General features: G+C 39.9%; 75 protein-coding genes, 1 tRNA gene and 2 pseudogenes (2 of these 78 running past the window's edge). 60 read left to right on the forward strand and 18 right to left on the reverse strand.

The genetic code is table 11. The features are described from left to right. From ACYQ3L_RS06315 to ACYQ3L_RS06435, 25 genes and pseudogenes are all read left to right on the forward strand, one after another. Nucleotides 1-108 carry the 3' portion of a hypothetical protein gene (locus tag ACYQ3L_RS06315; protein ID WP_379997653.1) on the forward strand. The gene continues 609 nt to the left of window position 1, outside the view, so the window shows 108 of its 717 coding nt (coding positions 610-717); its start codon lies off the left edge, out of view; its stop codon occupies nt 106-108. A 157-nt stretch (nt 109-265) separates the two neighbouring features. Beyond that, a complete protein-coding gene (rplS, locus tag ACYQ3L_RS06320; RefSeq protein WP_379997651.1) occupies nt 266-625 on the forward strand; it encodes a 50S ribosomal protein L19 in 360 nt (119 codons plus the stop codon). A gap of 272 nt (nt 626-897) precedes the next feature. Then, nucleotides 898-2,124, forward strand: a complete 1,227-nt coding sequence (gene hflX, locus ACYQ3L_RS06325) for a GTPase HflX (protein ID WP_379997649.1) — start codon at nt 898-900, stop codon at nt 2,122-2,124. Then, entirely contained in the window at nt 2,099-2,959 is an 861-nt protein-coding gene (prmC, locus tag ACYQ3L_RS06330; protein ID WP_379997647.1) for a peptide chain release factor N(5)-glutamine methyltransferase, read from the forward strand. Before hflX ends, prmC begins: the two co-directional genes overlap by 26 nt. 69 nt (nt 2,960-3,028) lie before the next feature. Beyond that, nucleotides 3,029-3,565, forward strand: coding sequence for a regulatory protein RecX (locus ACYQ3L_RS06335; protein WP_379997645.1), 537 nt, complete (start codon nt 3,029-3,031; stop codon nt 3,563-3,565). Then, complete coding sequence (locus tag ACYQ3L_RS06340; protein ID WP_379997643.1) at nt 3,546-4,235, forward strand: ComF family protein; 690 nt, start codon at nt 3,546-3,548, stop codon at nt 4,233-4,235. Before ACYQ3L_RS06335 ends, ACYQ3L_RS06340 begins: the two co-directional genes overlap by 20 nt. A 225-nt stretch (nt 4,236-4,460) precedes the next feature. After that, nucleotides 4,461-7,103, forward strand: a complete 2,643-nt coding sequence (locus tag ACYQ3L_RS06345) for a glycoside hydrolase family 78 protein (protein ID WP_379997641.1) — start codon at nt 4,461-4,463, stop codon at nt 7,101-7,103. Nucleotides 7,104-7,391: 288 nt separating this feature from the next. Next, complete coding sequence (locus ACYQ3L_RS06350; RefSeq protein WP_379997639.1) at nt 7,392-8,684, forward strand: TolC family protein; 1,293 nt, start codon at nt 7,392-7,394, stop codon at nt 8,682-8,684. 4 nt (nt 8,685-8,688) lie between these two features. Beyond that, a complete protein-coding gene (locus ACYQ3L_RS06355) occupies nt 8,689-9,777 on the forward strand; it encodes an efflux RND transporter periplasmic adaptor subunit (RefSeq protein ID WP_379997637.1) in 1,089 nt (362 codons plus the stop codon). Between the two features lie 3 nt (nt 9,778-9,780). Next, nucleotides 9,781-12,876: an efflux RND transporter permease subunit gene (locus ACYQ3L_RS06360; RefSeq protein WP_379997635.1), complete on the forward strand. Its 3,096-nt coding sequence runs from the start codon at nt 9,781-9,783 to the stop codon at nt 12,874-12,876. Between the two features lie 416 nt (nt 12,877-13,292). Beyond that, the gene (locus ACYQ3L_RS06365; protein WP_379997633.1) at nt 13,293-14,984 is read left to right on the forward strand and encodes an alpha-amylase family glycosyl hydrolase; all 1,692 of its coding nucleotides are present in this window, start codon (nt 13,293-13,295) and stop codon (nt 14,982-14,984) included. 129 nt (nt 14,985-15,113) lie between these two features. Further along, on the forward strand, nt 15,114-16,052 hold the full coding sequence (locus tag ACYQ3L_RS06370) for a ribose-phosphate pyrophosphokinase (protein WP_379997631.1): 939 nt from the start codon (nt 15,114-15,116) through the stop codon (nt 16,050-16,052). Nucleotides 16,053-16,205: 153 nt separating this feature from the next. After that, nucleotides 16,206-16,868 carry a phosphatidylserine decarboxylase family protein gene (locus ACYQ3L_RS06375; protein ID WP_379997629.1) on the forward strand — a complete coding sequence of 221 codons (663 nt, stop codon included), beginning with the start codon at nt 16,206-16,208 and terminating at the stop codon, nt 16,866-16,868. Between the two features lie 8 nt (nt 16,869-16,876). Beyond that, the gene (locus tag ACYQ3L_RS06380) at nt 16,877-17,584 is read left to right on the forward strand and encodes a CDP-alcohol phosphatidyltransferase family protein (RefSeq protein WP_379997627.1); all 708 of its coding nucleotides are present in this window, start codon (nt 16,877-16,879) and stop codon (nt 17,582-17,584) included. Nucleotides 17,585-17,699: 115 nt separating this feature from the next. Continuing rightward, nucleotides 17,700-17,773 (forward strand) — tRNA-Ile (locus ACYQ3L_RS06385). Between the two features lie 435 nt (nt 17,774-18,208). After that, entirely contained in the window at nt 18,209-18,925 is a 717-nt protein-coding gene (locus ACYQ3L_RS06390) for a glycosyltransferase family 32 protein (protein ID WP_379997625.1), read from the forward strand. A 292-nt stretch (nt 18,926-19,217) separates the two neighbouring features. Next, nucleotides 19,218-20,786, forward strand: coding sequence for a vitamin K epoxide reductase family protein (locus ACYQ3L_RS06395; RefSeq protein WP_379997623.1), 1,569 nt, complete (start codon nt 19,218-19,220; stop codon nt 20,784-20,786). 101 nt (nt 20,787-20,887) lie between these two features. Further along, the gene (locus ACYQ3L_RS06400; protein WP_379997621.1) at nt 20,888-21,076 is read left to right on the forward strand and encodes a bacteriocin; all 189 of its coding nucleotides are present in this window, start codon (nt 20,888-20,890) and stop codon (nt 21,074-21,076) included. A 154-nt stretch (nt 21,077-21,230) separates the two neighbouring features. Next, a complete protein-coding gene (locus tag ACYQ3L_RS06405) occupies nt 21,231-22,406 on the forward strand; it encodes a redoxin family protein (RefSeq protein ID WP_379997619.1) in 1,176 nt (391 codons plus the stop codon). A 46-nt stretch (nt 22,407-22,452) separates the two neighbouring features. Then, nucleotides 22,453-23,286: a DUF6625 family protein gene (locus tag ACYQ3L_RS06410; RefSeq protein WP_379997617.1), complete on the forward strand. Its 834-nt coding sequence runs from the start codon at nt 22,453-22,455 to the stop codon at nt 23,284-23,286. Further along, nucleotides 23,286-25,517 carry a peptidase domain-containing ABC transporter gene (locus tag ACYQ3L_RS06415; protein ID WP_379997615.1) on the forward strand — a complete coding sequence of 744 codons (2,232 nt, stop codon included), beginning with the start codon at nt 23,286-23,288 and terminating at the stop codon, nt 25,515-25,517. Before ACYQ3L_RS06410 ends, ACYQ3L_RS06415 begins: the two co-directional genes overlap by 1 nt. A gap of 6 nt (nt 25,518-25,523) precedes the next feature. Continuing rightward, nucleotides 25,524-26,828, forward strand: coding sequence for an HlyD family secretion protein (locus ACYQ3L_RS06420; protein WP_379997613.1), 1,305 nt, complete (start codon nt 25,524-25,526; stop codon nt 26,826-26,828). Between the two features lie 172 nt (nt 26,829-27,000). Continuing rightward, on the forward strand, nt 27,001-28,068 hold the full coding sequence (locus ACYQ3L_RS06425) for a lanthionine synthetase LanC family protein (RefSeq protein WP_379997611.1): 1,068 nt from the start codon (nt 27,001-27,003) through the stop codon (nt 28,066-28,068). Nucleotide 28,069: 1 nt separating this feature from the next. Next, nucleotides 28,070-28,846, forward strand: coding sequence for a galactosyltransferase-related protein (locus ACYQ3L_RS06430; RefSeq protein ID WP_379997609.1), 777 nt, complete (start codon nt 28,070-28,072; stop codon nt 28,844-28,846). Nucleotides 28,847-29,005: 159 nt separating this feature from the next. After that, a pseudogene (locus ACYQ3L_RS06435) lies at nt 29,006-30,217 on the forward strand (IS256 family transposase). A gap of 342 nt (nt 30,218-30,559) precedes the next feature. On the opposite strand, the gene ACYQ3L_RS06440 reads toward ACYQ3L_RS06435, so the two are convergent. From ACYQ3L_RS06440 to istA, 9 genes are all read right to left on the reverse strand, one after another. Continuing rightward, a complete protein-coding gene (locus ACYQ3L_RS06440) occupies nt 30,560-31,246 on the reverse strand; it encodes a hypothetical protein (RefSeq protein WP_379997607.1) in 687 nt (228 codons plus the stop codon). Nucleotides 31,247-31,253: 7 nt separating this feature from the next. Continuing rightward, nucleotides 31,254-32,189 carry a relaxase/mobilization nuclease domain-containing protein gene (locus ACYQ3L_RS06445; protein ID WP_459952365.1) on the reverse strand — a complete coding sequence of 312 codons (936 nt, stop codon included), beginning with the start codon at nt 32,187-32,189 and terminating at the stop codon, nt 31,254-31,256. Then, the gene (locus tag ACYQ3L_RS06450) at nt 32,170-32,550 is read right to left on the reverse strand and encodes a plasmid mobilization protein (RefSeq protein ID WP_379997603.1); all 381 of its coding nucleotides are present in this window, start codon (nt 32,548-32,550) and stop codon (nt 32,170-32,172) included. The genes ACYQ3L_RS06445 and ACYQ3L_RS06450 overlap by 20 nt, the downstream gene beginning before the upstream one ends. 416 nt (nt 32,551-32,966) lie before the next feature. Then, on the reverse strand, nt 32,967-33,305 hold the full coding sequence (locus tag ACYQ3L_RS06455) for a helix-turn-helix domain-containing protein (RefSeq protein ID WP_379997601.1): 339 nt from the start codon (nt 33,303-33,305) through the stop codon (nt 32,967-32,969). Between the two features lie 311 nt (nt 33,306-33,616). Then, nucleotides 33,617-35,137 (reverse strand): RNA-binding domain-containing protein, encoded by a 1,521-nt coding sequence (locus tag ACYQ3L_RS06460; RefSeq protein ID WP_379997599.1) that lies wholly within the window; start codon nt 35,135-35,137, stop codon nt 33,617-33,619. A 27-nt stretch (nt 35,138-35,164) separates the two neighbouring features. Beyond that, nucleotides 35,165-35,968 (reverse strand): hypothetical protein, encoded by an 804-nt coding sequence (locus tag ACYQ3L_RS06465; protein ID WP_379997597.1) that lies wholly within the window; start codon nt 35,966-35,968, stop codon nt 35,165-35,167. Further along, complete coding sequence (locus tag ACYQ3L_RS06470; RefSeq protein WP_379997711.1) at nt 35,961-37,187, reverse strand: tyrosine-type recombinase/integrase; 1,227 nt, start codon at nt 37,185-37,187, stop codon at nt 35,961-35,963. The genes ACYQ3L_RS06465 and ACYQ3L_RS06470 overlap by 8 nt, the downstream gene beginning before the upstream one ends. Before the next feature lie 75 nt (nt 37,188-37,262). After that, nucleotides 37,263-38,045 (reverse strand): IS21-like element helper ATPase IstB, encoded by a 783-nt coding sequence (gene istB / locus ACYQ3L_RS06475; protein ID WP_459952321.1) that lies wholly within the window; start codon nt 38,043-38,045, stop codon nt 37,263-37,265. Further along, on the reverse strand, nt 38,032-39,615 hold the full coding sequence (gene istA / locus ACYQ3L_RS06480; protein ID WP_380002093.1) for an IS21 family transposase: 1,584 nt from the start codon (nt 39,613-39,615) through the stop codon (nt 38,032-38,034). The genes istB and istA overlap by 14 nt, the downstream gene beginning before the upstream one ends. A gap of 319 nt (nt 39,616-39,934) precedes the next feature. Between istA and ACYQ3L_RS06485 the strand changes: the two genes are divergently transcribed. The 10 genes from ACYQ3L_RS06485 (at nt 39,935) to ACYQ3L_RS06530 (ending at nt 52,717) form a co-directional block, all read left to right on the forward strand. Beyond that, entirely contained in the window at nt 39,935-40,174 is a 240-nt protein-coding gene (locus ACYQ3L_RS06485) for an Arm DNA-binding domain-containing protein (protein ID WP_379994065.1), read from the forward strand. A gap of 331 nt (nt 40,175-40,505) precedes the next feature. Continuing rightward, nucleotides 40,506-41,531 carry a sensor histidine kinase gene (locus ACYQ3L_RS06490; RefSeq protein WP_379994056.1) on the forward strand — a complete coding sequence of 342 codons (1,026 nt, stop codon included), beginning with the start codon at nt 40,506-40,508 and terminating at the stop codon, nt 41,529-41,531. Then, nucleotides 41,528-42,220, forward strand: a complete 693-nt coding sequence (locus tag ACYQ3L_RS06495; RefSeq protein WP_379994057.1) for a LytR/AlgR family response regulator transcription factor — start codon at nt 41,528-41,530, stop codon at nt 42,218-42,220. The genes ACYQ3L_RS06490 and ACYQ3L_RS06495 overlap by 4 nt, the downstream gene beginning before the upstream one ends. 209 nt (nt 42,221-42,429) lie before the next feature. Next, nucleotides 42,430-44,805, forward strand: coding sequence for a TonB-dependent receptor (locus ACYQ3L_RS06500; RefSeq protein WP_379994058.1), 2,376 nt, complete (start codon nt 42,430-42,432; stop codon nt 44,803-44,805). Nucleotides 44,806-44,829: 24 nt separating this feature from the next. Continuing rightward, nucleotides 44,830-45,660 (forward strand): DUF4249 domain-containing protein, encoded by an 831-nt coding sequence (locus ACYQ3L_RS06505; RefSeq protein WP_379994059.1) that lies wholly within the window; start codon nt 44,830-44,832, stop codon nt 45,658-45,660. Nucleotides 45,661-45,663: 3 nt separating this feature from the next. After that, complete coding sequence (locus ACYQ3L_RS06510) at nt 45,664-46,005, forward strand: DUF4405 domain-containing protein (protein WP_379994060.1); 342 nt, start codon at nt 45,664-45,666, stop codon at nt 46,003-46,005. Nucleotides 46,006-46,350: 345 nt separating this feature from the next. Further along, nucleotides 46,351-48,234 carry a hypothetical protein gene (locus ACYQ3L_RS06515; protein WP_379994061.1) on the forward strand — a complete coding sequence of 628 codons (1,884 nt, stop codon included), beginning with the start codon at nt 46,351-46,353 and terminating at the stop codon, nt 48,232-48,234. 88 nt (nt 48,235-48,322) lie between these two features. After that, nucleotides 48,323-50,086: a hypothetical protein gene (locus ACYQ3L_RS06520; protein WP_459952366.1), complete on the forward strand. Its 1,764-nt coding sequence runs from the start codon at nt 48,323-48,325 to the stop codon at nt 50,084-50,086. A 1-nt stretch (nt 50,087) separates the two neighbouring features. Next, complete coding sequence (locus tag ACYQ3L_RS06525; protein WP_379994063.1) at nt 50,088-52,022, forward strand: hypothetical protein; 1,935 nt, start codon at nt 50,088-50,090, stop codon at nt 52,020-52,022. A gap of 44 nt (nt 52,023-52,066) precedes the next feature. Continuing rightward, on the forward strand, nt 52,067-52,717 hold the full coding sequence (locus ACYQ3L_RS06530) for a hypothetical protein (protein WP_379994064.1): 651 nt from the start codon (nt 52,067-52,069) through the stop codon (nt 52,715-52,717). 381 nt (nt 52,718-53,098) lie between these two features. Here ACYQ3L_RS06530 and ACYQ3L_RS06535 read toward each other — a convergent pair whose 3' ends face one another. Beyond that, the gene (locus ACYQ3L_RS06535) at nt 53,099-54,649 is read right to left on the reverse strand and encodes an IS5 family transposase (protein ID WP_459952245.1); all 1,551 of its coding nucleotides are present in this window, start codon (nt 54,647-54,649) and stop codon (nt 53,099-53,101) included. Nucleotides 54,650-54,922: 273 nt separating this feature from the next. Here ACYQ3L_RS06535 and ACYQ3L_RS06540 point away from each other — a divergent pair, with 273 nt between their 5' ends. The 16 genes from ACYQ3L_RS06540 to ACYQ3L_RS06615 all read left to right on the forward strand — a co-directional run bounded on the left by ACYQ3L_RS06540 (nt 54,923) and on the right by ACYQ3L_RS06615 (nt 88,991). Next, nucleotides 54,923-59,371 (forward strand): hypothetical protein, encoded by a 4,449-nt coding sequence (locus ACYQ3L_RS06540; RefSeq protein ID WP_379994334.1) that lies wholly within the window; start codon nt 54,923-54,925, stop codon nt 59,369-59,371. Between the two features lie 28 nt (nt 59,372-59,399). Further along, complete coding sequence (locus ACYQ3L_RS06545) at nt 59,400-61,478, forward strand: fibronectin type III domain-containing protein (RefSeq protein ID WP_379994333.1); 2,079 nt, start codon at nt 59,400-59,402, stop codon at nt 61,476-61,478. 26 nt (nt 61,479-61,504) lie between these two features. Further along, complete coding sequence (locus ACYQ3L_RS06550) at nt 61,505-67,234, forward strand: T9SS type A sorting domain-containing protein (protein WP_379994332.1); 5,730 nt, start codon at nt 61,505-61,507, stop codon at nt 67,232-67,234. A gap of 58 nt (nt 67,235-67,292) precedes the next feature. Then, nucleotides 67,293-71,945 carry a hypothetical protein gene (locus ACYQ3L_RS06555; protein WP_379994331.1) on the forward strand — a complete coding sequence of 1,551 codons (4,653 nt, stop codon included), beginning with the start codon at nt 67,293-67,295 and terminating at the stop codon, nt 71,943-71,945. A 17-nt stretch (nt 71,946-71,962) separates the two neighbouring features. Beyond that, entirely contained in the window at nt 71,963-72,601 is a 639-nt protein-coding gene (locus ACYQ3L_RS06560) for a hypothetical protein (RefSeq protein ID WP_379994330.1), read from the forward strand. Nucleotides 72,602-72,665: 64 nt separating this feature from the next. Beyond that, a complete protein-coding gene (locus ACYQ3L_RS06565) occupies nt 72,666-72,866 on the forward strand; it encodes a bacteriocin immunity protein (protein WP_488193109.1) in 201 nt (66 codons plus the stop codon). A 229-nt stretch (nt 72,867-73,095) separates the two neighbouring features. Beyond that, nucleotides 73,096-74,433 carry a PKD domain-containing protein gene (locus tag ACYQ3L_RS06570; protein WP_379994328.1) on the forward strand — a complete coding sequence of 446 codons (1,338 nt, stop codon included), beginning with the start codon at nt 73,096-73,098 and terminating at the stop codon, nt 74,431-74,433. Nucleotides 74,434-74,512: 79 nt separating this feature from the next. Continuing rightward, nucleotides 74,513-76,141 carry a hypothetical protein gene (locus ACYQ3L_RS06575; protein WP_379994327.1) on the forward strand — a complete coding sequence of 543 codons (1,629 nt, stop codon included), beginning with the start codon at nt 74,513-74,515 and terminating at the stop codon, nt 76,139-76,141. Nucleotides 76,142-76,228: 87 nt separating this feature from the next. Next, nucleotides 76,229-76,747: a lipocalin family protein gene (locus tag ACYQ3L_RS06580; RefSeq protein WP_379994326.1), complete on the forward strand. Its 519-nt coding sequence runs from the start codon at nt 76,229-76,231 to the stop codon at nt 76,745-76,747. A 97-nt stretch (nt 76,748-76,844) separates the two neighbouring features. Then, nucleotides 76,845-77,009 (forward strand): hypothetical protein, encoded by a 165-nt coding sequence (locus tag ACYQ3L_RS06585; RefSeq protein WP_379994325.1) that lies wholly within the window; start codon nt 76,845-76,847, stop codon nt 77,007-77,009. Between the two features lie 427 nt (nt 77,010-77,436). Next, nucleotides 77,437-78,960, forward strand: coding sequence for a sulfatase-like hydrolase/transferase (locus ACYQ3L_RS06590; RefSeq protein WP_379994324.1), 1,524 nt, complete (start codon nt 77,437-77,439; stop codon nt 78,958-78,960). A 165-nt stretch (nt 78,961-79,125) separates the two neighbouring features. After that, complete coding sequence (locus ACYQ3L_RS06595; protein WP_379994323.1) at nt 79,126-80,118, forward strand: glycoside hydrolase family 43 protein; 993 nt, start codon at nt 79,126-79,128, stop codon at nt 80,116-80,118. Nucleotides 80,119-80,136: 18 nt separating this feature from the next. Next, on the forward strand, nt 80,137-81,777 hold the full coding sequence (locus ACYQ3L_RS06600) for an arylsulfatase (protein WP_379994322.1): 1,641 nt from the start codon (nt 80,137-80,139) through the stop codon (nt 81,775-81,777). A gap of 29 nt (nt 81,778-81,806) precedes the next feature. Beyond that, nucleotides 81,807-84,080, forward strand: a complete 2,274-nt coding sequence (locus tag ACYQ3L_RS06605) for a BACON domain-containing protein (protein WP_379994321.1) — start codon at nt 81,807-81,809, stop codon at nt 84,078-84,080. 27 nt (nt 84,081-84,107) lie between these two features. Beyond that, nucleotides 84,108-87,272, forward strand: a complete 3,165-nt coding sequence (locus ACYQ3L_RS06610; protein WP_379994320.1) for a SusC/RagA family TonB-linked outer membrane protein — start codon at nt 84,108-84,110, stop codon at nt 87,270-87,272. A gap of 18 nt (nt 87,273-87,290) precedes the next feature. Further along, complete coding sequence (locus ACYQ3L_RS06615; RefSeq protein ID WP_379994319.1) at nt 87,291-88,991, forward strand: RagB/SusD family nutrient uptake outer membrane protein; 1,701 nt, start codon at nt 87,291-87,293, stop codon at nt 88,989-88,991. A 91-nt stretch (nt 88,992-89,082) separates the two neighbouring features. On the opposite strand, the gene ACYQ3L_RS06620 is transcribed toward ACYQ3L_RS06615, so the two are convergent. After that, the gene (locus tag ACYQ3L_RS06620) at nt 89,083-93,111 is read right to left on the reverse strand and encodes a hybrid sensor histidine kinase/response regulator transcription factor (protein WP_379994318.1); all 4,029 of its coding nucleotides are present in this window, start codon (nt 93,109-93,111) and stop codon (nt 89,083-89,085) included. Between the two features lie 207 nt (nt 93,112-93,318). Between ACYQ3L_RS06620 and ACYQ3L_RS06625 the strand changes: the two genes are divergently transcribed. From ACYQ3L_RS06625 to ACYQ3L_RS06650, 6 genes are all read left to right on the forward strand, one after another. Then, nucleotides 93,319-95,361: an alpha-L-arabinofuranosidase C-terminal domain-containing protein gene (locus tag ACYQ3L_RS06625; RefSeq protein ID WP_379994317.1), complete on the forward strand. Its 2,043-nt coding sequence runs from the start codon at nt 93,319-93,321 to the stop codon at nt 95,359-95,361. Nucleotides 95,362-95,370: 9 nt separating this feature from the next. Beyond that, nucleotides 95,371-96,930 carry a sulfatase family protein gene (locus ACYQ3L_RS06630; protein WP_379994316.1) on the forward strand — a complete coding sequence of 520 codons (1,560 nt, stop codon included), beginning with the start codon at nt 95,371-95,373 and terminating at the stop codon, nt 96,928-96,930. A gap of 45 nt (nt 96,931-96,975) precedes the next feature. Beyond that, the gene (locus ACYQ3L_RS06635; RefSeq protein ID WP_379994315.1) at nt 96,976-98,106 is read left to right on the forward strand and encodes a family 43 glycosylhydrolase; all 1,131 of its coding nucleotides are present in this window, start codon (nt 96,976-96,978) and stop codon (nt 98,104-98,106) included. Next, nucleotides 98,103-99,770 carry an arylsulfatase gene (locus ACYQ3L_RS06640; RefSeq protein ID WP_379994314.1) on the forward strand — a complete coding sequence of 556 codons (1,668 nt, stop codon included), beginning with the start codon at nt 98,103-98,105 and terminating at the stop codon, nt 99,768-99,770. The genes ACYQ3L_RS06635 and ACYQ3L_RS06640 overlap by 4 nt, the downstream gene beginning before the upstream one ends. Nucleotides 99,771-100,569: 799 nt before the next feature. Further along, nucleotides 100,570-101,454 carry an alpha/beta hydrolase gene (locus ACYQ3L_RS06645; protein WP_379994313.1) on the forward strand — a complete coding sequence of 295 codons (885 nt, stop codon included), beginning with the start codon at nt 100,570-100,572 and terminating at the stop codon, nt 101,452-101,454. Between the two features lie 33 nt (nt 101,455-101,487). Continuing rightward, nucleotides 101,488-102,711 (forward strand): isocitrate dehydrogenase (NADP(+)), encoded by a 1,224-nt coding sequence (locus tag ACYQ3L_RS06650; RefSeq protein ID WP_379994312.1) that lies wholly within the window; start codon nt 101,488-101,490, stop codon nt 102,709-102,711. A gap of 149 nt (nt 102,712-102,860) precedes the next feature. Here ACYQ3L_RS06650 and ACYQ3L_RS06655 read toward each other — a convergent pair whose 3' ends face one another. After that, nucleotides 102,861-104,252 carry a Gfo/Idh/MocA family protein gene (locus ACYQ3L_RS06655; protein ID WP_379994311.1) on the reverse strand — a complete coding sequence of 464 codons (1,392 nt, stop codon included), beginning with the start codon at nt 104,250-104,252 and terminating at the stop codon, nt 102,861-102,863. Between the two features lie 163 nt (nt 104,253-104,415). Then, complete coding sequence (locus ACYQ3L_RS06660) at nt 104,416-105,219, reverse strand: patatin-like phospholipase family protein (RefSeq protein WP_379994309.1); 804 nt, start codon at nt 105,217-105,219, stop codon at nt 104,416-104,418. 363 nt (nt 105,220-105,582) lie between these two features. Here ACYQ3L_RS06660 and ACYQ3L_RS06665 point away from each other — a divergent pair, with 363 nt between their 5' ends. From ACYQ3L_RS06665 to ACYQ3L_RS06675, 3 genes are all read left to right on the forward strand, one after another. After that, the gene (locus tag ACYQ3L_RS06665) at nt 105,583-107,895 is read left to right on the forward strand and encodes a TonB-dependent receptor (protein ID WP_379994308.1); all 2,313 of its coding nucleotides are present in this window, start codon (nt 105,583-105,585) and stop codon (nt 107,893-107,895) included. Nucleotides 107,896-107,900: 5 nt separating this feature from the next. Then, nucleotides 107,901-108,722, forward strand: a complete 822-nt coding sequence (locus tag ACYQ3L_RS06670; protein WP_379994307.1) for a DUF4249 domain-containing protein — start codon at nt 107,901-107,903, stop codon at nt 108,720-108,722. Between the two features lie 137 nt (nt 108,723-108,859). Then, nucleotides 108,860-109,093 (forward strand): DUF4834 family protein, encoded by a 234-nt coding sequence (locus tag ACYQ3L_RS06675; RefSeq protein WP_379994306.1) that lies wholly within the window; start codon nt 108,860-108,862, stop codon nt 109,091-109,093. 2 nt (nt 109,094-109,095) lie between these two features. Here ACYQ3L_RS06675 and ACYQ3L_RS06680 read toward each other — a convergent pair whose 3' ends face one another. The 5 genes and pseudogenes from ACYQ3L_RS06680 to ACYQ3L_RS06700 form a co-directional block, all read right to left on the reverse strand. Beyond that, nucleotides 109,096-109,881: a polysaccharide deacetylase family protein gene (locus ACYQ3L_RS06680; RefSeq protein WP_379994304.1), complete on the reverse strand. Its 786-nt coding sequence runs from the start codon at nt 109,879-109,881 to the stop codon at nt 109,096-109,098. Beyond that, nucleotides 109,878-110,816 (reverse strand): glycosyltransferase family 2 protein, encoded by a 939-nt coding sequence (locus tag ACYQ3L_RS06685; protein ID WP_379994303.1) that lies wholly within the window; start codon nt 110,814-110,816, stop codon nt 109,878-109,880. The genes ACYQ3L_RS06680 and ACYQ3L_RS06685 overlap by 4 nt, the downstream gene beginning before the upstream one ends. 81 nt (nt 110,817-110,897) lie before the next feature. Next, nucleotides 110,898-112,250, reverse strand: a complete 1,353-nt coding sequence (locus ACYQ3L_RS06690; RefSeq protein ID WP_379994302.1) for a DUF4026 domain-containing protein — start codon at nt 112,248-112,250, stop codon at nt 110,898-110,900. A 173-nt stretch (nt 112,251-112,423) separates the two neighbouring features. Further along, a complete protein-coding gene (trpS, locus tag ACYQ3L_RS06695; RefSeq protein WP_379994301.1) occupies nt 112,424-113,413 on the reverse strand; it encodes a tryptophan--tRNA ligase in 990 nt (329 codons plus the stop codon). 398 nt (nt 113,414-113,811) lie between these two features. Next, a pseudogene (locus tag ACYQ3L_RS06700) lies at nt 113,812-115,343 on the reverse strand (hybrid sensor histidine kinase/response regulator transcription factor); it runs 2,495 nt beyond the window's last position.

Here is a 115,343-nt window from a genome sequence, read left to right on the forward strand (position 1 = left end):
TATATCGTTGCAAATAACGGAGGAGGAAGTAATTACTATCAGGCTATGTGGCAGGTATCACCGAAAGGAGTGGGCGATGTGTATATATATGATCCCTCGTTAAAATAGGTATTTGTCATATGTTGATGCATTTATACTAAAATAAAGGAAGTAAGACCTTTGCATATTTGCAAAATATATTTATCTTTGCATCCGCTTTGCGTAATCTCTGACGGGAGAGGCTCGTGTATATTGCGTATATTAACAAGAAAACCATCATATAATCATGGATTTAATTAAAGTTGCTGAAGAAGCATTTGCTACAGGAAAAGAGCATCCTAAATTCAAAAGCGGGGATACAGTAACCGTTGCTTACCGTATTAAAGAAGGTAACAAAGAACGTGTTCAGCAGTATCGCGGTGTAGTTATCAAAATCTCGGGACACGGTGAGAAAAAACGTTTCACTGTTCGCAAGATGTCTGATAACGTTGGTGTAGAAAGAATCTTCCCTCTCGAATCTCCATTTATTGACAGCATCACTGTAAATAAAATTGGTAAAGTTCGTCGTGCTAAATTGTATTACCTGCGTGGTCTTACAGGTAAAAAAGCCAGGATCAAAGAAAAAAGAGTTGCAAAGCAAGCTTAATTTCTTATTCTGCCGGTTGCACGGAAAAAGATATAGGAGAGTCTGTCTACAAACAGGCTCTTTTTTTTGTATAGGAATATCCTGATTGTATAAAAAAGTAAACCAATGAAAATATTTAATTATTTCCCTTAATCAAGTTACCGGAGGATAGTTTTCAGATTATTATTCTTTATAGAAGTAATATCTGCTCCTTATCCTAAATTATTTTTATCTTTAATTTTTGTACCGGGTTTTACCGGCTCAGTGCAAATATCATTTTCTAAACAGACTATATGAGAGATTTTATCATATCGGAATCAAAAAATAAAGAGGCCGTACTTGTAGGCCTTATTACACAATACCAGACCGAAGAACAGGTAAACGAATACCTTGACGAGCTGGCATTCCTTGCCGAAACAGCTGGGATTATTCCTGTAAAAAACTTTACCCAGAAACTGGAACATTCCAATCCCGTCACGTTTGTGGGAACCGGAAAGCTACAGGAGATAAAGCAATATATGGAAGATAACGAAATAGACCTCGTAATCTTTGACGATGAACTGTCCCCAAAGCAGATCCGCAATATAGAAAAGGAATTGCAGGTAAAGATCCTGGACCGTACCAGCCTTATTCTGGATATTTTTGCTATGCGCGCACAGACCGCTTATGCAAAGACACAGGTAGAACTGGCGCAATATCAATACCTGTTGCCCCGGCTTACCCGTATGTGGACCCATCTCGACCGTCAGCGGGGCGGAGGGGTGATGATGCGTGGTGTGGGTGAAACCCAGCTGGAAACTGACCGCCGTATCATTCTCAACAAGATCGCTTTACTGAAAGAAGAGTTGAAGAATATCGACAAACAGATGGCATCTCAGCGCAAGAACAGAGGTAAAATGGTGCGCGTAGCCCTTGTGGGATATACCAACGTGGGTAAATCTACCTTGATGAACCTGTTGAGCAAGTCTGATGTTTTTGCAGAGAATAAATTGTTTGCCACGTTGGATACCACGGTGCGCAAAGTGATAATCGACAATCTGCCGTTTCTGTTATCAGATACCGTAGGATTTATCCGTAAGTTGCCGACTCATCTGGTCGAGTCTTTCAAATCGACACTCGATGAAGTCCGTGAAGCAGACCTGCTGGTTCATGTAGTGGATATTTCCCATCCGAACTTTGAGGAGCAGATTGAGGTGGTTAATAAAACGCTTTTGGAGATAGATAAGGAGGAAAAGCCTACTATCCTGGTGTTTAATAAAGTGGATGCTTTTACTTACACACCGAAAGATGAGGATGATCTGACGCCTGCCACAAAAGAGAATATATCACTGGAAGAACTGGAGAAATCATGGATGCACAAGTTGCACGATGATTGCATCTTTATCTCGGCAAAACAAAAGATCAATATCGATGAATTGAAAAAGAAAGTTTACGAACGGGTAAAAGCTATTCATATAGAGCGCTATCCGTATAATGATTTCCTTTTTCAGAAATATGACGATGAAACTAACGATGCGTAAGGTAGTTCCGCACATAAAAGAATCATTGAAAGCGTATTATCCCGAAAGTGAAATTTCGGGATTTACGCGTATTATAACAGAGTATATTACAAAGAAGCCTTATCCGCAGGTATGTGTAGATCCGCCTGTTTTTACACCCGAATTACACGCCCGGATAGATATTATCCTGAACCGGCTGAAGAAATATGAACCGGTACAATATATTATAGAAGAAACGGAATTTTTCGGATTACTGTTTTTTGTTAATCAAAGTGTACTTATTCCCCGTCCTGAAACAGAGGAGCTTGTAGAGCTTATTCTTAATGAAAATAAAGAATCAGGGTTGAGCTTATTGGATATCGGAACAGGCAGTGGGGCTATTGCGGTTGCTTTAGCGAAAAATATGGCTGGAGCTTCGGTTTCGGCATGGGACATTTCGTCTAAAGCATTGGATGTGGCCGTACTTAATTCTAAAGCAAACTCAGCGGATATTTCGTTCAACAGGGTAGATGTGCTGGGTGATTATCCCACAGATAAGAAATATGATATTATTGTCAGCAATCCACCTTATGTATTGGAAAGCGAAAAGGAGCAAATGGAACAGAATGTGCTGGAATATGAACCTCATACAGCTCTCTTTGTGCCCGACAATAACGCACTCTTGTTCTATGAGCGGATAGCTTATATAGCGCTGAATTTATTAACTCCGGACGGAAGGCTTTATTTTGAGATCAATCAGGCAAAAGGTGCAGAGACTGTAAAAATGCTTGAAGAAAAAGGCTTTACAGAGGTTACCTTGTTTCAGGATTTAAGTAAGAAAGACCGGATAGTAAGAGCAAATGTGCCAATGTGTTGATTTGCCTATATACCAATATGGAAATAATGATGAAGTAATGTTCCATCAATTTGTAAATGATAAAAATTCATGAAATCCGATAATCAGGGGAAGAACTCCTCCCCTAAGGAGAGGCCGGGAGGGGTTGTTTCCGAGCCTCAAGCCCTCAATCGTGCAGCAGCTTATTGTTCCAAAGCGGAACGATGCGAGTTCGATGTACGTAAGAAGCTCGTGGCATGGGAATTACCGGATGAAGCTGTTAAACGGATACTTGACCGTCTGAAGAAGGAGCGCTATCTTGATGACGCCCGTTTTGCAGGCAGCTTCATTAATGATAAGCTGAAATTCAATAGATGGGGAAAGACGAAGATCGTTTATGAACTGAGAAAGCGGAATATCCCCGAATCGGTCTACAATCCGATACTGGAAGACCTGTCCGGCGATGAATACGAAAAACAGCTGATGCATATTCTATCCATAAAGGTAAAATCGGTAAAAGCGAAGACAGAATACGATAGAAAGACAAGGCTGATCCGTTTTGCTCTTGGACGGGGATTCTCTATGGATTTGGCAATAAGATGTGTGGACAAATTGCTCGGAGGTGATTATGAGGAATTTATTCCGTGATTTTCTTAATCTCTTTTTCCCTGATCTTTGTGTAGTTTGTAATCAAAGATTAAGTGAAGGTGAAGAACATATCTGTACCGATTGTTTGCTATTATTGCCCAAAACGAATTTTCATTTGCAGCCCGGTAACCGTCTTGAACAATTCTTTGCCGGACGGATACCATTCCGGCAAATAGCAGCCTTCGCTTACTTTATTAAAGGAGGAAGTATTCAAAGCATAATTCATGAACTAAAATATAAGCGTAATCCGGAAATAGGGCGTTTTATCGGTGCATTGTGCGGAGAGAATATCAAAGACAGCGCTTTTATAGCGGATATAGACTATCTGGTTCCGGTTCCCCTGCATCCTAAACGTCAGAAAGAAAGAGGGTACAATCAGTCTCTGGAGATCTGTAAAGGCATATCCGGCATAACAGGCATTCCGGTAGATGATAAAACTCTTATCCGGAAAGTAAATAATAAGTCTCAGACAAAGAATGCCCGGTTCGACAGATGGAAAAATGTAGAAGATATCTTCAGCTTGTCTGAAACTGAAAATTTTGAAGGAAAACATATTTTGCTGGTCGATGATGTAATTACCACGGGTTCTACCCTCGAATCGTGTGCGAAAGAAGTACTGAAATGCAAAGATTGCAGGATTAGTATTTATGCTGTGGGAACAGCAGGCTGACTATTATTATCTATGATTTAGGATGTATTCCTGCCATATTAGTATCTTAATGTGACAGAGAAGGCTTAAGCCCGAAAAGATTTAACATGTATCCTCTATGAAAATATTTTTTCACTTATCTTTAAAGAAAATAGTGTTATGGCGATACGGACATAATATATTGACCGAGACAAAACAAAATCTGATATATACCGGAATATAACCTAAACGATAAAATAAGTAAGAATGAAAACACTCCTATTAGTATTCTCTTTGTTATTCTCATTGCCTGCTCTTTACGCCCGGAAGAGTGATTGCATACCTGAAAACCTTAAATGTGAACATTTAATTAATCCGATCGGCATCGATAGCCAAAGGCCCCGCTTGTCCTGGATGATCAACGATGAACGCCCGGGAGCCATACAGACTGCCTGTCAAATCATTGTAGGAACCGATTCTATTCGTGTTGTAGGTGGATCGGGTGATAGCTGGAACTCTGAAAAGGTGATTTCGCAGAATATATTATTGACCTATTCGGGCAAAGAACTAAAACCTTTTACCCGCTATTATTGGAAAGTCAATATATGGGATAAGGATGGAGTGCAAGCCTCCTCTGCTGTTAGCTGCTTCGAAACCGGTATGATGAATATTTCTAACTGGCAGGGAGCATGGATCGGCGATGGCAGGGATATTAACTATAAGCCCGCTCCCTATTTCCGCAAAGTATTTGAGGCTAAGAAAAATATAAAATCCGCAAGGGCATATATTGCCGTGGCCGGATTATACGAATTATATATCAATGGGGAAAAAATAGGGAATCATAGGTTGGATCCACTCTATACCCGTTTCGACAGACGGAATTTTTATGTTACTTATGATGTGACCAGCCAACTACAGAGCGGAAAAAATGCAATCGGCGTATTGCTTGGCAACGGATGGTACAATCATCAGTCGATGGGCGTATGGGATTTCCACCGGGCTCCGTGGCGTAACAGGCCAGCATTCTGTATGGATCTGCGCATAACATACGAAGACGGTACAGTTGAAACCATCCCGTCTGAAAGGGATTGGAAAACTTCGTCGGGTGCCCTTGTTTTTAATAGTATCTATACAGCCGAGCATTATGATGCCCGTTTGGAACAAAAGGGTTGGAATACTATAGACTTTGATGATTCCGGATGGCATGGCGTAGGTTACAGGGGTGCCCCGTCCCAGAATATAGTATCACAGCAGGTAGAGCCGATCAGAAATGTGGAAACGATACCTGCACAAAGTTTAAACAGGATAAACGATTCTGTTTATGTATTTGACTTTGCCCGGAATATGTCGGGTGTTACCCGGATAAAAATATCGGGAGAAGAGGGGACGATAGTAAGGTTGAAGCACGGGGAACGATTATATGAAAACGGACACGTCGATCTATCGAACATAGATGTCTATCACCGTCCGGTAGATGATTCCGATCCTTTCCAGACGGATATTCTCATATTAAGTGGAAAAGGAGAAGATGAATTTATGGCGAGATTCAACTATAAAGGGTTCCGGTATGTGGAAGTTACCGGAAGTAAACCGATAAAACTCGATCAGCAGAGCCTTACCGCTTACTTTATGCACAGCGATGTTTCGCCAGCGGGAGAAATTAAGACATCGAACGACCTTGTGAACAGGTTGTGGTGGGCAACAAATAATGCATACCTCTCGAACCTGATGGGATATCCTACCGATTGCCCTCAACGGGAGAAAAACGGATGGACGGGCGACGGGCATTTTGCTGTTGAAACGGCTCTGTATAATTATGACGGTATTACGGTTTATGAAAAATGGCTGGCTGACCATCGTGACGAGCAGCAGCCCAACGGCGTATTACCGGATATCATCCCTACTGGAGGCTGGGGATACGGAACCGATAATGGCACTGACTGGACGAGCACGATTGCCATAATTCCATGGAATATTTATTTGTTTTATGGAGACAGTAAGCTGTTAGCCGACTGCTATGAAAATATAAAACGGTATGTGGATTATATAGAACGTACGAGCCCTGAAGGCCTTACATCGTGGGGGAGGGGAGACTGGGTACCTGTTAAGTCCCGCTCATCGAAAGAACTGACATCCTCGGTATATTATTATGTAGATACTAAAATACTGGCCGATGCCGCCCGGCTATTCAATAAACAGGAAGACTATAAATACTATTCTGCGCTGGCCGGAAAAATAAAAGATGCCATCAATACTAAATACCTGAACCGCGAAACAGGCATCTATGCCAGTGGAACTCAGACGGAACAGAGTGTGCCGTTGCAGTGGCGGGTTGTTCCGGATGATATGATAGGAAAGGTGGCTGACAATCTCGCTAAAAAGGTGGCGGAAGCAGGTTTCCATCTGGATGTAGGAGTATTAGGCGCTAAAGCCATCCTGAATGCTTTAAGTGAGAACGGCCATGCCGAAACCGCATACAAAGTAGCAGCGCAGGATACCTACCCTTCGTGGGGCTGGTGGATTGTAAACGGGGCTACGACTTTACTCGAAAACTGGGACCTGAAAGCCAAACGGGATATCTCCGATAATCATATGATGTTTGGGGAAATAGGAGGCTGGTTCTATAAAGGGCTTGGAGGGATATTCCCTGACCCGCAACAGCCCGGATTTAAACATATCGTCCTGCGTCCTAATTTTGTAAGCGGGTTGAACCAATTTGAAGCGAAACATAATTCCCCTTATGGACTGATTGTTTCCAAGTGGGAGCGGAAGAAAAAAAATATAATCTGCAATATGGAAATTCCCGCGAATAGCAGCGCTACTCTTTATCTGCCCGGCAATGTAAAAGGTGAGCGTATTATGAAACTCGGTGCAGGGAAACATTCTTTAAATCTGGAGATGATAAAATAGGTAGTTGAAATATTCACGTACAGGCGCTAAAACGCAAAGAAAAGGCTTCCACTAAAGAGGAATGATATTGAGCGTGGGCAAAACGAATCATAATTCCATCTTTTCTTTTATTCAGAAGTATTCTTTGCGTCTTAGCGCCTTTGTGTGAAGTTCTTTCAAATAATAAAAAGATCATACAATACTTTCTAATCTATTTCTAATGTACCTGTAATCTATATCTAATATACCTCAAAGATGCGTCTAATCTTGGAGGTATATCTTTGCAGCAAAGAATACCAGTTTCACCTAATGAAGAAATATTTATATCTATTGCTGCTTATTTTCAGTGAATTAAACCTTTTTGCCCAAGAGGAGAAGTCAATAAAATTGACTGCCGGGGAGGTTGAGTCATTATTCCTGTCCAACAACCTGCAACTGATTGCAACCCGTTTCGATGTCGACATTGCAGATGCCGCTATAGCACAGGCCAAATTGTGGGACAATCCCAATTTATCTGTCAGTGATGTGAACTTATGGTCTACCAGATCGCAACGGGATGGTGAAAGCGAAGTTATACCCCCGTTGTTCGGTTCGTTTGCAAAAAATACGGAATTCAGCATCGAACTCAGCCAATTGATCCGGACGGCAAATAAAAGAGGAAAACTTGTAAATAGAGAAAAGGTTTCGAAGGAGATAGCATTGCAGGAATTTGAAGAGGTATTGCGCGGACTTAAAGTAGAACTGCGCAAGTCTGTTTACGAAATACAATATTCGCAAGCGTACCTGGCTATATTGATAAATCAGCGGGAATCATTATCCCGGCTTATCGGATCACATAAGAAGCAGGTATCTCAGGGAAATATTGCCAAAAACGAATTACTCCGGCTACAGTCTTCCTTCCTTGAACTGGAGAATGAAATAAACGAAGTCCGCTCTGATCTGAACGGACTGCAAAAAACGCTTAAAGTATTATTGAATGTAGATCCGTTTACAGATATTGAAATAGAAGAAAATAGGAACCCTGAAAAAAGTCCCGACTCTATTTTATTAGCCCGTTTGATCGAGTTGGCCGATGAATCGCGTCCCGATATGAAATTGCATAAACTCCAAACACAATACCACGAAAAATCACTTGCATATGAAAAATCATTAAGAGTTCCCGATTTGACGATCAGCGCGAACTATGACCGGTATGGCGGAGTATGGAAAGATTTTATCGGTTTTGGTGTCAGTATAGACCTGCCTTTTTTCAACCGTAATCAGGGGAATGTCAGAGCTGCGCGTCTAAGCAGGGATCAAAGCCTGTATCTGGCCCGGCAACAACAGAATATTATACAGCACGAAGTCGCTGCATCCTACAACAACTATGTTTATGCTTACGCCTTCTATAAAAAGATAAACGATGACAGTCTGCTCCCTGAGCTGGACAATATGCTCGATACATACACGAAGAACTTACAGAACAGAAACATAAGTATGCTCGAATATATAGACTTTATGGATGCATACAGAGCAAATAAACAAACGGTGCTTACAGCAAAGAAAAAAGTAAGTATGCAGTTTGAGGAGCTACAATATACTGTTGGTACAGAAATAAGATAAAGCTATGATAAAGAAGCAAATAAATAAAGGACTGGGAATATTTTGTATCGTCTTATTATTCTCTTGTTCCGGAAAGACCGGAAGTGAGACAACTCCGGACAAGATAAATAAGGCCTTTTTGCAAAACGTAAAAACAGTAAAGGCCGGATTAAGCAATCAGAACGAAGAACTGGTATTAACCGGGAAAGTAGAATACAATCCTGATAAGGTAATTAACTATGTGTCGCTTGTGAGTGGAATTGCAGACCGCACCTACTTTTCACTGGGTGATAAAGTACAGAAGGGACAGACACTGTTAGATATAAGGAGTTCCGAGCTCAGTTCATTACAGTCAGAATCCATTGTTTCGGAATCGGATGTGAAAATAGCTCAACGGGAACTCCAGACAGCCCGGTCGCTGTATGAAGACAGTATGCTGTCGGAAAAAGAACTACTGGAGGCGCAGGCTAAGCTGAAGCAGGCGCAGGCAGCGTATAACAAAACCCGGAGTGATATTGCTGTACATGGTATAAATAAAGGAAATGGTACTTTTTCTATTAAGGCGCCGATGACCGGCTATATAGTAAATAAGAATGTATCGTCTGGCAGTACGGTGTCGACAGACAGCGAACCCCTGTTTACGGTAGCCGATCTCGGCACGGTATGGATAACGGCCAATGTATATGCCGGCAACCTCCTTTTTGTGAAAGAAGGGATGGATGTAGCTATAACTACACTTTCTTATCCGGGAGAGGTATTCTCCGGGAAGATAAATCAATTGTCGCAGGTTTTTGACCCGGAAGAGAAAGTGTTGAAGGCAAGGATTATCATGTCTAATAAAGAAATGAAGTTCAAACCTGAAATGTCGGTCGTGATTAAATTGAAAAATGAGGCGCATGAGCAGTTTGTGTATGTTCCTTCCGACGCTTTGGTATTTGATGACGACCGCCACTTCGTGGTAGTGGAAGAATCTCCGGATAGCTTTAAAATAAGAGAAGTAAGCCTCCGCGGGCACAATAACAAGACGACATACATTGCATCCGGATTATCGGAAGGCGAGAATGTTGTCGTGAAAAATCAACTGCTGATATATTCAGGCCTTAAAGAGAATTAAATCATGCATAAGTTTGTAGAAAATATCATCGCATTTGCGCTCCGCAATCATATACTCATACTTTTCTTAACTACACTTTTATTTGTCGCGGGCATTGTTTGTTATATACATACCCCTATAGAAGCCTACCCCGATGTAACAAACACCCGCGTACGGATAATTACGCAATGGCCGGGAAGAAGCGCCGAAGAAGTGGAGAAGTTCGTAACTCTTCCTATTATGAAGGAAATGAACACTATTCCCCGCAAAACGGATGTACGCTCCACATCTTTATTCGGCCTGTCGGTAGTCACTGTTATTTTCGAAGACGGGGTGGATGATTTCTTTGCCCAGCAGTATTCATCCAACAGGATGCAGGATCTGGATCTGCCGGAGGGGGCGGACCCATCGATAGAGCCGCCATCCGGTGCCACGGGGGAAATATACAGGTATGTGCTAAAAAGCGACCTGCCTATCCGGGAAGTAGCTGCCATAAACGAGTGGGTAGTGGAACGGGAACTGCTTTCGGTACCCGGAGTAGCCAGTATAGCCAGTTTTGGCGGAGAGGAAAAAATGTTTGAGATAAAGGTAAATCCGGCAGAACTGAATAATTATAACCTGTCTCCCCTTGAGGTTTACGAAGCCGTTTCGAAGAGTAACATCAATGTCGGCGGAGACATTATTCAAAAAGGGAGTCAGGCTTATGTGGTCAGGGGGATAGGTTTGCTGGAGAGTGTGGACGATATTGAAAATATACTGATTGAGGTAAAGGGTGGAACCCCTATCCGGGTGAAGCAGGTGGCAACAGTAGATGTTTCCTCCAAACCGAGGCTGGGACAGGTAGGTCTGGATGACGATGATGATGTGGTACAGGGTATTGTAATAATGCTCAGGGGACAAAATCCAGGTGAAGTGATCGGGCATCTGAAAGAGAAGATTACCGAGTTGAATGACCGCATATTACCTGAGAATGTGAAAATAGAGCCTTTCCTCGACCGTACTACTTTAGTGGATTCTACAGTGCATACAGTTATGAGAAATTTGCTGGAAGGAATTATCTTAGTTTCCATAGTTGTATTTGTATTTCTTTTCAACTGGCGTACAACTGTAATTGTAGCCACTGTGATTCCGTTATCGTTTTTGTTTGCTATCATTATGTTGCGGATACAGGGGTTACCTGCTAACCTGATCTCGATGGGAGCGCTCGATTTTGGTTTATTGCTGGAGGGAACGCTCGTTATCGTAGAAATCATATTTGTAGCGATGGAGAAACGGTCGAAAGAGCTAGGGCAGCGCTTCACTAAAATATCGAAAAGCGGACTTATAAAGAAAAGCGCGGGGAGTGTGGCGTCCCACATCTTTTTTGCACAGGTTATCCTTGTAGTAGCATTATTCCCTATATTTTCGTTTCAGAAAGTAGAAGGCAAGATGTTCTCTCCATTGGCTTTCACGCTCGGGTATGCTCTATTGGGCTCTCTGATTCTTTCGCTTACTTATGTGCCGGTCATGTGTAAGATATTATTGAATAAACCAGTTGAGGAGAAAACGAATTTTATCAGCAGGTTTTTCACATCTGCCTTACATAAAGTGTATTTGTTCAGTTCCCGGTACCGCAAAGGCGCAATTATAACTTTCTGCCTGCTGCTAACAGTTTGTGTCGTTCGCATGTGTTTCTGGGGCACCGAGTTTATACCCAGTATGAACGAGGGAGCGATCTATATACGTGCAACATTGCCAAATAGTGTAAATCTTGATGAATCGGTGCGGACAACCAAAGAAATGAAGCAAAAACTCCGCCGGTTTGATGAAATAGAATTTATCTTGTCGCAGACCGGCCGGCCTAACGACGGAACAGATGCTACCGGTTTTTTTAATATAGAATTCCATGCGCAACTTAAACCTGAAAAAGAATGGAAGAGAAAAATCAAAAAGGATGAGCTGTTGGCTGAGATCAAGGATTCACTCGATATATATCCGGGCATCATACTGGCATTCAGCCAGCCGATCCAGGACAATGTAGAAGAATATGTGGCCGGCGTGAAAAGCTCTCTGGTAATCAAAATATTCGGTTCCGATCTTTCCCAGATGGAAGGCCTGGCCGACCAGACTGCCGCTGCCATAAAAAATGTGAGGGGAGTGGAGGATGTAAATGTTTTCAGGAGTGTAGGATTACCCGAGCTACAGATAAAGCTCGAAGAATCGCGGATGGCCCGTTATGCGGTATCTATGGCTGATGCGCAGGCCGTAGTGGAAATGGCTATCGGGGGGAAAGCCGCTACAACGTTTTATGAAGGCGAGCGCACATTCGATGTCCGGATACGTTTTCAGAAAGAATACAGGGATAATGAAGATAAAATAGGGAATATTCTTATCCCGACAATGGATGGCAAATATGTCCCCTTAAAAGAGATAGCCGATATCCGGTTTATTACAGGCCCGACGTTTATCTACCGTGAAGGCAGCAGCCGGTATGTGGGTATAGGATTCAGTATCCGCGACCGCGATTTAGGGTCTGCCATTGCCGAAGCTCAGAAAAAAGTAAGTGAAAGTGTAACGCTTAAGACTGAAAACAAAATGGTCTGGGCCGGAGAATTTGAAAGCCAGCAACGGGCTACGGCAAGATTGGCGGTTATCATTCCTGCCGTGTTGCTTCTTATCCTTTTCTTGCTCTACCTTAACTTTGGGACGGTCAAGGACACGCTTATCGCGGCAAGCGCCATACCTTACGCCTTTATCGGAGGATTCATTTCTTTGTGGGTTACAGGCACGGTATTCGGTATATCGGCAGGGATAGGGTTTATTATCCTGTTTGGTATCACGGCTATAGATAGTATATTATTGATTACCCTGATGAAAACCCGTATGCAGCGTACCCGGAACCTGCGGTTGGCAATCGACGATGCTGTGAAAAGCCGTATCAGGCCTGTACTGATGATTGCGCTGATGGGCTCGATGGGGTTATTCCCTGCCGCGCTATCTCAGGGTATGGGCTCCGAGATTCAAAGACCGCTGGCAATAATGATAGTAGGAGGGATTCTTATTTGTATGATTTTATCTTTTACGGTGTTGCCGCAGGTATTTTATTTCGCATACAGGAGGGATAAGCGATTGAAGGATTGATAATGAGTGTGAATAATTTCCGGAAACTTTATCTATATAATTAGAGCTAATAGCCTTTGGCTGTTAGCTTATAGTTCTTTGAAGTGCTGATTAAAGTAGTTACGAGTTACTTCGCCCTGCGGGCAGTTACGAGTTACAAGTAAACAAGATACAAGTTGTTAACTGATGACTGTTTACTGTTAACTGATATACCTTTTACCTTTTAGCTATTAATGGTTAACAAAAGTAAAATCGATAGAATAAAAACAGTGAAAAATGTGTCAGAAGTGTCAGGTTTTAACATTATGCAGTTAACAAATGTGAAGTTGAATGATAATTATTGCTGCCAATTTTCGTGCGTTTACAATACCAATTTGCTGTAAACATGATATTATTCGAGAAATATTTCGGATATTTGTATTTCAAAATACACATAAATGAAGGAAAAACTATTTATTTATCAGGTACTTCCCAGACTATTCGGCAATAATAACAACTTAAATAAAGAGAATGGAACTCTGGAAGAAAACGGAGCCGGCAAACTTTCCGCCTTCGACAATAAGGCGCTGAAAGAAATAAAAAAAATGGGATTTACCCATATATGGTACACAGGAATACTGGAACATGCCTCTAAAACTGATTACTCCGCATACAATATCCCTAAAGACAATCCCGACGTAGTAAAAGGTAATGCCGGGTCTCCTTATGCAATACGCGACTATTATGATGTGTCGCCCGATCTTGCAGATGTGGTTGAAAACAGGGTAGCAGAGTTTGAAGAACTGGTAGACAGAACTCACGGGAACGGGATGAGGGTAATAATAGATTTTGTACCCAACCATGTTGCGCGCCAATACCATTCGGATGCCAAGCCGAATAAAGTAAAGGACTTCGGAGAGGACGACGATCCAACAATCGCATTCGACCCTGACAATAACTTTTACTATATACCAAATCAAAAACTGGAATTGCAGTTCCCTGTCCAGCAGGGCGACGCCGCTTATATCGAATATCCGGCAAAAGCCACGGGAAACGACTGTTTTACAAATAAACCCGGGATAAACGACTGGTATGAAACCGTAAAACTGAATTACGGAGTGGATTATAATCATGGCAAAACGAACTGTTTTATGCCAGTGCCTGACACATGGCTGAAGATGCGGGATATACTATTGTACTGGACATCGAAAGGTATCGACGGGTTCCGCTGCGATATGGCCGAAATGGTACCTGTAGAATTCTGGAACTGGGTGATACCTAAAGTCAAGGCTAAGAACAAATCGCTTATATTCATTGCCGAGGTGTACAATCCTGCGCAGTATCACAATTATGTGCACTGGGGATTATTCGACTACCTGTACGATAAAGTTGACTTGTACGACACGCTTCGCGATATCACATGCGGATATAAACCGGCGTCCGAAATTACTTTCTGCTGGCAACGTATCGGGGAATTACAGCCCAAAATGCTGAACTTCCTGGAAAACCACGATGAGCAGCGCATAGCATCTGATTTTTTTGCCGGAGACGCATTTAAAGCTATTCCGGGAATGATCACGGCAGCTACAATGCATACCAATCCGGTAATGATATATTTCGGGCAAGAGTTAGGTGAGCGTGGAATGGATAAAGAGGGTTTCAGCGGAATAGACGGGCGAACCACCATCTTCGATTACTGGTCGGTAGATTCTGTGCGGACCTGGAGAAATAACGGCTCCTTTGGAAATGAAAACCTGACACAGGAACAGATAAAGTTACGCAAGTTCTATCTTCAGCTGATACAAATAGCGAAAGAAGAAGAGAGTATCAATTCCGGTAAATTCTTCGACCTGATGTATCATAACTATGAAAATCCGGGATTTGATTCCGCCAAGCAATATGCGTTCCTTCGTTCGGGTAAAAAAGAATTTATACTGGTAGTCGCTAATTTTGCGCCGTATGCATCGGAAGTATCGGTACATATTCCATTAGATGCGTTCGACTATATAGGCATTGAACCACAGAGAATAAAAAGCGCAAAGGAGCTATTCTCAAAGAAGAATATACCCTTAAGTTCCCGCTGGGATAAAGCCTTGTATATTAATATGGAAGCCTATTCCGGGAAAATAATCAGGTTCTCTGCAGGATAATAAGTAACTGTAAGATCTGTTTTCGGCAAAATTTAAACAATTACTAATCGCTAGAGTGATTTGTTTTTGCTAATTTTACAGCCTATAACAAAACAATAACCTATAATTATCAAAAAGATTAACGAAACAATGGAAAGTAGTGTGCCTTTCAAGATTTTCTCGGGAACAAAATCCCGTTATTTAGCTGAAAAAATATGTACAAGCCTGGGTTGCCCTCTTGGCAAAATGAATATCGAACGCTTCGCTGACGGCGAATTTTCTGTCTCTTATGAGGAGTCGATCAGGGGTTGTCAGGTATTTCTTGTACAATCCACATTTCCATCTTCGGATAATCTTATGGAGTTGTTATTGATGATAGATGCGGCCAAAAGAGCTTCTGCGCATTCTATTATCGCGGTTATTCCTTATTTCGGATGGGCAAGGCAAGACCGTAAAGACAAGCCCCGCGTATCCATAGGGGCCAAGCTTATTGCCGACATGCTTGCCGCGTCAGGCATAAACAGACTGATTACTATGGATTTGCACGCAGACCAGATTCAGGGATTTTTCAATGTACCTGTCGACCACTTATACGCCTCGGCCATATTTGTAGATTACATCAAAACATTGGACCGCGAAAACCTTGTTATTGCGACTCCCGATGTAGGAGGTACTAAGCGTGCCAGTTCATATGCCAAATATTTCGGCATGCCTATGGTTATTTGCTATAAACTGCGTAAAAAGGCGAATGAAATATCGGAAATGCAGATCATCGGAGATGTTGCAGGCATGGATGTCTTGCTTGTGGACGATATTGTGGATACAGCGGGAACGATTACCAAAGCCGCAGATATTATGATAGCCAGCGGAGCGCGTTCGGTACGTGCCATAGCCAGCCATGCCGTAATGTCAGATCCTGCATCGGAACGTGTCGACCTGTCCGGACTTACCGAAATGGTATTCACCGATAGTATCCCTTATTCCAAGAAATGCGAAAAAGTTGTTATCTTATCAGTGGCAGATGTCTTCGCTAATGCTATACGGCGTGTGCTCTCGAACGAGTCTATCAGTTCCTTATATGTGTTATAATCACCTTAAGGCTGATTAATAAATCTTAAAAGAAAGAGAGATTGCCTGATCTCTCTTTTTGTTTGCCCCAAAATTCGGATAGCAAATTTGTATATATCATCAAATAAAGATACTTTTGCAACTTACAATAAAATTGTTTTACAAAATACAGTAATGAAAGTTCATCACGAAGGGCGCGGCGTTTTAACAACATACCTTATCATACTGGTTCTGCTAAATGGAGCTTTGTGGTATTTTTTTCATCATTCCGTTCTATCTTATCTTGTGGGGGGGGTATCTCTCGTTCTCTTCCTTATTGTATTAAACTTTTACAGGAGCCCATACCGCCGCTTTTCCGGCAATACGGATGATATTGTCGTCGCTTCGGCCGACGGGAAGATTGTCGCTATAGAAGAGGTGTATGAAGGTGAATTTTTCAAAGACAAGCGAATTATTGTTTCCATATTCATGTCACCGTTCAATGTTCATGCAAACTGGTATCCGATAAATGGAAAAGTACTGATGTCCAAGCACCATGACGGACGCTTTATGGCTGCCTATCTCCCAAAATCGAGTACGGAAAATGAACGCTCGACTGTAGTAATGGAAACCGAAGACGGGCGTCACCAGATACTTCTGCGCCAAGTTGCCGGAGCTATGGCCCGACGCATTGTTACATATGCCCAGGTCGGAGAAGTGGCCCATATCGACGAGCATTTAGGCTTCATTAAGCTAGGCTCCCGAGTGGATGTATATCTGCCTTTAGGGGCAGAAATATTAGTAGAAATGGATCAGAAGGTAACAGGTAATCAGACAGTTATAGCTAAATTCAAATAATAGCACATATGAAAAGACATATACCTAATGTATTTACTTCCTTCAATTTATTTTCCGGTTGTATTGCCACAGTGATGGCCTTCCAGGGAGAATACACATGGGTTGTTGTATGGGTTATAATCGCGGCTTTCTTCGATTTCTGCGACGGTTTTTCAGCCCGCTTATTGAAAGCTTATTCTCCGATGGGCAAGGAGTTGGATTCACTTGCCGATATGGTGAGTTTCGGGGTAGCGCCAAGTATGGCTGTATTTCATTTTTTATCTCAGAATACGATCCGCATTTCACAGAATCCGGCCATTATAGAATATTTGCCATATATAGCGTTTTTACTGGCCGTCTTCTCCGGTTTGAGGTTAGCCAAATTTAATATAGACAAGCGTCAGTCAGACTCTTTTATCGGCCTGAATACGCCCGCAAATGCCATGTTCTGGGTCAGCTTCTGTTATGGCCTGACACACGATGCCCCAATGGTAACAGCCTTGTTGATGTACACAGTCCTGGCAGCTATATTGGTTTTCTCCTCATTGATGGTATCAGAAATCCCGATGTTTTCACTGAAAGTAAAGAGTATAAAGTTTAAGGGAAATGAGTACCGCTACTTTCTTATAATATTTATGATCGCTCTGGTCGCGTATATCGGAATATTAGGAATTGCGGGAGGGATATTGTTATATATAGCTATGTCAATCATTAACAGCCGGAAACAAGCGGAATAAGGCTGTGGCATTTATCTTAGATGTATTTTTCATCGCATTTTTTGCTGAAAAGTTTGCTGGTTTCAGCAAAAAGCAGTAATATTGCAACCGATTTCGGGATAACCGCCGAAAATCAGGTCCTATAGCTCAGTTGGTTAGAGCATCTGACTCATAATCAGGGGGTCCCTGGTTCAAGCCCAGGTGGGACCACTTAAAAATAAAGCAGTTAAGTATATTTTACTTAGCTGCTTTTTTTATTTGCACCACAAATTTGCACCACAGTTTTAAAAGTGCATTATTTGGAGATGGTGGTATTCCTTTCCTGTTTCTAAAAGATATGAGGGCAGGAGATGTAATCGTTAAAAAAAGCTATACTGTTAATTTTATTTGGATTTTCTGTAAATATTATATAAATAATACATAAATTAGCAACTGAATTTTTGAAAATAATAGGGATATATTTTCAAAAACGTAAAAATATATGCTGGGATAAGAATCCTGAAAATTTAGATAATCAATAAATTGCTTTTACTACTCAATAATGTTTAATATTTAGAGAGTATTATGCATGTCAATATTATATTATCCATATTCTTAAATGAGATATTTTATGTAAATAATCATAAAATTAATTTAATTAAAAAAATGAAAATACCAAAAGTGATACATCAAATATGGGGTGGAAGTAAGCCTTTACCTAGTTATTTTAAAGATTTTAGTAGAACTTGGCAGGAAATGAATCCCTCATGGAAATATGAATTTTGGGATGATGATCGAATCATTTCTCTTGTAGAGGAAAAGTATCCAAAGTATTTGCAAATGTTTAAGTCTTTTCCGTACAATATGCAGCGTTGGGATACTGTACGTTATTTTATATTAGATCAGATCGGTGGATTATATGCAGACTTCGATTCTGAATGTTTAATGCCAATTGATGATTTGTTAATAGACAAAACATTTTGCGCTTCGTTAGAACCGGAAGAGTATGCTATAAGAAATGGAAAAGAGGTTTATCTGAGTACTGCTATAATGGGTTCAGTACCTCACCACCCTTTCGTCCAACTAATGATTGAAAATATTTTCAAACTTTCTTTCGAAAATGGGTTATTTAAGGCGAATTTAAATGATAAAACTATGGATGTTGTTAATTCCACAGGACCATTAATGTTGACTGCAACATATGAACAATATCAAGATAAATGTTCTGTTCACTTAATTTCAATGGATTACATTGCAGCCTATACAAACGACGAGACTCGGGCAATGTTATACGGGTTTGAATCTGAAATCCTTGAAAGAAGGATAGAAAAAGCATATGCTGTTCATTATTTTTTTAATAATTGGATGACAGGAGACGACTAAAAGAATCAACATTTTAAAAGTAATAACTATTTAATATCATTTCCAGGAATGAGTATCCATCTGATTGACTGTAAATTATATCACCACTCTAAAGATGGATGAATTATATAAAAATATGTATAAATTGTATCTAATTTATTATCCGTATTTTTCTAAATCTATCAAAATAACATTCGTATGCTGAGAATAATTTATTTAACGAAGCAATTGTATTGTTAATTTAAATATTAAGTTTGCTATTTTTTAAGTTTAATGACTATCACAAATAAGCTAATTACAATTAAATACTACTATGAATCTACTAAATAAAAAAAAACAGAATGTTTTTGTATCATTTCTTGAATTGTTGAAAGTCAAACACACGAAAAACTTTTCCAATAAATATTTTAATGAGCACCCTCATAAATATAACTTATTCGGACTATCTAAAATGTTATCTGATTATGGGGTAGAAAATGCTGCTACAAAAATCGAGGATAAAGAAAATAATATTCAAAACATTGAAACCCCGTTTATTGCATATACAGGGAGTGACTTTATTCCGGTATATAAAATAACCCATGACAGTGTGTCTTATATATCAAAAAATGGAAACGTATCCATTCCTACTAAAGATTTCTGCGAATTTTGGACAGGCATAACCTTGTTCGCTGAGCCTAGTAGTACATCGGCAGAGCCCAATTATAAGGAAAATAGAAGAAAAGAATTGTTCGGATTTATTCAAAAGATATTTCTTTTATCTTCTATTTTCATAATATTTCTATTGACATATATCTCAAAATCATTTTATTCTAATTTAGGATTGACAATAGGATTATTCGTTAATTTTTCAGGAATATATATAGGTTATCTATTAGTTCAAAAACAAATGCATATTCATAGTGAATATGCGGATAAAATATGTTCACTCTTCAAGCAAAGCGATTGTAATGATGTGTTGGAGTCTAAAGCGGCTAAACTTTTCGGACTGATTGGGTGGAGTGAGATCGGGTTAGGGTATTTCATATCCAACACCCTTATATTATTATTCCTTTCTCAATTCATATCTTATTTGGCTCTCATAAATATATGTGCTTTACCATATAGTCTTTGGAGTATATGGTATCAAAAAAATAAAGCAAAACAGTGGTGCCCATTATGTCTGATTGTACAGGGATTGCTGTGGGCGATATTTATTGTTAACTTAACGTTTGGATTTATTCAAATGCCGATTCTTAATACAACAAATATACTAATTGTTGCTTGCCTGTATCTTATACCATTATTGGCGATTAATATACTCATCCCTCAATTGAGTGGGGAAGGGAAAATGGAGCAAATAATACAAGAAATAAATAGTATAAAAGCAAATGAAGATATTTTTCTCACATTATTAAACAAACAATCCTATTACGATGTCGATAAATCAATTTCAAATATCATTCTAGGCAATCCCAATGGTAATATTTTAATTACAGTTTTCACAAACCCGCATTGTAACCCTTGTGCTGAAATGCATAGCCGGATAGAAAAAATTCTAAAACAAACAGATCAGTTGTGCATACAATATATATTTTCCTCATTCGATAAAAGCCTTGATTTGAGCAATAAATTTCTTATGGCAGTTTACCTAAACAATAGTCAAGAAAAAGCAAGAAAAATATATTCGGAATGGTTTTCCAAAGGGAAATTTGCAAAAGAGAGTTTCTTTCAAGTGTATGAAATGAATATTTTCGATGAGAAAGTAGAAATGGAGTTTCAAAAACATGAGGCGTGGAAAAAGCAGACAGGACTGCGGGCTACGCCAACCATTCTTGTAAACGGGTACAGGTTACCCGATAATTATAAAATAGAAGATATCCGATTTTTCTCAGAACTTTAGATGTTAACTCTAAATATCTATTGCCAAGTTGTAGGGTAATAGGCGATAGACTGATCATTTATTGTAATCTTTCTACAGCATTAATTCTAATTTCATTTATTATGAAAAAAATCAGTTTAAAAGGAATTTCCTCAATTCTTAGCGATAAAGAGTTAAAGAATATAATGGGGGGAAGTGGTCAAAGTTGCGGTGTTACAATCTGCAAATCTGCATCTGATTGTTGGAGTGGATGTTCCGTTTGTAAAGATCTTCCTAACTGGGGTGGAACAAAAACATGTTATAATTATTAAAGTACGGAACGTGTATAGTTCATTATCAAAAGTAAAATTAAGTTTCAGTGAATTGAATATTTGAAATTACTTTCGATACAGATAAAACCCAAAAAAGGAGCTGTCTCACTTTTGGAGACAGCTTCATTCTATATCTTTAACTTATAATGTTAATATGAAAACTTATTATTTTACAGTTCTGTTATTAATCTTTTTCCCTCTAGTTTGTCTCAAATCTCAAAATAGAAACTTATTTACCATTAATGGAGAAATTAAAGATAAAAATAAGGGTGAGGTTGTTTTATCATATCGTGTTTTTGCCAATAATAAATATGAAACAATAAGCGACACAACACAGCTTATGAATGGACTTTTTTCTATGATTGGCAATATATCTGAACCTGTAAAGGCTGACTTAATTATAGACAATACAAGTTTTTCATTCTATATTGATCCTGTCAAAATGAATTTAGTCATAGATAGTAATAAAATAACTATTGTCGGAGGGAAAACTCAGGATAACTATGAGTCATTGAATAAGGTTATTGAAAACATTCTCAGGAAAGAGGCTTGTTTAGAGAAACAATTTTCAATGTTAGAGAAATTATCAGAAAAAATATCAGATTCAGATAGTATTAATATCGAAAAAGACAAAATAAGGAGCATAAAAGATTCTTTAAACAACGAAAAAGGCAAGCAATATATTTTATTTATGAATTCTAACAAGGACTCCTATATTTGCTTAGATTTGCTTGTAGACGTATATCAAAGAGATTTGCTCACACTCAATGAAGCACGTGATCTTTTCAATTCACTTTCAATTCAAATCAGAAATACTGCATTAGGCAATAAAGTAAATAAGCATTTGAGTAAATACGAAAACACTTCTTTAGGTGCAACAGCACCGGACTTTAGTGCTAAAGACATAAATAACAAAAATATAACATTGTCTCAATTTCGAGGAAATAAGTTTGTCCTATTGGATTTCTGGGCTACATGGTGCGGTCCATGTATACAGGGAATCCCTGCCCTTAGAAATATTAACAAAATGTATAGTGACAAAGGATTAGTGATAATATCTATTTCATGTGATTTTGATAAAGGTGCTTGGTTGTCCGGTGTCGAAAAATTTAAGTTAAATGATTGGATTAATCTTTTTCATGTTTGCGATTTAGATTCTTGGATGCAAGGTAAAATCAATGATGAAGATATTGCAGAGAAATATCCTACGATGGGTATCCCTCGATATTATTTGATTGATAAGAAAGGAAAAATTGTTGGAAGATGGCTAGGATATAGTGAAGAAAATGAAAAAGAATTACAAATGTTGCTTCATAAAGTTGTTCTTTGAAATAAAAATAGATTTTAATTCTAAATGTGATCTAACGTATAGAAAGATGAAAAATAATAGTATTGCTTTCCTTATTCTATATATTGGAGATTATCCTTGGTACTTCTCCTATTTTTTGCACTCATGTAAATATAATCCCAATATTGATTTTTATATCTATACGGATAATCCGATAATTGAATCTAGTACTCCAGAAAATGTCAAACTTATTCCTTATAGTCTAAATGAGTTCAATAAGGATGCAGCAAAGGCATTGGGTTTTCCTGTCAATATTGAACATGGTTATAAATTATGTGATTTTAAACCGGCTTATGGGTATATATTTGCGGATTTAGTTAAGAATTATGATTTTTGGGGACATTGTGATATTGATATTATATTTGGCAATATACGTAACTTTGTGACAGATGCGGTTTTGAGTAAATATGATGTGATAAGTGCCAGACATGATTACTTGACGGGCAGTTTTGCTCTATATAGAAATGGTTTATTTAATAATGCTTTATTCAAGCAAAGTAAGGACTATATAAAGGTATTTACAAGCTCTGAAAATTTCTGTTTTGATGAAACAAACTATGCGTTTAAGGCTTTTGAAATAGGATTGCATCGCAGTGAAATCAAAACAGAGGTAGAAAGCATGACTCATGTTGTAAAACGATTAGAAGAAAAGAGAAAGCTTAAACCTTATTTCGAATTCCAAATATTGGAAGGACTTGCGGGGAATATGCTTTGGGATAATGGTACGTTGACCTATAGAAAAGAATTTGAAGTAATGTATTACCATCTGATCAAGTTGAAAACTGTATATTCAGAAAAGAATATACAAAATAGGGTAGTTCCCAATAAATTCCGAATAGGTAAAAAGAAAATATATTATTGATGAAGAAAAGATTTCCATATTATCAACAACTGGATAGTATGGACTGTGGTCCTACTTGTATCCGTATGGTTGCCAAATACTATGGTCGTAGTTATAGTGTACAGCACTTGCGAGAAAACTCATTTATCACTCGTGAAGGAGTTTCCATGTTAGGAATTAGTGATGCCGCAGAAAAAATCGGATTTAGAACTACAGGTGTCAGATTATCCTTTGATCGGCTTGTTGAAGACATGACTTTTCCCTGTATCTTACATTGGGAACAATATCATTTTGTAGTATGTTATGGTATTAAAAAAAAAGGATGCTTTTGGAGAAAGACTAAAAATGAAGAATATCAAATGATGATTGCTGATCCTGCTCGTGGTCAGTACATTTTAACCAAGGATGAATTTCTAAGAAAATGGATCAGTTCAAAATCGGAAGGATATGATACAGGAATTGCCTTGATGCTTAAACCAACCCCTGAATTCTATGAACACGAAGATGAGAAAAGAAAAGAGGAAAGAAATTTAAGATACTTTCTCCGTTACTTAACCCCGTATAAAACACAATTATTGCAATTAGTTGTAGGGATGCTTATTGGAAGTGTTCTGCAACTGATATTCCCCTTTTTGACACAAGCTGTGGTGGACCAAGGAATAGGGAATAACAACCTGAGTTTTATAACACTTATTCTTATCGCGCAATTAGTTTTATTTGTGACACAACTGGCCGTAGAATTCATTCGTAACTGGATTACGTTACACATGAATACTCGGATTAATATAGCCTTAATTTCCGATTTCCTGATAAAATTAATGAAACTTCCTCTTCGTTTCTTCGATACCAAAAATATTGGGGACATTATGCAACGAATAGGAGACCATAATCGGATAGAATCATTCCTGACAGGTTCGACATTGTCAACATTATTTTCGTTTGGAAACTTCGTAATATTTGCATTTATTTTAGGCTATTACAACCTTACTATATTAGGTGTCTTCTTGCTAGGGAATACACTTTATGTAATGTGGATATTGTTTTTTATGAAATATCGCCGGAATCTCGATTATAAAAGATTCTCTCAAGCTTCTGCCGAACAAGGCAATCTTGTCCACATGGTTACAGGAATGCAAGAGATCAAATTAAATAACATAGAAAAGCAATACCGTTGGAAATGGGAACGAATACAGGTAAAACTATTTAAAATAAACATTAAGGGGCTGGCATTAGGGCAGTATCAACAATTGGGTTCTGTTTTCTTTAGTCAGACAACATCATTATTTATTTCATTTCTTGCAGCTAAACTTGTTATAGACGGAGATATCACGCTGGGTATGATGATGTCTATCAGTTATATAATAGGTCAGCTATCCGCACCTATCGGGCAGGTAATCGGTTTCGCACAGTCATTTCAAGATGCTAAAATCAGCTTGGAAAGATTAAACGAAATACACAATAAAGAAGATGAAGAGCAAACTTTAGCTTTAAAGATTAATTATATTCCCGATAATAAGTCCATATCCATCGAAGATGTTTCTTTCAGCTATGACGGATCCGACAGGGAATATGTTCTTGACAATATTAACCTTATTATACCTCAGAATAAAGTAACGGCAATTGTAGGAGCGAGTGGAAGCGGTAAAACGACTTTGATAAAACTTTTACTGGGTTTTTATACCCCTAATAAGGGAAATATAAAAATAGATCAAACCCCACTCCAAGAAATTAATCCACACCTATGGAGACAAAAAAACGGAGCCGTTTTACAGGACGGTTTTATATTTTCAGATACAATAGCAAATAATATCGCTGTAGGCGAAGAAGTTGTAGATAAAACGAAACTGGCCCATGCTGTCAATGTTGCCAATATAAAAGAATTTATCGAATCCTTACCTTTAAAATACAACACGAAGATAGGAATGGAAGGAAACGGTATCAGCCAAGGACAACGCCAAAGGCTTTTAATTGCCCGTGCTGTATACAAGAGTCCTGACTTTATCTTCTTAGATGAAGCCACAAACGCATTGGATGCAAATAACGAACGTGTAATATTAGATAATCTGGATACATTTTATAAGGGTAAGACAGTGATAATAGTTGCCCATAGGTTAAGCACGGTACAGCATGCAAATAATATCATTGTTCTTGATAAAGGTAAGATTATAGAAGAAGGAACTCATCAGGAACTGACGACTAAAAAAGGAGCGTATTATACACTGGTAAAGAATCAATTGGAATTAGGACTGTAATTACATATGGCTGAGGGAAAAGAAAAAGAGGTTGAATTAAGAAGCGAGGAATTTCAAGAGGTATTAGGAGATATTCCACCTTGGATTTTACGATGGGGTATAACGATGTTAGCAACAATTATTATAATTATCTTAGTCGGAAGCTCTATTTTTAAATATCCGGATATTATAAGTTCTACTATGACGTTAACAGGAACCACTCCTCCGGCAGCCATAGTCGCAAAGGTCTCAGGTAAATTAACAGAATTGAATATCAAGGATAATCAAATTGTTAAAGCAGGGGATTATTTAGCTGTTATTGAAAACCCAGCAAATACTAAGGATATACTTTCACTCAAAAAATATTTAATTGGGATTGATAAAGGTCTTGATACAATAAACACATTACCCCCTAAAGAAATGAATTTAGGCAGTGTACAAGGCATATATTCTTCTTTTTACATAATAATATCCGATTATATCCAATTTAAGCAACAAGATTATTATCTGAAAAAGATAGATTTGATGGGAGACCGCATAAAGCGGAACGAAGTATATTACACCAATATGTTACGACAAAAAAGTATAATAGAAGAACAGTTGAAATTAATAAAACTACAGTATGCTAGAGATTCGACATTAAATAAAAAAGGCGTTCTATCTAATGAAGAATTTGAAAAATCTCAAAATCAATCTCTACAAGGACGTCTTTCTTTAGAAAATATGTCTTCAACCCTAGAGAATATGCAAATACAAATAGCACAAATGCATGAAGATCTTTTAGATACTGAAAATCAATACATAGAAAAGAAAAACACCTTAGAAACGCAGATAAAGACATATCTGACACAGCTATTGACTGAAATCCAAACATGGGAAATAAATAATGTACTTATAGCCCCAGTTAATGGAAAGGTCACATTTACAACTTACTGGGTCGCAAATCAAAACATAACAGTTGGAGATGAAATATTCAATATCATACCTACAGATAAAGGAGAGATCATCGGGAAAGCGTCTCTACCTATCGCTCGGTCGGGGAAAGTGAAAATTGGGCAGAAGGTTAATATCCGATTTGAGAATTTTCCTGATAATGAATTTGGCATTGTACGTGGCATTGTTCAGAATATATCGTTAGTGCCCTCTAAAGGTAAAGATGGAAATAACTATATTGTTGAGATAAAGTTACCCGAAGGTTTATTGACTACTTATAACAAAGAATTGCCTTATCTACCGGAGATGCAAGCCCAGGGGGATATTATAACGGAGGATATATCTTTACTAGAACGTTTCTTTATGCCAATAAGGAGAGTGTTTAAAGAAAATATATGAAAACTTAATAACAAAAATATCTAGTTTTTGCTATGATAAAAATGCCTAAAATAATCCATCAGATCTAGTCAGGAATTGATGAGCCTTTACCAGAACTAGCTGAAACATGGAGAAGAAATTATCCAAATTGGGCAAACATCTTTAATTTTAAAACAAATAAACTTTAGTAATAATGAATATAACTTTTTCTTCGGCTACTGAAACTATATATAAAAAGCTTCATGAAGAACTTTTAGAATCGTTTAAGTTCAATCCTAGTCTGGGGTTAGCCCATGGAAAGATGGGTATCTGCATATATTTTTATATTCTAAGCAGGCAACAGAATAAAATGGAATATCGGCAGATTGCAAAGCAGATATTAGAAGAAATCAATGACAATCTGAATCAAGGTATGAATATTGATTTAGAAAGTGGTCTAGCTGGAATAGCCCTCGGAATTAGATATCTAATTTTAGAGGGATATGAACCCGGAGATGTAAACGACATATTGGAGGAGATTGATGATCAGATATATAAAAGTTTATCTAATATATTATTAGATGTTCAAACCATGCCTTATCTGAATGGATCTACCAATATTCAACTTTTATATTATCTTTATTTGCGCCTTGTTGATCTAAAACCCGATTCTGACAACACGTTTTTGTTTGAGCGGCTAATTATTAAATTAATCAACCTTTTGGGTGATGAAATCTCTGATGATTTTTTTAAAGAGGCCCCGGGCTATTCCTTGTACCACTATCATTTACCTTTTTTACTATATACATTTAATAATTTATTAAAATTGAACATCTATAATAGTAAAATAAATACTTTGCTATCTGCAACAATTAATAAGATTCTATCACATAGGCCGGTATTACATTCAAACAAACTATATCTTTTGTGGGGAGCACTCTCTATAAGATCCCATATCAATTCAATTGAATGGGATAATTACTTTCTTGATTTAGGACATCAGATTGATATTGAATATTTAATAACTAAAGAATTAAAAGACAAGGATATTTTTTTTAGTAATGGAATCGCAAGTATCTATGCTCTTTTAATAAAAATCAATGAGATGAAATCCTTGATGCAAATTCAATTTGATGTAAATTCTTTTCAAAATAAAATTACAAAATCTGAAGCTTGGAAATCGTTGCTAGAGAAACCAGCTTTTTTCAAAATTCATAAGGGTCTATTCAATGGTTTCCCCGGGACTATTTTAATGTTACATTCAATAAATAATTCATTATAAAATGAAGACAGACTTATTAGATACAACTTTTATTATACCTATACGACTTGATTCTATCATAAGATTAGAAAACCTATTATTAACTGTTGAGTCTTTATTTCAAGCATTCGAAACTAATATTTTACTACTAGAAGCTTCATCATATAACAATAATCTGATTACTCATTTGTTGAAGGATGAAATACAGTACTATTTTATAGAAGATAAAGATCCCATTTTTTTCAGGACGAAGTATCTTAATATGATGACTGAAAAAGTACGAACTCCATTTCTTGCCATTTGGGATGCTGACATAATTATCAATAAAGACCAAACAATCGATGCCGTAAATCAACTGAGAGTTGGTAAATCTGATATTGCTTTTCCCTATGATGGCAAATTTTATGATGTCTCTGAGATCATTCGAGAGCATTATATAAACCATAGGGATATTGACTTTTTTAGGCGAAATGAAAGTAAAATGAATTTGATCTATGGTGATCAAATGGTTGGGGGAGCTATCATTGTTAATAAGGAAAAATATATTTATGCCGGAATGGAAAATCTTAATTTTTATGGTTGGGGACCGGAGGATTCTGAAAGATACCAAAGATGGCTTGTCTTTGAATATAATATATATCGCAGCAAAGGACCTCTGTATCATTTGACACACCCTAGAGATATAAATGGAAAATCAAGATCCGAAAGTCATTTTGAGAGATTAACTTTTACAACAACTTCAGTTGCAAACAGCACAAAAGAAGAATTATTGAATATGCGGAAAATAAGTTCTAAGTAATATTTATTTTATTTACACATTAAATTCAGTAACTAATCATATAACTGTAATTAACCATTTAATAGATTCGGTATATTATAGTTTCAGAAAAAGTGAGACTGTAAAGTAAACTGTGTCAAGCAAGAATAAAATATTATTTTTACTAACACAGTTTTTATTATGGAAAAAAAGTTTGATTTTGAAAGTATTAAGAAGAAAGCCCTGGAGCAACTTAAATCAGGCAAGTCTTTATTAGGCAGGGATGGCGCTTTTGCCCCGTTATTGGAAAATATCCTAAATGCTGCATTGGAAGGAGAAATGGATGTTCATTTAGATGAACAGGAACGCCAGTCGGGAAATCGACGTAATGGCCATACCCCTAAACAGGTTCAAACCCCTCTGGGTGAAGTCACCGTGCATACCCCTCGAGACCGAGAATCTACATTTGAGCCTGAATTTATCAAAAAACGCGAACGTATTTTAGCAGATGGTGTTGCAGATCGCATTATCGGTTTATATGCTATAGGTAACAGTACCCGCCAGATCAGCGATTGGATGGAAGAGAGTCTGGGCAACCGTGTATCGGCTGAAACTATTAGTTCCATCACAGACCGGGTTCTCCCCGAGATCCAGGCCTGGCGTAGCCGTCCTTTGTATAATGTTTATGCTATCGTTTGGATGAATGCCATTCATTACAAAGTTATGTACGATAAGAACCGACCGGTAGCTATCTATAACGTTTTGGGTATAGACAAAGAGGGTTACAAAGACTTGTTAGGCATGTATATTGCTAAAAGTGAAGGAGCCAACTTCTGACTGTCCTGCTTATCGGATCTACAAAGCCGGGGAGTGGAAGATAACCTGATTGCCTGTACCGACAATCTGACCGGCTTTGCCGATGCCATCAAAAGTATTTTCCCTGATACTACTGTTCAAACCTGTATTGTCCATCAGATATGGAACTCTATCAAGTATGTAGCCAGTAAAAACCAGAAAGAGTTTATGCGTGATTTTAAACTGGTTTACCGTGCTGTCAGCAAAGAACAAGCGGAAGTAGAACTGGACAATCTGGAACTTAAATGGGCAGAAGATTACCTCATCATTATAAAATCATGGCGCAATAACTGGGACCGGCTCTCGGCTTACTTCCAATATCCTGAAGGAATAAGACGGATGATATACACCACCAACACAGTCGAGGGATATCACCGTCAAATCAGAAAAGTAACCAAAAATAAAGGAGTTTTCACTAATGATACAGCTTTAGAGAAGCTCGTTTACCTAGCTTACCGTAATATCAAAAAGAAGTGGACGATGCCGCTCTTGGAGTGGAGTAAAACGGCTCAGCAACTGGCTATTATATATCCAGATAGATTTAAATTACTGGATTAATAACAATATATCCAATATTTTATTAGTTTTGTAAAACCAACAAAGCGATGGTGACACTTTATACCATTGTAACGCAAAAACGATTAGGGGATCGACCCCTACCGTTTTTACCAACAAAGCTCCGGATAGACATTACCCATTGTAAAAAATCAATGTAAATAAAACCGAAGTTATAGAGATGAAAAATTATTTGACACAGTTAAATTTACACGCCCGAAAAAGTAGTTTTCAACTTCCTTCCTACTCCTTGAAAATAAAAGAAACGAAAACAGAAACATGTTTTTATCTTTTCAAGTAATATCAAAATAAAGGCAAAGCTCTTGTCTTTGCCTTTATTTCAATTTATTCCACATTCAGTTCTTGAATTTCGCTATCCAGCCGTTTAATATTTTCTTCATTCTGTTTCTTTTGTTCTTGCTTCCGAGCCTGCTCTTGCAAGCGATGCTCATAATCAATCACACTTTTACGGATATTCTTAACAATAGAAGCACTATCCGGATAATAGAAAAAGTTCTCTAAACGTGTAATCTCATTCGATAAGATACCATTCTTCATTTTCACAAACCTATATTTCAGATCATTATCGGTCAACCTGCTATTTTCCTGATACTGATTGTAATTTCCAAACAAAGAACAAAACAGACCGAGTGAAAGAAAAATAATAGCAATAACAGTCTTACTCGACTTAAAATCAATTGTATATTGATTTTTTACAAGGCTCGGTTGTTTAGCTACTGTTTCCAATTGAGCTATTTTTTCATTGAGGAACTCTGAAAAGGAATTATTAGCTTCATCCTGTAACTGTCGCATCGTCGCAATCATTGCTGCTGTGTATGCCTTTAACTCTTCCCCAGTAACACCTTTCTTGGCCTCGTCAATAGTTTGTACTATTTTATTTAGTAAATCAATCTTTAGTGCAGATTCTCCATCATCTGCTTTTTTCAAAGAACGAATCTCAATCATAATCTCGGACAGTATTTCTGAAAAACCGTCCATTGTTATCTGGATATTGTCTATTTTATCATTCATAATTCAATTAATTTAATCTGGGTCGTTTATTATTTTTTCTGTTTATTTTCTTTTGGAAGCGTTCCATCTCATTTTGAAAGCGTTCTTCCTGCTGATCTTCACCATGAGTCTGGAATACCGACATTGAGTCTAAACCCTCGATCAGTGAACCGACAATACCGGCTCCCTGACTTTGAGAGTTATTCTCTTTGGCAAAAGATTGTCCTGTGGTTTTACTCTGAATACAATCCTGAGCATTGTCTTTCAGTTGCTTGTCAAGTTTTAAGTAACTGAAATTACGGTCTACCTCAGAGCCTTTGAAAGTCACATCGCCGATGGTAAAGGAAATACCTTGTACCTCATGGGTCTGTCCTTTATATTTGAAGGAAATGCTTATGCCTTTTTCTTTCAACAGCTTTTCAAGGTCAGTCCAATCGGTTGCTTTTTTCAAAGCTTCCTTTATTCCATCATGCACCTGATATTTGGTCTTATCCTTACCTCTTAGCTTATGCTGCTTGACTTTATCCTTTCCTTTACCATAAGACAATCCGTATTTATTCTTTATTTTCTTACAGACAGCCTCATTGCGGTAACGGTCATTTTTATCGCTTATCACCTTGCCGTTATTATCAATGCGGTTATAGACGATATGTACATGGGGATTTCCGTTGTCATAATGGCGTACTATGATATACTGGGTATCGGTTATATTCATCTCCTGCATATATTCCTTAGCCAATGTTACCATAGCCCCGTTAGTAAGCCTGTCAGTATCATCAGGCAGATAGCTTAACGATATATGCCCAACGGGATGCTTGATATTCGGTTTCATCAGGCGTTGGGTGTTAAAGCTCCTGATGATACTATCCATATTGGATAGAAGCACCCCGTCGGCAGCTATCATCTTTGCATCCTGCTTATTCATAACATAGCGGACACATCCTTTAAAAGCGGCTCTTTGCATAATTTTTCCAATCATCTGATAAATGGTTAATAATACTTACAATTATGTTTCGCAGGCTTGTTATCTCTATTGCTACACTTGTAAAGCCATCCTTGTTGGCTGACCTTGCTAATTGGTTCAGGTTATTGGCTTCTCCCGATAGTTTGCGAAGCGTATCTGCATCGTCTTTGCCTATACGCTGGACTACTTTAGCTGAGAGCAATGAAGAACGGGCGAAACTGCTTAAACTCAGACCTGCATCCCGGGCTCTTTTTTTCAGGGCTAGATATTCCATTGTTGTAACCCTTACACTAATGACTTTCTCTTTCAACCGTGCAGAGACTCTATTTTTTGATACGTTATTTTTTATATTATCATGCATAATATTCAGCTTGTTTTAATTAAGATAAATGCTTATTTCTTTAATGCCGTCCACATAAAACTGCGACCAACGGGAGCGGTTTTCCCCTCCGCCAAAGGCGGAGCAAGGTAGGAAATGTATACATTTCCATAACCTTGCCATGCGCCTCAACTTGGGAGGATAGCTGCTAACCGGAGTAGTGCAATCCCGAAGGACAGCCTGATAATTTAGCTGGACTTTGGGCGATCAGGCACACTGTATAAACTCAGCGAGCTAAACACACCAGACTTCAAAATCTGACAGGTGTTAGTCAGATGAGCGAATGCCCAAAATTCAGCCGGAACAAAACACCAATAACTCATCGGTGGGGGATCGCCCGGCGGCAAGGGGGGAGACCACTCCTCCCGACGAGTGTAAAACGGATACTGTAAGGATCATTATTGTGTATCCTCCTTTAACTTTTTTAATCCCAGATCGACAATCTTAGGTTTGCCTGCTCGCATCCATGCGTCCAGTTCCTCCAAGTCGAACCGCAATGATTTACGAACTCGTATAAACGGAATAGCATTTTGATTTACGAGGTTGTAGATGTACTTTTTCTCAAAACCTGTGAATTCACTGGCTTCTTTCAGCTTGACTAATTTCTTAGGATTTTCTTCTTTCTCTTTTTCTCTGAGAAAAGGCAATACTTTGGGTATAAGCTTTTCATCAATAACTTCACTTACCCATTTCTTAATGAGCTGTTCCAACGATTTTTTATTAAACAATTCTTCCATAAAACAAATAATTTTGGTGATACAAAAAATTTCTATGGAGCAAATATCTTAATAGTCAAAAAGTTATGGAATTAGAAGTATTTATATATGTAATGCGATGTAATACAGTGAATTATCACATACTGAAATGGTGTAGTATTTCCTATATTATTCATAGTATTTGATTTTAGAATACTATTGTTCAGTTTCGACCTAAAATAACCAATTTGAAGCATGAAAAATTGCGTGTTTTGCTCAGTATTAATAGAAAAAGCCCCCCTATAATGGAAAGTTTCCATTATAGGGGGGCTTTTATTCGAGAAAAAAATATATTATTTCTTTTCTTGATCTAAAATTTTCAGGAAGGTGTTTCCTCTTTCTGTTATTTGAAATCTTTGAGATGGATGATTTATGTTATTGGGGATGGTATGCTCAATAAGTTTGTCCTCAATAAGTTTTGAGATTATTTTATTAAGCTGTCCTGAAACTTGTTTCTGCCCAAGTTCTACCGATAATTCCTTTCTCGATAAAGTCTTGTTTGTAAGTATTAATAGAATTTCCGCATACAATGATTTGTTTTGTAACTCTTGCTGTAGCTCTTGCTCCAACTCTTGCTCCAACTCTTGCTGTAACTCTTGCTGTAACTCTTGCTGTAACTCTTGCTGTAACTCTTGCTGCAACTCTTGCTGCTTAACAAATTCCTTTTTTATAAACTGAACCTGAAACGATAGTCCTGTTTCCCTCCACTTAAATTCTATATCGGGATATTCTTTCAATTCGTCAGCAATCATCTTTAGTCCATTTCCCCACTGGTCGATAATGCCTAGACGCTTAAAAACAGGTGCTATTATTTTATTCTTTGCATCAGACTGACGGCTTTCCATTGCCGAATAGTCAATAGATGGAGGAAGTAGTCCGGGGCTCGTAATCTCAATCATATCATCATAGATGGCGACTTTTATATCTTTCCCTGTCAATGAATAATCACGATGGACGACCGCATTCCGTAAAGCTTCTCGAATGGCTTTAAGCGGATATTCCCAGCGAGATATAGTGTAAACGCCTTCTACTGTAGCCCCTTTATTAATGTGGCGAAGAACAAAGTTATATGCTTCTTCGGCTTGCATCGAAATGTCTGTGCTTATCGTTTTCTGATCTATAAACGTTTCGGACTTAGTGCCTTTAAAACGTGCACATTCGATTTTGGCAAAGTGAAACAAAGAATTACGCAAATTATCATCCGAAAATAATATAAGTGCCTGAGTTGGATATAGTACCCCCTCAACGTCTTTTACAAGTTCTAACTTTTTCAGTGCTTGGAGGTCTAAATCTTCACTTGTCTTATCCTTATATATTTGCTTGAAGCTGTCATATTTAAGTGCACTCAAAGGTTTATCAAGTACAATCTCACTATCAAAAGACAGATTTCGCTTTCGTCTTTCAAGTTCGCCAATAATATTTTCGTCCGCCTGACGATTGGTTGAGCCGACACGTATAAAAGTACCGTGCAACTTCCCTAAATCCTTCACATAATAAGGAGGGGTATTTCCTCTGTATATAGTTACTCGTATCAGATGCTTGTCTCCTTCGGACAAGAATGTTATATCAGGAATTATTGTCGGGTAACATTTGGTATAAATAATATTACTTATCTGCTCCTCGATGGAGGTCAAATCATCTTCGGGCAGACCGACCACTTCATGAGGATTGTCTTTTATCCCTATGAAAAGTTCGCCACCTGCGTCATTTGAAAATGCCACAATTGTTTTCGCTAAATCCGAAGTTTTAGGTAATTGCTCCTTAAACTCTAATCGGCGACCTTCTGGTTGAGATAATATTTCTTTAAAATTCATCTGTTGTGTATATCTAAATTCTATGGTCTAATCAAAAACGAAAAACTCTTTTATCCTGTCTTTCGGCTTTATTTTGAGAAATTCATTTTGTGCGGTTTTTATTCTTTCACTCGTGTAATGCTCCAGTTTCTGATTCGGTATATTGGGATTTGGGCGAAAGTTGGAAGTAATATATTCCATTATAAATTGATCTTTGCCATCAAAGCCCTGACGATATATTTTACCTATTTCAATTCCCTCTTCAACAAATTGAACCAATTTTATCAACCCTTTACTCCAGATAAGTTTATTGACTGGAGTAGCCCCCATCATTATTAAAACAAAATCACTTTTATATTCAAAAACAACACATTTATATGCTAATAGGTTTTCCCAGACTCTTGTAATCCATTCGGGTTGCCTTCTTGAAATATGGGGTATTCCTGTTTCTTCTTTTTTTTGTGCTCTGTATTTCGTAAATAGGTAGTCTAAAGATTTCTCTGCTTTTGATTGCTTTTCCTTAGCTATAACATTCCTATATATGTATTCTTTCAATTTTATTTCTTGTTCGGTCAAAAATTTAATGGCTTCATTAGCCGTAAATCCTCTTGCCTGTATTTGAAAATCCATGTAATGAGCATCAAAAGCAAAGTCGTTAAATTTCCATGAAAGATATTCCACATACAGACAGATACCAAAAAAGCTTTTTATGAAAAATGTAATTATTTTCCAACCGTACCTGATAAGAAAGTTTTTATCAGCTACATTTTCATTATTCCGATTGAAGTAGTCATTCAGCCGAGAAAGTTTCTTCCTTAAAAGTATTTTTCTATATGTTGCTAATTCATCCATTTGCGAGTTTAGTTAGTATTTCTGCAACATCTTTTTTCTGGTCTTGCGTAAAACCTCCCAAATATTGCTCTGTGGTAGCAAAAGAAGCATGCCCGAATCCTTTTGAAATATATGCTGTTGATACCCCATTTCGTAAAAGTGTTGTCGCCCACGAATGGCGTGCTACATACGTTGTGACTTTAGCATCTATGCCCAAACGTTTAGCTATCCGCTTCATATAAGCATTAATACTGCGGATGGTTATATGAGTTGTATGATAGATATCATCGGGTGTCATAGTACTATTTATTACATCAAATATATGATTTTTATTTAGACGTTCTTTATTTCCCCATCGTTTAATTATAGCTGCTACTGGTTCGGATATAAATATTTCGAGAGGCTCTTGTATTTTTCGGGTTCGGATAGTTTTCTTACGATGAAAATAAATAAAATTACCATCTATATTTTCATATTTCAAAGCAAATATATCAGCCATATTCATTCCGTTGCAATAGAAGCTGAAAAGCCATAAATCACGAGCTTTGGCTTCTTCCTCTGTTAAAGGTTCGTACTTAACTATTTCGGTAATCGCAGATTCTTCTAACGCTTTTTTGATATTGTTTGCTTTAGGAATTTCATATTTGCGATGGCTTTTCATACCGAAGGGATATTGATCTTCACTGATTATTTTATCGGCTTTAGCTATATTTATGATAGCTCTTAATGATCGCAGATAAATTCCAATAGTTGTAACCGACCTTCCATTCTCTAACATATGTCGTTCATAAGAATTGAGAAAGTCTACCGTCACATTCTTAAATTCCAGTTTAGGAGAAAAGGAACGTAAAGATTTTAAAGCATCAATATAGGATCTGGCTGTGCCAATTCGTTTTTCATCTTCTAGTTTTCCAATATACACTTCAAAGCTGCTATAAACATCCTGTTTGTCTGCCCTTTGTTTTATTTGCTTATCATAGAACAGTATTTCAAAAGTTTCAAAAGAAAACGTGTCGCCTAACAATTCAACAGTTTTGGTTGCTCTGACTTTTAGAGCATCCATATCAGACTTCAACTTCTTCAATACCTTATCTTTCAATTGAACAGAATTTAGCCTATCCCAATCTTCAACCGAGAGTGAAAAATCCGTATTATATCTTTTCTTCTGCTTATTATAATAAATTACAAGTTTAACAGGACACCTGGAAAATCCAGTGAGCGTTGCCCCCTCGTGCCAAATCTAAATTGACCCCTGAAAAAACTTTATGATTACCCCTAAATTATCCTGGTCGACGGGGTCATTTTTATTTTAGATTTACTTGTTTTTGTCTACCTTCATTTTTCTCACACTCTCACCGGTAAGTTCTATCTGATGCGCCGAGTGGACGATGCGGTCAAGAATGGCATCAGCGACTGTTGGTTCTCCTATTGCATCATACCAGTTGGCAACCGGTAATTGTGAGGTCACAATGATAGATTTGCGCTCATGACGATCTTCGATGATGTCAAGCAATATTGAACGTTCTTTAGCGTCAAGAGGAACAAGAAAGAGATCATCAAGTATAAGTAACTGACATCGTTCTATTTTCTTGAGTTCGGCCTCGAAGATCCCCTTTGTCTTTGCAACTTTTAGCGCTCCCATAAGTTTGGATGCATTGGCATAGTTAGTTCGTATTCCGTTCTTACACGCCTGATACCCAATGGCTGTTGCAATATAACTTTTGCCGGTTCCGGATGAACCGGTAATGAACAGATTCTTTCCTTGACGGATAAAGTCAAGCGACGAGAGCCGTTCTATATGGTTGCGGTCGAGACTTCGATTGATGGTATAGTCTATATTCTCAAGATAAGCCTTGTATCGAAAGCCGGCCCCTCGAATCAGGCGTTGTATGGAGGCATCCGAACGATAGTCCCATTCACGAGCCAATAGTAATGAGAGGAAGCCGTCAGCAGTCATAGACTCGGCAACGGTGGACTGCAGGCTTTCCTTAAAGGCGGCAGCCATACCATGCAGCTTCATACGGTTCATCAGATCCAGAGAAATGATATTTTGGTCTTTCTCCTGAGTAACGGGTGCGGTTTTATTATTTGTTTCCATTGTTGTTGTTAGTTTTTGTTGTTGATTTTGAGAAGTATTCACGTCCACGGATGTTCTTGTGGTGCGGAAGTGATAAGTTGGTGTCCGAGTCCTGATCAGCCTGTGGCAGAAAGTCTGCATCATCGCCCCGGTTCAGGATACCGATAACATCTTGATATCCGTAAACGCGCATCAATGAAGCACAGGCGCATGCCGCCACAAGCCTGTCCTGTCCGAAGGTCTTTTCCAAGGCTAGGATACCTCTGCATGAGCGGAAGGCCTGAGGCATATATTTCTTCTGCGATGCTACATCCTTGAGATAAAGCAAGACGATATTATCTATCTGAGTAGCTCGTTCAAAAACCTCGTCCAGATCCTTTTCGTAGCTACCATGCCTACCGGGAAGATTGTGTGCCTCCTTCCGAGTGTAGCCATAGGGAGTGTCATCACGCTGGTGGGTTGTTACCAGCCGCAGGCCATAGAAGATATCGAGAGTATCAGCATCGTAAACAATATCGACACGCTTGCCTACATATTCCTTTGGCACGCTGTAATGATGCTTCTTGAGAGTTACATAGCTATTACGCATCACGGTCACAGATTTGCGTTCCTTCATCTGATACCGCACAGAGGGTAAAGTTCGTAGATAGTCTTTTTCTACCTCTTCAAACAACTGCCTGCGAGACTGATTGCGTCCGGTAAGTTTTCTCTCGTTGAAACGACTTAGAGATTGGATAATGCAGGCATTGAGTGATTCCAAATCATGGAACATCAGACCTTCGAGATCGGTATAAACAGACTTGTACATCAGTTTTACAGCGTTCTCTACAAGGGCTTTGTCTTTTGGGTGCCTGACACGTGCCGGATATACACTACAACCATAATGCTCGGCAAAAGCGGCAAAGTCTTCGTTAATAACCGGCTCATTGCGATTGCTCCGAGTTACCGCCGACTTCAAATTGTCAGGGACGATTGCAAAGGGCACACCCTCATAGAAGTGTAGTGCATTCTCACATGCTTTTATAAGGTCTTCTTTCTTCTGCGACCAGACTGCCTCACAGTAGGTATAGTGGCTACAAGGAAGGATGGCTACAAAAACTTCAACGGATCTGACTTCGCCTGTTTGCTCATCAACAACCTCTAGACGGTCGCCCGCAAAATCAATATACAGCTGGTCTGCGGCGTAATGCTCAACGTGACCCACCGGACGTGATACAAGCCGATAACGTTGTATGTACGCGCCGAAACTTGCATGACGGAATCCACCCGGATGCTCTCGCCGGTACTCTTCATACAAAGATTTTACTGTCACTCCTTTGCGTGTAAGTCTTGCGGCATACTCAGGTAAGAGCGCCTCCAGTTCCAACTGACGCACTGAAGGGGTACGTTCCCTCTCACCGCTGCTTCCAAACATCTCCTCAAGGCGCTTCGCCGGCATGGACTGAAGCTGCTCCATTGGCATACCACTCTCTTGAAACAAACGCACATACTTGCGCACTGTGTTACGGGATAGCTCAAAGGTCGCGCTGATACCTTTTATACCCATCCCCATTGCATAGCAATGAAGAATGTTTGCTAATTTTGTTGTCATAGTAATTTTAGTTTTAACCCATCGACCAGGAGGGTAAATCTAAATTACATAAAAATCCCCTGTTGGTTTATATTCCGACAGGGGACATTTTTATTTTGGCGAAAAGGGTCAAACATATTTTGGTACATGGGGTCAATTTAGACTGGCACGAGGGGGCAACGCTCACTGGATTTTCCAACATCTATTACGAGATAAAAAAAGCGTTCCCAGCGGGATCACTAGCAAATGATGCAAAAAGAAGTAAAACCTTGATTTTCAGTAGAAAGTCAAGGTTTTTTCTTTTGTCCTAATAGGCGAAAAATCCTTTCATGTTTTATTTATTCTCAAAAAGAATAAAATCAAAGCAAACGGAGAAGCCCCTATTGCCTTCCGAATCACTGTAGACAAGCGGTTCTGTGAAATGTTTGTCCGACGAAGTACACTTGTCGAGAATTGGGATCAGACCAAAGGTAAACTTAAAACCAAAGACAAACTATCCACCGAGATCAATATGTATATTGATACGGTAAGAGCTAAAGTTCAGAATATTCTGCCAAAGTATTGGATAGTTCTATTATGAGGGATATTCAAGAAGTAGATAAGAAATTTTCATTGTAGTTTCTTTCATCTGATCACGAAGATATATCAAGAGAATAATTCAGCAAGGTCAGGCTCTACGAGTTTGAATAAATAATCTTCCTTTCTACGAAAGAGTATTATTTATCAAAACCTTGCTTTTATTATTCTCTTTTTAAATTGGTGGTTTATCAGTTGGAAAGAAAAAATAATATTCAATATAATCGAAAAAGCATGATTGTTCCTCATACTTCTCTAAACTATCTACGTTCTTCTCATTTCTTTTGGAGGAAAACAAACAAACCTTTAATTTGCAATTTATTTTAGATATAATTATGAAAACTAAACGACTTACCATTGCCATACATACCTTAGTTTGGTTGTTGTTGCTGGTTGTTCCATATATTTCAACCGATCAGGTGTTTAACTCATTAGATCCGGCTTCTGACGTCAAGTATCTTTTATTATGCTTTACGATAAGCAGTGTGCTGTTAATTACATTTTACTTCAATTATTTTTTTCTTATCCCTAAGTTTTTGTTTTCAAAAAGGAACTGGCTCTATTTTCTATTCTTACTATTGATAATAGTAATAGTATTATTTACTCTTGGCATAATATTTTATTTCTCTGATTTTAACCCTGAAAGGTTAACCGAATCGGAGCCGATAGTTGAAAAGATCATTCCGGTTATTATGATCAATGCTATTGTATTGTGGCTCTTGTCAATCGGCTCTTCTATTTTATGGGCATTTTATACTAGACTAAAGCAAGCAGAAAACGAAAAACTTTCAGCACAAATAGCATCCCTAAAATCGCAAATTAACCCTCATTTCTTGTTTAATACGCTGAACAATATATATGCGACAGTTATTGATACCTCGCCCAAAGCTGCGGATATGATAGATAAACTTTCAGAGATGATGCGATATACAATGAGAGATACACAACAGGATTTTGTTTTACTGGAAGATGAAATAAATTATATTAGTAATTATATTGAACTACAACGGCTTCGATTAGACAGGAGTGTGAAGCTGGAATATAATTGCATGGAAAATATTCCAGACTTGCAAATTGCTCCTATGTTACTCATTCCTTTTGTTGAGAATGCTTTTAAGCATGGAGTAAATTCTGAGCAAAAAAGCCATATAAAAATCGAAATAACGATGAATAAGCAAGAGCTTCAGTTGAGTGTGGCAAATAATAAAGTAAGTATTCAGCAGAATATTTATGAAAAAAGTGGATTAGGCATTGAAAACACAAAGCATCGGTTAGATTTAACTTACCCCTCAAAGCATTTGTTGGTTATCAATAATATAGAAAAGCAGTTTCTCGTTTCTTTATATATCGATTTACAATGATGAATGCAATTGCCATAGATGATGAACCGTTAGCACTTACAGTGATTAAATCATTGTGCGAAAAGAATGAGAACATTAATCTTCAAAGAACATTTACTCAGCCGAGTGAAGCACTAAGATATCTACATAAGTATCCGGTCGATCTGATTTTTTGCGATATACAAATGCCAGCGATGACCGGAATTAACTTAGTAAAAGCATTGCGGCATAAAACAATGGTGATTTTCACTACTGCTTTTAATGAATATGCCGTTGTCAGCTATGAATTAAATGCTATTGACTATTTACTTAAGCCTATCAATCTGAAACGATTTACACAAGCTATATCTAAAGCTCAGGAGTATTTTGACTATATCAATAAGCAAGATCAAAGTGCAGATAAGAATATCTTTGTTCGCGCCGATTTTAATCTGGTAAAAATTCCTTTAGCGGACATTCTATACATTGAAGGCTTAGCCGATTATCTTAAAATTCATATCAAAGACCGCAAAACGATTGTAGCCCGAATGTCTATGAAAGATATGATAGAGAAGCTAAATTCTATCGATTTTATTCGTGTGCATCGTAGCTATATTTTACCATTCAATAAAATTGAAGCAGTAAGAGGAACCACCATATTCATAGGAGATAAAGAGTTCCCCATCGGAAGAACATATGCCGATGATTTTTTTAATCGTTACTCTTCTTAAAGATACCTTCCGATTTCCTTTGAAAATACCCTGACAACCGTTGATCGTTATCAGGGTATTTTCATTCATCGCATAAATCCGCCCCTTCTTCTCAAAAATTTCCACGACCTTTTTATTGATAGCATATTTGCATCGTGATTATGAAAACAGATTCACGATAGCGAACTCATAATTCTGTCATTAAAGATAAACTCCAATAAATAAGTAGGATGAAAATGAAATTTCTTTATACACTATTCCTTTTATCAACTGCACTCAACGCTTTCTCGCAAGAGAAATTTACATTGAGCGGCACTATTGCCGATCACTCCAATAATGAGACATTGATTGGTGCAAGTATTATTATTTCAGAAGCAAGAAGTACTTCCACTGCTACCAATTCCTATGGCTTTTACTCTATAACATTGCCTAAAGGGGATTATACTGTTATCATCAGCTACATGGGTTTTGAAACTATTCAGGAGAATATTTCTCTGACCGCAAACACAACTAAGAATTTCTCAATGTTTGAGAAAAGTTCAACATTAGGAGAGGTTGTAGTCACTGTCAATGAAAATAAGACCAGAATCTTCAAACCTGAGATGAGTGTGAATAAACTTCCTATAAGCACAATTAAGAAAATGCCGGCGGTTATGGGTGAAGTCGATGTGTTGAAATCATTATTACAACTTCCGGGAGTAACTAATGCACAGGAAGGCGCATCAGGATTTAATGTAAGAGGAGGCTCTGTAGATGGAAATCTTGTTTTACTCGATGAAGCGGCAGTTTATAACACTTCACACCTGTTCGGTTTTTTCTCTGTTTTCAATTCCGATGTGATCAAAGATCTAAAATTATATAAAGGAGGTATTCCTTCTAATTTCGGAGGTCGGGCATCCTCGGTCTTAGACATCTATCAGAAAGAGGGAAATAATAAAGAATATCATGTAAATGGGGGAATCGGATTAATCTCCAGTCGCTTGTTAGTAGAAGGACCAATCGTAAAAGATAAAAGCTCGTTTGTTGTGGCTGGGAGAGGAACATACGCACACCTTTTACTGAAGTTGGCAGATGAGCCGAACTCAGCATACTTCTATGACCTGAATGCCAAACTTAATTATCGATTCAACGACAAGAATAATCTTTTTGTCTCCGGATATCTGGGTAATGATGTTTTTGACATGAATAAATCTTTGATAAACAATTATGGAAATATTCTAACCAATGTAAGATGGAATCACATCTTTACCGATAAGATATTCTCTAATATGTCAGCTATATATAGCGATTATAAATATGGATTAAAGATAAAGTTTGCAGGTATCGACTGGAAGTCAAATATTAGAAACTATAACTTCAAATATGATTTTAAGCATTATCTATCCAATAACTTGATCCTGAATTATGGACTTAATTCTATTTATTATCAGTTTAATCCCGGAACAATAAGACCTTTCGATGAAACATCGGGAGTTATTCCGGATCAGATTGCTAAAAAGAATTCTTTTGAGAATGCCCTGTACCTTAGTGCAGAGCAGAAGTTAACGGATAAGTTATCAGTCAGCTACGGACTCCGATACAGTAACTTCCAACGACTCGGCAAAGAAGAAATAAATATATACGAAAATAATGAAGCGGTAGTTTTCAATCCTGAATTTCAGATTTATGAAGAAGGAACCCCTATAGGAACAAAATATTATGGCACAAATAAATCTATCGTAAGTTTTGGTAACCTTGAACCACGATTGGCAATGGCTTATGCTCTAAATGATGATAAATCTATAAAGTTAAGTTATAACCGGATGAGTCAATATATCCACCTGATATCCAATACGGCATCTGCCACACCTCTTGATATTTGGGCTCCCAGTGACAAATTTCTTAAACCGGAGATTTCCGATCAGGTGGCATTAGGTTATTTACAGAACTTTGGCGGTGATAATTACTCACTAGAAGTTGAAACATTCTACAAAACGATAAAAAATAAAGCGGATTACATTGATGGGGCAAATTTAATTGCACATAAAGCAATAGAAAGAGTCCTCCTGAATGGTAAGGCTCGCTCATATGGGTTAGAATTGATGGCAAGAAAGAATACAGGACGATTAACAGGTTGGCTTTCTTATACCCTTTCTAAAGCAGAACAACAGACTCCGGGGAGAAATGCCAATGAACCGGGAATAAATAACGGAAAATGGTATCGGGCTAATTATGATAAATTGCATAACCTATCAGTTACAGGTGCTTATCAACTAAGTAAAAAATGGTCTTTAGGAGGTACTTTTACTTTTCAATCGGGTAAAGCCGCAACATTTCCGAATGGAAAATACGAGTATCAGGGAATAACTATTGCGAATTATGGTACACGAAACGCAAATTCATTAGCAGCATATCACCATTTAGATTTATCGGCAACTTACACGCCAAATCCGAATAAGAAAAAAGGATGGCAAGGCGAATGGGTATTTAGTATCTACAATGTTTACAACAGGCACAATGCAGCTTCTTACAATTTCGGACAAAATGCAACGACAGGATTGAGTGAAGTTAAGAAAATGTCCATATTCGGTATTATCCCCGGAATCACTTACAATTTCAAGTTTTAAAATAAACATTCAAAAAATCATAAGATGAAATCATTAAATATAATTCTAATCGTAATAATAGCTTTGTCCTTTACTGCGTGCTATGAAGATGTTATCAAAGTCGATTTAGAGACAGCCGAGCCAAGACTGGTAATAGATGCATCCATTGACTGGATAAAGGGTACAACAGGCAACGAACAAAAAATTAAATTGACGACCACAACAGGCTACTACGAGGATAAATTTCCGACCGTTTCAGGAGCAACCATTTCTGTAGCCAATACAGAGAATATCGTTTTTGATTTTATTGAGACTACCAGTAAAGGTGAATATATCTGCACCAATTTTGAACCTGTTATTGGAGAAACATATACATTGACAGTTAACCTGAATGGAGAAACATATACCGCTACGGAAACTTTAATCGGGACACCAAAAATCGAAGATACAATCCAACAGAACAATAAAGGAGGTATGGCAGGTGACGAAATTGAAATTACATACTACTATCAGGACAATGGTGCTGAGTATAATTACTATCTGTATAGCGTTAAGATGAGGCATATAATATTCCCACAATATAGTGTCGAAAATAACGAAATGAATCAGGGCGCCTTAACAGCTGTTTATTATTCACATGAGGATTTGGAAGTGGGGGACGTTCTAAACCTCAAATTATACGGAATCTCTAAAAGATATTATGACTATATGGCAAAACTACTACTAGCATCAGGTAATGATGATGGACCTATGTTTTCTCCAACACCAGCTGCTGTTCGAGGTAATATTGTAAATCAGACCGACAGTAAAAATTTTGCTTATGGATATTTCAGATTATCGGAAGTAGATGTTAAAGATTATACTATTAAAGAATAAACTATGAAAGTATCATATAAAAGAGGATTTAATTATCGAGCGTTCGTGTCTATCGGACTATTCTTTGCTCTGATAATTTTGTTTATTACAGCTATATTAATTCAGTTCTTTGAAGATGACCCTGATAGCCTTGAAAAACATATTAGCGTATCATGTCATGCTTTAGCCGGAATCGCTTTTATAATCTTAAATATATTTCATCTAAAATTAAACTGGCAGTCCTTTAAGTCTTATCCTAAGAATAAGGAGGGTGGCATTAGTAAGGAAATTATTACAGCAGTTCTATCAATAATTTTATTTCTAACCATAGGAACTTTTATCGTATACCTTCTTTTAGGAGGATAGCAAACGGAGGATCTTATATTCTGAATTCAAAAACAGTCAGACGGAGCAATTCAGAATGCAAGAGCAGATTCTCCCCTTTGAAAGAAAAATGAAGATGTGCATATAAAATAAGCAAGTATAAACTTCTAGATGCAGATTTAAATATTGGCCTCTTAGCTGATTTAGGATTATCTTCTACTTTGGGAATATTCGCCCCGGAAATACACAGAGAAGATACAGAGGAATTGAAAAAAGGCGAAGAATAAGGAATTGGTGTGAAAAAAAGAATGGCTTAATTTATATTAAGATATCGAAACAAATGCTATATTTATACTCAAATAATGAGACTAACTATTGACTATTCCTATGAAAAACAATAATACGATATTTTATTTATTAACTTTTCTTCTAATTTTATTGTATTCCTGTGAATATGATAAAGATCCGATATACTTTGAAGAGCTAGCGCCTCCAAAAGATAAGGTAGAACTGGAGATTGAACTGTCTCATGTTCTTCCTGATAATATAATCTACATATATGAGTATACTAAACTGACATATAAGATAGATACAAAAGGGAAGGATATATTCGACTTTAAGATATCAATCGACGCCGATGCCGAGATTGATCAAAATAGCATTCGTTTGCGTCCTTTAGCAGATAACTCTGTCAGAAAATTAACTATTGATATTCAATTAAAAACACATACAGGAAGTATCGCAGATCATCTTGGATATGAGAAGTATGTGGGAAAATATGAGTATGATGTTAAATTTGTAAAACTTGAAGAGAATTTTAAAACGAATCTTCGTGGAGGAAAATCGGAAGAAGGTTACTTGCAGCTCGATTGGGATGAACCCGTATTTGACAATGCAAAGCTTTTAAGATATGAGTTAATCTATACCGATGACATTAAAAAAGAACAAGTAAAACAAATAATAACGGATACTAAACAAACTAGTCATATAGATAGAAGCTACACATGGGGTTATAAAACCTATGAGTTATATGTCTACTATAAGAATAACGATGTTGATTATGAATCCTTGAAGGTAGATTACTTTAGTCCGGAATATTATGGCTTTAAAACCAATCCTAAATTCAGTTATGAATACCTAGACAATGAATCGATGAATGTATCGTGGGATAATACCGGATACAAGTGTAAGTATTTGATTATTGGAGCAGATGGGTCAAAAATAGAGTGTGGTCAGAATCAAAGAAAAGTAAAAATGCAACGATTCAGATTCCCATCTGATGCTAGTCGGTTTAAGCTATATATATTACCTTTCAACATGCCATATGATGACTATGAAAAGGGTGTATTTATCGAGTGCGATTATTATTGGTACCTTGCCGAGGAATATTCGGGAATTCCTCAAGCGTGGAATATCTCTAAAAATGAATATTATTATCTCTATCACGATGAATTGAGCATATACTCTATATCTGATTCTTCTAAGAAAAGAGACCTTTTGCTGCGTGAGATTGGCTATTTTGATAGAATGTATATGTCTGTTTCTGCAAAAACTTCACAGATTGCTATCTATAAATATATGTATCCGACACCAATAAGTATATCCGATATCTTTATATATAATAATAGCAACTTTGAAAATCCACTCCAAATCCAAAAAATAAATATCCATTCCGATCCTATTTATTTATGCGACAATTACACGTTGTTTTATCATGATTTGTTTTGGCTGGGAGATACTAACTACGAAAGGTCTTGTATAGTATTGAACAGTAAAACAGGAAATGAAATCTTTAGACAAAGATTACAAAATAGAGAATCTCAGATTGCCGTATCCCCTGACGGAAAATATTTATGTGATTATTATAAGGCACATCTCATTATCTATGAAATACAGGACGACAAAGCTGTACAAATATACTCTTATACAAATGCCGACTATAGATATCCAGCTTGTCAGTTTAGCTATTCTAATCCGAAAGAGTTAATATTAAGAGGAGATACAGAAACTGTAATTTTTGATGTTGAGTCACTTACCAATAAAAATTCAAAAAAAGGTAAATTTTTATATCAAGATCCTATTACCGGTAACATTGCTTGTCTGGATGAGCAATACAATCAAAATTTTCTTTTAAATATATACGATAAAACATTGTCTGAAAAATTAATTAGAATACCGTTCAATTATTATACATCTGGTAATAATTCATTCTTCAATAGCAGGTTAACCTTTAATGATGTGATGGCATATCGTTTAGACTTACCCTTATAGAAATACCTAAATTATGTATAAATATAAAGTCTTATTCACTCTATTCATATTTGCAATTCAATTCAGTTGTGAATATAATAATGACGAGGTGTACTATGAAGACCTTACACCTCCGGAAAAAATAACAGTAGACATAAATCTTGATGGATTGGCTAATGGAGAAACGGTATACATATATCGAAAGACCAAGGTCTCGTGCAATGCTGATCTGAAAGGAAAAACCCTTCTTAAGTATGAAGTCAAACTGGGAGATAAAGATTTGAATTTACCGGGGAGTGGAATCCTTTATTTAGATCCCTCGGATTACGGAGGAGTCGAAGAATTAAATTTAACTATAAATGTAGAGTTAAAAACCGGAACACATAGTATTGCGGAACATCTTGGATTGGAAAAATATTTAGGATCGTTTAAGTATAAGATCAAATTTATTCATTATGCTGATTTATCCTTGAAATTTGAAAATACGATCACCCAGGATAGAAATTTGAAAGTTAGCTGGAAACCTCTTGATCTACAGCAACTACAGGTAAGTAAATATGAAGTATATAAACTCAATGGATACGAAGAAACGTTATTAAGCACCATAACCGACCCGAAAGATCCTTTCTTTGTTGATGAATCACATGTATTAGGGAAACAGGATTATTTGATCTTGACATATTTTGAGAATAATAAAATCGAAAAATTATGGGACTACCACACCGTTCAGATAGAATATCCGTCAGGAGGCTTGGATTCAGAGCCAATAGGCTTTGATAAAATCAAAGTATGGTGGAAAAAACACATGTATAACTGTAACTATGCATTGGAATTAGAGGATGGTACTATAATTGACTGCAAGGGCAATACCGAGGCAGAAATAAGCAAAACTTATAATTTCCCTATATATAAAGATATAAAATTACATATCTATCCGGCTAATTATACAGGAAACATTTCATCAACGGCTTACTCTACTCAGCTGTTACAATCTAGCAGAGTTAAGGATATATATCTTTCTGGAGAAATAGCCTACGATTTAAAGCATAAAGAACTCTATGTTAAAGATCAATACGTGCTCTATGCTGTTGATATAACAACAATGAAAACTATACCGGATAGATATGTTAACACAGGCTTTGATTGGGACTGGTCAAGAGAATATATGTATTATTCCGAATACTTTGAAAAACTATTCTATATAACAAGAGATTACAAGATCAACATATATGACAGAAATATGAAATTGCAGTCTTATATAAATTGGGGAGGGGTTACACTAAATAATCTATCGGTTTTGCATGCCCGGAAAGATGGAAAATTAATATTTGGATATACTGATCCTGACGGATATTGGACTAATGTTTATAATCTATCAAATAATCAATTAATGTATCGTGAAGGGCCGGATATCCTTCGAAACTATGCGAAAAGATCTATGTCGAAGGATGGAACTTACCTTTCGGTATCGGAGGACAACTATATTCAAATATTTAGTTTTGATAATATTGAGATGCTCAATGTAAATTCAATATCCACTTATCCTATCAACTTTGAAGAATGTATTTTTAGCAAAGTTGATGATGAAGAACTTTATATAGTAGAAAAAGAACAATTTTACAGGATGAATGCATTGACTAAAAACAAAACAGCTTACATTGCCGGTAAATTTATGACCGAAGATCCCTTCACCGGAAATGTAGCATACATAAAGAATGACAATATACTGGTTATACTTAGTCCTGATCTGAATGAAGAAATATACTCGATCCCGGTGAGTAGAGTATGGGATCTGAGACTCTTCGACAATATACTTACTACCAGCAAGAGTGGCGTGTTGTATTATGTTGATTTGAAGCCATATATTGAATGATATGAAGAATGTTAGCATAATATTTATATTATTACTCTATATTATCTTGTTCGTTTTCACCGGATGCGAATATGATAAAGATGAAGTCTGTTTTGTTGGTATCCCCAAAACAGAAGAGAAGGAAATAACGTTCAATCTTTTAAATTTACCATCAGGAGCGACGATTTATATATATCAGGAAACAAAACTGAAATATGATCTGAATCTTCCCGAAGGGAATATATTAAAACAAAAATTCATGTTAGGTAATAAAGAGTTCTTTTCTTCTGATGGTTATATCCTGTTAGATCCGAAAGGCTATAATAGCAGAACCGAAGAAAAACTTATACTTGATGTCAAAGTTGACTCTGGCTCTGAAAGCATAGCCGGAAAACTAGGTTTAGAAAGCTACATTGGCAGATTTGAATATAATATTATTTTTGTGCCGGATGCAAACCTAAGCCTTCAAAATATTTCTCATCATAAAAACAATGATGATTATTTTGAATTAACATGGAGTAAACCAGAGTTGGAACAATATACAGTAGAGAAATATCGGATAACATATTATCACGACCGCACGGAATATGTGGAAGAAATAACCAATCCGAATCAAACAGTTTTCATTGACACACGTGCTGTATTTGGTTATTTACATTACAGGATAGAAACCTTTTTCAAAGAAAGCTATAGAAAACCTTGGGTCGATAATTATACCATCTCCATAGATTTTCCTAAGTATTCTGTTAAGTTTGAATATACAGGCATAAACTCGGCGAGAATATCATGGCCAAAAAATGAATATAAATCTAAATATGCATTTGCTAGTGGATATTATGGTGATATAATTTATGAGGGAACAAATAACTATTTTGATATTGAAGATTTAGCAAGTTTCTCGACAAAACATGGTGTTGGAATTTTCCCTCTGAGTTCCTTTGGGGAGTGGGTGGAGCTTTATGTTCTACCGATGAGTGCTAATACTATCAGTAGAAATATGCCTATGCACTATGATGAATTATATAGCCAGAGTCTAATTACAAGAGATAAAAACTATGATGATTATATAGCTTTCGTAGATACTTCCAATGATATCTTATTTATCAAAAATAAAGATGAAATATGGTCTTATAATAGGAAGACTCTTGAGATGATTAATAATACGGAGATATCAAACACAATGCCTTCAAATTGGAGAATCCATGCATTTTGTTCCGAAAAAACGTCTACAATATTTATCGCGAATTATGATTGGATTGATTTAATCAGCTACGATTTTAAAAATCATGAGAAGATACAATTCGAATCAACTGATGTACTAAATTATCAATATGCTTATCTTGGCACGAATGATGTTGTATTTATTTGTCCGAAAATAACTATAAAAGAGGACGAAAGCGATATAAAAAGTATACTCTATGCATATGATTTGAAGTCAAGAAAATTAATTTCTTCTTTATCTTTAGAAAATATGTGGGATAACATTGTTGTATCCAGAGATGGCCAATATGTATGTGTATATAATGATGTTAGAGCGTTAGTTTATAAGTTTTCAGAGAATGCGTTTTCTTTACTGTATACAGAAGAGTGCTCTAGTTATGGATTGGGGAGCTACGATCCTAAAAATATCAATTTTAATGAGAAAATATCTAACCAGCTGATCATAACACTTTCTCCGGGAATGTACAATAATGAAATGTATACCGTAAATGTAGAGAATGGTGCTAAATCTGAAAAGAAACGCTGTTCTTATAGATGTTCAGATCCATATACTGGAAACGTAGTAGCAGTGCATGGGTCAAAATGTACCATTTTTGATACAATATTGAACAAAGAGCGTTTGTCGTTAACCAACTCTGACTCAGACTACCTTTTTGATGATTTGTTTCTAAAATCAGGAGGGAGCGATCAAAAAAAACTTTATTATCTAAACATAACTAATTATTTGAAAAAATGAAAAAATATACTTTCTTAATTATCTCAATACTGTGTAGCATATATATGCAAGCACAATTCACCGCAAGTTATTCTTTGGGTTATGCTACACATAATATGGATGGTATGAAAAGTCTGATGAAAACCATACAACAATCACCTCCTGCATTTATTATCGGTGCAAAAAGTGTTGATGATTTTTCTACTAATCAAGTAATTCACATCGTAGATATAGGTTACAGATTTGATATGCATGAATTCGGCTTAAAAGGGGGAGGATATAGCTCAACGGGAGCGAAACTGTCGTTGAAGGATTATTCAGGCGAATATTCTAACCGGTTTATTGTAAATGGTATACGGGCCGGAGTATATTATAAAAATTATTTTTATACATATAGAAATGACAAAGAAAAGGCTCTTTTTTCTTTCTTTGGGGAGATTTCTCCAGGTCTTTATTTTTCTGAGATCAAAAATAAAGGATTCTTTATAGTTCAAGATGAAGAGTTAGACTCATTTGATGATAAATATTCAAACACAAGTTTTGCATTTCTCATACAAGCAGGAGCAAAATATTATATTACCAAAAATATTAATATGCACATTGCATTAGGGTATGATTTTGTAGCTAAAGTTAAAGTGGAAGATTTAAAACCTAAAGAAGCGTTGGTTGATTGGAGTGGAATAAGATTTACAGGAGGTATTGGCTTCTCTTTTTAAATAGAGAATGCCTACCCGAGAAATAGTATGAAGGATTCAGGTTATGCTTGTTAATGCTTAGTTATATTGGCTAATATATGGATCTGATAGTCATTATTTGTCAGTGACCATACCAGATTTTAGGGTACATTTTGATTCTGTGGACAAGGAAATACTAACACAGGAAAAGATTGATATAATCTACAATGAGGATTTTGTCATAAGACGACTAGGACAGATAAATTTCATTGTGTAAAATTGTTATTATTCTTAATAATTGAAAATAAACCAATTACAAGAATGTTTTTCTTGACCGCTAACGGTTGAGAAATGGCAAAGTTCTGTTCTTTACTTTGCGCTAATAATAAAGAGCGATTTATTAATTAGGGTCTGCTGAAAAACTCAGCAGACCAATTCATATTTAATTCGGTTTGCGTCCGCTATTTCCCGGTTCCGATAACTATTATTGCGTCCATCCGATTTATTAGCGATTATCTCCAACAGCAATGCTGAAAAACTAAACCATAAGTTCTGAATAAGACACGGGAGTGCCATCCCCGCCAATTTGACCAGGTTTAGCACAAGGAAGATGCAGGCAATCCATGATTCGCTTGTTTGTCGGAGTCTGGCTTTGATACGGTTTAAGCCATAACCTGTTTTGGCTTGTCCAAACTTTCCTTCTATTGGATTACGCTCTCCCGGACTTACATGAATTGACATGGGCGAAGGCCTGCCCAGTGGCTTTGCTAAAAGTTTGATGCCTTTTTCCTTGAGCATAACCCGATTGGGACGACTACAGTAAATCTGATCAGCGAGTACTTCGCGGGGGTAGCATCCGAACCGTTCACGATACTTTTCAACATAGTGCTCCATGTGACTTCCCTCGTTAAAAGCATCCCAGGAAAGTTCATCCAGAAACGAGATGCCATCAATAATGGAAACATGTATCTTGGAACCAAACTCTACCTTGGCTTGACTCTTTCCTCTGACTATGGGGCGTACATGAGGTTGATGGATGCTTACTATCCGGTCTTCCACTGTATGCGTCCTGGACTTATACATGTACAACTGTTGATCAAACAAGGTCTGGATAACATACAAATATTTCCGATCCTTCTTCTTTAAGGGAAGGTTAGGATAAGCATCCAGCAACCGATGGATAGAATTTATATTCCGCTTGAGATACCCCAATTGAATGCGAACGGAGTTTCTGATCTCTTTCTTGCTCTTTTTCTTCTTCTGGGCTGTCTTCAGATAGCGTTTGCGAGCAACCTTGCGGTAGCTACGCGGCTTTTTATCATGTAACAGATGGGTATAGAGCTGATCAATCAGGTTTTCCGATATTTCACGAGCTTCGTTGAGCAGATTCAAATCCGTTGGATAAGCAATATCCTGTGGACAAGCAGTAGCATCAAAAATGATCCGGCCTTTGTTCGCTGAGCCACCGGATAAGGAATCCTCATCAGGATCAATGCCGGAATCGTCTTTATCCGATTCTTTTTTCACAAACTCCATCCCTGTCTTCAACTGAACAATCCGCTCGTTGATCGCATTGATCGTATCTAGACCCAAGCGTTTTCGTAAATCCACAAACAGTGAAGCATCAAATGGGGCTTCATGGGTGAAGCTACAGTACCCCAGAAAGTATTGCATATAGATGTTTTCCGAAATCTGACTCACTGTCTCCCGATCATCCAAATTGCAAAGATGCTTGATCATTAGAGAACCCAAAACCACACGAGGACTCAATCCCGGTCGACCCGTTGAACTAACCCCTACATGTTTGAGGTAAAGATTGCAAATCTCATCCCAGGGAATCAAATGGGACAATACAACCCAACGGTTTCCCGGATCGAGTTGCTGATCGAATGGATTTTCAAATCCCGATAAAACCAACTGATTCGGACTCGCATAATTGGGACTAAGTGCACGACTTTTGCGCTGTTTCTTCATATATCCTTGCATTTGGAAAAAACAAATATAAGTATTTTCACTCATCCTTAACGAATTATCAGTTTATCAGCAGACCCTAATTATAGGTGAAGGTGTAAAAATTGCTTTCACAAAGAAAGCATCGTAATATACTAATCATTTAAAATAAGTTTAATTTAATTTTTTTTTACAAAAAAGATAATTGTTAAAATTTTTTACTACTTTTGACTTTTGTGCCGTGATAATGAAAAATTATCCTAAATAACCAAACACTGAACTCAAGAATTACATAATATGCCGTTCTCTTTATCTATATTTTTGATAAATAAAAAAGCTCTTTTTATTTCTTTGTTTTTCTTTTATTTGGGGCCAAATCTTTTTCCCCAATCCTTACCAAAAGCAGACAAGGCACAGGAAGACTTTGCAATTATAGAGTCTCAAAACCGTTTCATTGATAACCTGAATATTGGGACAGGCGAACAGGCCGGTACAGCCTACAACCTGCCTGTGGGAATAAAGAAGATCGTGGGGAATATACCATTTACTTTGGCTATCACCAATGTGCGTTTTGGAAATCAATACGGGAAATTAACACTCCTGATGAAGATGCGTATCCCGCAGTCAGGTAGCAAACAGGATAAGGAATTATTATTCGGAGCCACAGATGTTAAAATAACCAATACAGGAGATCTTGTTGGAGATGTTAAATTATCCTTATTGAATAATATCCCCCTTTCCCTTGGTAACTTGGGAAATGTCGTTTTTAAAGGCAGCCTGAATGACAGTACAGGAAGGGCTGAATCCAATACCTATGTCTCCCTTGACTGTAATGGTAATTTCAAAGAACTATCCATCGACGCCGATGTAATACTGAATCAAAATACTTTTAGCCTTGTATCCGACAGAAGCAAGCCCGTTACAAGCAGTTTTAAAACCGTTATCCATGACTGGAACGATCTGATCGCAGAAATTTCGCTTCCTGCCTTCGAAATAAAAGGAGCCGAAGGTTTTGAGTTCAGTCTGTCAAGGGCGACATTGGATTTAAGTGATCTGAAAAATCCCATATCATTTACTCCTGACCCTCAATATTTCAGAGAATATTTTACATTACCCGACCCCGACTTATGGCGGGGCCTGTATGTTGACCGGTTTACATTAACCTTTCCGGAACAGTTTAAGAATAAACAATCGGGACAAAGGATCATCCTGGAAGCATCACACCTGCTGATAGACGAGAATGGCATCACAGGTGATATCACAGGTAAAAATATATTATCGCTGGAATACGGAGACGCTTCGGGCTGGGGATTCTCGGTAGAAGATTTCCGTTTGTCATTGTTAGCGAATAATATCAAGGGTTTTGGTTTCGGCGGACAGATCAATATCCCCATCTCGGAGAAAAGCCAGCCGCGACCTTATGAAGCATACATATCCAATAATGAATACCTCTTCAAGGTCGGCCTGGGAGAAAACCTCTCTTTTGACATATTCGGACAAGCCCAAATGCGCCTTGATCCGACTTCCTACCTGTTGATGCAGGTGAAGGACAGGCGTTTTAGCCCGAAGCTCGTCTTAAACGGCTCGATGGGTATTGATAAGGATGGTCTTAAGATGGAACAGGTCGTTTTCAAAAAGCTGGCATTCGCTACCGAATCTCCTTACTTTTCGGTGGAATCCGTCGAATACGGCGGGGAAGTCAAACTGAACAATTTTCCTGTCACAATAAGTGATATACGCTTTAAAACGGCTAACGATCTGGCTACGCTTGGATTCGATATCAAAGTCAACCTGATGCAGGAGAAAATAGCGGCAGGAGGACGCCTGGAATTAGCCTCACAGTATACAGACGGTCGTTGGAAATTCAAGGGGCTTAATATCGGAGCCATTAAACTTGAGAACACCCAACTGGCAGGCTTTAGCCTGGATGGGGAGATACGCATAGAAAAAGACCACCCCATATACGGGAATTATTTCGGAGGGTATATACAGGCGACTTTCGGCGCCTTATCATCAGGCCTGAAAGTCGGGGTTACCTCCGTCTTCGGCAATAAGGATTTCCGTTACTGGTATGTAGAAGGGCAGGCAGAATTCAAGGGAACAGATATCCCTGTAGGCCCGGTATTCCTGAACGGGTTTACCGGAGGCGCTTACTACAGGATGTCGCCTGCCGTAGGAAGCAAGCTCCAGGCCTATGCGCCGGATGACAAAGTATCATTAGGCCTGAAGGCCGGAGTTTCATATCATGTCGGAAGCAAGTTGGCCCTGAACGGAGATGCCCTTTTTGAAATGAACTTCCTGTCCTCCGGGGGAATAAAGAATATCCGCTTTTACGGCAGCGCACAGTTTATGTCACCGCTTGATATGAGCGGCAAACTCGGCAAGCTCGGTGACATGCATAAGAATGCGCAGGCAAAGGTCGAAAATATCAGCAACAGTTTAACGGATAAGCTGCCGGGTAATATGTCCGGCTCGGATATAACTAAAAAGATATTGCCCGACCTTAAACTGTCAGGGGCAATCAATGCCTATATGGCCATGGACTATGATTTCCCTTCGAAGACCTTCGATGCCGATTTCAGGGTGATGGTCTATGCGCCGGGTGGCATCTTGCGCGGGACAGGCAACAATAATGAGGCAGGCTGGGCCAAACTCCACTGTTCTCCTCAGAGTTGGTATATTCATGTAGGTACGCCCAATAATCCGGTTGGACTAAAACTTGGACTGGGGCCGCTATCCTTAAGTACGCAGTCCTATTTTATGCTTGGTGACAAATTGGAAAACCCGGTCGTTCCCAAAGAAGTCATCGATATACTGGGAATCACCCCGCAGGAGGCGGACTATATGAAAAGCCCGGACCTGACGGCGGCGGGCAAGGGAGTCGCTTTCGGTTCCCGCTTCTCATTTGATACAGGGGATATGACTTTTCTGATCCTGTACGCCCGCTTTATGGCCGGGGCAGGCTTCGATATTATGCTCCGTGATATGAGTAACTATGCCTGTGAAGGAAGCAATACTCCTGTCGGTATGGACGGTTGGTATGCCAACGGGCAGTGCTATGCCTACCTGTCGGGTGAACTGGGCGTTAAAATCAAACTCCTGTTTATCAAAAAGAAAATTACTGTCATTAAAGGCTCCACGGCCGCCTTGTTGCAGGCAAGGCTTCCGAATCCGACCTGGGTAGGCGGACAACTGGCCGTCAGACTGAATGTACTGGGAGGCCTGATCAAAGCCAATATGAAAATGAAAATGAGCTTTGGCAACGACTGCAAGCTGGTAGCCATCAACGGGGACAGTTCCCCTCTGGACATGCCTTTGATCGCAGACCTGACCCCATACGATAAAGATACGGATGTAGATGTATTCCTGTCTCCGCAGGCTACCTTCAATATGCCTTTAGGCGAACCTTTCGATATCGAGGACGACAACGGGAATATTAAATCCTACCGGATAAAACTTGCCGACTTCTATATAACAGACAGTAAAAACCAAAAGGTTGAAGGCAAGGTGAAAATGAATAAGGCTAATGATGCGGCCACATTTGAGTCAAAAGAGATATTGCCTCCGTATAATGATATGAAAGTATCCGTTTCGGTCAATTTTGAAGAATACAAAGGGGGAAGCTGGTCTGTGGTTTCACAAAACGGGAATATAGCCAGGGAGTCGAAGGAAGCCTCTTTTAAAACAGGCGGCGCTCCCAATTATATCCCGCTTACTAATATCTCATATTGTTATCCGGTTGTAGGACAGCGGAATTTCTTTAAGGAAGAGACAAATGCCGGCTATGTGCAGCTAAAAAAAGGGCAAAGCTACCTGTTCCCTGATAACTTCACCTATGACGCTAATTTTTCAGCGAAAAACGGCAATATGGCAAAGGCGGCTTTCAGATATAGCAGTTCGGATTCACGTATTAATTATTCCCTGCCTGATATCGTAAACCAGACAGACTATGAACTGGTATTTGCCGCCTCCACGGGAGGGCAAACCGGACAACCGTCAGAAACACGGAAAACGATCGGCACATTGACCGATGCAGAAGGAGAATCCTTCTCTGTAGACTATATGCAGCAGGCTGCACAAAAAATAACAAAGGACGGCGTATTGGAAGTGTTGAAATACCCTTTCCGGACAAGCCAATACAATACTTTCGGTCAAAAACTGTCTGTATTACAGCTGGAACCGACATCCCGTTATGTAAATACGGATGTACGCTCATTGCTCCTTAAATCGAGGGATAGCTACGAAGCTTTCGATGAAACGGAGCTTACCGGTAACGGTTATACCGCGGGAGCACCTCTGATATCTGCGGAAGCGGCGATGGATAATGATTATTACACAAAAGACATCGCGCCTTTAGTCTATAACTGGTATCCGCAAAAAGGCATTACCATTACCGGCAGGGATGTAAATGAGTACGGTGTACCTCCGTCCAGAGCTTTCCCATTGTATGACGGGTACCTGGGCTATATATCCGGGGATGCCTTTAACGATTTTATGTCGAAGATACTGCCGTTTGTATATGAGCTGCCGTACTATTACAGTAAAGATTATTACGAACTGAGGACAAAAGCAGTGAATTCATTCGATAAGGGTATTAATATGCAGCCGCTGATGCCGTTGATCAACAGCCACTTCCTGTTTATCAGGCAGGGGAACTATAAAACAACCTTCCGGTACAACCTTCCGGGCGGAAAAGCGGGAACTACCAGGCAGATGGATTATATAAATACACTGGACTGGCGATAATAATCTTACACATTTATAGAATTACAGAATGATGAAAAAACTTATTATATATTTATTCTTGTTACAGTTTGTACAGAATAATATTACATTATCAGCTCAGGAATATAATGTCACCGCTACACCAATAGAGAATTTTCGGGCCAAAGGTTTTGTTACAGATAAGAATGAAATAAAACTTCGCTGGTCCCCGGGAAATACAAGGGCATGGTCTGACGGAATTAAATACGGATATACAGTCAAGCGTTACACTGTAATGATTGATAATCGGTGGCAGGAAACTCCCGGAGAGACAATATTTGTGGAAAACTTAAAACCACGAGCTTTGGCAGACTGGGAAGAATATGCCAATAAGTCGGATTATGCAGCCGTCATCGCACAGGCTTTTTACGGTGAAGACTTTGAGCTCAGCGCTTCGGGGAATAATGATATCGGCAGTATTATTAACCAGGCAAACGAGTTGGAACAGCGTTTTTCCACTTCGGTCTTTATGGCCGAATACGATTATAAGGCAGCAGTATTGGCCGGCTGGGCATGGACGGATAATACGGTAAGAGACAACGAGCGTTACCTGTACCGTATTTACCTGAACCGTCCGGAAAGGTTACAGGGAGATACTGCGGCAGTCTATTTAGGATTGGAAGATAAAAAGGAACTGCCCAAGCCCATCGGGTTAAATGCTCTGTTTGGAGACAAGACCGCGATGCTGTCATGGAACTACACTCTGTTGTCGGATACCTACCATTCTTACCATATAGAGCGTAAAGAAGAGGGTGGTACTTTTAAAAGGATAACGGAACTGCCAGTTACCGCACTGGACGGTGAAATGAAGGAAATTTTCTATACCGACAGCCTTACAAACAATGAAACCGTCTATACCTACCGGGTGACCGGACTGACCGGATTCGATGAGACAGGGCCTTGTAGTGAAGAAGTCAGCGGAAAAGGAGAAAAAGCTTTAAGTTGTATCCCTTATATTTACAGTGGGGATTTCATAGGAAAAGACCGCGCGAAGATTTATTGGGAATTTGAATGTGAGGACAGCAGCCTGATCGATAAGTTCAGCCTGTCGGTATCAAAAGATATAGACGGGGAATACCAGTCTCTATTAGACAATATCCCGTTGGATAAAAGGGAACTGGATTTTCCGTTAACCGATGCCAGATCGTATGTTAAGTTACAGGTAAAAGCCAATGATGGGCGTAAAACGGAGTCTTTCCCGTTTTTGCTGAGGCAGGTAGATTCCATTCCTCCTGCTGTCCCGACAGGATTGAAAGTCGGGATAGACTCTACGGGAGTTGCCCGTTTATCCTGGGTTGAGAATCAGGAACCGGACTTATTGGGTTACCGCATCCTGCGTTCTTTTACGGAAAACGAGGAGAAATCATCCGTAACACCGGAATTTATTCCCCGAAACCATTATGCCGATACGCTTTCCCTTGATTTGGGTAATAGCTATGTCTATTATAGCTTGACAGCTATCGATGAGCGCTATAATGAATCGGCGCCATGTATGCCGGTCAAAGCCGTCAAGCCCAATAATAAGACCCCGGACGAGCCTGTTATTACCGGGTATAAATTATTGCCGGATAATAAAGTTGCTATTGAATGGACCCCAAACCCCGGACATCCGGATATAACCTATAAACTGATCCGGACGAATTTTGACAACCCGGAATATACCAGGACAGTATTTTCAGGTGATTATAATACAACGTCTTACTCGGATGAAATCCCTGTAGCGGGAAAATACCGTTACAGTCTGGTCGCTTATGGCGCTGACGGGAAGAAATCTTTTTCTCCGCAGCCCCTTGAAATTGAAATCAAGTCGAATACAGCATCCAATGAAGTCTCAGGATTGACCTATTATGCTGATTCCAATAAAGGTTATATCGAATTATCATGGAAAAAACATGAAAAAGCAAAATTGTACAGGATATACAAAGCTACCGAAGATGAAAAGATGGCTTTATGGAAAGAATTGGAGCCGGATGAAACACGGGTTACGGATGAGAATGTGTCCGCAGGGAATAATTATACTTATACGATTCTATATATTACCGATGAGGGCAGGCCATCGAAAACAAAGACAATTGTTGTAAATTATTAAAACCTTAAAAACCTGACACAAAATATATGAAAAAGATAATATTCTTTCTCTTTTTTCTGACTTCGGCTTTTCTCAGGGGGCAAGTAGGTACTTATGAAATTAAATTCTATATAAGCCAACTTGATGTTTATGCGAGCATATCAGGTAATTGCGGAAGCTATGTGCATACAAAATTGCGGTTCAGCAACGGTTCCGAAGAAGAATATTTTAACCAGCCGGTAGGAGATGGAGAAAACCTTCCACGGACATGGACAAAGACTTTTACCGCAGACAAGCGCTTGTCAAGCATTTGGGTAAATTCGCAACCGAGGAAGTGGAACGGCAGTCTGTTTGGAGGAAAATGTGAGAATAATCAGGGATATACAGGATATGTTTATATTTCTTATGGCTATTATACGAGTAGTACCGGTACGCGGTTTTGTCAGAACTTTGGTTTTAACGGATATCGTAGCATACTTCCAAGATTAACAATTATTCAAGAGACCAATTATCTTCCAACGGAAGACAGGATTACGATTAAATCCCATACTAATTTCAGATATGAAGAATATAACTGGCAATACCGTATAAGCGGTTCAGGCTGGACTCCCCTGCCTCAATACGATGGGCAATCATCTATTTTAGCTAATGCCAAAGATATATTGGGTAACAATGCAGATAATTATGCCGGACAATATGTCGATTTTCGGCAGGTTGCTTATAATAATAATTCTGTTTCGAATATTGTATCCTATAATATCCGTAAATCCTCTCCCCGTATTCTGAGTACTACAGCTACAGATAAGATTTGTTATGGAGCGGCAAACGGGAAATTGAAAGTACAGTTGGACAGAGCCTTGTTATCCGGTGAACGGTTGATCATAGATTATAAGAATCTTACAACCTTATCTATCGGTAATATTCCAGATCCGGTAGTAGGTAGCGATAATAGTTTTTACCTTGAAAACCTTGATGCAGGCAACTATGAGATCCAGGTATCCGGTTTTTATAATGGCCTTACGACTTACTCAAATAGCCCGGATCATAAAAAAACGGGGAAGATAGAAAGCTTCCTGCCTCTTACCTATTCCACTGCTGGCAAAACAGATATCGCTTGTTTTGGAGCTGATAACGGCTCGATTACCGTCGCGGCTTCCGGCGGTGATGGCAGTTATACCCTTCACTGGCGCGCACAGGGCGGGAGCTATACGGCAACAGCTTTTACTTCTTCCACCCAAACCATCCTGTCCAATCTGCAACCCGGAACTTACGAATACTATGTCACAGACAGTCATAACTGCGAACTTCGTGATATAGACGGCATCATTATCCGGACAGTAACCCTTACCCAGCCAGCTAAGGCGCTGGATTTTGTTTTCCAGGCTTCCACGGAACCTTCAGGTTATAGCAGGAGCGACGGCTCGGTGACACTGGAAGGCGATGGGGGAACACCTTTATCCGGCAATACTTATACCGTTATCTGGAAAAATAAACAAACAAACCAAACAGTTACAAGTGTAGAGAACGATCCTTCGGGAGCGAAATTCCGGACAATAGCGAAAAACCTCCCAGCCGGGACGTATACGGTGGAAATCAAAGACGCCAACAATTGTACATTTACGGATGAGATAACAATCGGCCAGCCCGAAGAATTGGTTGTAACCATTGAAAATACGCAGCAGATACTATGCAATGGTAATACAAACGGAGAATTAGTTGCCCACGCCCGCGGGGGAGTACTGGAACCCGGACAGGTTTATACCTACCAATGGTATAAAAAGACCGGAACCGCATACCAAACCATACCTGTGACCGACAGCATTGCCCCGAACCTGGGTACAGGAGACTATAAGGTCGAAGTCAAAGACCGTAGCCGGATTGTAAATATAGCCGGAAAAGAGTTTATCCTAAACGAACCGGCAGTGTTAACCACTACTCTGGCAAAACAGGATGTGACATGCTTCGGAGACAATAACGGATCGATCCGTATTGAAGTATCCGGTGGTGCCGGAGGATATAAGCTCTATTATAAATTGAAAAACGACGCGGCCTATGGCCAGCCGTTAAACCCGCAAGGAAGCGTATTTACCCTGAATAGCCTTACGGCTAACGAATATTGGATATACATTACCGATGCAAATGGGTGCATTGCTCCGGTAGGAGGAAACGACGTTGCGCAAATCACCATCAGCCAGCCCCCACAGGCTTTGGAGATAAGCAATGCTGTAGTAAAACCTGTCAGCGGTTTCAGCCGTTCTGACGGAAGCATCACGATAAAAGTAAAAGGAGGAACGCCGAATCCGGGAAATCCTGCTTATATTGTAACATGGAAAAATGCTTCGGGAACAACGATAGCAAGCAGTGAATCGACAGGGACGGACAATATCTTCGCCTCGAAGATAGAAAACCTAACCAATGGCATTTATACGGTAGAAATAAAAGACAGGAATTACACAGGTGTGACCAATGCCTGTTATGTAACTGCAGGTTTTACGGTTATCCAACCGGAAGCATTGACTTTACAGTTGGAAAATACAAATGGAGTCTATTGTTTTGGAGAAGAAACGGGGAAGCTCGTGGCTCATGTAAGAGGCGGCGTATCCGGAAGTTTCTCAGGCATGCCCTATAACTATAAATGGTATAAGGTCACAAGCGGAAATGCTACGCTTATCCCGAATCAGAATGACAGCATCCTGTCAAACCGTCCCGCCGGGTTTTACAAGGTAAGGATCGAGGATGCCAGCAGCCCGGCCAATACAATCGAGTCGGCAGTTTTTGAAATCACACAACCCGTATTGCTTACCACAACGCTTACAACCCGGAATATAGGGTGTTATGGCGAAAACACAGGTTTTATCCGGATAAGTGTATCCGGAGGGACGGGAGACTATAAACTTTTCTGTAAAAAGGAAGGGACAGATGCCACATACAGGGAATATCCGGTTAATACGGGAGATAATACGTTTTATCTTGATAACCTCTATTATGGGAAATATAATGTATATATTCTTGATGCAAATAATTGCTATGCAAAAATAAATGGAAATAATGTCCATGAAATTATATTGACCCAGCCAATGACTCCTTTATCCATTACAGAAACAAACCAGACCAATGTATCCGGATTTGGACGTTCTGATGGAGAAATAGCAATCAAAGTATCCGGAGGAACGATGAATGCCTCCGCACCGTACTACGATATTGTCTGGAAAAATAGCTCAGGTACAGTAATAACAAGCACTGACACTTTTGATGCCTACGGCGTATTTACCTCAAAGATACAAAACCAACCCAAAGGAACATACACCGTAGAGATCAGGGACAACAATTATGGAAGTACGGCTAATACCTGCTATGCGACAGCTACTTATATCCTTACCCAGCCCGATCCCCTGCTTGTACAACTGATACAGGCAGACAGCATCTACTGTCACGGAGAAACTACAGGAACGCTGGTTGCCCATGCAAAAGGGGGAGTGCCTAACCTCCAGACAATCTACCCATATACCTATAAATGGTACAAAATAGAAAACGGTAACGCAGCGCTTATCCCGAATGAAACAGACAGCATTTTAGAACAGCGTCCGGCAGGATTCTATAAGGTAAGGATCGAAGACTTCAGCCGCACCGCCAATACCATCGAATCCGGAATTTTTGAAATTTCCCAGCCAACATTGCTGACCACCGTATTAACCACACGGGATATTTCCTGCCACGGACTGAACGACGGCTTTATCAGGATAGAGGTAGCAGGCGGAACAGGAAGTTACAGGCTCTTCTGTAAAAAGGCGGGAACAGATACCAACTATATAGAATACCCAGTCAATCCGGATCATAAGACCTTCCTGATAGACAACCTTTATTCCGGAACCTATAGTGTCTATATACAGGATGCCAACGGATGTTATGCTCAGATAAAGTCGGAAGACATACACGAAATCACCTTGGCTCAACCTGCCATACCATTAGCGATCTCAGGCATGTCTAAAACCGATGCTTCGGGCTTCGGCCGCTCCGACGGGAATATAAAGATTACAATAGAAGGAGGTGCGCCAAATGTGGACAACACTTATAATGTGGATTGGAAGAATAATACAGGTCAAACCTTGTCTGCAACAGGTTCCATTGAAAATGGTAAATATGTTTCATTGCTGAATAATATACCGAAAGGAAACTATACTGTAGAAGTAAAAGACAAGAATTATGCGGGAGCCTATCCGGAGGCCAATGCTACCTGTATAGTTACGGAGCTATATATCATCTCCGAACCCGATAAGTTGCTGGCAGGCGTGGAAGAATCCCATTTTATATCCTGCCACGGCATGTTCGACGGGCAGCTTACTGTTCACGCCACAGGAGGCATCCAAAATCCGGTAGCTGGACGCCTGCCTTATATCTATAAATGGTATAAGGAAGAACCGGGAACAGGATATGCCCTGCTTGCCAACGAACGGGACAGCATCCTCTCCAATATATCCACAGGTAATTACAAAGTTGAAATAGAAGACTACAGCCGCACTGTAAATACTGTTTCGGTTGATTATAACCTTAGCCAGCCGGAATTGTTACAAGCTTCAGCAACCGATATACAAATAATATGCGGGCAGACTGCTGAAATTTCCGTCAGCGTCACAGGCGGTACAGCCCCATACAGCTACCAGTGGAGCACCGGGGATAAGATTGCGTCAGTTAATAATATTACTCCGGGCCGCTATTTTGTCTTTGTTACCGACAGCAGGGGATGTGAAACCACAGCTATCGCAAAAGTTTCGACACCGGCAGATTTACAGGTTACTGCCGTAACAACAAACCCTGTATGCTACGGGGCAGATAACGGAAGTATTAAGCTACAGGTAACGGGCGGTACGGCTCCATATACTTATAAATGGAATAACGGAGCGGTAACCAAAGACCTGGACAATATCAAGGCAGGATCATATACTGTACTTGTTACCGATAAGGACGGATGTACATATACCGATAACTTTATCTTGTCCGATCCTGAGCCGTTAACGGTATATCTGGGAGAAGACCGTACTTTGTGTAACGGGCAGAGCCTTACTTTAACTTCCGCTGTTGCTGATACGAAAACAAAATTCAGTTGGACCGGCCCGAATTCATTCAATGCTGTTTCGTCTGAAATTACAGTCGATAAAGCGGGAACTTATAAACTTACAATAACCGATAGTAAAGGATGTCAGGCTACGGATGAAATAAAAATCAACGTAAAGGATGTAGACATCAGCTCCGAGATATTTGTAGCTACAGAAGTCTTTGCGGGGGATACGATAGTAATAGCCAATATCAGCAATCCGAACCCTGACAGTGTGGAATGGCTGATTGAAGACTCCGACTCGCTAAAAGTCGTTGAGATGGATGAACATTATGCCAGGGTTCTGTTTTCTGAAACAGGATATTACAAGATCGGCTTCAGGGCACATAAAGGGGATTGTTTCCAGGAGATATTCAAGACAATTACTGTTGTAGACAGGGACGGCACAGGGGATGATTCGTTCGGGGAGTCTATTATTGAAAAATATTATGTATATCCTAACCCGAACGACGGCAATTTTAATGTAAAGATCACATTGAATAAGACCAGTGCCATCCGCCTGCGTATAATCAATATTGGTACGGGCAATACTGTCAGTGATAAAAAGTATGCAGGACAGAAGGAATACGACATTCCTTACAATAAGTCTATTGCTCCGGGAGCCTATGTCATTATACTGGAAACGACATCCGGGCATATGAACCTTAAAATGATTGTCAGGTAAGAACCCGAAAGAATAAGTGATAATAACAGGAATAGCAAATAATAAAACAAAAATACAGATGAACCGGCAGTGTAATAGGCAACAGATTATAAACAGCGTATTCCTTCGTTGTATGTATATCCTGATCATGTGTCTGGTAAGTGTGGGAATATACGGACAGCAGCAGACCTATCCGGTACAGGTGTACACCCAGCTGGCGCCCCCATACACACCTCATATACCGGCTTACTATACCGGGACGCAGGCAAAGCTGAAAGTGATGCTTATCAATACCGATATGCAGCAGCCGACGGTCAATGTCTATTTGAGGATGAAGATACTTTCTTCTTCGTTTTCAGCGGTTACCCCGCCGGAGGTCTATACTCCGCAAATAGAGCTTCAGGCAGGTATGCTTGTAACCTTGTCGCTGAATGACCTGGAACCTTATTTCAAAAAGGAGAACCTGCGTGTGAGCGGAGGGCAGAGTGAGTTTTACCGGACACAGATGCTCCCCGATAATTTTTACCGGTTTCATTTTGAAGTCTATGAGGTAGGGACAAACCGCCTCGTCAGCAATACGAAAACGGGCTTTGCCCAGGCTATGATTGCTTCGGGGGAACCGCCCATACTGAACCTCCCGCAAAAAGGCTCGGTAATAAAAGAAAGCAATATCCCGTCCATTATGTTCTCATGGACGCCTAAGCATATGAACTCCATAGCGGCAGCTTACGGGACGGAATACGATATATCGCTGGTCGAAATCTATGACAAACAGGTCGCGCCTGAAGCTGCCTTTGATTATTCGAGGGTTCTTTATACCGAAACCACCAAATCCACATCCTTTATACATACCGTTGCGCAACCATTATTGATTCCGGGCATGCGTTATGCCTGGAGGGTACAGGCCAAAGCCCGTGAAGGCGTAGATGAGATAAGTGTTTTTAAAAATAATGGTTATAGTCCGGTATCCTGGTTTGATTACACCGCCGACTGCAAAACCGTGCAAAGCTGCGGGGCTATTTATGAGAACGGGCATGTCGATATCAGCTGGCAGGATGCCGGGGCGATGGAATATACTGTCGAATACCGTAAAAAGGGAACAAGTAGATGGTATACCGGAACTATAAATAAACCATTGTTAAGCCAACTGTATAACTTGCAGGCGGGAAAAGATTATGAATACCGCATCGGATCGCGTTGTGTGGCAGGAGATGCCTTCCAGTATAATGATCTTCAGGCTTTCCATATACCCGACAGACAGGAAAACGGGCCTAATTGCGGGCTGATGCCGGATATCAGCCTGACCAACCGGACCCCTGCGCGCGAACTGCAATCAGGCATGCCTGTATTGGTGGGCGATTTCCCTGTGTTTATCACAAAGGTAAGCGGTTCGGGACGGTTCACCGGCGAGGGGTATGTGGGCATTCCGTACTTACAGGGAGCTCAGATAGCGGTAACTTTCAAAGATATTGTTGTCAATACCGATAACCGGCTGGTAGAAGGTTTCTTCGAAACGAAAAACGACACGAAGAACAATAACCTGCTGTTCGATGCCGACCAGTACCAGACAGGCGGCAAAGGCGTGGGCGATATCCGCAGCGGTGAAGAACAGGCGGCCTTTAAGGTAGACTATACAATCAATCCGGACATTAAAGCCCTGCCGTTAAAAGCAGATGGGACAAAGGATGAAATAAAAGAAGGAACCGACTATACTATATCTAAGGGCGAGAACGGCAAATACACCTTTATCCTGACCGACAGCGAAGGTAAGGAGCATAAGGTAGAAGCGGATACCATGCCAGCTACTATCGAGGATAAGGAAGGCAATACCTACGAAGTAAACGAAAAGGGAGAGGTTAAACCTGTATCCAAAGTTTCGGATATCAAGCTTGACTCTTCAACAAAAGACACGCAAAGCAAGCTCGGCACACTATCATTCAAGGCAACCAAAAACACAAAATATGCTTTGGACGAGTATAATAGCATTTATGAAAAGGTAACTGAGTATAACGACCAGTATAAGCCGGAAGGCACAGCCATAACAGCCTCTGCCAAGTTTATGCTGCCGGGTGCGAGTGATGAAATAGCCGTATATATTAAAGAAAATAAGGATAATAAGCTTATTCCTGAGAAAGTACGCTTTGTAACGGGTAAAGGCAGGGAATATCCGGCAACATATGATAACCAAACCAAAGAATGGACGCTGACCATCGTCGGCGGACAGGCTAACGACGGGCAGGAACTGTATGCCGTACAGGACACAGGCGACGATAAATATGAGACACTGGGCAAGCTGAATATCTTTACCTATGAACCGTTCAACCGCAGTGTAACCCTTGTTCCTGTCAACGGGGCAATGAATGGTTTGGATAAACAGACCGTGCAAAACGGCCTGAATGAAATATACGGCAAGGTGGGTATTCACTGGACGGTGAATGTGCTGGAGAAACCGTTCAGCTATACACCAAAGAATGGCTCGACCTTTAATGTGACGGGTAGCGGATTGTTGTCGATGTTTACCGATGATATGAAGGCTATTAACGAAGCCTTTAAGCAGTCGGGAGAGTATCAGGAAGATGGTTTGTATCTATTTGTAATAGGAGATAAAGCCAGTGAAAGCGGAACAGAAGGCGATATGCCGCTGGGTTCGCAGTTTGGCTACCTGTTCCCGAATGCGTCAATACGGACTATTGCCCATGAAGTCGGTCACGGTGCATTCAATCTGGAGCATCCGTTCGACAGGCCGGTACGGAACAGTTTCCCTCAAAAGGGTATGCTGGAATATAACCTGATGGATTATCCAACCAAAGATGCTGAAAAGTGGACGGAGTTGGTGAAACTGCAATGGGATCAGACACGGGCTCCGGGACATGTGATAGGGTTGTTCCAGAAGGATAAGAGCGGGATGAGTATGGGAATGCTTGCACAAGAAACAGAGTCAAGCCAACAGATCGATAACCCGGGAGATGAAATAAGTTTCTACATCGGAAACAAAAAATACACCTTCATATTCAGGGACAAGATACAGAACCTGACAAATTCCCAGTTCAACTCAAATAATAAGATATTTGTTGTTGCAAGTTACGTAAAGGACGGGACTTTTGCCGGTTTTTATGAAAAATCAGAGTATCAGAAGTTGCAAGACAAAGATGGTAAAGTTGACCTGTCATCGAATACCATAAAATCACTTCAACAGTTCAAGGCTTATGAACTTAAAGATGTAGAAGAGCTATCAAGCCGGAGTGTGGAGTTAAAAGATGCACTGATTGAAAACAATAACTACGGGAAAGTCAAAGCCATTATCGTATTAAGCCAGGCTATAAGCAATGATGAATATCAAAGTGTATTCAGCGCCGCAAGCAGGGATAATGACTGCCGGATAGAACTGGGTACGAAAAAAGCATATGCGGATGCCTGTCTCGACAAATATATAGATGCTTTGGTTGGTGCCTTGAACAAAGAAGTCGAATATTTTGATCGCAATTGTAATTGTATTGTAAAAAGATCAGGTAGTGAACTGCTTGGTAACTCCGATCCTGATTTCCAGAAATGGTTTACCGATTCTATCGGTGGAGCAGATGCTATAAGAATTTTAGAGAATAGGATATATGAGGCGAATATAGCGCGGTATACGGATAACATAGCCAAGGGTATTTACGGTGCAGATAAATACGGAACAGTTAATATCCCCCAAAGTATAAAGGAAAAAGTAAGAAGGGAAGCTCGTGAAAGTGCATTTCCTGCCATCAAGGCCATGTGGGCAATCGAACGCTCCGGAGCAGATCCTGACGGCTTGTTCTTCAATTTTAGTTCGGTATCGTTCGAGAGGTTTAGCTACTATTATTACCGCGCGCTGACAACTACATCGAATGAAGATGCCAAAGAGATTCTAACCGATGTAGGTTTGCAGGTTGCCATACAATGGGCTTTTGAAGTAATCCCGGCTGTTAAAACAGCAAAAGGCAACCTTGCCAAATGGACGGAAGCAAAGGTTAAGCCTGCTGACCTGATTTCCGAAATAGAGGGCAAAGGCTATTATATCATAGATGGGAACGAAGAAGCCATTATCCTTAAAAATGGCTCGAATCAGGAAGGAAAGGTATCTATTACTGCACGGAATCTGGATAATGTGCAATGGCTAAATATTACCGATGACCTTTTATCTCAAATGAAAGTGAAAGGTTATTCCCTGTTTGATGAAGTAGACGGATTTATTATATTTAAGGATGCAAGTGGACAAGTAGGAAAGATTTCAAGCAAGGCCGCAAATCTGGATGGAATAACTTGGTTTAAGCCGAAGGCTGGTAATACTTGGCAAATTCATGAGGAAAATGTAACAAACTATTTGAAGTTTAAATATGGTAATAAGGTCTCTACACAAGTAAAAGTACAGATATATCATAAAAACGGACAGGCCGTGGAGGGTTACTTAGATGATTTGGTAGAAACATCTAATAAAGATTTGTTGATTATTGATGCCAAACACAGTCAAAAGGCAGCTATTGTTGATGGAAAAATACCAGGATATACAGCAGGACAGAAGCAATCATATCAGTGGATTACAGATGGAGATGTTGTGAAAATTGAAATCATTGGGGATGGAGCTAATAATATACCTGGTTTAGGACGAAAAATTGATATTTTACCTCGTTTAAAAGGAAAGGTTGGTATAATCACTAATGATGCAAGTGGTCAACTAGTAGAGATATCTGTATATAAAACAACAAAATAAATATATTTAAGATTGATATGAAAAAAGCTGAGATTAGAAATCCATTTTTAAAGATGATTGAATATCATCTCCTACCAGTAGGTTTTGAAAAGAAGAAAACAAATGAAGGTTCTGAATACTTATTAAAAACAAAATCGGGATTTAATTGTGTAACACCCATAATAAATCAGTATGGTAGTGTATTTTATATCTCAATGGCATTTGCAATAAGAATAGATGAAGTTTCAGTAATTCTTTCTTTTATTAATAATATTCACGATGAATTTGAGGAATTTCCAACTATAAATTGTGGATTTTCTCATTTAATAACATATGACGATAATCGTATTAGAGTGGAGAATGAGGAAGAGTTTAATGAGGCACTCAAAATGTTGAGTCATATTCTAGAAAATGAAGCTTTGGATTTTTTTGAAAAATACAAAACAACTGCCGATATAGATAAGGATATGAATAGATTTAATCGTCCTAAAGATGCCTTTTATAATGATAACAGAGAACTTATAGGACTAATTTCTGCTGTTTTAAATAAAAATCCACAAGCAAAATATTGGGAAAACTATTACCGTGAAAGCATACAAAAGATGAATCAATACACAAAAGATCAATATGAAAAATTAGTTAGTTATTTGAAAGAAAATTATCCGGGAGTTTTATAGTAGAAATGTCTGCATCCCGCTTACCACTATGGTTACGGTTATTAACTATAAAAAGTATAAAATTATGACACGTGATGAATTAATAAAGCTTGTAAATGAAATTATAAATGTACAAGGAAAATCAGAAGAACAAATTGATGAATTAATTGATATTTTGATAAAAAATGTACCACATCCTGCTGTGACAGATTTAATTTATTGGAACAATTTGACAGCAGAAGAAATAGTAGATAAAGCATTATCATACAAGCCGATTCAGTTATGATGACCTGCTCGCGCGGACTTCTAGTCCGTGTGTTGCGCAGCAAAAATAGATTATAACTATTATGAGTAGAAGATATAAATTTCATAATCCGGATGGGCTTTACTTTATCAGCTTTGCTGTTAAAGATTGGGTTGATGTTTTTTCTCCGCTACCGAACGGGGGGATTCTACCCTCGTCCATTCAAATACATAGCGGATTATAAATCCTGAAAATAAAAGAATAACAATAAATGAAAAAACTAATATACCTGCTAACACTGATACAATTCTACTCCTGCCACACCGAGCAGACTATCCCTGTTGAGATAGACGTTGCTTTACATATCAAGGATGGCAATCACACTTCGCCCCTGTCCGTAACTATAGAGAACAGAACAAAAAGCGCGAGTAGTTTTCAGTGGACTTTTGAAGGCGGCGAACCTGCTACTTCTACAAAGGAAAATCCGGGAACAGTTGTATTTACGGAACCCGGAGAACACTCCATTACATTAGAAGCCTGGAATGATGGTAATCGTACATCGAAAGGATATACTGTAAGAGTCGACAGTACTGTAACGGCGGGATTTAAGACTGAGGCAGATATAAACAATTACGCTCCTGCGATATACAAAATAACTAACCTTTCAGCAGGTGGAAGTACATATCACTGGACATTTGAGGGAGGCGAACCATCCTCCTATGACGGGCAAAATCCACCGGACATTACTTACGCCAACCAGGGAACATACACTATCCGCCTGACCGTCGGTAACGGCAGCGCCACTTTTACATCGGAACAGGAGATCTCTGTCCGCGAACCGTTGGATGCCTCTTTCAGCATCATCCCTTCCTTTGAGGATATAGACGATATGGAAGCCCCTTTACGTGCAACTTTTGAGTCACAGTTACAAGGCGTTGAAACCCTTTGGTGGGAATGCGCCGATGCTACCATTACAAATAATACTTCAGCCGAAGCCGGTATCCATTTCCCTATGGCAGGTCAATATACTGTTTACCTGAATATGTCTAATGGAAAATATACCAAGCGGGTGTCACAGGATATCACAGTAAAAGCAAATACAAACCTGAGAACCCATAAGGATATAAAGTTGGGTATTAACACGGCCCTGGAAACCATAGGCTTCCTTTACTCAACCAGACTAAGGCGCATCATCAAGACTTCCGAAGTCAACAACAGCAACGGGACATTGATCGATATTGCCTTTTTCGGGCTGAACGCTGATTTTACCTATAACCGGTTTGTTTCACCGGATAAGCTGGATGAAACGCCATTACCCGGAGTCCCGGGTGCAAAACCCACTAAATTCATCAATAAAACAGAATTAGGCTCCGTATCCCTTACTCCCAACCAGTTTAATATAATGACAACAGATGCTTTACTTAAAAACCTACAGATCTCAACAGCAAGCTATGGGGACGAATTCTTCGCCGCTACCCCGTTGCCGCGCGTCGTGTTGTTTGAAACTTCGGATGGCCGTAAAGGTGCGATTTTAATAAAGGCATTGATAAACTCAGGTAAAGAAAGCTCATATATACTAACAGATATCAAAATCCAGAAAAATGATTAGACGCCTCTTTATACCCTTAACGGCTTTATTTATAATAACTACAACAAACTTACAAGCACAGAGCTTTCGTATTGAGGATATGAAAAACCTGTTCGGAAAAGGCAATCCGTTGAAACTGACAGGCGGTTTCTCTGCAAATTCCGTTGTCAATGCAGGGAATGGAGCATCAGGGCGTGACCCTTGGGCCTATTACCTGAATGGTAATGTCAATCTGAATATATACGGGCAGGTCAATCTTCCGTTTTCATTCAGCCTGACCAATTCCGGCAGCAGTTACAAACTGCCGTCAAGCCCCAACCGTTTAAGTATCCATCCTTCGTATAAATGGATTACAGGGCATATCGGGGATGTATCCATGTCCTTTTCGCCTTATACCCTAAACGGGCATATCTTTACCGGGGCCGGAGTGGAACTTACACCCGACGGCTGGGAATTTTCGGCTATGTACGGACGTTTTCAGAAAGCAGTAGAATTTGATGACTCCAATCCGGCTTTCCTTCCAACCTATAAGCGCATGGGTTACGGATTCAAAGCAGGCAGGGTAAGGGAAAAATATCAAGTATCGATCAATGTATTCAGTGCAAAGGATAAAATATCTTCATTGGCTATTCCCCCTGACAGCCTCGGTATAACGCCAATGGAAAATCTGGCCGGAAGCATATCATTCCTGTACAAACCAGTCAATTTTATCGAAGTCAGTGGAGAATACGGATTAAGCATGCTAACTACAGATATGCGCTCAGCAGATGATGATATGGACGGTATGTTAGGTCTATGGGCGGGTAGCAATATGTCTTCAGCAGTTTACCATGCGTTCAAGGCGCAGTTAAGTTATATAGGAGAGACAAACCGTTTCGGTGTAGCTTATGAGCGTATCGATCCGAATTACCGCACATTGGGAGCTTATTACTTTACGAATGATATAGAGAATATAACAGTCAATGCCTGGCAGTCTTTCTGGGAAAATAAGATGAGCGTCAGCCTGAGTGTGGGTTATGAGCATGACGACCTGAAAAAAAGCAAGGCCAGCGCATCTTCGAGGGTTGTGGCTTCCGGAAATATAACAGCCTCTTTCAGTGAAAGAGTGAATGCAAACCTTTCCTATACCAACTTCCAAACTTATACCAATGTTCGTTCCAACTTCGAGCTGATCAATCAGGAGAATAACCTGGACAGGCTGGATACGTTGAATTTTGTACAGCTCAGCCAGTCGGCGAATTTGAATATGAATGTTATTACCAAAAAGAATGAAGTTCAGTTGCATAACCTGAATATCAACCTGTCCTATCAGGATGCCGCCAATAAACAGGGAGGGGTTTATCATCCGGGAAGTGTAACAGAGATGATAAATGCCGGTACTTCTTACTCCTGGACTTTTCTGAAATCAGGTTTATCCCTGAATGGCGCCCTTAATTTTAACAATAGTAGAATACTGAATGGCAGTACCCTGACTTGGGGGCCGACATTGGGAATTTCGAGCCGTTTGTTTAAAAAGAAAGTCAATCTGGCCGGATCATTATCCTATAATACAGGTAGTCTGGAAGGGACAAAACAAAATGAAGTTTTTATGTGCCGTATCAACAGTTCCTATTCACCTATACAGCGGCATTCAATCACCTTAGCCTATAACTTCCAATGGCGGTCAGCCGTGAACCGGCCGGCAACGAATAATTCTTTGGCGACCATAGGATATTCCTGTAGTTTTTGACTCGCAGCAAATAAGGGAACAGACAAAATATAAACTTATATAAAATATAAATTCGCTCACTTAATTATTAATTTAAAACAAAAGAAAATGAAAGAAAGATTAAAAGTTTTATCAATTATGTCGATGGTATTATTCCTGTCATTAACTGTAGTTTCTTGTTCTAATGATGACGAGGAAAAAGAGAATAATTCCATTGTCGGGACATGGAAATTCAAATCCGTGGCAGCCGGAGAAATCAAAACCAATAGTACAGTTAATGATGAAAAAATAAAACCGGAAATCATTGCAGCAGCGACAGATGATTTCAAAGAAACCACGATTACCCTTAAAAGTGATGGAACCTTTATAGAAGAAGATAAGGATGAACCTGAACCAAGTACCGGTACCTATACTTTTTCTGATGGAGTATTAACTTTAATAAATAAGAGTAGTGAATCCTATTCGATGAAGGCATCGGTTGAAAATGGGATATTGACCATTGAACAAGACTATACATTCTATTGCAATGGATTGCAACTGGATAAATTGATTGAACTGGGTATTAGTGATCCTGTGAATTTTCAGGCGACAAAAGCCATTGCAAAAATCAGTTTCAACAGACAGTAAAGAAAGAAATCTTTTTAGATATAAGTCCCTCCAAATACTTCTCTTAAAATGGGATATTTGGAGGGATTTTTTATGAGTATTCCGATAACTGCTTGTTATGGAATACGTAATTTTTGTATTACATATTCAATCTCAGATAACGGCAAAATATTCCATCGGATATGGGTCATATAATATGTCTGATATGGAAAAATATATGGAAGACGCTAAATTTGCCCTTATTATGGAGAATTATTTCCAAGTGTACTTTTTGCAGGAATAAAACTCGGAGAGGAAATCAATCCTGAAAATGATTTGCTAAAAGGAAAAAATCAAAACTTTAATGATACGAGCTTTTCTATATTACCTCAGATTGGGATTCAGTACGATATCATTTCATATACCGGGATATTCTGTTCCGGAGGTTATGATATTGATCTAAGTTCTGAAGTGAAAGAGCTTAATAACAATAAGGTCGATTGGTCAGGATTTGGAATTAGCGGAGGGATTAGTTTGAGTGCGTGGAAGAATTAGTACGAGGCACAAATGGATATAGCCAGGAGTAAAAATTGCCCTTTAACCATATTGTATCAATAAATATATGCTCATAAAAACATTAGTACGGTAAGTTACACATATTTTCTATTTTATCGGTTCCAAACAAATTATATTTGCAGATATAAATTCGATAAAGTATATACATAATACCAATGAAAAATTCAATCTTATTCTTATCTGTACTATCTTTAGTCGGGTGTACCGGTCGGCCTGAAAAAAAACCTAATATCATTGTTATTTTGGCAGACGATCTGGGCTTTGGAGATGTCAGCGCTTATGGGTCTGCAACGATTCACACTCCCAATATTGACAGGCTTGCTCATGGAGGCGTTTGCTTTACCAACGGATATGCTACTTCGGCAACTTCGACACCAAGCCGCTATGCATTAATGACGGGAATGTATCCATGGAAGAATAAAGAAGCTAAAATCCTTCCGGGTGATGCGCCTCTTATTATAGATGAAAACCAGTATACACTTCCTAAAATGATGCAAAACTGTGGTTATGCGACAGGAGCTATCGGTAAATGGCATTTAGGAATGGGTAATGGCAATGTAGATTGGAATAAAACAGTAAAACCGGGAGCAAAAGAGACCGGCTTCGATTATTCATGTCTGATTGCAGCAACAAATGACAGAGTACCCACAGTATATGTTGAAAACGGGGATGTCGTAAGCTTAGATCCTGCTGATCCAATAGAAGTTAGTTATGAAAAAAACTTTGAAGGCGAACCTACGGCTATATCCGATCCGGAAATGCTGAAAATGGGATGGGCACACGGGCACAACAATTCCATCGTTAACGGTATACCGCGAATTGGCTATATGAAAGGAGGAGAAAAAGCCCGTTGGAAAGATGAAGATATGGCCGATTATTTTATTGACAAAGTTAAAGGTTATATAACCGGACACAAAGATAAACCTTTCTTCTTATATTACGGCCTGCACGAACCTCATGTTCCTCGCGTACCTCATAAGCGTTTTGCCGGGAAAACAACGATGGGTCCCCGGGGTGATGCAATTATGGAAGCGGACTGGTGTGTAGGGGAATTATTGTCTCATTTGGAAAAAGAAGGACTTTTGGAAAATACCATCGTCATCTTTTCAAGCGACAACGGTCCGGTTCTGAATGATGGATATAATGACGGAGCAGCCGAACTGGTAGGGACACATTCTCCAAGCGGAGGACTTCGCGGGGGCAAATATAGCTTATTTGATGGAGGAACCCATGTACCTCTGTTTGTATACTGGAAGGGCAAAATCCAACCGGTAAAGTCTGACGCATTAATTTGTCAAATGGACATTCTGGCATCCTTTGGGAATCTGTTGGGTGCATCACTTCCCGAAGGTCTGGATAGCCGTAACTATTTAAGTGCTTTCCTTGGAAAAGAAATCCAGGCTCGCGAAAACCTTGTTGTCGAAGCTCAGGGACGGCTGGCATATCGTTCTGCAGACTGGATTATGATCCCTCCGTATAAAGGTTCTCAAAGAAACCTGACAGGGAACGAACTGGGAAACATAGACGAATTTGGTTTGTTCAATGTAAGATCGGACAAGGGGCAACAGACGAATGTAGCCGCACAGCATCCGGATATTCTTGAAAGATTGAAGCGGGAATTTTTTACACAAGTTGATGGCTTTTACACAAGCGAGGTAGAAGAAGAACCCCTAAAATAAAGTGAGTTATCTTTAGTCGCGATAAATAAAATTTTGTTTTAAACCGTAGATCAGAGAAAGTTCAACTCTGTGTTTACAACATATCCGGATATCATGACCGATTTCCCCACTAAGATATTGAATATAAAAAACACTTATGGAAATATATAATTAAACAATAAAAACATGAAAGCATCTATAGAACTATTACTTGTATTTATCATTCTGGTGTGTGTGAGTTGCAATACAACAAAAGAAAACAAAATATCTATACAACAGAATGAAATAGCGTTTGCCGACCCGACTATATTTGTCGAAAATAACAGATATTACCTTACAGGTACACGAAATGGGATTCCTCAGGGTTTTTCGATGTTGGAATCAACCGATCTGAAGGAGTGGAAAACCGCTAACGGAGATACACTTCAGTTGGTTTTACGCGAAGGCGCCTCTGCGTTTGGAGAGAGAGGTTTTTGGGCACCTCAGGTATTTAAGGAGGGCAGTAAATATTATATGACATATACCGCAAGTGAACACACGGCATTGGCATCTTCGAATTCGATATACGGCCCTTTCCAACAGGAAGAAGTTCGTCCGATCGATGAGAGTGCAAAAAATATAGATTCGTTTCTGTTTAAAGATTCTGATGGAAAATATTATCTCTACCACGTGCGCTTCAATAAAGGTAATTATCTGTGGGTAGCTGAATTCGATTTGCCAAATGGACGTATCAAAGCCGAAACGCTAAAAAAATGCTTTGACAATACCGAGCCTTGGGAAGCGACTCCTAATTATAAATCGGCCCCTGTGATGGAGGGACCTACTGTTGTTAAAATGGATGGAGTCTATTATCTGTTTTATTCTGCGAATCATTTCAAAAATATAGACTATGCAGTTGGCTATGCAACATCCAGATCTCCTTACGGGCCATGGGAGAAATATGCAGGCAATCCTATTATTCATCGAAGCATTGTCAACGAAAACGGCTCAGGACATGGTGATCTGTTCAAGGGCCTGAATGACCGCTATTATTATGTGTACCATGTACATAATTCCGACAGTGTAGTTCAACCCCGTAAAACACGCATTGTCCCTCTTATTATGAAAAAGAACCCCGAGAGAGGGATATATGATATATCTGTTGACCAATTAAATATTATTACTCCTAGAACCAATTAATTATTTTATCAGATTATTATGAGGAAAAACATAATTCTACCTTTAGCATTGGGGGGAGCGGTCTCTCCGCTGGCCACTACATACGCGCAGCAAACAACAGATAAGCCAAATATCGTACTGATTCTATTGGATGATGTCGGTTACTCGGATTTTGGATGCTATGGTTCCGAAATTGAAACTCCTAATATCGATAGGCTGGCTGAAAATGGAATTCGGTTACGTCATTTCTATAATCAGGCTCGCAGCGCACCTACCCGGGCTTCATTGATGACAGGATTATATCCACATCAGGTCGGGAATGGTGCCCTGGGCAAGATTCCGGGCTATAGTGCATATCAGGGGCATCCTAACGAAGAAAATGTGTTTATACCCGAAGTACTGAAATCTGCCGGATATTTTAATGTAATGACAGGTAAATGGCATCTGGGGCATTATCAGGGAGTAACGCCGATAAAACGTGGTTTCGACCGTTCATTAAATGCACCTTTCGGCGGTTTTTACTTCTCTACGGACGTTAAGAACCCCAAAAAGGCTAACGGAAATACTTTATTCCTGAATGATGAAAGGGTGGCTTTCGATGATCCACGCCTTCCCCCAAAGTGGTATTCTACGCATTTATGGACTAAATTCGGACTGGAGTTCATAGATGAAGCGATCGATAAGAAACAACCTTTCTTTTGGTATATGGCGCACAATGGCGCGCACTTCCCATTACAAGCTCCACAAAAAACTATTGATAAATATAAAGGGAAATATATGAAAGGTTGGGAAGAAATACGCAATGTACGCTTCAGAAAACAATTGGAAATGGGATTGTTTGAGCGACCTGACCAACTAACACCACGTAACCCAAAAGTCCCTGACTGGGAATCTTTGACACTGGAAGAAAAAGAACGCTATGATTTACAGATGGCCATTTATGCAGCTGTAATAGAAGAAGTAGACCGAAGTATCGGGGATGTGGTTAACCACCTGAAGAAGAAAGGCGTATTAGAAAATACATTGATCATTCTGCTCTCCGATAATGGAGGGAATGGAGAACCGGGTATAGAAGGTCGTTTTGCAGGCAAAAAGCCAGGTGCAGTGAATAGTACCGTTTTTCTTGGCGCTGCCTGGGCGGATGTCGCCAATACACCTTTTTTCCTCTATAAACATCACGGACATGAGGGTGGTTGTAATACTCCGTATATTATTTCCTATCCGAAGGGAATCGATAAAAGTTTGAACAATACCATCCGGAAAGATAGTTACGGTCATGTTATCGATATAATGCCTACGCTGGTCGAACTAACCCGTGCTGTTTACCCTGCTTCACGAGACGGACATAAAGTCCCACCGATGGAAGGTGAATCATTATTGCCTCTATTAAAAGGGCAGCAAGTAAATCAACTCAAACCGGTTATCGTCGAGCATGAAGGCAACAAAATGCTCCGTGAAGGTGACTGGAAGATCGTACAGGAATACAAAGAGCCTGATTGGAGATTATACAATCTGAAAAACGATCCTACTGAAATGAAGGACCTTGCAGAAAAAGAACCGGACATTCTGAGACAAATGGTCGGTAATTACACTAAAATGGCAAAACATATCGGAGTCGAAAGTGAAATTGAATTCAAAATCGGCAAATGGTATACTCCTGTAGAAGAATATCTAAAATAAAAACTATCACAATCTTTAATTTATAATATATGAAAAATAAGTATCACAAACTAGTTATTACAATACTCGCTGCTGCATGTTTTATGGGATGTCAGCAAGAAGATATAGTATATCCCGAGCCGAACGCGGAAATGGCTGCGACTTATCTGAATCTTGATGAACTGAGCCAATCGGCAATCGTTGTGCAAGGAACAGAAGGCGGCCATATATTGAAAGTGAAATCCGATGAGAAATGGGCGCTATCCAGTTCTCAGGCATGGTGTAGCCTTTCAGATACAGAGGGCTTCATGTATTCTCAGATATCCCTGTCATTTTCCGAAAATCCGTGGAACGAAGCCCGTACGACTACATTAACTTTCATCATCAATGAGACTCAGGTTCAAAAGAAAGTAACGATAGAGCAAAAAGCCAGTGAAATCACCCTTGCTACGGATGTTCCGGACCTGCAATATAACATAGGAGGAAGTGAGAAAAATATTGAATTGCAAACTAATGCCGTAGAGTGGACGGCGGAAATAATAGATGAAGCCACTAATGCTCCGGCTACATGGGGTTCTGTAACTCCTGCAACGGGAAAAGGCAAAACAACCCTAAAAGTTACTACCGAAAGTAATGGGACAAATACATTACGCAAGGCTAAACTTGTTTTTACAGCTGCCGATAAAACTTTAAGTATTCCAATTGTACAGGTTGAAAAGTTAGAAGCACCTGCCATTGCTCTCGAAGATAATGATGCATTCCTGCTTTCATGGGGTGAAATAACCGGCGTGGACGGCTATAAATTGAAATATACAACAAGCCTGGGTGAAAATACAATAGGCATCCCTTCAGGAACTACATCTTATGATCTCAGCCTCATCGACTGGAACGGATATGTAGGAATGGTTTCCGTGCAATTATTCTCTTATGCAGATGTAGGGGGAGGATCAATATCCCAGATGGGAAGCGAAATAATGGAAGTACACAACTTATTCGACGAGACCAGCGGAAATGGAGAAAAGGGTTCTGAATATATTATTACAAAACCCCGGCACTTGAAGAATGTTAGTAAGTATCTTGATAAACATTACAAACAGACGGCGGATATCGACTTGGCAGGCGTGGATTTTTCCCCTATTAGTGCCGACTTGGCAGCAAATGTCTATGCAGGCAATTTTACCGGAGTATATGATGCGGGTAAAGGTAATATAGTAGACACTGACACAAAACGTTCTTCCGGACAATATAAGATTAAGAACTGGACATTCAACAAGGGTGCTAATACTAATTGCGGTTTATTCGCTTCTATCGGGGCAGAAGGTATTGTACGTAATGTAAGTATTGAGAATCCGGTTATCACGGGAAAAGCAAAAGTCGGCGCTGTAGCAGGGAACTGTTTAGGTAAAGTTATATCCTGCCATACTACAGGCAGTACCGGGCGTCTTAATACAGCAGCAACTGCCGAAGCCGAAGTTCACCTTGGAGGAGTAGTCGGATATCTTTCCGAGAAAGGAGAAGTTTCTTTTTGTTCCAATACAGCGACGATCGAAGGTTCAGCCGGTTGTGTTGCGGGAGTTGTGGGAATGGTGATGCGTGATTCGAATAATGCCCCCTTCATCTCATATTGTATTAACAATGGCAATGTCATTTGCAACAGTAAATCGCCATTAGGAGGTGTTGTCGGCTCCATGGCCGGGACAGTAGGTGCAGAGTTGGTCAAAGTAACCGGTTGTATAAATAATGGAAATGTTTCCGGAAGCCAGGCTAATAACCAGGTCGGCGGCATTGTCGGCCGTTCAACTACCGATACTGAAATATCGCTATCTTACAATACCGGGTCTATTACCGCAGCAGGTTCGGCTGGAGGTATTATCGGCCGTATGGGCGGAACTAATGGGGGAACGATCAGGGATTGCTATAACACAGGCACGATTAAGAGTACGGGCACGGTTACGAATGGTAATAGTAATGCAGCAGGTATTCTTGCCACATGCACCCTGGCTGCAGGAGGAAATATGACTATCGAAAATTGCCATAATACAGGAACTATGCAGACCGCGAGCGGTATTTCCCAATATAACGGATTGTTCCATCGCACTGATGGCAAGCTTTCTCAGATAACGATGACGAGCTGCTATGCATTGAATGAGGAATCCAAACTTCAGAGCAACAGTAGTGATTCATTCCTCTCAGGAGGCGCTTCCGGCTATAAGAACCTGTCGGCAAACGAGATGAAAAACACTTCTTTGTTCACAGGTTGGAATTTCACTGCGGTTTGGAAAATGGGAAATGATTATCCGATATTACAGGCGTTATCAAAATAGAGATTAATAATCAATGAATATAATATTATGAAACAAAAGAATCGATTTAGATTGATAGGTAGGTATTTGGCCTTGTTGATCTGTTTAATAGGGTATGTATCGGCCGCATCAGCACAATCTCATAAAATAACAGGTGTGGTCGTTGATGAAGGGAACATACCTATTATCGGAGCTACGGTTCAAGTTAGAGGAACAACTAACGGGACCATTACAGACCTGGATGGGAATTTCACGTTGGAAGTAAAAAATTCAAAAGCTGTTCTGCAAGTATCATATATCGGATTTACTAATGTAGCTGTCCCGGTACTGTTGAATGAAAAGATGGTAATCACAATGGTAGAAAGTGCCCGCGACCTGAACGAAGTTGTCGTTATTGGTTATGGTACTGTTCGTAAATCGGATCTCTCCGGGTCGGTAAGTGCGATCAGTATGAAAGATGAGGCGGAAATTCTACCTATAACAAGCGTCGACCAGTTTTTACAGGGGCGCGTGTCCGGGGTCAATATTTCGTCCAATAGCGGCGCTCCCGGTGCAGGTATGAACATTCAGATCCGCGGAACTTCGACATTATCGGGTAACACGGCTCCGCTATATGTAGTTGACGGTTTCCCTATCGAAGCTGCTACAGCAAGTGTGAACGGCAGTACCTCCGAATTGAGCCAGCAACCGGCGATGAACCCGTTGGCTGCTATCAACCCAAATGATATTGAATCAATCCAGATTTTGAAAGACGCTTCAGCAACAGCCATTTATGGTTCACGTGCTACAAATGGAGTCATTCTTATTACCACTAAACAGGGGAAAACAGGGAAAATTAATATAAGCTATAATGTACGTCTCGATATTTCCTCTGTTGCCAAGCGCTACAACCTGTTGAACGCATATGAATATGGCCTTTATGAAAATGAACTGGATAGGACTTTTGAAGGATATGATATGCAGGGAAATGTTATTCCGGGCACAAAAGTTCCCAGACATACTGATGATATGCTGGAAAGATACAGGACATATTCAACCGATTGGCAGGATTTAATGTACGAAACTGCATTAACTCACGATCATCAGTTGGTGGTCAATGGAGGCAGTAATACAACCCAGTATAATATTACGGCCGGCTATACCAATCAGGAGGGGATTATAATGAATACCGGACTGGAACGTTATTCTTTCCGTCTCAATCTGAAATCTGAACTTGCCAAACGTTTGGTGTTGCAGGTGAATACAAGCTACTCTCAAACAGATCAGAAACAAACGTCGCATTCTCAGTCAGCCAGTATGAACCAGATGGTACGGCGTATTCTTACTACAAAACCGACATTAATGCCCGGTGATGTTGTTTATGAAGATGAGAATGTAGAATATGTTGCTGTCGACAACCCTTATATAATGGCTACTGAACTAAAGGACATCCTGAAACAAAACTTCTTCATTTTGAACGCATCTTTAAACTATAATCTAGGCAATGGGCTTTCCGCTAAGGCTGCAGGGAGTTTTAACCGTACAGACGGCGCGCGCTCAACCTATTATCCGATAGGTACCAATGCCGGAAACAGTGCCCACGGCCTGGCTTTCAGGGGGCAGGACGATCGACAGAATATTGTAATGGAAACTACTGTTAATTATGATCGCAAGTTCCAACAAAAACACCATATAAATGCTGTTGCGGGATATACCCATGAGAACCGCAAAAGAAATACTTTGGGAATTCAGGTAGGCGATTTTGCCAGCAATGACTTGCTATACCATGCTATAGGGGAAGGAACCAATACTATGGACAAATCCAGTTCTGTGATCCAGAGCAAACTTTCTTCTTTCTTGGGACGTGTGAATTATACATTGTATGACCGCTATATATTTACTGCCACTGGGCGCTACGACGGTTCTTCCCTGTTGGCAAGCGGAAATCAGTGGAGCTTTTTCCCCTCCTTTGCGGCTGCCTGGCGCGTCAATCAGGAAAGTTTCCTGAAAGATATAGAGCCAATTTCTAATATTAAATTCCGCCTGAGTTATGGTGTTACAGGTAATCAAAGTATTGCATATGCAGCTCCTCTGGCGATCATGGACCATGTCCGCTCATATTCGGGAGGTGCGGTAAATCATGGAATGGTAAACGGGAAACTTGAAAACCCCGATTTAGGTTGGGAAAATACGACCACTTATAATGGTGGAATAGACTTTGGTTTTGTAGACAACAGGTTCAGGATCACCGTGGATGCCTATAAACGCGTTACTAAAGATATGTTGATGAACTTCGGCCTGCCTTTGTCTTCCGGATATGGTTCTATACCATATAATATGGGACAAATGACAAACAAAGGTTTTGAATTGGAGGTAAGCGCCGATATCCTGACCGGCCCCGTAAAATGGACACTCGGAGGAAACATATATCTGAACCGCAATAAAGTGGATGAAGTAGGTGGGAATGAATTGTTAGGAACTTCTTATTTGGCAGGAGGCGGAGTATTCAGTCAAAGTATACATATTACCAAGGCGGGTTATCCGGTAGGTAGTTTCTATGGCTATGTAGTAGACGGTGTTTATCAGAATGAAGCGGAGGCAGAATTAGCCCCGTTCGATACTCCTCAGGCTACTCCCGGATCTTTACGATTCAAAGATATTAGCGGTCCTGATGGTCTGCCTGACGGAAAAATAACTTCCGATGATATGACGATTATTGGAAATGCGGAACCAAAGTTCAACTACGGCATTACTTCCGAATTAGCATGGAAGGGACTGTCTTTATCCATGATCTTCACTGGCCGCGCAGGGGGTGATATTGCCAATCTGAACCGTTATTTTCTTGATTCCTACACAGACAGTAGCGACAATATCCGTGCCGAGGCATGGAATGGCAGATGGCAAGGCGAAGGTACAAGCAATTTCTATCCGGCGGTAAACGGTTCGCAGGGCAGTTCTTATTTCAACAAGCGTTTTTCTACTTTCCTGCTGGAAGACGGTTCATATTTCCGCTTAAAAAATCTGACTCTTGCCTATCAGTTTAATGTGAAAAAACTGCAATGGCTACGCAATATACGTGTATTCGGAACCGCTACCAATGTATTTACAATCACCAATTATAGCGGTTATGATCCGGAAGTGAGTATAACCTCAGGGGCAATGTCGCCAAATGTCGATTATGCTGCTTATCCTTCCAGTCGGACTTATTCTTTTGGTGTAAATTTTGCCTTTTAACAATGAAATATTGAAAATATGAAGAAATATATATTATCCTTACTGATAGCGATACTTGCTTTTCCGAGCTGTCTGGACGTAGATATGGTAGACCGTATAGATAAAGAAGACGGTTTCTTCAAAACTGAAGATCACGCTTTGATGGCTATAAATGGAGTATATTCCACATTATATCAGTTCGCTTATCACAAAACGAACTGGCCTCTCATCCTCCCTACTTTCGAAGATGCGATGTTTTCCACAGGAACCGCAGTGCCGGCTACTGCTTCCAACAATACGCATAGTTCCGGTTCTGCCCCGGTCGTAAATTTTTGGGGAACACTTTACGATGGCATTAAAAATGCGAATGAAGTGATAGCAAAAGTTCCTTCTATAGAGTTTAAGAATCAAAATGATAAGAACCGCATTATAGCAGAAGCACATTTTCTGAGAGCACTCTATCATTACGATTTGATGCGCATGTTTGGTGGAGTCAACGGGATTCCTGTTGTTACCCAACCGGTGACCGGGATCGATAATGCCTATATCCCGCAGTCTCCTGCCGATAAGGTTTACGAATCGATTATAAATGATTTCAAATACGCAGCGGGAATGAACGACGATGACACGCCGCGCCTTCCTAAACGTTTAGATTCCGGCTATACAGTCGGACGTGTAACCAATGGAGCAGCCCATGCATTTCTGGCAGAAATATACCTGACTTTGGGAAAATGGAGAGATGCAGCCAATGAAGCACAAATAGTTATTGAATCCGATCAGTATGAACTTGTAAGCGATTACCGGAGCCTGTGGGATGTTGAACAAGAGTCCCTGGCACAAAAAGAGCATGTCTTTTTTGTTCCTTTCTTCCGTGATAAAGAAGCTGCTGCTGACGTATCATTAGGATCTAATATAGCACACTTATTTAATCCTAATGGAGTCGAGGTCGGAGGGAAACTTCTTTCAGGAAACCCTTATGGGAAAGGTGCGGGAGTACACAGGGTACAAAAATGGTTCATCAGATATTTCCAGGATGATCAGGGTAATCTGGGGTATAGCGATCCGCTTGTTGATGCATCGGTTGACGAAGGTAAATTAGTATCTAAAGACTACCGGATTGAAACTTCATTCTGGCGTCGTTTTCAGCAAAAGAATAATAATACAGGGGTATTGGGTAATATTGTGACATCATATCCTGCTGCCGGAGGAAATACACAGGAAAACTGGGGATATATCCGTAAATTCATCGACCCGCAAGGTATAAACAACCGTACAAATGAAAACGATATGCCGCGCTTGCGTTTGTCTGATATGTACCTGATAAAGGCAGAAGCATTGAACGAGCTGGGAGAATATACCGATGCGTGCAAAGCTATAGATATGGTGCGTGAACGCGCACGTAAAGCAAATGGAACTCAACGTAATTATCCTAAATATATAGGGTTGGATAAAGCAGATAACATCGGGCGTACGTTGACTAAACAGGAATTCCGCTGGCTGGTATTTATGGAACGAGGTCTGGAATTTGCAGGGGAACAGAAACGCTGGTTCGACCTCATCCGTATGAAGTATGATGAAAATACATCGATGTATGATTATATGAAAGATACTTTCATCCCGTCTCTACCCGCAGCCGATGTGCAAAAGCAAGGCGTTATGGCCGAAAGGAAAAAGTATTTTCCGGTTCCTTTTGCGGAAATTACCCGTAACGATGGAGTACAGCAGAATCCCGGATATTGATTTTACTGTTGTGAAATAATAAGAATACAACTTTAATAAATTGCTTAATAGTAAAGTAAAAGGACATCTATACGCGATGTCCTTTTGCTTTTTATTTTAAATGTTTGATAAATTCTGTCGGCGTCACATTAAACTCTTTTTTAAAGCATTTGGTAAAATAATTGGGGTCGGTCATTCCCACAGCATAGGACGCTTCCGAAACATTCATGCCATTCTGCAAATGAATCCGGGCTTCTTTCATCCTGATAGTCCTCATAAATTGAGTTATGGAGCATCCGGTCAACGATTTAAGTTTTGTATGCAATAAACTCCGGCTTATTTTCATATGATTGATAATTTCTGTAACTCCAAAGTCTTCATCTTGGATATTAGCCATTATCAGGTCTACCAGTTCTTTCATAAAAACGCCATCACGCGGACTATTCGTAATTTGCGTGATGTTCAGTTTTTCAATCCGCTTGAAATATTCAATATTGCGTTTCCTGTTAGTTCGTATATTCTGAACCAACAATTCCAGATTATGCGCATTGAAAGGTTTTGTAATATACGCATCGGCCCCTTTCATATATCCCTGAGTATGGTCTGCCTCATCTGTCTTTGCCGTCAGCAGAATTACCGGAATATGGCTGGTATTTAGATCCTGCTTGATATGTTCAGTCAGTTCCAGACCATCCACTGTCGGCATCATAACATCGGTGATGATCAGGTCAGGCAATTGCTTTTTTAACAGCTTCATCGCTTCGGCGCCATCGTAAGCCCTGAGTACCTCATAATCTTTGCTGAATATTTCGGTCAGATAATCATTTATTTCTTTATTGTCTTCTACAATAAGGATGCTTTCTCTGACAGTTGCGCCATCTTGTTTCACGGATATCAGTTGATCCGGAATCAGCTCGATGGTTTCTTTCATGTGCAAATTATATTTACGGATTTCTTCAGACGTGATATTCTCCATCGATCTTTCCGAAAGGCTATATGCCGATTCTGAAACATTCAGGTTGACAACGAATTCCGAACCCTTACCGAGTTCACTCTCTACCCTGATATTTCCTTTATGCATCTGGATAAGCGATTTTGTAAGAGACAATCCCACCCCGAAACCCTTTCTGTGATCTTTTTTCTCTACCTGATAATAGCTATCGAAGATTTTGTCCTGTGCCTCCTTTGGAATTCCTCTTCCGCTATCTTTCACTAAAATTTCGACAAAGGTTTCCGATTCTTTTTTTATTAATTTGGCGCTAAGCTTTACGTAATCGCCCGGCTGAGTGTATTTAAAGGCATTGGATAACAGATTGTATATAATGCGTTCCAGTTTGGAGGGAGAGAACCAAACCTCTTCATCTGTTTCCTCGAGGCTAACGATGAAATCAATTTCCTTGTCTTTGGAGATTATATCGAAGATATGGGATAATTCGTCCAGAAAACGCATGATATTCCCTTTTCTGACATTTATCTCCATTTGGTTCATTTCTATCTTGCTGAAAGTGAGTAGTTCGTCGATGAGGTAGTGCATCCTGTTGGCATTATGATAGATCACTTCCAGTTTTTCACGGTGATTGTTACTGATTTGTCCTTGTTCAATAAGTCGCTGGAGAGGCGATAAGATCAGTGTCAACGGAGTTTTCAGATCATGTGAGACATAAGTAAAGAAATTAATCTTCGATCGGTTCATTTCCTCCATATTCACCCTTTGTTCGTGTTCTGTTTTCAATCTCATAAGAAGGATCAAGCGGGCTTTGGTATATTTATAACCCAAATAAATAATACACAGGACCAATGCCGCATATATCAGATATGCCCACGGAGAAAGCCACCATGGAGGAAGTACTTCTATCGCCAATGTTTTCTGCCCCTTTTCATCCCAATTGATGCCATCGCTGCTGGCTTTGATCCTTAATGTATAATTGCCGGAAGGGAGATTCGAAAACCTCACCTGATGCTGGTTCCCGACTAGTTGCCATTCTTTATCAATGCCTTCCAGTATCATGGCATATTGTGTTTTATCTTTATATTGATAATTAAGCCCGGAATATTCGATGCGTATAGATTGCGCCTGTTTATGCGTAAGTATTATCGCGTCACTTTCGGAGATAGAAGCTGGTAATAGTGCATCAGGATTGCTTGGAGACAGGAAATTGTTGTTACTCCATATTTCGGTCAGGGCAATATTGAAGTGCGGTTCTACGGGGTGTACCTGATCGGGATAGAATGAGATCATCCCGTTTATTGTCCCGAAAAATAATTCGCCGTCAGGCGTTTTGCAGACGGAAGAGTAATTGAACTGATTGGTCGGTAATCCATCGGCTATAGTATATATGTTGATCTGTCCGCTTTTAGGTTGAATGTTACATAAGCCGTTATCCGTTCCTAGCCATATACTGTTCTGGTCGTCTTCTATGATACCTTTTATGGCATTCGAACCTAATTCTTTTTTGGAATAGCTCCTTAATTTTTCACCTTTCTTATTCAGAACAAACAGCCCGTCATTATTAGTGCCCATCCAAATGCTTTCTTTCGAATCCATATAAAGGAAAGTCACGTATAGCTTATCATACGAAAATTGCGGAATCGGTGTTTCTTTCTCAGTATATTTATTTATTTGATGGACTCCGTTTATCCGGCTTCCGGTCCATAAAATGCTATCATTCAGATTGAGCATGCAGAAGACAGGGAGGGAGGATATTTTTTTTAGCCGGAATTCGCCGTGCTGCTTTGTCAGTGTAAACAACCCGGAAGGGCCTCCATACCATATTTTACCGGTTTGATCTTCAACAATACAGAATCCGGATGAATTTTCTCCGATGCCACGATTGAATGAAAGAGTTTTATGTTCTTTAGGTATATGGTATTTCATTCCCCTGAGAAACAGGCCAATCCATAGGTTCTGGTGGCTGTCTATCAATAAAGAATGGATATTCCGGTTTTTTATATCCATTTGTTTTTGAATTTGCTCCGATCGTGTAATCTCCCGGTTGCCGTTCAAATAGTTTAGTCCGCCATCTTCGGTAGCTATATAAAGGCCGTTGTCAGGAGCATTGATAATCTGACGCACCGCTTTTCCGCTAAGATGATTGGAAGAGTTGCCGTAAGGGTAAATCCGGAATTGGTCTGAGTTATATACAAAATAATTTACTCCCCCGAAATAGGTCCCGACCCACATATTATTGTTCGAATCTTCGAAAAGGCTATAAATAGGAGAGTCGTTCAGATTGCTTAGATCGCTCTCAGACTGCTTGTAATTAGCGATTAGCCGGAAAGTCTGGTCATAAACAAAAATACCGTTTTCGGAGCCTACCCAGATATTATTTAAACAATCGGTAGTTGCACATCTGAACTGCCTGATTTCCTCAGTTGAAGTAAGGGTATATAAGGAGTTATTATTGATATTGTAAATGAAAACCTCTTGGGTTGTTGCGAATAACAACTGGTTATTCGGTAACATAACCAGATTGATGCATTTTTTGAGAAATGGCCTGATAATTGATGATAAGGGTTCGAATTGTTCTTTTTTAAGATTATAACGTTTTAATTCTTTATTGGTATTTATCCATAAAATACCATTTGAGTCTTCTACCAGTCCGCGGATATTCTCGCCTCTATTATCACATAATATAAACGGGATGAACAGGTTGTTTTTTTCATCATATTGAAAGATACCATTGCTGCATCCGGCCAGAAATTTATTAGTGGAAGTATTTAGGAATAAAACGTTATTCCTGCTGTTTCCTTCAATATGGTAGCATGTAAATTTTTCATTTTGCGGATTGTATTTACATATTCCCTGCTCTGTGGAAATCCAGAGGGTATTCCGATAACGATCATTGTATAATCTGGTGATAAAATCATGGCTTATAGAGGAAGAATCACCCTCTTCATGAACAAACTTGGTTATATTATACCCATCGTATCTGCATAGGCCGTTCCTGGTTCCGAACCACATAAACCCTTTACTGTCCTGCGATATGGCGTTGACTGTACTGTGTGCCAGTCCCTCGGTAATACTTAACTGTTTGAACCGTATATTGTTGTATTGTATTTTCCCTTCTGTAGAGGCAGGAAAGAGCAGGAAGAAGATACAAACTGCAGTTAAAATGTGATTCTTGTAAACAATCTTTTCCATCTATAATTATACTCCTTGATTAGACTATCTAAGATAAGGATTTTTACCAGTGTTTTATAGCACAAATATATATTCTACTAGTAATTATGTGTACAATAACGATTTTTCGAACCTGTTAAATACATGATTGCTAACATTGAAGAAAAATTTACGGATACTGACTGCTTGAAATCTTTAAATTTGTGTCATAAATCAAATGACAAAACCATGAAAACAGTTTTTTGCGGAATAACATTGAGTTGCCTGTGCTGTTTTATATTTGCACAGCCAATAGCAGGCCAAACAAATAACATCAATGAGGGTGTTTTGCATATTAACAAAAAAAAGACGACCAAAGTAAGTCCTGTAAAATACGGATTCCATTATGAAGAAATAGGGATGATGGGAGAAGGTGCCCTGCACGCCGAAATGATCCGGAACCGTTCGTTCGAGGAGGCGACTCCCCCTGCAGATTTAGCGGTTAAAAACGGACTATATCAGGATGTACCCAATCCTTTGGGGAAAAATAAAGATGTGTTTCATGCAGATCCTCTAATCGGGTGGATTACCTATCCGTTTTCCTATGCTCCTATATTTATCGAACGCACATCAGAGAATCCGTTAAATGAAGAGAACAAATATTCGATGCTTGTCAATGTGACCGCCGATATTGCGAATGACCCCGAAGCGATGATCTTGAACAGGGGATATTATGGAATGAATCTGCGAAAGGATTCGGTCTATAACATTTCCCTGTATGTAAAAAGCCTGGATTATAAAGCTTCCCTGCAAATAACGCTGGTAGATGAACTGGGAAAACCGGCCAGTGCACCCATTGTTCTGGATGTGAAGAATAAAGAATGGACGAAGGTGAGCGGAGCATTGAAGCCGAACCGGAGTGTAAAACGAGGCATGCTGGCAATCAGGCCGCTGTCTGTTGGAAGATTTCAGTTGGATGTCGTCTCTATGTTTCCTTCCTATACATGGAATAATGGAAAGTCTGTTTTCCGTGCCGATATTGTGCAGAACCTGAAAGAGTATGCTCCCGATTTTATCCGCTTTCCCGGTGGATGTATTGTCCATGGAGTGAATGAGGCTACGATGTATCACTGGAAAAAAACGATAGGGCCGATAGAGAACCGTCCGGGCCAATGGAGCAAATGGGCGCCTTATTACCGTACCGATGGAATCGGTTATCATGAGTTTTACGAACTATGCGAGTATGTAGGAGCCGATGCCATGTATGTGGTTCCTACAGGAATGGTGTGCACGGGCTGGGTAAGACAAAAGTCTCCGTGGAACTTTATACAGCCCGAAGTCGATCTGGATGCTTACATTCAGGATGCACTGGATGCAATAGAATATGCGATTGGCACCACTACAACCAAATGGGGTGCGCTACGTGCCCGGAACGGACATCCTGAGCCTTTTCCTTTAAAATATATCGAAATAGGGAACGAGGATTTCGGCCCTGTCTATTGGGAGCGTTATGAAAAGATTTATCAAGCACTCCACAAAGTATATCCTGATTTGATTTATATAGCAAATAGTATCATTGGTAAAGAAAATGATGATAAGCGCAGCGATATTGCCAGATTTGTAAACCCGAAAAATGTAAAAGTATTCGACGAACACCATTACCAGCCGGTTGAATGGGCTTGTGAACAGCATTATCGTTTTGATAATTATGAACGGGGCGTGGCTGACTTATTTATCGGAGAGTTGGGTATCGACGGAAGATATCCTTACAATTTGCTGGCCAGCGGTGCCGTAAGAATGTCACTGGAACGCAACGGCGATATGAATCCGTTATTGGCAGAGCGTCCGGTGATGCGTCATTGGGATTTTATGGAACAGCGTAATATGCAACCGATGCTAATAAATGGTATAGATTGCAGTATCAAAACGCCTTTCTATTATTTATCGGAAATGTTTAGAGATAACACATTCGATGTTTGCCTGGATGCGGGTATAAGGGGAATGACAGGTTTGCAGGATGTGTTTGTTACTATGGGTTACGATAGTAAGAGTAAAGAATACATACTGAAATTGATTAACTTAAGAAAAAAGGAAGCTGTGCTTCGAACAGAAGTGAATGGCTTCGGGAAAAATATACAGGCACAAAAGATCATATTGAGTTTAGAACCTGATAAAAGCAATACTCCGCAGACACCGGAGGTGGTAAAGCCGGTTCAGTCGGTTACTACACTGAACTTGGACAGGGATTTGAAGATCGAAGCTACTTCCATGGTCGTATACCGTTTTAAATAAATGATGAATATGAAAAATACGGCTTTAAGCATTGCGGGCTTAGCTCTACCGGTTTTGTGCGCGCCACTAATAGCGCAAACAGGAAAACCGAATATTGTTGTAATTATGACAGATCAGCAGCGCGCTGACCTGTGTGGCAGGGAAGGTTTTCCTTTGGATGTAACACCTTTTGTAGACCGATTGGCTAAAGAGGGCGTGTGGTTCGATAAAGCATATACGGTAGCGCCGGCCAGTTCTCCGGCCCGTTGCTCCATGCTTACCGGGCGTTTCCCTTCGGCAACTCATGTACGTACAAATCACAATGTTCCTGATATATACTTCGATAAAGATTTAGCTGGTGTATTGAAGGAAAACGGATATAAGACAGCACTTGTAGGCAAGAACCATTCTTATCTGAAACCTTCCGACTTGTCTTTCTGGTCAGAATACGGACATTGGGGCAAGAATAAAAAGATAACTCCCGGAGATAAAGAAACTGCCCGTTTCTTAAATCAGGAAGCAAAGGGCCAATGGCTGGAACCTTCCCCGATACCTTTAGAGGAGCAGCTGCCAACAAAGATCGTGGATGAAACATTAACCTGGATTGAATCTCAGAAAGACAATCCGTTCTTTGTTTGGGTATCTTTTCCGGAACCTCACAACCCATATCAGGTATGCGAGCCTTATTATTCCATGTTTTCACCGGATAAACTCCCGCTCTTGAAAACATCCCGTAAAGATTTGGAGAAAAAAGGAGAGAAGTACCGTATCCTGGCGCAACTGGAAGATGAATCCTGCCCGAATCTGGAAAAAGACTTACCGAGAATCCGGGCTAACTATATCGGAATGATACGACTGATAGACGATCAGGTAAAAAGGCTGATAGAATCATTAAAGGCAAGCGGTCAATTTGAAAATACCGTATTTGTAATCCTGTCCGATCATGGCGACTATTGGGGAGAATATGGTTTGATTCGTAAGGGAGCCGGACTTTCGGAAAGTCTGAGCCGTATTCCGATGGTATGGGCAGGTTATCAGATAAAGAGACAGATTGCTCCTATGGTTGGTCATGTGTCGATTGCCGATCTTTTTCCAACTTTTTGTTCCGTTATCGGTGCTCAAATCCCGGCGGGTGTTCAGGGACGCAGCCTATGGCCTATGCTGACAGGAAAAACATATCCCAAAGAGGAATTCTCCAGTATTGTAGTACAACAGGGTTTTGGAGGTGCCAATGTTCCATTGGATTCATCACTCACCTTCGAACAGGAAGGTGCTTTAACACCGGGAAAAATAGCACATTTCGATGAACTGAACACATGGACACAAAGCGGTACATCACGGATGATAAGGAAAGGTGACTGGAAACTGGTTATGGATAATTATGGTAAAGGAGAACTATACAACCTGAAAAAAGACCCATCGGAAATACATAATTTATTCGGAGACAAGAAATACAGTATTGTTCAGACAGAACTTCTTGCGGGATTGGTAACCTGGGAATTACGTTTGCAAGACCCGTTGCCTCTTCCACGGAAGCGTTATCATTTTAAGCAAAATCCATATAACTATCTTCTCTCAGATTTGGAATGAATCAAAAGAGTATACATCTACAGATATTAAAAAAGATTATAACATATGAAATTTATTTTACGATCAGCCTTTATCTCAGTAACAGTATTCATCACAGCCTGTACGGCATCGCCGCAATCATACGGTGTTGCCGATACGAAAGCCCCGGAGCTGCATGTTCCTAAGTCCGTCAGACCTGCATTCGATTATTGGATGCGCGATACATGGAGTACACTCGGGCCGGATGGCTATTATTATATCACTGGTACCACTTCTACTCCCGATCGCCAGTTTCCCGGGCAAAGACACTGCTGGGACTGGAACGATGGCTTGTATCTCTGGCGTTCCAAAGACATGAAGTCTTGGGAGGCAATGGGGCGGATTTGGTCGATGGAGAAGGACGGAACATGGCAGAAAGAGCCGAAAGTATATAAAGAGGGCGAAAAATATCAGAAAAAATCTCTTAACGACGATCCTCTCGATAACCGTTTTCATGCAGTATGGGCTCCTGAACTGCACTATATAAAAAGTGCGAAAAACTGGTTTATAGTAGCTTGCCTGAATGAATCGGCGGGAGGAAGAGGTTCTTTTATTTTGCAGAGTACTACCGGCAAACCGGAAGGACCTTATGAGAATATAGAAGGCAATAAGGATAGAGCAATCTATCCGAATATTGACGGAAGCTTATTCGAAGACACCGATGGCACTGTCTATTTTGTAGGGCACAACCATTATATAGCACGTATGAAGCCGGATATGAGTGGTCTAGATGAAGAAATTGTAATGCTGAAAGAGACAAAATTCGAACCTGAACCATATTGTGAGGGAGCGTTTATTTTCAGGCACGATGGAAAATACCATTTGGTACAGGCTATCTGGGCACACCGTACGGCGGAAGGAGACACATATGTGGAAAAAGAAGGCCTGACAAATAAGAAAACCCGTTATAGCTACGATTGTGTCATCGCTACTGCCGACAATGTATACGGGCCTTATGGTAAGCGTTATAACGCCATTACAGGCGGGGGACACAACAATTTGTTTCAAGATAAGGACGGTAACTGGTGGGCGACTATGTTTTTCAATCCGCGCGGAGCACAAGCTGCCGAATACGATGTAACCTGCCGCCCCGGACTGATCCCGATGCTTTACGAAAACGGCAAGTTCAAACCCAATCATAATTATCAGGAAAAATGAAAATACCATTATTAATTACCGGAGGACTAGTCTTGGGAGCAATGGCTTACGCACAGGATAAACCTAATATCATCATTATATTAGCGGACGATGTGGGTTTTTCTGATATTGGTTGCTTTGGAGGCGAGATACAGACTCCTGTCCTCGACAAAATGGCAAAGGAGGGTATGAGGATGACCCAGATGTATAACAGTGCGCGCAGTTGCCCGTCACGGGCAAATCTGCTGACAGGACTTTACCCGCACCAGACAGGATTAGGGCACATGGATGCTATTCGTCCTGCATGGCCGAAAGGATACGCGGGTTTCCGCTCCAACTCGGACAATGTTACTATTGCCGAGGTACTTAAGGATGCCGGATACTTTACCGCAATGTCTGGCAAATGGCACCTGGGAAGAACGGCTGATCCGGTAGAACGGGGTTTTCAGGAGTATTACGGACTGCTGGGCGGCTTCAATTCCTTTTGGAATCCTGAAGTATACTCACGTTTGCCGGAAGGCCGGATACTCCGCCAGTACAAAGATGGGGAGTTTTATGCTACGAATGTAATAACCGACTATGCTATAGACTTCATAAATCAGGCGCATCAGGAGGAAAAGCCGTTATTTATGTATCTGGCTTATAATGCTCCGCATTTTCCCTTGCACGCTCCCAAAGAAGTGACCGACAAGTATATGCAAACCTATTTGCAGGGCTGGGATAAAATCCGGGACCAACGTTGGAAGCGGATCGTGGATATGAAACTAATGCAGGGAAAACCGGAACTTAGTCCAAGAGGCATTGTTCCTGAGAGTCTGTTCGAAGATGAGACACATCCGCTGCCGGCATGGAATTCACTGACTAAAGAACAGCAGGCCGATCTGGCGCGCCGCATGGCCATCTATGCGGCAATGGTAGATATTATGGATGCCAATATCGGCCGGGTACTGGAAACCCTGCAAAAGAACGGGGCACTGGATAATACATTTATCATGTTTATGTCCGACAACGGAGCTTGCGCCGAATGGCATGAGTTTGGGTTTGACAAACAGACCGGAACGGAATACCACACACATACAGGTGAAGAATTGGACCGGATGGGGCTTCCCGGTACCTATCATCACTATGGAACCGGTTGGGCGAATGTATGTTGTACTCCATTCTCTCTTTACAAGCATTATGCACATGAAGGAGGCATTTCTACACCTTGTATTATCCGATGGGGTGACAATATTAAATCCAAAGGAGGAATAGACCACCAACCGGCGCAATTCTCAGATATTATGTCAACTTGTATCGAATTGGCCGGAACAACATATCCCGATGAGTACGAAGGCAGAAAGATCATACCGACACCGGGTAGATCCGTTCTTCCGATAATACGGGGCACAGATATGCCGGAACGCTATATTTATGCAGAGCATGAAGGTAACCGCATGGTGCGAAAAGGTGATTGGAAACTTGTTTCAGCGAACTTTAAAGGCGACGAATGGGAACTCTATAACATCAAGGAAGACCGGACTGAACTGCATAATCTGATAAAGACGTATCCCAAAATGGCGGAAGAACTTGAAAATGCCTATTTTAAATGGGCGGATAAAAGCGATGTGCTCTACTTCCCTAAAGTATGGAATACATATAACAAGGGACGCCAGAAAGACTTTAGGGAAAATAAACTAAAATAAACGTGATGAATAAAAAGTGTCTATTGGCCTTACACGGCGGATGCGCGAAAATTGGCAACTATGTTAAAATCTGACACTTCTGACATTTTTCAGCTTTTATCTGATAGCGGTAATCAGTTAACAGTAAACAGTTAGCAGTCAACAGTAAACCAACTTGTAACTCGTAACTTTCTTAAAAAGTAACAAAGGTAACACTTTTTTCAGTGAACAATAAACAGTATTAACAGTAAACAGTCATCAGTATCGTGGTCTGTCATGCTGAGGGAAACGAAGCATCTCGTCAGGGAGTAGTTAACTCCCGCTGGCGCGGACTTCCAGTCCGTGTCTTGTTGACAGTTCAAAAATGTTTGCTACGCAACACACAGACGAGACGTCTGCGCGAGCGGGTGAGAGAAACGAAGCATCCCGTCAGAGAGTAGTAAACAACCTGTCTCTCGTATCTTTCTCCCAAAAGGTAACAAAGGTAACAGTATTTTCAGTCATCAGTCAACAACTCGTAAGATGTAAAACTTTGCGCCTTTGCGTCTTTGCGTGAAACAAAACAAAACGTCAGCCAACTTGTAACTCGTAACTACCCGAAGGGCGAAGAAATAACATTCGCCGAAGCGAAGGCGAGGCAAACTCGTAACTACTTTAATCAATACTTCAAAGAACTATAAGCTAACAGCCAAAGGTTATAGGCTCTAATTATATAGATAAAGTTTTCAAGAGATATTACTATTCATTCTGCATATTACATCTTTGATTTAAACCTTAAAATATCTATCTTTGAAAATCTGATTTTTAAAATTTGATCAAAATGATAAACACCCGTCAATTATTAGTGGCAAGTGCTTTGCTGCTGTTTACATGTGTAAATATGAATGCTCAGAAGATCGTGAAATTGTGGGAAACAAATCCCCCGACAAGTAATGAAATAACAGAGGCCGAAAGGTATGAGAGAAACGGAGGCTGGGTTACAAATGTGTCTGCTCCCGATCTGACTATCTATCAGCCGGATAAAGCAAAAAACACAGGTATGACAGTTGTGATATGTCCCGGAGGGGGCTATTCCGGGCTGGCTATAGAACACGAGGGGGTGATGTTTGCTAAATGGCTGAATGAGCAGGGTATAACCGCCGCCATTCTTAAATACCGGATGCCGAACAAACATAAGGAAATACCATTGGATGATGCGCAACAGGCGATACGTTATGTGCGCGAACATGCCGGCGATCTGGGTATTGACGCCGATAAAGTCGGTATTGCAGGCTTTTCTGCGGGCGGACATCTGGCCGCGACGGCTTCTACTCATTATGCAATAAAGGGAACAAGCACAAGGCCTGATTTTTCAATCCTTTTTTATCCGGTAATAACAATGGAAGTAGCTACCCATGGAGGGTCCAAATTAAATTTATTGGGAGATAAACCTTCGGCTGCCGATATGCATACTTTTTCGAACGAAAAACAGATAAATGTGAACACTCCGCCTGCAATATTGTTATTGAGTGATGACGATAGGACCGTACCGCCGGCTAATAGTACATCATATTACAATGCCCTGAAGCAGAATAATGTACCTGCCGCCATGTATATATTCCCCGAAGGCGGTCATGGCTGGGGTATGAGAGAAAATTTCAAATATCATACACAGATGCTGGACCTGTTGGGTACATGGCTGAAAGATATACAAAACAAACAGTAATATTTTATACAAAACCAGTATTAATAAAATAAGATGCAGAAAATAAAAGTAGCGAATCCTGTTGTAGAGATGGACGGGGATGAAATGACCCGTATTATCTGGCAGTATATTAAAGACAAACTTATTCTTCCGTACGTAGACGTAGATCTGAAATACTATGACCTCAGTATTCAAAACCGTGATGCAACGGACGATCAGATAACGATAGACAGCGCCGAGGCTACAAAGAAATATAAGGTAGCCGTAAAATGTGCGACTATCACCCCCGATGAAGCGCGTGTTACAGAATTCGGGCTCAAGAAAATGTGGAAATCGCCTAACGGGACTATCCGTAATATAATAGGGGGGACAGTTTTCCGCGAACCGATTATTATCAGCAATATCCCCCGTTTGGTGAATACATGGACTCAACCGATCATTATCGGGCGTCATGCGCATGCCGACCAATATAAAGCCACCGATTTTGTTACCAAAGGGAAAGGGACATTAACCCTAACCTTTACGCCAGAGGAGGGTGAACCCCAGTCATATACTGTCTACAACTACAGTGGAGACGGTGTGGCTATGGGAATGTATAATACGGATGAATCAATATACGGGTTTGCTCACTCTTGTTTCAGGCTGGCCCTGCAAAAGAAATATCCGTTATACCTGTCAACAAAGAATACAATATTGAAGGCTTATGACGGACGTTTCAAAGACATATTTCAGGAAGTTTATGATAACGAATACAAGGCTGAATATGAAAAAGCCGGCATTACTTACGAACATCGCCTGATTGACGATATGGTGGCCTCTGCCCTGAAATGGAACGGAGGTTTTGTCTGGGCCTGCAAAAATTATGACGGAGATGTGCAATCCGATACTGTAGCACAGGGATTCGGATCTCTCGGCCTGATGACTTCGGTACTGCTTACTCCTGACGGGCAGATAATGGAAGCGGAAGCCGCCCACGGAACAGTGACCCGTCACTATCGTCAGCATCAGCAAGGTAAAGAGACATCGACAAATCCGATCGCTTCTATTTTTGCATGGACTAGAGGTTTGGCTCATCGTGGTAAACTGGACGGGAATCAACCTCTGATCGATTTTGCGAATAAACTGGAAGAAACCTGTGTAGAGGTGGTGGAGCAGGGTAAAATGACAAAGGATCTTGCCATGCTTGTGTATGGAGATAAAATAGAGCGTTCGAATTATCTGAATACGGAAGACTTCCTGGATGCGGTCAGCCAGGGATTACAGATGAAATTGGCATAATCATCAGATAAAAAGATGTATAAAAAACACTTGCGGACAGTTCCGCAAGTGTTTTTTTATCTGGTAGGAAAGAAATCTTCATGCAGGATAGCGTCTTTTCTGCAAAAGATCATATCAGTGTTAATGTCAATAAGCCTGTATATACCTTCCTATTCCGCAAATTTAAGCCCTTGCAGTTTGTTCCATCCTCCACGGGTAAAATCCGGGATTTCGACAGGTGCTGAATTATTATCGAGAGAAATCGCTGTTAATGGAATCAGGCAACACCATTCGGCAAGGTCATACACGTCCATATCCAGGGGTAAGCCTTTTTGCAGGCAATATATCAGGCGGTAATCCATTACGAAGTCCATACCTCCGTGACCTCCAACTTCTTTGGCCTTGTCTTCTATATCCCTAACGATAGGATGCTTGTATTTTTCCATCAGCGCTTTCCTTACATCATCCGGAACAAAGCTATGAGCGTTCAGGTTTTCGTGATTGGCGGCAACCGCTGGGTCTATTGCACCTCCATCGAGAGCATAACCTTGAGTCGGATACTTATTGGCAAAACCTTTTGTGCCGGTAAGCTGGTACATACGGCTATAAGGGCGCGGTGAATTTACATTGTGCTCGATAAGGATGGATTTGCCTTTTTCGGTAGAGATAAGGGTAGATGTATGCTCCCCGTTGCGGAAGTCCTTTACATCTTCACCGGTTTTGTCTTTTATATAATTGATACTTGATATTTGCTTGGCATCTACAGATACAAGATAATTCATCTTGTCGCCACGGTGTATATTCATCGCCTGACATACCGGCCCAAGCCCGTGTGTAGGATATAAGTCTCCTCTGTGTTTCCTGTTGTAATCCATGCGCCAGTTTTCCCAGTATTGATCCCAGAAAGGCTGTAAACCATGTATATATGCACCTTCGCCGTGTACTATTTCTCCCAGCAGTCCTTGTTGAACCATGTTGAGGGTGGTCAGCTCGAAGAAGTCATATACGCAGTTTTCGAGTTGCATGCAATGTTTCCGGGTTTGTTCCGAGGTATTTATTAATGCCCATATTTCATCCATGGTCATTGCCGAAGGTACCTCAATGGCGACATGCTTGCCATCCTTCATGGCCTGCACACCTATTGTTGCATGACTTTTCCAGTCTGTAGCTACATAGATGAGATCCACATTGGGTAAAGCCGTGACCTTGCGCCATACGGAAGTATCTCCGTAGAATTCCTGAGCCTTGGGGAAACCTCTCTCCTCCACAAGCATCTTATTTACTTTCTCCGTATTCTTTTGTTCCACATCGCACAGAGCGACTATTTCTACACCAGGTATATGTGTCATGCGTTGCACAGCCCCCGGGCCACGCATCCCCAAACCAATGAAAGCCACACGGACAGTCGGTAGCGGATCGGTTTTCAACTCTAAAACGTCAGTTTGTCCCGCCGGACGTGCCGGAACATCTGTTTTTATAACAAATGACTGTTCTTTTACTTTTTGCTGTCCGCAACTAATAAGCAGAAAGCCAATGGTAAATAAGGAAAGAATTTTCTTCATGGATTAGAATGTTTATAGGTCTATATATAGTTAGTATTTTAAAGTACCTGTGTTTGATAATAGACGATCGATACAAAAATAAGAATTTAAGCTTAAAATGAAGTCCTTTACGATTAGTAATTCCTTATATCTCTATATTTGTGAGAGGCATTTTTACTGTGGGTTATATTGTGGGAACGGAAAAATCTTTTAATAAAGCTTCTTCGTTGTCTTTGAAAAATGCCATAGTCAACTCGTATCCTGCCCGATATATTTCTTCTACATGGTCGAGGTCGAACATCGAATACCAGGAGAGTGATACCGATTCTATCAGGTAATCGCATAAGTTGCGGTCGAGTAGCGTATTTGAGCCTGACATGTAGTGAAACGAGCGTTCTGCGATATACTTTATAGAACTGCGGAATTCTGATTTAGTGATCGGACTTACATTTACCCCGATTATTTTTGCGCATTCACGGCGTATTATCGAAACGGGAAAGTTTTTGAATAGTCCGCCATCTACATAGTAATGCTTATTGATTTCCACAGGTCTGAATATGATGGGAACGGAGCACGAGGCTATTACTGCCGGTATTAACGGACCGGACATGAAAACTTTGCTTTCGCCATGTTCTATGTCCGTAGCTACCACATGTAAGGGTATTTTTAAATCTTCAAAGTTTTTTGATCTTAAATGCCTTTTCAGAAAGGACTGAAAGCCTTCACTTTTAAAAAAACCTCCATGAGGGATTGTAAATTCGGCGAACTCCCGGAAAACTTTTTTCTTGAAGAATGATATTATCTCTTCGGGAGTATGCCCGTCAGCATATAATACTCCGGCAAAAGCTCCGGCGCTCGTACCTGATATAACCTCCGGATAAAGCCCTTTTTCATTGAGCGCCTGTAACACGCCGAGGTGGGCAAAGCCTTTCGCTCCTCCTCCACTCAGAGCTATTCCCAGCTTATATATGTTTTTTTCGGAGCTCATTATTGAGTGACGCCAAATTTAGTTCAGAGCAAATTTAGTCATAATCCTTTTACTGATGAAACTGTTGGTATAATAAATTTAATTCCGGTAGGATTAATGTGCCTGTAGCCGGGTTTAGTGCCAGTTCCCCCCGGAAGACACTGTAATTTGTAATTTCGGAGAGCTTAAATTCTATTTTAATTAAAAACCCTAAAAATGACAGGATTATCACCCGATATTTTACATTGTAGTGCCTTTTTTATCATTATTTTAACGAATAAACAATTATCTTTGTCTAAATCCTGAAAAAGGAAACACTAAATAAAACGGCAGTTTCTCCGTTGATATTGAGTATGGCTTATTGTTAGCCCTAAAAAATATAGTATGAGATTTCTCTTGATTGCGCTCCTGCTGATTCTGTCTTTAGCGGCTTTGGCTCAAAACAGGTATACGATAAAAGGCCGGATAAATAATGCCGATAATGGGGAAACTCTTGTCGGGGTTTCTGTCGGGGTGAAAGAACGACCTCAGCAGGGAAGCTTTGGGGATGAATCGGGGTATTACACCCTGACCCTTCCGCAAGGAGAATATAACCTGATCTTTAAACTTATCGGATATAATACCAGGCAGCTTAAAATTAAACTAAATGAGGACAAGACGCTCAATGTAGATCTTGACCCGGAAGTGGTTTCGCTTGGAGAAGTGGAAATATCTGCCCGAAGAACGAATGAGAATGTAAAGAATGTTCAGTCGGGAGTGGACAAACTGGAGATAGAAACGATAAATAAGATACCCGTTCTGCTGGGTGAACGGGATATCCTGAAAACCATCCAGTTATTACCCGGAGTAATAAGTGCCGGGGAGGGAAATACCGGATTTTATGTACGGGGCGGTAGTAACGACCAGAATCTGATAATGCTGGATAATGCCACAGTATATAACCCGTCGCATCTTTTCGGTTTCTTTTCCACATTTAACTCCAGCGCAGTAGATAACATGACTATTTACAAGGGCTCCATGCCAGCGCAATACGGAGGCCGGTTGTCCTCCACATTGGATGTAAGTATGAAGGATGGAGACCTAAAGAGCTATCATGCTAACGGAGGTATCGGGCTTATATCATCAAACCTTACATTCGAAGGGCCTATCCAGAAAGAACGTTCCTCTTTTATTGTTTCTGCCAGGCGTACTTATGCAGATGCTCTGGCACGTGTAATCGGAGTAGAGCAGGTAAAAGATTCGAAGCTGTACTTCTACGACCTGAACGCCAAACTAAGCTATGTATTGTCGGACAGGAACAAACTTACTTTAACGGCTTATCTGGGGAAGGATAAATTAGGATTGAATAAAGTTGCGATGATAGACTGGGGAAATACAATCGCCAGTCTGAAATGGAATCATATATTCAATGCAAAAGCAGCCTCGGCTACAACCTTATCATATACCGACTATACTTATAATGTAAGTGTAGATCTCACAACTGGCCTGAATGTAGCTTCCCATATCAAAGACTTTAACCTGAATCAGGAATTCAGCTTTTATCCGGATAATAAGAATGCAATAAAGGCAGGCTTTACATCCATCTATCATCAGGTTGTACCCGGTGATCTGAGCAGTAAGGACCCATCTCAATTACAGATCTCCCCTTACGAACACCGTGAATCATGGGAAAATGCCATCTTTGCCTCGAACAGTATGAAGCTGCATGATAAAATGGAACTGAGCTACGGTTTGCGCCTGTCGTCTTTCAGCGTACTGGGGGGAGGCGACTATTATGAATTCGAGAATCATACTATTACGGATACTGTATCCACAAAGAAAGGCCAGTTCCTTAAAACGTATTGGAACATAGAACCCCGCTTGTCGGCTGCTTATCAGCTGGACGGCGTGTCTTCCGTCAAAGCGGCATATACACGCACTACCCAGCACTTACATTTGCTTTCCACATCTAATCTTTCCAGCCCTACCGACAGGTGGATTGCCAATACCAATTATATAAAGCCGGAAATAGCGAATCAGGTTTCAGTAGGTTATTTCCGTAACTTTTCAAATAACATGTTTGAGTTCAGCGCCGAACTATATTATAAAGACCTGAGAAACCAGATAGATTATAAGGACGGCGCAGACGTTCGTACCAAAGAGATAATAGAGACTGAGTTACTATTTGGAAAAGGGCGGACATATGGTCTGGAACTATTCCTGAAGAAGAGATTCGGGAAGTTTAACGGCTGGGTTGGATACACTCTTGCCCGCAGTGAGAAGAAAATAAATGGCATTAACGATGGGAAATGGTATGTGGCAAATCAGGATCGCACACACGATGTTTCCATAGTAGGTATCTATGACCTTAATAAGAAATGGACGCTATCTGCGACATGGGTGTTTGCAACAGGTAACCCACTGACATTTCCATCGGGAAAATACATTGTTGACGGCCATGCGATATATTATTACGAAGACCGGAATAGTTATAGGGCTCCATCGTTTCACCGGCTCGACCTGGGGGCGATATGCACACTGAAGAAAACAAAGAAGTACTCCTCGGAACTGGTCTTTAGTGTATATAACGCGTATGGACGAAAAAATCCCTATATGTTTGGTTTCAGACAGAATGAAGACGAACGGATGGTATCGGAATCATATATGATTTATCTATTCAGTGTTATTCCTTCCATATCGTGGAATTTTAAATTTTGAACGACATGAAAATTATATATAAACTTCTGTTAGCCACAATCGTTGTGATACTATTCACAACCTGTGAGAAGATTGTGGATTTGGATTTACGTACAGCTACATCCAAGCTTGTGATAAATGCTGCTATTACGGAAGGTTCACCGTGTACGGTCTACCTCACAAAATCACAGGCCTTTAATGACAACAGCTCGTTCAAAACGGTTGCAGGCGCGGAGATAATATTAACTGATGAAGATGGGAATTCCGAGATTTTAAGGGAAGCTCAGAATATGTCGGGTCTTTATCTTTCCAATATGTTAGGCAAAGTGAATAAGAGATATCATATAGCTGTGATAGCAGAAGGCAACATGCACGAAGCCAGTGTTGTTATCCCGAATGCTGTACCTATTGAAAAGACCTATATCTATGAGATAAAGGCGGGGAAAGATTCCTGGTATTCGCCGTCCTTCATTTTCTATGATCCTGTAGATGAAGTGAATTATTATTATACAATTCTCTATGTGAACGATAATGCCATGAAGAGTATATATCTGGATGATGATGAATTCAGAAACGGATTAAAAGTTCACCGCATACTATACTTCGACAAAGATGACAACAACGATCAGGATCTGAAGACAGGAGACCAGATCAGAATAGAAATGCAAACACTGGATAAGGGCATGTACACATTTTACAAATCCTTGTTCTCAATTGCTGCCGATGGCGGGACCAATCCGATAACAAACTTTACGGGAGATGTATTAGGCTGTTTTAAAGGATATAATACAAGTGTCGCATATTTTGTAGTAAGTCCGGATGCCATATATTCCGAATCTGATGAATAATCAGTATATTTGCTTATCCAATTAAGTAAAAGATAGTATTTAATGATACATTATTACAATCTAACTACTTATTGTACTTTAATTTAATGAAGCAACAAAAAGGTCTGTGACCTTAATATCTGAAATTCAATTGTCGTATGTTTAAGTTTCTTGGCTTTCTGTTAATATTGGGTCTATTCGGTTTTCTGGTAATAGGTGTCCTTCTGGGACGTATCATACGCTTTTTGGGCCCTGAAGATAGGGGGAAATCTAATAAAAAACGGCCGGGTACAAAATCTCAAAGTTCGAAATCACCGAATGTCTCACAAAAAAAATTTTCAAAGAACGAGGGGGAATATATCAGCTATGAAGAGGTGAAAGATGACAAATAAGATCATATCATACCTTCCACGAAATCCCATGTGCGGAGAAACTCGTAGCCTTTGCTCTTTCCCCATTCGATAAGCTTTCCAAATCTTTCTATCATCTTTGCATCCGTATTTTTTGTCACATAGAACGGAAAATTATACTTCTTTTTCGGCCCTATATCCATAAATTCCCACGGATGAAAATAGACATTCAGGTATCCGTCTTTTTTCAAAGTCCGGTTTGCCAGGCTTGTATAGATACTTAAAGGCAGATTATGGAAAGAAATCCAGAATAGCGGAAAACGGAGTGCCGGGGTTACCGATGCCGGTAGTTGCCACACTCCTTCACGCATAAAGCATGTACGCGGTTCGCTCAATTTGTTATATCTGCCCGGCAAATATGTAGGGTTGATAGATGAATTGTATATATACCCCGCTTTGAAGACTTCTTCCTCGGGCACAGGTGCCATGCGTGCCATACGGTAACCACGTACAGGTACCCCTCCGATTTCTTCCAAAATATCTTTCGACATCTTTAGATGCGGGGGTTCGAAATGGTCATGTACATATCCGTGCGAAGCCAGTTCGTGCCCTTCGCTAACTATCCTGCTTACTATATCTTTAGCATGGCTGGCGAAATTGGCTGTGGTATAAAATGTTGCCTTTACGCCATGTTTAGCCAGCAAATCGAGTATCCGGGCAGTGCCTTTTATGGAAACTTCCATTTGCAGGTCAAGCGGGATAGGGTCTCCATATTCACGGGGCATTTCGAATTCCTCTATATCGAAACTTAATAATATTTTTGAACTCATTTGCCAGTAATATTTGTACTTCGGATAATATACGGAGGAAAACCTTTAGTCTGCGAAAATATCCGTCCTATATATAATCCGATAATTCCAAGAATAAATAATTGCAATCCGCCAAGGAATCCGACAGTAATTATCAATGATACCCAGCCTGCCATTACATGTCCTGTCCAAAGGCTGATAATAGCGTATGGTACCAGTAATAAGGATAATAAGGCTATGCCGAAACCAAGGTATAAGGCAAGGTGGAGAGGCTTGGTACTGAAAGATAATATCCCTTGCACAGCAAGGTTGCGCATTTTCTTGAACGTATACTTCGTTTGTCCCGACAGCCGCTTATCGGGCATATAATCCAATGCATATTGTTTAAAACCTATCCAGTGAACGATGCCTCTTATAAACAAATCACTACCCTTGATATTGATAAGGATATTTGCCGCGCGCCTGTCCATCAACCGGAAATCGGCAACACCTTGTTCCAGGTGTATATCGGATACCATATTCAGAAACTTGTAAAAAAGGCTCGAGCTTCCGCGTTTCCTTTTCGACAGGGCCGGATCATCCATACGCCGGGTATATACTATATCGTAGCCCTCTTCCCACTTCCTGATAAAATCGGGCAACATACGCGGCGGATGCTGCATGTCGGCGTCCATGGATATGATACAATCGCCTGTGGCATTGTCCAGTCCTGCTTTCAGGGCATTCTGATGTCCGAAATTACGGGAAAATTCGATGTAGAAAAGCTGCGGATCTCCGGCACACATTTTCTCCAGTAAAGCCTGGCTTGTATCGCTGCTGCCATCGTTGACGGCGATAATCTCATACTGGTAACCTGTCGTATCCATGCTTTCATGAATTGATTTTATCACTGTGGGAATATTAGATTCCTCATTATAACAACAGATTACGATCGAGACTTTTTTGTTTAATATCATTTTTATTCTTAATCTTACGTAAAGATAAGGCTCTTATTTTAACTAAAGATAAAGTTGTCCGGATTTCATAATTATGTCCGGTTAATCTGCCAACAGGTAAATAGAATCACTCGTATATGTATTGTCCGGGGAATATATAATCCAGTCTGTAAGCAGGTCGAAAGGATATGTTTTTATATCTCCTTCGTTCAGCCCCGATATCCAGTAAGGCTGATTGAGAAGTTTGCCTTCTATTTTCCCATCATCTACAGATATCACATCATACCACAAGTGTTCCTTTTCACTGCCCGATTCGGGATTATCCACAGTCAATCCCAATTTTACAAGGAAAGTCCATCCGGGTTGTTCCTCTTCTTTTTTCGAACCGAAAATATTCTTGAGGAACGATTTCTTTTCCGGTTGTTTGTGTTCTTTCCTGAATACTCTCTCGAATGAAGAAAAGCGTTCTTTTGCCAACGCGCTCATTCTTTCGGTTTCCTCATTTGTTATATAATAAATTGGATTTTCGGCCAATGTAGGCGCGTATATTTCGGGAGAAACCATATTGCCATCTTCCACAGCAAAGAGAATTCCGGAAGGTTCGGCATGCACATTATCTACTTCGTCACGATCCGCCACGCTTCCGAGTATGTCATTAGGCAAATCTTTCAGAGCTTCCTCCCATCGGAGCCAACACAGGTTGATTCCCATACCGTCATAACCGATGGTAAACCGTTCTTTTTCCTTTGCGGGATGCGACAGAAATTTCTTTACTGTCATATTTATCAATGTATTCATCTGCTCCGCCCCCTGACTGAAATTAAGGATCTCCAGTTCTACAGATGCGCAGCGATGTAACCCATGCGTATGGAACCAATATCTGCGATTACCGTTCTCCCCGTTTTCGTCATATACACAATGCAATGTGTACAGATAATCCGGCGAAGGGGGCGTCGGTGATTTAGCGGTCATACTCAGCCATTTGGCAGACAGTAGCCTGTAAGACATAAAGTCTACTACAAGACTGGCTTCGGGGACAATAGCATCCATTATTTTCAGTTGCAAATGGAATGAAGTCAGGGGCTCCAGTTCGAAATACATGGACGTCTCCATATATTGATCCTGCTCCATTGCTGTTTGCAATGACTCTTCATCTATCGAATTTGCAAAACTGTAATCACTCAGGTTTATATTTTTGGCTTCACAAACATACATATCCACATTAAATACAGTGTCCTGATATTCAATTTCTGCTGCGAAACTCATAATTGAAAACTCTATATCAACTTCAGTCTTATTAAAAGATATAAGTTTGAAATCTTTTCGAGAAGATAGTGATTTTTCTATCTGTGCAGCATCGAACTTAAAGCTTTTGCTACGGGGGTAAATACCCATTCCTGAAGCCAGCCCGGTTTCGCCTTCAGCCAGCAGGTCATATTTCTCGTTGTTGTCCATATATGAGGTTGATCAGATATATTTATAAAGATATGTTTATAATCTGCTTAGCTTTTTTATATATACAAACGTAATGAAAAAAAACGGTATATTATAAAATAAGCAAATCTTAAATATATGCCGGTTCCCGTATGCACAGAGGCATATAATATATTGGGGGTAAGTTCTGATTATCAGAACTTATGTATCCCCATTATTTCCCTTACTTCGTTTATCGTTTTCCGTGCGCTCTCCCGTGCTTTTTCCGCCCCTTCGGTGGCAACTTTATGCAAGTACGCATCATCGTTCTTAATATTAATGATACGTTCGCGTATAGGAGCCGTAACCTTTATAATGTCTTCGGCCAGCTGTTTCTTCAGGTCTCCGTAGCGTATCTCGCAAGTATTCCACTTGTCTTCGAAATGTTGAACAACATCTTCTGTTGATACTACCTTCAATATTGTAAACAGGTTTTCTATATATTCCGGCTTTTCGGAGTTCGGAGCCTTAGGTCCTTCATCAGTCAGGGCGCGCTTTACTTTTTTCTCTATACTTTTCGGGTCCTCGTCCAGATAGATACAGTTGCCTTCCGATTTTCCCATCTTACCACTGCCGTCCAGACCCGGTATTTTTATCAGCTCCTGTCCGAAGTTATAGGCTACAGGTTCTTTGAAGTATTCCACGCCATAAAGGTTATTGAAACGGCGGGCAAACTTACGGGTCATCTCCAGATGCTGCTCCTGATCTTTACCAACAGGCACTTTATCTGCATTGTGCAGTAATATATCGGCAGCCATAAGAGTAGGGTAAGTCAGTAGCCCTGCATTTACATTATCCTGATGTTTTCTTGCCTTTTCCTTGAATGAAACGGTTTTGGACAGTTCGCCCAAATACGCGTGCATATTCAAAAGCAAGTATAATTCACAGACTTCGGTTACATCACTTTGTATATATATAGTCGATATTTCGGGGTCTATACCTGCTGCAAGGTATTCTGTCAATACACCCTTTACATTGCCGTGCAATATCTTTGGATCGGGATGCGTGGTCAGTGAATGATAATCTGCTATGAAAAAGAAGCATTTGTTTTCATGCTGCATTCTTGTAAAATTCCTGAGTGCACCGAAATAATTTCCAAGATGCAGGTTCCCTGTAGAGCGGATACCGCTTAAAACTGTTTCCATATGTGTTTATATTCTGTTTTTGATATGCAAAGATAGTCAAAATCTGCAAAATGCCGGATATATCTTACTTATTGTATCCGGACCGGTTAACAGTTAATGAGGGATTCGGCCAAAAGGTAACAGTTTTTTTCAGTTAACAGTAAACAGTTAGCAGTAAACAGTATTTCAGGCAGAGATGCTAAAGGCGCAAAAGGTAACAAAGGTAACAGATATGTCAGTAAACAGTCATCAGTTAACAACTTGTATCTCCTATCTCGTTTACTCGTATCTTGTTTACTTGTAACTCATAACTACTTTAATCAGTACTTCAAAGAGCTAACAGCTAATAGTCTACCGCTAACAGCTATCTACCCTATAGATAAACTTTCCCCGAAAAGCTAAAACTTTATTTATTCCGATTACTTTCTGTTCATTATTTGTTTTATATACTCGGATGGCACCAGGCCGAATTCTTCTTTGAAGCATTGACGGAAATATGTAACACTGTTCATTCCTACCATATAGGATATTTCGGAGATAGTATATTTCCCCGTCAGAAGGAGTTGTTCCGCATTGCGTATTCTCACCTTCCTTATAAACTCATTTGCAGACATGCCGGTGAGGGCCTTGACTTTTCTGTATAGCGTGGAGTGGCTCATATTCATCTTATCCGCGATAAATGCAACATCTACATTGTCCGAATCCAGATTCTGCTCAATAATAGATGTTACTTTTTCTATAAACTCATTATCTATTTTGCTTATAGAGTCTATTATGATGGCATTCTTATTTGCAGTATTGTTATTTATCAATTCTGCGACCTTCCGCCGGGCTTCCAGCAGATTGGCGACACGGCTATGCAGCAGGCTGGCGCTGAACGGTTTTGTTATATACGACTCTACTCCAATTGTGTACCCTTCTGTCCGGTCCTGAATCGTATCCTTTGCAGTAAGCAGGATGATTGGTATATGGCTTGTCCTGACATCTGCTTTCAACGTTCTGCTCAGTTCGAAGCCATCCATCCCGGGCATCATAATATCACTGATAATAATATCCGGTATGTGCGCATAAGCTACGTCTAACCCTTTTTCCCCGTTAGAAGCAGTATATACCTTGTATTGTTCGGATAGTGAGTTGTGGATATAATCCCTGATATCGTCATTATCTTCGATAACCAGAATGACTTGTTTTGTGTCATTCGTTTCCGTTCTTTCTTTCTCTCTGTTTTCTTCTATGGCATCTTTGGCTGTCTTATCCATATGCAAGGCATCGGGGTAAGTATTGTCCTCGACGATTCTGAAACGGAAAGAAGTTCCTTCACCCGGTTTGCTTTCAACAGCTATTTCTCCCTGATGTATGGACGCCAGATTGTGCACAAGGGCCAGTCCGATGCCCGTACCGGATACCTGTTGCTCCCTTTCGGCCTGATAATACCTGTCGAATATTTTGGAAATCGATTCAGGAGGAATGCCTCTTCCCGTATCTCTGACCTCTATTTCGGTATAGTTTACACCTTTATCCCCAACAGATCTCAATATGAGCGAAATACTTCCTTTTTGCGTATATTTATAATAAGTTTTCCAGGATGGTCGTTATTACATCCGGATCGAAGAAAATATTCACGTCCTGAGTTTCTATGCTGATATTGAATGATATGCGCTTGTTGGTGTTAAGCTCTTTATATTTTAAACCTACTTCATGTATCAGTTGTGAAATATCGCTTTTATATACACTAAGTCTTTTATTTTGGGTCTCTGTTTTCCGGAATTCCAGAATCTGGTTTATAAGACTCAATAGCCGTGTCGCACTCCTGTAAATGGCAGATATTTTGGAAGAATGCTTTTCTATGAGGTTTGGATCGCTGTGGAGATCCTCCAAAGGGCCCAGTATGAGAGTCAGAGGAGTACGCAGTTCATGGGTTATATTCGTAAAAAAGCGGAGCCTTTCGTTA

The sequence above is a fragment of the Dysgonomonas termitidis genome (assembly GCF_054657735.1).

Bases quoted from the DNA above. Each gene is read 5' to 3' on its own strand.
- rplS (WP_379997651.1), top strand. From the start codon at position 266: ATGGATTTAATTAAAGTTGCTGAAGAAGCATTTGCTACAGGAAAAGAG.
- hflX (WP_379997649.1), top strand. From the start codon at position 898: ATGAGAGATTTTATCATATCGGAATCAAAAAATAAAGAGGCCGTACTT.
- prmC (WP_379997647.1), top strand. From the start codon at position 2,099: ATGACGATGAAACTAACGATGCGTAAGGTAGTTCCGCACATAAAAGAA.
- ACYQ3L_RS06335 (WP_379997645.1), top strand. From the start codon at position 3,029: ATGAAATCCGATAATCAGGGGAAGAACTCCTCCCCTAAGGAGAGGCCG.
- ACYQ3L_RS06340 (WP_379997643.1), top strand. From the start codon at position 3,546: ATGAGGAATTTATTCCGTGATTTTCTTAATCTCTTTTTCCCTGATCTT.
- ACYQ3L_RS06345 (WP_379997641.1), top strand. From the start codon at position 4,461: ATGAAAACACTCCTATTAGTATTCTCTTTGTTATTCTCATTGCCTGCT.
- ACYQ3L_RS06350 (WP_379997639.1), top strand. From the start codon at position 7,392: ATGAAGAAATATTTATATCTATTGCTGCTTATTTTCAGTGAATTAAAC.
- ACYQ3L_RS06355 (WP_379997637.1), top strand. From the start codon at position 8,689: ATGATAAAGAAGCAAATAAATAAAGGACTGGGAATATTTTGTATCGTC.
- ACYQ3L_RS06360 (WP_379997635.1), top strand. From the start codon at position 9,781: ATGCATAAGTTTGTAGAAAATATCATCGCATTTGCGCTCCGCAATCAT.
- ACYQ3L_RS06365 (WP_379997633.1), top strand. From the start codon at position 13,293: ATGAAGGAAAAACTATTTATTTATCAGGTACTTCCCAGACTATTCGGC.
- ACYQ3L_RS06370 (WP_379997631.1), top strand. From the start codon at position 15,114: ATGGAAAGTAGTGTGCCTTTCAAGATTTTCTCGGGAACAAAATCCCGT.
- ACYQ3L_RS06375 (WP_379997629.1), top strand. From the start codon at position 16,206: ATGAAAGTTCATCACGAAGGGCGCGGCGTTTTAACAACATACCTTATC.
- ACYQ3L_RS06380 (WP_379997627.1), top strand. From the start codon at position 16,877: ATGAAAAGACATATACCTAATGTATTTACTTCCTTCAATTTATTTTCC.
- ACYQ3L_RS06390 (WP_379997625.1), top strand. From the start codon at position 18,209: ATGAAAATACCAAAAGTGATACATCAAATATGGGGTGGAAGTAAGCCT.
- ACYQ3L_RS06395 (WP_379997623.1), top strand. From the start codon at position 19,218: ATGAATCTACTAAATAAAAAAAAACAGAATGTTTTTGTATCATTTCTT.
- ACYQ3L_RS06400 (WP_379997621.1), top strand. From the start codon at position 20,888: ATGAAAAAAATCAGTTTAAAAGGAATTTCCTCAATTCTTAGCGATAAA.
- ACYQ3L_RS06405 (WP_379997619.1), top strand. From the start codon at position 21,231: ATGAAAACTTATTATTTTACAGTTCTGTTATTAATCTTTTTCCCTCTA.
- ACYQ3L_RS06410 (WP_379997617.1), top strand. From the start codon at position 22,453: ATGAAAAATAATAGTATTGCTTTCCTTATTCTATATATTGGAGATTAT.
- ACYQ3L_RS06415 (WP_379997615.1), top strand. From the start codon at position 23,286: ATGAAGAAAAGATTTCCATATTATCAACAACTGGATAGTATGGACTGT.
- ACYQ3L_RS06420 (WP_379997613.1), top strand. From the start codon at position 25,524: ATGGCTGAGGGAAAAGAAAAAGAGGTTGAATTAAGAAGCGAGGAATTT.
- ACYQ3L_RS06425 (WP_379997611.1), top strand. From the start codon at position 27,001: ATGAATATAACTTTTTCTTCGGCTACTGAAACTATATATAAAAAGCTT.
- ACYQ3L_RS06430 (WP_379997609.1), top strand. From the start codon at position 28,070: ATGAAGACAGACTTATTAGATACAACTTTTATTATACCTATACGACTT.
- ACYQ3L_RS06440 (WP_379997607.1), bottom strand. From the start codon at position 31,246: ATGAATGATAAAATAGACAATATCCAGATAACAATGGACGGTTTTTCA.
- ACYQ3L_RS06445 (WP_459952365.1), bottom strand. From the start codon at position 32,189: ATGCAAAGAGCCGCTTTTAAAGGATGTGTCCGCTATGTTATGAATAAG.
- ACYQ3L_RS06450 (WP_379997603.1), bottom strand. From the start codon at position 32,550: ATGCATGATAATATAAAAAATAACGTATCAAAAAATAGAGTCTCTGCA.
- ACYQ3L_RS06455 (WP_379997601.1), bottom strand. From the start codon at position 33,305: ATGGAAGAATTGTTTAATAAAAAATCGTTGGAACAGCTCATTAAGAAA.
- ACYQ3L_RS06460 (WP_379997599.1), bottom strand. From the start codon at position 35,137: ATGAATTTTAAAGAAATATTATCTCAACCAGAAGGTCGCCGATTAGAG.
- ACYQ3L_RS06465 (WP_379997597.1), bottom strand. From the start codon at position 35,968: ATGGATGAATTAGCAACATATAGAAAAATACTTTTAAGGAAGAAACTT.
- istB (WP_459952321.1), bottom strand. From the start codon at position 38,045: ATGGAAACAAATAATAAAACCGCACCCGTTACTCAGGAGAAAGACCAA.
- istA (WP_380002093.1), bottom strand. From the start codon at position 39,615: ATGACAACAAAATTAGCAAACATTCTTCATTGCTATGCAATGGGGATG.
- ACYQ3L_RS06490 (WP_379994056.1), top strand. From the start codon at position 40,506: ATGAAAACTAAACGACTTACCATTGCCATACATACCTTAGTTTGGTTG.
- ACYQ3L_RS06495 (WP_379994057.1), top strand. From the start codon at position 41,528: ATGATGAATGCAATTGCCATAGATGATGAACCGTTAGCACTTACAGTG.
- ACYQ3L_RS06500 (WP_379994058.1), top strand. From the start codon at position 42,430: ATGAAAATGAAATTTCTTTATACACTATTCCTTTTATCAACTGCACTC.
- ACYQ3L_RS06505 (WP_379994059.1), top strand. From the start codon at position 44,830: ATGAAATCATTAAATATAATTCTAATCGTAATAATAGCTTTGTCCTTT.
- ACYQ3L_RS06510 (WP_379994060.1), top strand. From the start codon at position 45,664: ATGAAAGTATCATATAAAAGAGGATTTAATTATCGAGCGTTCGTGTCT.
- ACYQ3L_RS06515 (WP_379994061.1), top strand. From the start codon at position 46,351: ATGAAAAACAATAATACGATATTTTATTTATTAACTTTTCTTCTAATT.
- ACYQ3L_RS06525 (WP_379994063.1), top strand. From the start codon at position 50,088: ATGAAGAATGTTAGCATAATATTTATATTATTACTCTATATTATCTTG.
- ACYQ3L_RS06530 (WP_379994064.1), top strand. From the start codon at position 52,067: ATGCAAGCACAATTCACCGCAAGTTATTCTTTGGGTTATGCTACACAT.
- ACYQ3L_RS06535 (WP_459952245.1), bottom strand. From the start codon at position 54,649: ATGAAGAAACAGCGCAAAAGTCGTGCACTTAGTCCCAATTATGCGAGT.
- ACYQ3L_RS06540 (WP_379994334.1), top strand. From the start codon at position 54,923: ATGCCGTTCTCTTTATCTATATTTTTGATAAATAAAAAAGCTCTTTTT.
- ACYQ3L_RS06545 (WP_379994333.1), top strand. From the start codon at position 59,400: ATGATGAAAAAACTTATTATATATTTATTCTTGTTACAGTTTGTACAG.
- ACYQ3L_RS06550 (WP_379994332.1), top strand. From the start codon at position 61,505: ATGAAAAAGATAATATTCTTTCTCTTTTTTCTGACTTCGGCTTTTCTC.
- ACYQ3L_RS06555 (WP_379994331.1), top strand. From the start codon at position 67,293: ATGAACCGGCAGTGTAATAGGCAACAGATTATAAACAGCGTATTCCTT.
- ACYQ3L_RS06560 (WP_379994330.1), top strand. From the start codon at position 71,963: ATGAAAAAAGCTGAGATTAGAAATCCATTTTTAAAGATGATTGAATAT.
- ACYQ3L_RS06565 (WP_488193109.1), top strand. From the start codon at position 72,666: ATGACACGTGATGAATTAATAAAGCTTGTAAATGAAATTATAAATGTA.
- ACYQ3L_RS06570 (WP_379994328.1), top strand. From the start codon at position 73,096: ATGAAAAAACTAATATACCTGCTAACACTGATACAATTCTACTCCTGC.
- ACYQ3L_RS06575 (WP_379994327.1), top strand. From the start codon at position 74,513: ATGAAAAACCTGTTCGGAAAAGGCAATCCGTTGAAACTGACAGGCGGT.
- ACYQ3L_RS06580 (WP_379994326.1), top strand. From the start codon at position 76,229: ATGAAAGAAAGATTAAAAGTTTTATCAATTATGTCGATGGTATTATTC.
- ACYQ3L_RS06585 (WP_379994325.1), top strand. From the start codon at position 76,845: ATGGAATACGTAATTTTTGTATTACATATTCAATCTCAGATAACGGCA.
- ACYQ3L_RS06590 (WP_379994324.1), top strand. From the start codon at position 77,437: ATGAAAAATTCAATCTTATTCTTATCTGTACTATCTTTAGTCGGGTGT.
- ACYQ3L_RS06595 (WP_379994323.1), top strand. From the start codon at position 79,126: ATGAAAGCATCTATAGAACTATTACTTGTATTTATCATTCTGGTGTGT.
- ACYQ3L_RS06600 (WP_379994322.1), top strand. From the start codon at position 80,137: ATGAGGAAAAACATAATTCTACCTTTAGCATTGGGGGGAGCGGTCTCT.
- ACYQ3L_RS06605 (WP_379994321.1), top strand. From the start codon at position 81,807: ATGAAAAATAAGTATCACAAACTAGTTATTACAATACTCGCTGCTGCA.
- ACYQ3L_RS06610 (WP_379994320.1), top strand. From the start codon at position 84,108: ATGAAACAAAAGAATCGATTTAGATTGATAGGTAGGTATTTGGCCTTG.
- ACYQ3L_RS06615 (WP_379994319.1), top strand. From the start codon at position 87,291: ATGAAGAAATATATATTATCCTTACTGATAGCGATACTTGCTTTTCCG.
- ACYQ3L_RS06620 (WP_379994318.1), bottom strand. From the start codon at position 93,111: ATGGAAAAGATTGTTTACAAGAATCACATTTTAACTGCAGTTTGTATC.
- ACYQ3L_RS06625 (WP_379994317.1), top strand. From the start codon at position 93,319: ATGAAAACAGTTTTTTGCGGAATAACATTGAGTTGCCTGTGCTGTTTT.
- ACYQ3L_RS06630 (WP_379994316.1), top strand. From the start codon at position 95,371: ATGAAAAATACGGCTTTAAGCATTGCGGGCTTAGCTCTACCGGTTTTG.
- ACYQ3L_RS06635 (WP_379994315.1), top strand. From the start codon at position 96,976: ATGAAATTTATTTTACGATCAGCCTTTATCTCAGTAACAGTATTCATC.
- ACYQ3L_RS06640 (WP_379994314.1), top strand. From the start codon at position 98,103: ATGAAAATACCATTATTAATTACCGGAGGACTAGTCTTGGGAGCAATG.
- ACYQ3L_RS06645 (WP_379994313.1), top strand. From the start codon at position 100,570: ATGATAAACACCCGTCAATTATTAGTGGCAAGTGCTTTGCTGCTGTTT.
- ACYQ3L_RS06650 (WP_379994312.1), top strand. From the start codon at position 101,488: ATGCAGAAAATAAAAGTAGCGAATCCTGTTGTAGAGATGGACGGGGAT.
- ACYQ3L_RS06655 (WP_379994311.1), bottom strand. From the start codon at position 104,252: ATGAAGAAAATTCTTTCCTTATTTACCATTGGCTTTCTGCTTATTAGT.
- ACYQ3L_RS06660 (WP_379994309.1), bottom strand. From the start codon at position 105,219: ATGAGCTCCGAAAAAAACATATATAAGCTGGGAATAGCTCTGAGTGGA.
- ACYQ3L_RS06665 (WP_379994308.1), top strand. From the start codon at position 105,583: ATGAGATTTCTCTTGATTGCGCTCCTGCTGATTCTGTCTTTAGCGGCT.
- ACYQ3L_RS06670 (WP_379994307.1), top strand. From the start codon at position 107,901: ATGAAAATTATATATAAACTTCTGTTAGCCACAATCGTTGTGATACTA.
- ACYQ3L_RS06675 (WP_379994306.1), top strand. From the start codon at position 108,860: ATGTTTAAGTTTCTTGGCTTTCTGTTAATATTGGGTCTATTCGGTTTT.
- ACYQ3L_RS06680 (WP_379994304.1), bottom strand. From the start codon at position 109,881: ATGAGTTCAAAAATATTATTAAGTTTCGATATAGAGGAATTCGAAATG.
- ACYQ3L_RS06685 (WP_379994303.1), bottom strand. From the start codon at position 110,816: ATGATATTAAACAAAAAAGTCTCGATCGTAATCTGTTGTTATAATGAG.
- ACYQ3L_RS06690 (WP_379994302.1), bottom strand. From the start codon at position 112,250: ATGGACAACAACGAGAAATATGACCTGCTGGCTGAAGGCGAAACCGGG.
- trpS (WP_379994301.1), bottom strand. From the start codon at position 113,413: ATGGAAACAGTTTTAAGCGGTATCCGCTCTACAGGGAACCTGCATCTT.